The organism is Paenibacillus sp. Cedars (assembly GCF_003184205.1).
GTDB classification, from domain to species: Bacteria; Bacillota; Bacilli; order Paenibacillales; family Paenibacillaceae; genus Paenibacillus_AQ; species Paenibacillus_AQ glucanolyticus.
In genome coordinates, this window is record NZ_CP020866.1 from 5,902,501 (window position 1) to 6,017,843 (window position 115,343).

A 115,343-nucleotide genomic window follows, 5' to 3' on the forward strand; every position below is an offset into this window, starting at 1 on the left:
ACTTCCGCAGCCTGTACAATACCAATTCCCTGAATTTGTAATCCAAAAGCACAAAAAAAGAGCATAGATGCAAATCTGCATCTATACCCTCTTACTTCGTTATTCTTCAGTTGCCTCTGTCGGCGTTGTGTCGCCGTCCTGGCCTTCTTCATCTTCATCATCCGGTTCCGGATCATCGCTCTTATCCGCACGGCACACCGTACCAACAGAATCGTCCTCACGGATGTTGATCAATTTCACACCCTGAGCATAACGGCCCATGGTGGAGATGCCTTCCATGCTAGTACGGATAATGGTACCGCTAGACGTAATGATCATGAGATCTTCTTCCGATTTCACGACCTTCAATGCTACAACCGGTCCATTCTTCTCCGTAATATTAATCGTCTTGATCCCTTTACCGCCACGGGTCTGGCTGCGGTAATCACTCGCTGGCGTCCGCTTGCCGTAACCTTTGGTCGTTACAATGAGGATATCAAGCTCCCGATCCACAACGTCCATGCCGATGACTTCGTCATCGTCATCCAGCGTAATCCCTTTTACGCCTGTCGCACTTCTTCCCATCGAGCGCACATCGCTCTCCTTGAAGCGGATGGACATTCCCTGCGCCGTTCCTATAATGATCTCCTGCTGACCGTCTGTCAGCTTGACCTCAATCAAGGAATCATCCTCGCGCAGGTTAATTGCAATCAGACCGCCCTTACGGATATTCACATAATCCTCAAGCGGGGTTTTCTTGACAACACCTTGGCGTGTGGCAAAGAACAGGAAATTATCGCTATCAAAGTTCTCCACCGGGATCACGGCATTAATCGATTCACCCTGCTCAATCTGAATCAGGTTGATGATCGGTGTTCCGCGTGCCGTACGACTAAGCTCCGGAATCTCATAGGCTTTCAGTCGATACGCCTTCCCTTTGTCCGTGAAGAACATGAGGTAATGGTGAGAATTCGTCACGAAGAGATGCTCAACAAAGTCCTCGCTCTTCGTGTCCATCCCCACGACGCCACGTCCACCCCGCTTCTGGCTGCGATACGTGTTCGCAGGCAGACGCTTGATATAACCGGTATGCGTAATGGTGATGATCACTTCTTCCCGTGGAATCAGATCCTCATCCAGGATGCTGTCTTCCCCAACCGTAATCTCTGTACGGCGCTCGTCGGAGAAGCGCTCTTTAATCTCTTGAAGCTCATCATTGATGATCTGAAGCACAAGATGCTCGTTCGCCAAAATTTCGCGCAGTTCCGCGATTTTGGCAAGAAGCTCCTGGTATTCATTCTCAATTTTCTCGCGTTCGAGACCAGTCAGACGCTGCAAACGCATATCCAGAATGGCCTGCGCCTGCTCTTGACTAAGACCAAAACGTTCAATCAAGCCCTCGCGAGCGGCCTCTGTCGTCTGGGACGCACGAATGAGCGCAATGACCTCATCAAGGTGATCCAGCGCAATCCGCAAACCTTCGAGGATGTGGGCACGCGCTTCCGCCTTTCTGAGTTCGAACTCAGTACGGCGGCGAATAACGATGACTTGGTGCTCCAGATAGTAGAACAACACGTCCCGTAGGTTCAAAATTTTCGGCTCATTGTTAACAATGGCAAGCATGTTAATACCGAAATTCGACTGCATGGCCGTATGTTTATAGAGGTTATTCAACACGACATTCGGGTTGACATCCCGGCGCAGCTCAATCACGATCCGCATACCGTTACGATCCGATTCATCCCGGAGATCCGTAATTCCGTCAATCCGCTTGTCACGAACCAACTCGGCAATCTTCTCGACCAGACGAGCCTTGTTCACCTGATATGGAATCTCATGAACGACAATGCGCGCCTTGTTGTTATTCTCTTCAATCGTTGCCTTCGCCCGCATCGTAACGGAACCGCGACCGGTGCGATAGGCTTGACGAATACCTTCACGTCCAAGGATAAAACCCGCTGTAGGGAAATCCGGACCTTGGATATATTCCATCAGCTCCATCGGTGTGATGTCAGGATTACGAATCATCGCCTGAACCCCATCGATAACTTCACCAAGATTATGAGGTGGAATATTGGTGGCCATACCTACTGCGATTCCTGATACGCCGTTTACCAGCAAGTTAGGATAACGCGCAGGAAGAACAACCGGTTCATGTTCCTCACCATCATAGTTTGGAGCAAAGTCTATAGTCTCTTTATTAATATCACGCAGCATTTCCATGGCAATTTTCGATAAACGCGCCTCTGTATACCGCATAGCCGCTGCCATATCACCGTCAATGGAACCGAAGTTTCCGTGACCGTCAACAAGCATGTAACGCATGGAGAAGTCCTGCGCCATCCGAACCATGGATTCATAAACTGCGGAGTCACCGTGAGGGTGGTACTTACCGATAACCTCGCCAACGATTCTTGCCGATTTCTTATGCGGTTTATCCGGGGCCATTCCGAGTTCAGACATCGCATATAAAATACGACGGTGTACTGGCTTCATTCCGTCCCGTACATCCGGCAAAGCCCGGCTGACAATGATGCTCATCGCGTAATCCATAAAGGACTCGCGCATCTCGGTACCAATGTCCCGATCTTTGATTTGGGAGAAATTTTCTTCCGCCATGCTGGACCTCCTTCATTTTCCTATCAACCATGCCTTGATCTATGTGAAAAAAGCAGAATAGTGATCAGAAACCTAGAAACGCACTAACCTTTATTATATTACTTTCACAAACCGCGCACAATTAAACCCGGGATGGATAGTGAAAGAATGATTTTTGCCCGGATACCGGGATATACGCCCTGTCCTCCGTGCCGCTTTTCACATACAATGCATTGCAAAGAACTTTTTCGAATCATCACATCTTTATATTATACCACTGTTTGTCATACTTGTCCTATGTTTTCCGGGTGCAGCCTCTCTTGCTGGAGTCGGTCCAAATCTTTCATATGAGCTCGGATAAACATGACTTTTTGTTACGAGACAGGCAAAATCCTGTCACACATCACACGGCCGGAAAGGATGAAGATGGTTGGCTATACAACGCGTTGCAAGTAAATGGGCGAAAACGAAAATACTCTTGAACAATAAAGGTCTCGCCTCTTATATTCCCTCTACCCGCCAATATTCTATGGAGGCGCTTGAAGATATGCTTAATACGCACACGCTTGTGTATATTAAGCCGGATCGGGGGACCTACGGCATCGGCGTCATGTCAGTCGAACAGCTCCATTCCCTAAACGCTGAAGCTACCGGGACCTCAACTGCTTCCTACAGGCTTCGTTATGACCAAAAGAACGATGTGTTTACCTCCCTCGAGAGTCTCCATAAAACACTGAACGCTCTGTTTCAAGGCCAAGAGTATCTGATTCAGCAAGGGATTCATCTGCTTCGTCATAAAGGGCGCCCCTTCGATCTTCGAGTACTTACACAGAAGAGTCCATCGGGTCAATGGGTGAGCACGGGCATTATTGGCCGGGTGGCAGCCAAGAACAAAATCATTACCAACCACCACAGCGGCGGCGTTGCCCAACACTATAAACCGCTGATGATTGAGCATATGACAGCACAAGAAGCAGAGAACATCCGAAGAGAGCTGAATGTGCTCGGGGTTAACGTCGCGGCTCAGCTGCAGAAATCCTATCCCAATCTGAAAGAGATCGGTCTTGACGTTGCCATCGATGAACGGTGGAACATCTGGATTTTGGAGGTTAATACTAAACCTGCACTATTCCCGTTCAAGAAATTTTTCAAAGATCCAAGCGTCTATAAACAGGTTAAAAAATATGCTGACGCCTACGGTCGCAAGTTATCCAGCAAGAAAAAAGCGAACTAACCCCTACTGTCGTACGATTCGGTCCTGATAAAGCTTGAACGGTTTGTATAACAAGTACGTGAGAATCATATTCCCTGATGATAAGACAATGTTGGCAAAAAAATAAAGGGGCCCCCAGGCCATCAAAGACCTTGGGATGCCCCTTTTGGCTTACATCCGTTTATACATCCAAATTCCGGACCGTTTTTGCATGCTCTTGAATGAAATCTCGACGCGGCTCAACGTTGTCGCCCATCAGGGTATCAAACAATGTATCTGCCAGGATTGCATCCTCGATTGTCACCTGAAGCATGGTACGGCTCTCAGGATCCATTGTTGTCTCCCACAGCTGGCCGGCGTTCATCTCACCGAGACCTTTGTAACGCTGTACGTTGATTTTGACGTTCTCGCCGAATTCCTTAATGATCTCGTCACGCTCTTTCTCACTGCCGGCATAACGGATCACCTTGTTGCGCTCGACTTTAAAGAGCGGCGGTTGAGCGATATATATATATCCCGCTTCTACCAGCTTACGCATGTAACGGTAGAAGAACGTCAGCAGCAGGGTACGAATATGCGCACCGTCGACATCGGCATCGGTCATAATGATGATTTTGTGATAACGGGCTTTGGACAGATCGAAATCCTCTGCAATCCCCGTACCCAGAGCCGTAATAATCGCCCGGATTTCGGCGTTGGACAAAATGCGGTCAAGCCGCGCTTTCTCCACGTTGAGGATTTTACCACGCAGTGGCAAAATGGCCTGGAAATGTCGGTCGCGCCCCTGCTTGGCGGATCCGCCGGCAGAGTCACCTTCGACGATGTACAGCTCACTGATGGAAGCATCCTTGGAGGAGCAGTCAGCCAGTTTACCTGGCAGAGCACTCACTTCAAGCGCACTCTTCCGGCGTGTCATCTCCCGGGCTTTACGCGCAGCTTCACGCGCACGCGATGCCTGGAGCGCCTTCTCCAAAATTCGACGGGACACCGACGGATTCTCCTGCAGGAACTCCTGCAGCTTCTCAGCGAACAAGGACTCTACAATACCACGCACTTCGCTGTTGCCTAGCTTGGTCTTGGTTTGTCCTTCGAACTGTGGCTCCGGCACCTTGACCGAGATAATGGCCGTCAATCCTTCACGTACATCATCACCTGACAGGTTGTTGTTATTATCCTTGATCATCCCGGTTTTGCGGGCATAGTCATTGATAATCCGAGTGAGCGCACTCTTAAAGCCGGATTCATGCGTCCCACCTTCGTGCGTATTGATGTTATTCGCAAAAGAGTAAATATTCTCGGTGTAACTGTCGTTATACTGAAGCGACACTTCAACCTGAATATTGTCCCTTGAACCCTCAACATAAATAGGATCTTCGTGCAGAGCTTCCTTCTTCTCATTCAGGAACTTGACGTATTCAATGATTCCGCCCTCGTATTTGAAAAAGTCGGACGCACCCGTACGTTCATCCGTCAGTGTAAGTGCAATGCCCTTGTTCAGGAATGCCAGCTCACGGATCCGTGTTAGCAGGGTGGTGTACTCATATACCGTCGTTTCCGTGAAAATCTCCGGATCCGGCAGGAAGGTTACGGTTGTGCCGTGCTCATCGGAATCACCGATGACTTTGATGTCATATTGAGGTACGCCGCGATGATATTCCTGCTGGTAGATGTGTCCGTCACGTTTAACCTGAACCACGACTTTAGAAGACAGTGCATTCACAACCGAAACGCCGACGCCATGCAGACCGCCGGATACTTTATATCCGCCGCCGCCAAATTTACCGCCGGCATGAAGGACGGTCATAACGACTTCCAACGTCGACTTCTTCAGCTTGGCGTTCTCACCGACCGGAATTCCGCGCCCGTTATCGATAACCGTTACACTGTTATCCTCATGGACAATAATCTCGATATGGTCGCATATTCCCGCCATCGCTTCGTCAATACTATTGTCCACAACTTCCCATACCAAATGATGCAAACCCTTGGCACTGGTAGATCCGATATACATCCCCGGACGTTTACGAACGGCTTCCAATCCTTCCAGTACCTGAATCTGATTCTCATCATATGTCGGTTGATTCATAGACATGCGTTCACCTACTTCTACAGATTCTGTTATGCCTGAGCTACAAAATGATTCGCTCGTTTCTTAAGCGTTGCAGAGGAGATCGGGGAGTAATAGACGATCGTTTTCGTCACCACTATGGATTTCGGATCTTCTTCGCCAATCATCTCCACGACTTTATGCTGCTGGGCATGCGTGACGAACTGCTTGGAGATCTTCGAAGATTTCTCTATCGAGATATCAAATATCCCAACCAGCTCTGACGAACGGATGATCTTCTCTCCGCCCAAATGAATATACATATGGAATCACTCCTTAAGAGCCCACCTGTCCATCATGGACATGAAAAATGCTGGCACCCTTCAATTTGTCGGTATTCAAACTCTCAATTCCCGTCGCCGTGATGAATGTCTGCACTTTGCTCTGGAATGTCTCGATCAATTGTGTCTGCCGGTACGGATCCAATTCAGACAGCACATCATCCAGAAGCAGCACCGGATATTCACCGATCTCTTCCTGTATCAGCTCAATTTCAGCCAGCTTCAAAGATAGCGCCGTCGTCCGCTGCTGGCCTTGGGATCCATACGTTTGGACTTCTTTGCCATTAATATAAAAAGCCAGATCATCTCGATGAGGACCTGCCAATGTCATACCACGCCGTATTTCTTGCTCTTTCATTTGTGATAATTTTATCATAAATGTCTCAAATAAGACAGCTTCATCTTCTTCCTCCGCGTCAGCAAAGGACGGAAGGTAGTGCAGCGAGAGATCTTCGAGGCCGTTTGTGATGCCCTGATGGATGCTTTCGGCCCACTTTTGCAGCTTTTTTATAAATTGTTTCCTCTTCTTGACGATTTTAACACCATGTTCTGCCAATTGGCTGTTCCAAATGTCCAGCATCGCTTGCTCGGCGCTGCCTTTTCCCCATAATTGCTTCAGCAGATTGTTGCGCTGCACAAGCACCTTCTGGTATTGCTGCAGATGAAACAGGTAGCTTGGGGCCACCTGCCCGATCTCCATGTCAAGAAACCGGCGGCGAACCCCCGGCGTGCCTTTGACAATCTCCAGATCCTCGGGCGCAAACATCACGACATTGAGCGAGCCGATGAAATCGCTGAGCTTCCGCTGCTCCAGCCCGTTAATCTTTGCCTTCTTCCCCTGCTGAGACAGACTCAGCTCAAGCTTTAAGGCGCCATACTTGCGATCGATCTCTGCCGAGACATGGGCATGCGATTGCTCGAATCCAATCAATTCGCGATCCTTGGAGGTGCGGTGGCTCTTCGTTAAAGCCAATACGAAGAGCGCCTCCATCAAATTCGTTTTTCCTTGCGCATTGCGTCCGATAATCAGATTGACATCACCAAACGCCTCAAGCTGCAGCTTCTCATAGTTGCGATAGTGCTGCAGGCTGACATTTTTGACAAACAAGCTTATCCTCTCCCTCGTCTTCCGCGCTTAGCGCCAAAGCGGCTGCGGGAGGCTGTCTATTGTGCTGCCACCTGAAACGTTCCGCAGTCCTCCACCTTGATGATGTCGCCGGGAACCAGTTTGCGTCCGCGCCGCTCTTCCTTTTCGTCGTTGACCAGGACTGCTCCTTCCTGCAGCAGAGCCTTTGCCATTCCACCTGTGGATACGCAATCTGAAAGCTTCAGGAACTGATCCAGCTTGATATATTCACTGTGGATAAATATTTGCTTCATGACTTTGTCCTTTCATCCCTATCAACATGGGGATAACTTTAATTGGCCGTACGGTACGGCAGAATAATATATTGGCTCTTGCTGTCGTCCAGCGGCTTCAGAACGATCGGGCTCATCACGCCCATAAAAGCGATCATCAGCTGTTCACTCTCAACCACCTTCAACACATCGAGCATGTACTTTGAGTTAAACGAGATGCGCAGCGGCTCCCCTTTGAAATCAATCAAATCTAATTCTTCACGCACTTTACCGAGCTCCGATGAGCTGGAGGAAATTTCAATGCCTCCGTGTTCCATCGTTTGCAGGAGGACAATGTTCGTTTTTTCCTCTTTGGAGAGCAGATAGGCACGATCGATCGACTCGCTCAATTTTTTTGTGTCCAAAACAAGTTCTGTTTTATGCGATGTTGGAATAATTCTAGAAGTATCGGGATAAATTCCATCGAGTATACGGGAATAGAACAGAACACGGTCAATTTTAAATAATACCTGATTATCTGCCACAACGATATCTACAAGTGTATTTTGGTCCGGAATGATCTTGCTCAGCTCATTGAGTGTTTTGCCTGCAATAACGACATTGTTGAACGAAATGTCCTGAGTCCCCTCAAGCTGTGCTGAACGCGTAGCCAAGCGGTGACGGTCCGTAGCGGTAAATTTCAGCTCGTTATCGTTAAGATTCCACAATACCCCTGTCAAAATAGGCGTTGTTTCATGGGTGGAGATCGAAAATACCGTTTGCTTGATCATATTTTTCAGCAGATCCCCGGGTATAGATACGGTTTGGCTGTCTTCAATGTTGGGCAATACCGGGAATTCTTCGGGATCCAAGCCGACCATCTGAATTTCCGTTGCTCCTGAAGAAATAAAGGTTTGGAAGTTGTCTTTAACCTCCATCTGAATTTCTTGGGAAGGCAGTTTCTTGATGATTTCAACGAAAAACTTAGCCGGCAGCACAACACTACCAGGCTGCTCTACTTGCACGATCGTATGTTTCTCATCTTCCGAAGGAATAAACGATTGAATGGAAATATCAGTATCGCTAGCGGTTAGTGTAACACCTGAATAAGTGACGTCCAGTTTAATGCCGCTGAGGATCGGAATTGTGGTTCGGCTGGAAATCGCCTTCGATACGTGTTGAATGGATTCGTTTAATACATTTTTTAATATGCTGATTTTCATCAATTTCACTCCTTACGGAAAAATGAGAGGGGTTTTTATCACGTGGCGAATGCCATGATGATCCCCCTCTTTATGGTTAATTTATTTATTAATTATTATTAGTAATAGTAATAGGGGCACTGAATATGTGGATAAGCCCCAGAAAAGGCATAAAATTAAGCCTATCCACATGTGTATAGATTGTGCATAGGCTTTGAACTTGTTCAGGATGGATTTTTGATTTTCTCTGTAAGATTATTGACCACTTTGAAAAGCTCCTGGTCATTTTTCAGAGATTGGGTAATCTTCTCATGGGCATGTATGACAGTGGTATGATCCCGGCCTCCGAATGCCTCTCCGATCTTGGGAAGAGAGTAATCGGTCAATTCGCGGGACAAGTACATGGCAATTTGCCGCGGAAACGCGACGGCTTTGGTCCGTTTACGGGCTTTGAAGTCTTCGAGCCTCAGGTTGTAATACTCGCCAACCTTCTGCTGGATGTCCTGAATCGTAATCATTCTCGGCCGGCTGGACGGGATGATATCCTTCAGTGCCTCAGCTGCCAGATGTGTTGTAACGTCCTGATTGGTCAGGGAGGAATAAGCAACTACACGGATAAGGGCACCTTCCAGCTCTCGAATGTTCGTATCGATCTGATTCGCGATATACATCATGGCTTCGTTCGGGATATCCAAATTCTCGGCTTTCGCCTTCTTGCGAAGGATGGCGATCCGTGTCTCCAGATCCGGCGGCTGAATATCGGTGATTAGTCCCCATTCGAACCGGGAACGGAGCCGTTCTTCCAGCGTCGGAATCTCCTTAGGCGGACGGTCACTGGATATGATAATCTGCTTCCGCTCTTCGTGCAGGGCATTGAACGTATGGAAAAATTCCTCCTGCGTCGACTCTTTGCCTGCCAGGAACTGAATGTCGTCAATAAGCAGAATATCGACGCTGCGGTACTTGTTGCGGAAGCTTTCAGCGCGGTTGTCCCGAATGGAGTTGATGAATTCGTTGGTGAATTTCTCGGAGGAAATGTACACGACTTTGCTGCTGGGATTGTGCTCCAAAATATAGTGGCCGATGGCATGCATCAAGTGTGTTTTTCCAAGCCCTACCCCACCATATAGGAATAATGGGTTGTACGCCTTAGCCGGAGCTTCGGCAACAGCGAGTGAGGCAGCATGTGCAAATCGGTTGCCCGAACCGATAACAAACGTGTCAAACGTATACTTCGGATTCAGCATATGGGACTGAATTTCTTCCCCGGATATCTCAAGCGGCGGCGATGGCTGCTGCAGCACAGGTTCGTGTCCTTTTGCCTCTTCAATAACAAAGCGAACATCAACCTGCTTGCCCACCACCTCCAATACAGTTGCACTAACCAGCTTGGTGTATCGGCTCTCCAGCCATTCCACCGCAAATGTTGTCGGTGCAGAAATGACGACGGAGTGATCGTTAATGGTCAATGCCTTCGTAGCTTTAAACCAAGTGTCAAAACTCGGTTTGCTCAGCTTGGTTTGTATAATCGATAATATTTCTTGCCATAATTCGGAAGTATGGCTTTCCAAAACTGTCACTCCTTTAAATCTTCCAAATGTGGCTAGAGCCATGTGTGGAAATGTCGAAAGAAAATGAATGATGTCTAATTATCCCCAGAACTAAACCCTGTGGAAACAAAAAAATATGGATAAATTGAAATTGTTCACAACTTTATCCACAGCCTGTTGATAATATTATAGCTTCATTCACATATTCACAACCAAAAGTAATATCATCATAGCAAAAGAAGGCCTTATTTTCAATGTATGTCGCTAATTTATCCACAAATTCAATACGTTGTGCATAATTATTATTCACACCACTATATATTGTTTATAATCTGTTTAGCTTTCGACATCATCGGCTTCAAAGCGCGAAAAATTATTCACAGGTTGTCCGATTCGCAAGCAGAATTTTCTTCTCTCACCATCTGTTCATAACTTTTGGTTGAATGTTCTAGCAGCAAATAAATCGACCAAAGGTGAAAAATGGCTGTGGATAGTCCTCGATGAAATCGAAAGATTTCAATTTGAGGGCTTTTTTTGATAGGGATATTGTGGTTTTGCATTTATGATGAGCTGTATAAACTATCAAATCGATGCATCTCATGAGTAGAACTCACATTGGCAGGTTTATATTACGCTGGATGTTGCTAGGGGCTGGAACGCTGGAAGTTTCATTGCAACCTTCTTTATCCTGAACCCGTACTATTAAAAAATGGGATTGGGGGAAACCCAGCATGTGGACAGAGGAGGAAAGCAGCTTGAAGTGGAGAAAAATAGGGCTTGTACTCTTCTTAGCCATCGCATTGGTTCTGATCGGAGTGTGGGCGAAGGGCTATTATTCGAAGAAAGTGTTTTATGTGGAAGAAGTAAAGTACTCGAAAGTTGTCGAATCAGGGAGCGGGGTCATCGAATACAGGGCTTCATTCGGCCGTGGGGAGCCGTTATACGTCCATTCCTATGATGAGGAAAAACGGGTTGAGATGGGCGGCGAGCAGTATGAAATCCGGCCGAATGATCCGAAAACAGGCCATTCTACGTCATATGATGTGCTTTATCCTGACGGAAAGAAATATCGTGTGGAATTGTTCGGAGAACGGGAATTTATTTCATACGATGAACAGGGGGAAATGGTGATCCCCGGCATGAGGTTCACGGATAGCGCTGGCCAAATTCATCGATCCGATCCGCAAGAGCCTCGCTACTATCCTTCAGAGCTTGCTAAAGCTTCTAATGAGCAGTTTCATGACCCCAACGGCAGCGTAGGATTCTTTTTGCTAGCCCTCGGGTTAGGGATCATGAATTGGTGTTTTTTCAGATATGAGCCTTTTCAACGCTTTATGTTTCATATGTCACCCTCGAATCTGATGATAGATAATCCGGAGCCTAGCGATTTCTACTTCTTTATGTGCAAGGCGGGGGGCATATTCGGTATGGGATTTTCTCTGTGGATATTTTTTAGTCATGCGTTGTAATAAAAAATAAGAAAAGCCCGTTTTTCGACATGGATTTTCTCCATCGAAAACGGGCTTTTACTTATATAGTAAGTTTACGATTGTTCGAATCTGCGCTGGAATTCGGTAATCGCTTCGTAATCTTCCTCCAGCTTCCGCGATATGCGGATAAAGATGGGCAGCAGCGCCTTATAAACATCGGAGCTTTCTTTTACAGGATGGTGTTCGTGGGTACCGCCGACCATCGTTCCAACGATGTCGAGTGATTCCGCTCTTCCTGTGGCGTACAGACCGAGCACCACGGCACCAAGACAGGAGCTTTCATAACTTTCCGGTACGATAACCTGCTGATCAAAGATATCCGCCATCATTTGCCGCCAGATGGGAGAACGGGCAAAGCCGCCGGTGGCGTGAATTTTGGCCGGTCGGCCGATTTGCTCCTCCATCGCCAGGAGCACAGTATACATATTAAAGATCACACCCTCCAAAACGGAGCGGATCATATGCTCTTTTTTATGATTCAGGGTCAAGCCAAAGAACGATCCCCGGGCATTAGGATCCCATAATGGTGCACGTTCTCCGGTCAGATACGGGTGAAAGAGAAGCCCGTTCGACCCTGGCGGAATACGGTCCGCGATTTTGGTTAACACATCATACGGATTGATGCCAAGCCGCTTGGCCGTTTCAATCTCCGAGGCTGCGAATTCATCCCGCACCCAGCGGAATATCATGCCGCCGTTATTAACCGCGCCTCCGATGACCCAGTGCTTCTCGGTAAGGGCATAACAGAAGATACGACCCTTGGGATCGGTCATCGGCTTGTCCACTACGGTGCGGATCGCACCGCTCGTTCCGATCGTGGCCGCAACGACGCCCGGCTGGATGGCGTTCACGCCCAAGTTGGACAGAACGCCGTCGGCAGCTCCCATCACAAATGGCGTGGACGGGGAGAGGCCCATGGCTGCAGCAAATTCATTTTTCAAGCCCTTCATGATATGGGTGGTGGGTACAATCGTGGACAAGTGGTCTTCGGTGATGCCGGCAAGTTCGAGGGCCTGCTGATCCCATGCCAGCTGCTCGAGGTTCATCATCCCGGTGCTGGATGCAATGGAATGGTCGACAACATACTGCCCGAATAATTTGAAATAGACGTATTCTTTAATCGAAATGAATTTGGCAGCTTGATTATATACGGATGGCAGCTCGTATCTCATCCACATGAGTTTGGTGACAGGGGACATGGGATGAATCGGTGTTCCGGTACGTTGGTACAGCTCCATGCCGCCCAGTTCTTTTTTTAGCTTCGCAGACCAGGCTGCGCTGCGGTTATCCGCCCAGGTGATGCAGCGGGTCAGCGGGGTGCCATTCCCATCAACGGCAATCACGCTGTGCATGGCCGCGCTGAATGAGACAAACAGGACTTGAGCAGGGGTTATTCCGCTCTGTGTCATGACCCCTTGGACAGAAGCAATGACGGTTTGAAAAATTTGCTCCGGATCTTGCTCTGCCGTAGAGGGGGTAGGGGTGAGCAGGGGATATTCACCGCCGGCTTTGGCTACAACCTCGCCATTCTCTTTGAACAGCACCGCTTTGGTGCTTGTTGTTCCGATATCAACACCGATCATATAGTTCTGCGTACTCAAGAGACATACCTTCTTTCTACGTAAGGGCACCCAGGCAGCTGCTTGAATATCAGCCTTCCGGGAGCCCTCATGTGTCTTATAGCTTTATTATACAATTACATTCAGAACAAGAGCCAACACAAGTCCAGTTACGGACAGGATGGTCTCCAGCACGGTCCAGGATTTGAGGGTCTGTGATACCGTCATATTGAAGAATTCCTTTACCATCCAAAAACCTGCATCATTTACATGAGACAATACGATGGAACCTGCGCCGGTAGCGAGCACCACAAGCTCCACATTGACGCCTGGCGTCATGGCAAGCACGGGAGCGACAATACCGGCTGCTGTTGTCATCGCAACCGTTGCAGAGCCGGTTGCGACCCGTATAAGCGCAGCGACAAGCCATGCAAACAGTATGATGTTGATGTTTGCACCCGTCGCGATTTCGGCGATGGCGTTACCAACGCCGCTATTGATCAGCACCTGCTTGAACGCACCGCCCGCCCCGATGATCAGAATGATCGTTGCAACAGGGGCGAGACATTCACTGGTGAAGCGGGAGAGATCATGTTTGTTGAAGCCGCGGGCGAATCCAAGCGAGAAGAAGGAAAAGACCGCAGCAATCAGCAGTGCAATGATCTCATGACCGACGAATTTGCAGAACACGGATATAAAGCTGTTGGACTCCGGATCGATAATATCAGCCGCAGAACCAATGAGCATCAGAATAACCGGCAGCAGGATCGTAAACAGGGTGATGCCGAAGCCTGGCAACCCGCGGTCCGCTTTGCTTGAGAATTGCTCGGCCAGCTCTTCAGGCGGATCCGTCATGATACGTTTACCGATATATTTACCGAACACCGGTCCAGCAAGAATTGCAGCAGGTATTCCAACCAGGAATGAGTACAGAATGGTCATGCCAAGGTCCGCATTATAAGCTTCAATCGCGATCATTGGAGCGGGATGGGGCGGCACCAGACCGTGTACGGTGGACAATCCGGCCAGAATGGGAATACCGATGTGCAGCAGGGACATTTTTGTTTTGCGGGCAACCGTGAAGACGATAGGGATCAACAGGATGACACCAACCTCGAAAAATACCGGTATACCTACAATAAAGCCGACAACCATCATGGCCCAGTGGACGCGCTTCTCACCGAACCGATCCACGAGGGTGGTTGCGATTTGCTCAGCGCCGCCGGATTCCGCCATCATTTTCCCGAGCATCGTACCCAGGGCGATAACGATTGCAATCGTTCCAAGCGTACCTCCTAAGCCGCCTGTAATCGAAGTAATAACGTCTGCAGGCTGCATGCCCGTCAATAGACCAAGCATCAGTGCGGAAATCAATAGCGTAACGAAAGGATTCCATTTATATTTGGATATCAGCACGATCAGGAAGACGATCGTCAGCAGTGTCCAGATCATCAAAGTAGCATTATGACTGAGACCGAATAGTGAATTCATACCTTGCTTCCTCCTATAGTTGACCCATATTGAATCGGGAAATAGATAATAGTTGAGATGTTCCGGGATAGTATACCCAAAACAAAGCGAATCTCATTGTATACTTGTCGACAACTTAAAGCGTGCCAATCGTATAAAGGAAAGGAGGATTAACCTAACCCTCCGGAAAACTAAGATGAAGCGTTTGACGGGAATCATCAAAATAACGCTGAACCGCCGTCTGAATCCTTGCCGAATCCAGGGATTCCATCTCTGCGATGAGCTGCAGATGTTTATCCATGACATAACGGACTTTGAATTCCCCACCACTGAACACCTGACGTGTCGTAATTAACATGACAGTGATCACGATCGGACGAATGCTCTTCCATAGATGAAGAATTCGTTTATGACGGGCTTCCGTAATGATTCGTTCGTGGAATGCCAGATCCTGATAGGAGAACTCAACCGGGTCCTGGTGCTTGGCGGCAAGCTCCATTCGGTCCACGATTTGTTTTAATTGTTGGACTAATTCAGGCTGCGGATGTACAAATACATGTCCCTGAACGAAGCTCTCAATAAGATAGCGGACATCGTACAATTCCTCAACTTCCTTAAGCGATAAGCCCATAACCACTGCGCCCATGCGTTCCAATTGGATTAACCCTTCGCTGGACAGCGTTTTCATTGCTTCCCGGACAGGGGATCTGCTGGTGCCGAATTCTCCCGCGATTCGGTTCTCGGACAGGATTTCCCCCCGTTTTATGGTGCCGCTAATAATTTGCAGTCTCAGTTCACTTGCGATGGCCTCTCCGAGAGAGGCTCCTTGAAGCCAGGTTGAGGGATATTTCATAGCATGATTCTCCAATCCGATGCTGATTCTTGTGTTTCTAGTGGTAATAATACCACATGCGAAGAGAAGGGGACCATGAATGCGTTCTGCGCAGGATGCCCTTATGTATCAGTATGGATTAAACGGAGAAAAGAGCTATTCCGATTTCTCAACTGCATGGCCGCCGAATTCATTGCGCAGCGCGGCCACGACCTTGCCGTGGAACGCATCCTGGTCAAGGGAGCGGTAGCGCATAAACAGGGACATGGCGATAACCGGTGCGCTTGCTTGAACTTCGAGTGCGGTTTCAACGGTCCATTTTCCTTCGCCGGACGATTGCATAACACCTTTAATGCCTTCGAGCTTGGGATCTTTGGAAAAAGCATTCTGCGTCAGCTCCATAAGCCAGCTGCGAATGACGGATCCATTCGACCATACCCGAGCAACGTCCTCGTATTGGAAGTCAAATGCGCTTTTCTCCAATACTTCAAAGCCTTCCGCAATGGATTGCATCATGCCGTATTCAATTCCGTTATGAACCATCTTCAGAAAATGGCCGCTGCCGCTGTTCCCTGCATACAAGTAACCGTTCTCAACTGCCATATCTTTAAACAGGGGTTCGATGGTAGCAAATACGTCGCGGTTGCCCCCGATCATAAAGCAGCCTCCGTTATGGGCACCTTCCATGCCGCCTGAAGTACCGGCATCAAAGTAGTGGATCCCTTGGTCCGTCAGTTTGGCTGCGCGGGCAATGGAATCTTTGTAATGGGAATTCCCGCCGTCAATCAGAATATCGCCTGGTTCCAGTAGAGGTGAGAGAGAATCGATGACGGAATCTACGATATTTCCTGCAGGCACCATCATCCATAGGATGCGTGGTTTATCAAGCTTGGCCACAAGAACTTCGGTTGACGATGCGGGTTCGGCTCCATATCCAGCAGCTTGACTGACCAACTCCGTATTTAAGTCGTAAGCGACGACCTGATGCTGCTGATGAATCAGATTTTGAACCAGATTGAGGCCCATTTTGCCCAGACCGATCATGCCTATTTTCATAAAACAATGCAGCTCCTTCTTAGGTGTATACTTGTATACAACTTTAATTCAGTTATTTATACTACTCTTTTATAGCTCCTGTGTAAATAAGGAAGCTTTGGAGAAATGGAAAGGACATGATGATGTCCGAAATGACATTCTCAAGTTGTTTAAATAGGTTATCCCCATGTGGATAATTCAAAACTAGCAAAAATAACTACTTGTGGAAAACTTATGTGTGGGAGCAGGACAAGTTGGGTTTGACTTTTGGGCACGAACGTGATTAAATATATAAAGGCATTTTCTGTGAAGATGAGAACATTATCCGCTTGCTTTTAGCGGTCTGTTTACAAGATATACGTCCATAGACGTCGGTTCAACAAATCGCGGTCTATTCTTCCGTGAAAGTGCGTCAATTGACGTTTTGATCTTAAAATATGGGTAAGAGAGATTCCTGTAAGGGGGTGCATTAATTCATGAGACCGACTTTCAAACCGAATGTGAGCAAACGTAAAAAGGTACACGGCTTCCGTAAAAGAATGAGCACGAAGAACGGACGCAAAGTATTGGCTAACCGCCGTCAAAAAGGAAGAAAAGTACTGAGCGCTTAATATTGTGCCGCGAAGACCACCGAGGTGGTCTTTTTTTCGTGATATCTCCTGGAGTGTGAGGAGAGTCCTATATTATGAACACCATGCGCGTTAAATTGGTCGTAAAGTATTCAAATATAGGTGTTTATCGCTGTTTTGGCATGACTATACTATTATAATAGTAGAGATGCCGGGAAGCTTACGATGTGTTGAACTTGATTAACGGCAGGCGGGAGAAACTTGTGCATAGAAAACTTCGTTTACGAAACCGCGCTGATTTCAGCCGGGTATATCGACACGGAAAATCCTTCGCCAATCATCAGTTTGTTGTATATTGGTCACGCAAAAAAGAGGTAGAGCAGTTCCGCGTGGGCGTTTCATGCAGCAAAAAGATCGGTAATGCGGTGGTCCGCAACCGGATGAGACGGCTGGTTAAGGAGATTGTCAGGCACCACCAGCATCAGATTATCGAGCATATCGACTTGATCTTTATCGTTCGAAAAGGCGCCCTCGATAAGTCCTATCAGGAGCTGGAGAAAAGCGTGCTTCATGTATTGAGAAAATCGTCCCTTTTGAAAGCGAAGAGGGGCTGAACCATGTGTTTATTTGTCCATATAAATATGTTATGATTTACCGTGGAATGGAATGGCGAAGAGAGGGGTTTTGAAGTGTCGTTCATGAAGACAAGACGAGGAAAATGGTTCCTCCTCACCGCTGTAATTCTTGCAGTGGCCGTTATCTCAGGTTGTGCACCTGGAGCAGACCAAACGCGTACCATTGAAGATTTGAAAAATGGGGGCTTTTGGCAGAGCAACGTTGTTTACTACTTTACATTGGCACTGGATACGTTTGCTACATGGTTTAACGGTGAATACGGATTGTCCGTACTCGTGATGGTGCTTATCGTTCGTACCTTGATTTTACCGCTGACTCTGAAACAGGTCAGAAGCTCGAAGGCAATGCAGGCCATCCAGCCTGAAATTCAGAAAATTCGCGAGAAATATAAAGATCAGCCGGAAAAAGTTCAAATGGAGACGATGAAGCTCTTCCAGGAGAACAAGGTTAATCCGATGGCGGGATGTTTGCCGCTGATCGTTCAAATGCCAATATTTATCGCACTCTATCATTCGATTTACTATAACAATCTCCTTCGTGACCATGAATTCCTGTGGCTTCAGTTGGGTCAACCGGACAAGCTGTTCATTTTGCCGGTGCTCGCAGCGATAACCACTTACCTGCAAACTAAAATGATGATGAAGATGAACCCGTCTCCGCAAATGGGGATGATGCAGTTCATGTTGTTCGTTTATCCGATTTTGATCTTTGTGATGTCCTTCCAGTTCCCGTCCGCACTTCCGTTGTACTGGTTCTACAGTAACCTTTACACGATCGTGCAGAACTACTTCTTGTACCGCAACAATGACAAGGCTGCTGTCGTGGCGAGCGTGGCCAGCGCAACCGAAGGTCAGAAGAGCAATAAAAGCGGCAATAAGAACGGGAAAAAGAGTGGCAGCAAAGGCGGGAAAAAAGGTTCGAAGGGAGCCAAGAAGTCGAGATGAGTAAAATCGTCGCAACAGGAAAAACCATTGAAGATGCTGTCGCACAAGGGCTGGCCCGATGGGGTGTAAGTCAAGACCGTGTATCGGTTCAAGTATTGAGTCAGCCATCAAGAGGATTCCTGGGCCTGTTCGGGGTCAAGGAAGCGAAAGTAGAATTAACGCTCCTGCCTGACCATGCCGGCGGCGATTCACCTGTGAAGGAAGCTCCTTCAAATACGCAAGCTGCATCGGCCAAAGAGGTTCAGATCTCTCATACCTCTGTTATGACGCCTGAGACGGCTGTCACTACGAAGGCAGAGGGCCCTGGTGCAGCTTATATTGAAGGGAAGGACCCCTACCAGGAAGCCATCGCCTTTCTCCTTGATACGGGACAAGCCATGGGGCTTGATATTACGGTGGAGTTGGAGAAAGGGAAAGACTATGCAACGCTTCAAATTTCCGGTGCCGGACTCGGGCTGATGATCGGCCGCAGAGGTCAGACACTGGATGCCCTGCAGTACCTGGCGAATATTGTTGCGAATCGGTATTCCGACAGTTATCTTCGTATTGTACTGGATGCCGAGAACTTCCGTGATCGCCGTAGAAAGACGCTGGAAGATCTGGCAGATCGATTGGCGGGACGGGTTCTGAAGACTCGCAAAGAGATTGTGCTCGAGCCCATGCCGGCTGCCGAGCGGAAGGTAATTCACGCCAAGCTCCAGTCACATGGAGCCGTGAAGACTTACAGCAAGGGAGAAGAGCCAAACCGGCGGGTTGTCATTACACCCAAGTCTTCCTAAATAAGTTGAAGAGCATATATGATCAATGACTCCTTAAGTTCCAAGAGGGAGTCATTGTTTTTTAAAGAGACCTATACAAAGAGACTCCGGCAGGGGTATTTCTTTTAAAGATCATCAATATGGCGGCCAAGCGAGTTCGTAGTGGTTGTGATATTGAGGTTTTTTTAATGAAAGAGGTGAAGGAAACTATGTTCAGTGATACTATTGCAGCTATTTCTACAGCAGTCGGCGAAGGTGGAATAGCCATCATTCGTGTTAGCGGACCGGATGCTGTTCAAGAAGTGGAACGTATATTCAAAAGCAAAAACAAATTAACGCAGGTGGACTCCCATACCGTACATTATGGTCATATTGCTGATCCGAAGACAGGAGAGAACCTGGAAGAGGTGCTCGTGACCGTTATGCGTGCTCCCCGGTCCTTCACGACGGAGGATGTAGTGGAGATTAGTGCTCATGGCGGGGTGATCTCCGTAAAGCGTGTGATGGATCTGTTGCTTCTATTAAACATCCGCTTGGCGGAGCCGGGCGAATTTACGAAGCGGGCCTTCTTAAATGGCCGGATTGACCTATCCCAGGCCGAGGCCGTTATGGACCTGATTCGTTCGAAATCGGATCGTGCCTTCTCGGTTGCTCTAAAGCAGGTTGAAGGAACGCTATCCCGCAAGATCAACGAGCTTCGTCACACTCTTGTAGAGACACTGGCCCATATCGAAGTGAATATCGATTATCCTGAGCATGATGTGGAATCACTCACCTCGGAGTTCATTAAGGAGAAAAGCCAGCAGGTGATGCATGAGATTGATAAGCTGCTGAAGACTGCACAAGAAGGGAAAATCCTGCGTGAAGGAATTACGACGGCTATCATCGGCCGTCCCAACGTAGGCAAATCCTCGCTCTTGAATACACTTGCCCAGGATAATCGGGCGATTGTCACGGATATTCCGGGAACTACGCGAGATGTTATCGAGGAATTTGTCACGATTAACAACATTCCATTAAAGCTGCTGGATACCGCAGGGATTCGGGAGACGATGGATGTGGTAGAGCAGATTGGCGTTGAGAGATCCAAGCATGCGGTAAACGAAGCGGACCTAATTCTACTCGTACTGAATGCCAGCGAACCACTACATCAGGATGAACTGGAATTGATGGAACAAATACGCGGTAGACAATGCATTGTCATTATGAATAAAATGGACTTACCGTCCCAACTCGATCTGGACATTCTGCATCGGTACTACCCTGAGGAATTGATTGTTCCGATGTCTGTGAAGGCAGAAGAAGGTATCGACCGGCTGGAAGAAGCCATATCGAATTTGTTCTTCAGCGGCCAGATTGAAGGTGGGGATCTGACCTATGTAAGCAATGTGCGCCATATTGCCTTGTTGAAGAAATCCAAGCAGTCACTTCAGGATGCTTACGATGCGGCGGAACAGCTTATTCCGATTGATATGATACAGATCGATGTCAGAATGGCCTGGGAGCAGTTAAGCGAGATACTGGGCGAAGCGGTTGGTGATTCGCTCATCGATCAGATTTTTTCACAATTTTGCTTGGGTAAATAAGCAAGCAGGTTTACTATATAGAGGTGAGATTCGTTTTGAATTTTCAGGGATATCCGCAAGGGTGCCCTAGATTACGTATATAACACATTTTAGAACAGGAGGGTGAGCTATGAGTTATATGGGTGGCACTTATGACGTAATTGTCGTGGGTGCGGGTCATGCCGGCTGTGAGGCTGCACTGGCATCTGCACGTATGGGTGCCGAAACGTTAATGGTTACGATCAATTTGGATATGGTTGCTTTTATGCCTTGTAACCCGTCCATCGGGGGTCCTGCAAAAGGACATGTCGTGCGCGAAATTGACGCATTGGGTGGAGAGATGGGACGCAACATCGATAAAACCTTCATCCAGATGCGGATGCTGAATACGGGAAAAGGTCCGGCCGTTCACGCGCTGCGTGCTCAAGCTGATAAATTTTCTTATCAGCATACAATGAAAGAAACGATGGAGAAGGAAGAGAAGCTTACGCTTCGTCAGGGCATGGTAGACCAACTCATCGTTGAGGATGGAGTGTGTGTGGGCATCCTGACCCAGACAGGTACAGAATATCGTGCGAAGGCTGTTGTGCTGACTACCGGTACGTACCTGCGCGGTAAAGTCATTATGGGTGAACTCATGTATGAGAGCGGCCCGAACAATCAACAGCCATCGGTTAAACTTGCGCATAACCTGCGTGAGCTTGGATTCGATCTCGTTCGGTTCAAGACGGGAACGCCACCGCGTGTTCACAAGGATACCATCGACTTCTCCAAGACCGAAATTCAGCCTGGGGATGACAAACCAAAGTTTTTCTCTTATGAAACAAAATCCTCCGATAATGAGCAGCTTCCATGCTGGCTGACGTATACATCGGTGGACACGCATCAGATCATTAATGATAATCTTCACCGTGCTCCTATGTTCTCGGGCATTATTGAAGGAACGGGACCACGTTATTGCCCGTCCATTGAGGACAAAATCGTTCGTTTTGCCGACAAACCGAAACATCAGATTTTTCTTGAGCCTGAAGGCAAAAACACAAAGGAATACTATGTGCAAGGGCTCTCCACCAGCTTGCCTGAGGATGTGCAGCTTGCGGTCCTTCGTTCCATTCCGGGCATGGAAAAGGTTGAAATGATGCGCAATGGCTATGCCATCGAGTACGATGCGATGGTGCCAACGCAGCTGTGGCCATCCCTGGAAACGAAAAAGCTGCCGGGCCTGTTTACAGCCGGTCAGATCAATGGAACCTCGGGTTATGAGGAAGCTGCAGGTCAGGGTATTATGGCTGGTATCAATGCAGCACGTAAAGTGCAAGACAAAGAGCCTGTCGTTCTGGATCGTTCACAAGGCTACATCGGGGTATTGATCGATGATTTGGTAACCAAAGGAACGAATGAGCCTTACCGTTTGCTTACTTCCCGTGCCGAATATCGTTTGCTGCTTCGTCATGATAATGCGGATCTGCGTCTCACCGAAATCGGTCATGACATCGGACTGATCTCGGAAGAACGTTATGCTAAATTCCTTCAGAAGAAGCAGTTGGTAGAGCAGGAGATCGAGCGTCTTCGTCAAGCGAAGGTGAAGCCGGTTGAGGTGAATGCTACGCTTGAAGCAGCCGGTTCTGCACCGATTGTGGATGGAAGCAATCTGCTGACAATCCTTCGTCGTCCGGAAGTATCGTTTGCGATGATCGAGTCGCTTTCACCATCTCCATATGATCTGGATGAGGATATGAAGGAGCAGGTAGAAATTCAAATTAAATATGCGGGTTATATTGAGAAACAGCTGGGTCATGTAGAGAAGCTGCAAAAGATGGAGAAGAAGCGCATTCCGGAAGATATCGTATATGACGACATTAACGGATTGGCTATGGAGGCTCGGCAGAAGCTGAACAAGATCCGTCCAATCTCCATCGGTCAAGCATCGCGGATCGCGGGTGTAACACCAGCGGATATTTCGATACTTCTCGTTTACCTGGAGCACTACAACCGGGTGACCGCAGCGAAAGGATAAGGAATGGACAACATTCAGAAAGCTTTTGTTGACCGTCTCGGAGAGCACGGGATCACGATAGATGAGAAACAGCTTCAGCAGTTCGAGATGTATTATGAAGTACTGGTAGAGTGGAATGAAAAAATGAATTTGACGGGGATTACGGAGCGGGAGCAGGTTTATACGAAGCATTTTTACGATTCGGTAACGCTTGCCTTTTATGTGGATATGAGCAAGATTGGCAGTATGGCGGATATCGGATCAGGAGCTGGCTTCCCGGGTATCCCTCTGAAAATATGCTTTCCGCATATTAAGCTGACGATAGTAGATTCACTGAACAAACGAATTACGTTCCTTAAGTTTGTTGTGGACACCCTTGGTCTATCCAGCGTTGAACTGATCCATGGTCGTGCGGAGGAAGTTGCCCGCAAGCAGGGGTACCGTGATGGCTTCGACCTGGTAACGGCAAGAGCGGTAGCCAGAATGGCTGTGCTGAATGAGTTCTGCTTGCCTTTCACCAAGGTAGGAGGACGTTTTGCGGCGATGAAGGGCAGTGACCCTGCTGAAGAGGTGAAGGAGTCTGCTAGAAGCCTGAAAGAGCTCAGAGGGGCGCTGAACAAGGTGCATTCGTTCTCCTTGCCTGTAGAGGAGTCTGATCGGCACATTGTGGTCATCGATAAAAAGGGTGCCACACCTTCCAAATATCCTCGCAAGGCAGGAACGGCAGCGAAAACACCAATTATATAATCTACTTCTCTTCTTTAGAAGGGAAGTCATAGTAGAGAAGGACTCGATGGAGTCCTTCTTTTTTTTATGAGTAGGGTAGGGTTGCCTCCATAAGGGTGAGAAACTCGAGCGATAGCTTTCTATCAGAGCTTCTTAAAAGCATGAGATTACGAATTTGCTAGTAGGCTTTTGTGTGAGGTATTGGATTTGTGTAAAAGGCAGCTTCATTTTTTTGAAATGGGAGTAATGAATGTTGTTTGCACTTACGATAGGCTGAGTATCATGATGACATTCGTATTTCTATTCCGGTTGAATCTTGGATAGGATGGAATTGTGCCTATGGATATATACGTTAAAATAAGAGAATGTTTCACGTGAAACATCCCAGAAGATTTATAAATTAAAACAGTCTCTTTTTTAAACAGTTGCTGATACTTGAATGAAGGCCTCTTTACTACCATTGCAAGAACAAAATCAGGTTAGAGGATTGCGGGACTCGCAAACATTACCTGATAGTGTTTTCTCCGAAATTTTGAACCTTGGTGGGTCCATTCCGGGGTACAGATACAGATTAAGACGTAATTCTATTGGTATATCCCACAATCATTCTGACAACTCATATCCCATGAAGCATCATAGGAGTGGAGATTTAACTACCTTTCTTATTTTGGAAGTCAAAAGTTTGGAATTGTGCACAAATCATGTATAAACCAAGCGAGAAATGCAGGAAAAAAGGTGATATTGGAGAATAGAGTTATAGGACAAAAAGTGGTAGAATAGAATCGTAGTATCCATTTGAGCAGGTGGGCGATTCTGCCCGTTCTTTGATGGGATGAAAGAGTATAAATCCTGGTTTGGTCACTTTTCCATCCTTGCTTCGTGCAGTCTTGATTAGAGAAATTGCGACTGCTGTTATTTGGAAGTTCCATGTCACCCAAGGGGACAGTGGTCTCTTACGAAGTAGAACTAATATATACAACTTGTGAGATATCGAAAGTTAGACAACATCATGCTATGGCCTCCTGATATATCTCTCAAGAAGCAACCGCTTCATGCAGCGGGGTTTGATCAGAGAAATGCGGTCTCGCCATTAGGGCTTATTCTCTAATCAGCATGAAATCTGTTTTTGCAGGGAAATGCCTGGCTCCACAGTGGAATCTAGCACCATGACAGCTTGGATATTGCTATATCTAAAATTGGCGCTGGATTCATAAGGAGTTACCTCACATTGTGGTTGTCCAATCGCTTATATCGATTCCGGGATTTTCCGGAGGCTCATCCGTGCTATCATGAAATTAGGTGGTAATATACGGAATGAAAGAACAATTTTCGAGATTGTTTGGCTTAGCGGCAGAGCGGAACCAAGGGGATGAAGTGAAACAAGTCCCGGTAAACGAGATTGTCAGCAGCCCATACCAGCCACGGACGATTTTTGATGATGATAAGATTGATGAGCTGCTCCAGACGATTAAAACCCATGGAGTCATCCAGCCTATCGTCGTTCGTGTCCGTAATGGCGTGTATGAGATCATTGCAGGGGAACGCCGCTGGCGTGCGGTTAAGAAGCTGGGTCTGGACACGATTCCGGCCATTGTTCGGGAGTTCAACGATTCACAAGCGGCATCGATTGCGTTAATCGAGAATTTGCAGCGTGAAGGACTGACTTCGATTGAAGAAGCTGTTGCTTATCAAAAGCTGATAGATCTTCACCAATTAACACAGGAAAGCCTGGCACAGCGATTAGGCAAGAGCCAATCGACCATTGCCAACAAGATCCGTCTGCTGCAGCTACCGGAAGCAGTCAAGCTTGCACTGATGGAACGTAAAGTGACGGAACGCCATGCTCGTGCATTGCTTTCATTGGATAATGAAGAAACCCAGCTCAAGGTGCTGGATGAGATCATAACCAAAGAGCTGAATGTGAAACAGACGGAGGCTCGTATCGCCTTCTATAAAGAAGTAACTACGATGAAGAAATCCAAGCGCATATCCTACAGTAAGGATGTTCGTTTGGCCCTGAACACGATTCGTCAATCGATTGACATGGTCTCAGGTTCCGGAATGGCTATCAAAACAACAGAGAATGATCATGAAGATCATTATGAAATCGTTATAAAAATACCTAAACGTTAAGATATGGTGTGAAGCGGTATACATCGTACCGCTTTTTCTGTTGACCGAGGAGGGGAGATACCTCATTCAATTGAAATTCTCTTAACTCTCTTCGGCAGGCGGAGTCATATAGGTTTATTCTTACTTACAGATGAGAAACACGTGATTAATATTGTTGCTCATTTTCATCGGCGCTATATCCTGGAGCATTCCGGTACATGGGGATTGTTCACATATTTTATGTACAGCTAATTTGCTGTATACATCTATTGCGACTACTTAGAAGAGTCTTCCTACATTGAGGTGAAATGAGTGTCAAAGATAATTGCCATAGCAAATCAAAAGGGCGGTGTCGGCAAAACGACGACTTCCGTCAATCTGGGAGCTGGATTGGCTTCGCTAGGCAAACGGGTGCTTTTGGTGGATATAGACCCCCAAGGAAACACAACGAGTGGGGTTGGCATTAATAAAGCCGATGTTGCAAACTGCATTTATGATATTATCATCAACGAAGTACACCCGAAAGACGCCATCTGTGGGACAAACATAGAAGGTCTGGACATCATTCCGGCTACCATTCAACTGGCTGGTGCTGAGATTGAGCTTGTTCCTACGATCTCCCGTGAAGTGCGTTTGAAAAAATCACTTCAATTAATCAAGCCCCAGTATGATTATATTTTGATAGATTGTCCTCCGTCGCTAGGCATTCTAACAATCAATTCTTTGACTGCGGCCGATTCCGTTATCATTCCGATTCAATGCGAGTATTACGCTCTGGAAGGTTTGAGTCAGCTGCTGAATACGGTACGTCTAGTTCAGAAACATCTGAATACATCCCTCAAGATTGAGGGTGTATTGTTAACCATGCTGGACGCGCGCACCAACCTGGGCATTCAGGTGATTGAAGAAGTGAAGAAGTATTTTCAGGAAAAAGTGTACAGAACGATTATTCCGAGAAATGTTCGTTTGAGTGAGGCGCCGTCTCATGGACAGTCGATCATCACCTATGATCCCCGTTCAAAGGGAGCGGAAGTATACTTGGAGCTGGCAAAGGAAGTGATCTCGTATGAGTAAACGTTTGGGAAAAGGGCTGGATGCGCTTATTCCTTCTTTGTCTATTCATGATGATGACAAGGTAGTGGAAATTCCGCTCAGTCAATTGCGAGCGAACCCGTATCAGCCGCGCAAGACATTTAACGATGAAGCGATCCAGGAGCTGGCAGAGTCGATTCGTCAGCATGGCGTAATTCAGCCGATTATCGTTCGGAGTGTGCTGAAAGGGTATGAGATTATTGCCGGGGAGCGCAGATTCCGGGCGTCTCAGTATTGCGGAAAAGCTACAGTTCCAGCGGTGGTTCGTTCTTTTAGCGATCAACAGGTGATGGAAATTGCCCTTATTGAGAACTTGCAGCGTGAGAATCTGAATGCCATGGAAATTGCGGTGGCCTACCAGGGACTAATGGAACAATTTTCCTTAACGCAGGAAGAGCTGTCTCTGAAGGTGGGTAAGTCTCGCTCTCACATCGCTAACTTTTTACGGTTGCTATCTCTACCGGAAGAAGTGAAGGAAAATGTTTCACGTGGAACATTATCCATGGGTCATGCTCGAGCGATCGTTGGAATTAAGGATCCGATCCTTGTTAAACAATTAGCGAAGCAATGTGTGGAACAAGAGTGGAGCGTTCGTGAACTAGAGGAAGCGGTTAAGAATTTGGATCGCAAGCCTGCCGACAAAGCGAAGGCGAAAGTGAAAAAGCGAGATCCTTATATTGACCATCTGGAAGAGGATTTGAGAGAGCGATTTAAAACAACGGTGAAAATTAAGCACAATAAAGACAAAGGGAAGATTGAGCTTAACTACTATAGTAAACAGGATCTGGAACGACTGCTGGAGCTCCTTCAATAATAGATGAAGGTTGTTAGTGAAGAGGGCTCTAGCACGAGTGGGATAGGTTATAGTGTGACGGATTGAAAAGTAAACCAGAGTGATTAAAAACCAAAGACATGTCGACGTTCCTGTATGGGAATGAGATATGTCTTTATTTAACTGAATGTGCATGGTGACAGGGATGTGAGTGTACTACAATGTGTCGATGTTTGACCATGTATTATAAGGCATCCATTATAGAAGAGATGAAGGGGAAACATCATGGACCCGATCGTTTATCTGGATCATGCGGCTACTTCATGGCCCAAACCTCCTGAGGTGTTTGAGGCCATGAGGAAGGCGATGGAAGACGCTGCAGCTAATCCGGGACGGGGCAGTCACCGGATGGCCGTGAAAGCTTCCCGTGTGCTATACGGGACTCGGAAGACACTTGCGAATATCTTCGGGGTGAAGAACCCTAATGATATCGCACTAACCTCGAATACAACCGAAGCGCTGAATTTAGCAATCAAAGGATATTTGCATGAAGGAGATCATGTGATTGCTACGATGATTGAACACAATTCGGTGCGAAGACCTTTGGAATATTTAAAACGCACACGAGGAATACAAGTGGATTATGTCCCCGTGGATGAGGAAGGTCACCTGGATTTGCAACTAATTGAGGGTGCGTTTCGTTCAAATACCAGGTTGGTTGTATGCAGTCACAGTTCCAATTTGCTCGGCTCTATTGTTCCTCTCTATGAACTGGGAGACATAGTGAAGAGGAAAGGTGCTGTACTGCTCGTAGATGCCGCTCAGAGTGCGGGTATGCTGGATATCAACGTGGAGGACATGCATATTGGTATGCTGGCTTTTCCGGGGCATAAAGGGCTTCTTGGGCCACAAGGAACGGGCGGGTTGTATATCTCACCAAATATTGATCTGGAACCCTTAATGCATGGAGGTACAGGAAGCCAATCGGAAGCGATTGAGCAGCCGACGGTGCGTCCGGATCGATATGAGGCAGGAACACCTAATACGGTGGGATATGCAGGGTTGCAAGCAGGAGTGGAGAAGGTGCTGGAATGGACGCCGCAGCATATCTACCGGCATGAATGGGAGTTAACGCAATATATGATGGAGGGTCTGCAAGAGGTAAGAGATCTTCGCTTACTCGGACCAGCTTTAGGAAAAGCGCGAACGGGCATTATAGCGTTTGTGTCAGAAAGGTACAGTGCATCGGAGCTTGCGTTTCGACTGGACCGGGAGTATGGGATTGCCGTGCGTGCCGGTTATCATTGCACACCGCTTGCACATATGGCATCGGGAACGGAAAAGACCGGTGCAGTCAGAGCCAGTGTAGGTATTTCCACACGCCGTGATGAGATTGATCTGATGAGAAGAGCTATTGCAGAAATTCACAGTTAAACGATTAGATCAAGATGGAGAAGAGGAAGGAAGAAAGCATGTCTGAATTAAATGAATTGATCATGGAGCAGCTTCATTGGTTTGTCGTCGGAATGATCATGATCATCTTGATCTTATGGATAACGATAATGGTTCAAGGGGCAAAACTGCGAAAAATGAGGCGTCGATACGATGCGATGATGGCAGGCAGCGGGGTAGAGGATATTGAAAGCCTGTTGGTCCAGTTGAAAATTCAAATGGATGAAATTGAAGAGGGACATGCCAGTCACCAAAAAATGCTGGATACGATCAGCAGCAGCATAAAAGGGATGAAGTCCAAGGTGGGCATCGTCCGATACAATGCATTTGGTGAACGAGGGAACGAAATGAGCTTCTCCCTGGCTATTCTCAGTGAACAAGAGGAAGGGATTGTTCTGACCGGCCTGCATAACCGGGAGAGCTCCTATGTGTACGCTAAACCATTGAAGGATGGACAGTCTAAATACCCATTGTCTCCGGAGGAAAAAGAGGCCGTTACTCTTGCGCTGCAAGAAGGGTAGAGCGGTTCCACTCTTTGATACCGGCAAAAAGACAGGTTGCAATGATATCAGATAACCGCATGACCAAGCTCAAGCGTGTGTTCTGCAATACAAAGTACTCCATAAAGCCGCCGACATTGACGATACCCGTTACATGGATATCGCCGACCGGCGGTAATTCTTTATGTACACCGGCTCCAGGCTTGAGAGGTCCGTCGGATACCTGAATAGAGCCTACACTTGATGATTGACCCAGACAGGCATCAATTCCGATCACAAAGGGGTTATCATATTTTTCATGAATAGCAGTCAGGGTATCCTTAAGATTCATAGCGTGGACAGGCTCGTCCAGTGTTCCATAGAGATGGAACAGGGGGCTGTTATAACGGGCAAGAGACGTGCCAACCAGAGGGCCCAGGCAATCACCCGTAGAGCGATCGGTACCGATGCAGACAATGACAAGCGGACGATGCTGAATACGAGCGTCAGAAAGATGGAAGAGCAGGCGATGTATAATAGCAGAATGGATGTTAGGGTCCGTATGTGGTATTTTTAAGCTTGAAGCCTCCGGGCGAGACGTGATTTTAGATAGACGGTTCATAGAATCTTCCTTTCGTCTGCATTTGGTAGTATCAGTATATGGATGAAAGACCGTTTTTATACTTTGGGATTTGCTTAAAATGTGATTTGGTGTTCATTTCAGACAGCTTCCTAGCTTAAAGAAAGAGGATGAGCCAGTCTTTACGGCTTTATACGGGTTTATATGAATAAGCTGAACTTTTTAACAGTTTATATAAAACTCTTATTATTAGGTCATGATGTTAAATAAGCATATTAATAGAAACGATAGGCATGATGGAGGAGGATGGAACAGTGGAGGGCGCGATGCTAATCGCATTTGATTCCACCCAGCAGGCGCTGCGTGCGGAGATGCTGCTGGAGTATGCGGATATCGAAATCGATCTCTTTCCTACACCGAAAGAGATTACGGCAGGCTGTGCATTATCGATTCAATTCCCGCCAGGTGCGTTAAAAGATGTTCAAGAGATCATCCGACAGGAGCATGTGGAGATCCGGGGCATATTTGCACTTGATAACAACATGAGGTATATAGGCATCGAAGAATAAGGGGTAGGACATCAGGCTTGAGGAGCTTGGGTTATCTGACCGGGAGACAGGTAGTTTACAAAACGTTGGTGAGGGAGCAGTGGACTTGAAAAATCAAATCGTTGGATTTTTTACCGATGAAGCGATGTGGATGAATATACTGACATCGGGCATTCGGGTCACTATCATTTTTATTCTGACACGTCTTGTTATTCGGGTTGTGTATAAAATGATTGATCAATTCCTGTTGAAGCAGGAGAAGAGTCGGATTCAAGTTAATTCACGACGATTTGTTACAGTGGGAGAGCTGTTAAAAAATGTAACTTCCGTCGTATGTAATTTCGTTATGATTCTAATCATTCTCTCGGAGTTCAACTTTAAGTTAGGGCCATTGTTAGCCGGTGCCGGGGTCCTTGGCCTGGCCATAGGTTTTGGGGCACAAAGTTTGGTTAAGGACGTGATTACCGGGTTCTTCATTATATTTGAGGATCAGTTTGCTGTAGGCGATGTGATTAAGAGTGGTGAATACCGGGGAACAGTAGAGATGATTGGACTCCGCACATCGCGTGTAAGAGGATTGAACGGAGAAACATATATTATTCCGAACGGGATGATTACGAGTGTCACGAACTACTCGCTGTCCAATTCGCTTGCAATTGTGGATTTGCCGGTTAAGAATGATCAGCAGCTTAAAGATACGGTTACACTTATTCAAACGGCGCTTGAGGGTATCACGGAACGTCGCCCTGAGGTGCAGCAGACACCGGATGTGCTTGGAATTCAAACCTTGAACACATCGGAATATGTCGTTCGAATTGTAGCGGAATGTAATCCCAATGCAAGGGAAGCTGTGGAGCGTCAGATTTTCACCGATATCAAACAGGCGATCGAAGCACGGGAGATGGGACAAGAACGTGCTCAGGGTTGATCAATTTCGTTATCTAATGATATATAATAGATAAGATGAAAGAGATGAAACCAAGGGAGCGGAAACCATGGAACGCAAGGTATTTCAGTTAGGGGATATCGTTCAGATGAAGAAACCTCATCCTTGTGGGAATAATGAGATGGAGATTATTCGCATGGGGATGGACATTCGGATCAAGTGTACCAAGTGCCAGCATAGTGTGCTGATACCCAGAGGAAAGTTCGAGAAGAACCTGAAGAAGGTTTTACGTTCGGCACAGGATTCCGAAGGGGCAGGGGATACTCCGTAATATCTCCTCCCGAGGAGGTATCCCAAGCAGCTGTATGCGAAGCAAGGGATCTAGGGAATGGATATTTGGATTTGAACTTCAGCTTCGGTCACTGTGTCTAAGGTAGGTCAGAGAACAGACAAGCTGTTGACGAGACAACGTTTCCATGCTATAATCAATCTTGCTGTGGAAAGGTACCCAAGAGGCCCAAGGGGGCTGACTCGAAATCAGTTAGGCGTCGCAAGGCGTGCGTGGGTTCGAATCCCACCCTTTCCGCCACCATCGTTTATAAGTTCCGCTGTTATGGATGTAAACGATACGGTTACATAAGTTAGGTGTAAGCTGTATATGCACCTTTGAATAAGACACTCTCTTGCAAGGTTATCCTGCAGAGAGTGTTTTTCGATTTGCTAAGGAATTTATCCAATCCACTTGCTGAAGTGAAAAAAAGAAGGACCCGATTGGGCCCTTCCTTCTGGGTAGGCGGTGCTTGTGAATTGGAATCATTTTATCAGCACTTATGCGAACCTTGTCAATAGCTTCACTTGTCCAAGAGGTCAAGCATTCGGCTCATTTCCTTAGCTTGCAATCCGTGTGAATATCAGAAACCTCATGCGTCGTTCAGCTGCAACGTTCAACGGAACCACACCTCTCTCATGCACCGCCTGATTATAATGTGCGCCTGAAGCATGATTTGTATGCATGGTTACGTTGATGGAAATATATGCCTCGCTGTTCAATGAGGGATTCACGTGGATGGATATGTGGATCCATAAAGCCCAATTGATGGCGGAACCTGTATCACGCGAATGCCATCTGCAGATACAATGAATCAACAGTGACGCGGCTTATTTGATAAAAGTGAGCACAGCTTTCTTTTGTTACTTAGGCTGTACTCTGCGTTTATTCAACCATACACGGTCATCATTCTGGGTTTCTGGAAAGGTGTCACCCCGGCTCATTTTGATCTGGCGCGGATTCTCGATCCCCATGATATGGTCTCTGACGCCTACTTCCATATAAACCCCGTTGTTAGGGGCCTTGTCGCCTGCACGAAATTCGGTCTGTTCTCCCATTGCGGGTCTACCTCCTCATTATGATGGATGGACTGCATGTATTATCATGCGCCAATGGACGGCAAATCATCGCAGGGAATGTGAGAAAAGCGCGGTAATAAAGGGAAGAGTGCCTGTACGACAGGGAAAAGAAACTTGCATCCGATCATCCGTTCTGATATAGTATTATGGTGCGAGTTAGACTCGCTCCTTGCTCTCAACAGGGATTGAGGGCCGAAGTCCATAAGGAGGTGAAACATATGCGCAAATATGAAGTGATGTACATTATTCGTCCTGACATTGAACAAGAAGCTGTTCAAGCTGCAGTCGATAAATTCCAAGGCATCATCTCCAACGGCGGAGAAATTACAAAGCATGACGTAATGGGTAAACGCCGTCTTGCGTATGAGATCAAGAAATTCCGTGATGGCGTATTCGTTCTGGTAAACTTCAACGCAACACCTGAAGTTGTAGCTGAACTTGAGCGTCTCATGAAGATTTCTGACGAAGTTATTCGTTATCTCATCACGAACGACGTTGCTTAAGATGTAGAAGACTTTGTAATTGATTTCGTTCTAGGAGGGGATTGGATTGTTGAACCGTGTCATTTTGATTGGCCGACTGACTAAGGATCCCGAGCTGCGATATACTCCTTCAGGTGTTGCTGTAACGCAATTTACACTTGCTGTTGATCGTCCATTTACTGGACAAGGCGGGGAGCGCGAAGCGGATTTTATTCCGGTCGTGACCTGGAGACAGCTTGCGGAGACTTGTGCCAACTATCTGCGTAAAGGCCGTCTGACGGCTGTAGAGGGGCGCATTCAAGTGCGGAATTACGAGAATAACGAAGGTAAGCGTGTATACGTCACCGAAGTCATTGCCGATAATGTTCGCTTCTTGGAGTCAAACCGTGAAACAAGCGGTGGCGGAGGAACTCGTGAGGAATCGTCGTTCAGCGGAGGAAGCAGCAGCAGCAGCAATAGCAGCGGCGGAAACCGTGGGAACAATAACTACTCGCGAAACAACAATCAGGATCCTTTTTCCGATGAAGGAAAACCGATCGATATATCGGATGATGATTTGCCATTTTAATACGGAAAGGACTGACAACGCATGGCTTTTAAACAAAGAGAAGGCGGAGACAACGACAAAAGACCGGCACGCCGTGGCGGCCGCAACAAGCGTCGTAAAGTATGTTTCTTCACTGTGAACAAAATTACTCACATTGATTATAAAGATACAGATCTGCTCAAAAAATTCATCAGCGAGCGCGGAAAAATCTTGCCTCGTCGTGTAACAGGCACTAGTGCAAAATACCAGCGTGCTCTGACGATTGCGATCAAACGCTCCCGTCAAATCGCATTGCTTCCATACACAACTGAGTAATCATTGTGTTCCAGCGATCCAGCCTAACCATAGGCTGGATCGCTTTTTTATTGTGTAAGTCAACAGCTTGTCTGCGAGCAGAGGTAGCTTAGCAGGCATGATCCTTCTTGCTAGAGGTATAAATTGCCCCTCTGATAAAAGCTGAACGATCAGCAAAGAGAAAATGCCTGGGCTCATATCATCACAGCAGTGAAAGTAATCATCAAATTTATGGTGATATCGGTTTAACCAAATGTTGGGATACAATGTCTTCGTAGAAGAACACTGTCTCCTCTGAGTGTACATTTTGATTGCATGGCTGTGCATAAGAAATACAAGTGCGGTGTAAAGCATTCCAGTTTTAAAGTCCTGAAACCCTGTCTGTTTCAAATGGACATTGTCTATTGCAAGCAATACATTGTCAAGAATGATTAGACCTTCATTCAGAAAGAAAAATTAAAAATAAACGGCTGAAAACCACCCTTCGAAAAAAAATTCCTTCTATTATATATAGCTATACATAGGCCACCTTAAATAAGCATGAAATCCCATTAAATAAACAGTCCAAGAAATCTACAAGAGATGTATCGAAAAATGAGATCATTACAGCATCATTTATGCCTCTATATAGAAGAGAATGTTCTGCTTATTTAATCAGAGAGAACGCACATTGCTGTAATAGTGCACTAAAGAAAATTTAATATTGTGATTACATAAAATTTGCAGAAATCTTTCAGTTCCCTGATGTCCACTCCAGGGATACAAGCGTACATGAAGTGGAAGCTCAATGATGTTAGTCTTATTATGCATATTCCTCCTCCATTATCCAAACGATAAGGAAAAAGGAGGTAGTTGTATGTGCAGAAGATTCTCACTATCCGCAGGGATCGATGAGGTGAATGAACGTTTTGGTATCCATCGGGTAATGTATTATTATAAGAGCCGGTATAATATTAGTCCAACCCAAACCATGCCTGTCATCGTACAGGAGCAGGGGGAGCGCGTGCTTGATGAGTATCGCTGGGGGCTGGTTCCTTATTGGGGAAAGGACGCGGTCAATGCCGATTTTACGACAGTGGATCAGAACCCAACATACCGGAGAGCAATCGAGACGAGACGATGCGTTATTCCATGCAACGGTTTATATTACTGGAGAACGATTGGTAAACGGGGTTATGCTGTCAGAACGGTTATCGGGGAGAATGAAATTTTCGGCATGGCAGGGCTATATGAGACATGGCGGGATGCCAGAGGCAACGAAATGAGAACATGCACGGTCTTAATGACAGAAGCGAATGAAGCCATTCGGGAATTCGAAACGCGCATGCCAGCTATTTTGTCAGAAGAGAATATGCGCAAGTGGTTAGATCCTGAGGTCCAGGGAACGAATGCGGTCTATCCGCTGCTTAACACGTATCGGGGACAGATGCGGATGTATCCAGTAACACCACTTATAGCTGACGATTCGCATGATCATCAGCAGTGTATTGAAGAAATGGATTTAAAATTAGCTTGGGTGAAGAACCTATAGTTCGTAAGTATGAAAGACAAAGGTCGATTTATCTGACATGGAATTCAAAGCAAAAAGCAATCTGGAGCTGCGCTCGGGTTGCTTTTTTAGCGTTAATGGAGCAGTGGACTAAACTATGAAAATATGGAAAGCGGATGAATTACGTCATCTAATAACGAGTAGAAGCTTATGGTCAGAATGATATATAACATGGAATTAAGTTCTTGCTTTATCGAGGAGATCTGGAATAAAATTGCGTCATATAATCTAACTCTGAATTGACTCAACCATTGATTTTCAGAAGACGTTATATGATTTATTGAATATAATGTTATGATTTATAACATATAAACTGCAAGAGCCTATAGGATTATAGTTATTTATTGTAAATAAATCTTGATATTACATACATTTTCAGTAAACTAAGGATATACAACGGAAATAAACTTAATTATTACCCCCAAAAACGACGTTAAAAACATGATTTTTGAGAAAAATGAAAAAAAGTAATTGACGTTACCTAAATTTACACGTATCATAACATTAATTTTATAGGCAAGAAGATATTGCTAGAGACTTTGGCACTAATTGACCAATGGTATATTTTCTGTAAATCTTTCAATTTATTTCACATCATGCAATGACATCCCAGGAACTTTTAAGTATAAGTACCGAAATTATTTAAGGATGATTTCAATATTCGTCCTGATAATTTATAGCAACAACATTTTTTAAGAGGAGGATTCGCATGAAGAAAAGAATGTCACTCTTGTTCGTGATCATGCTCATGGCCGTTACGGTTCTGGCAGCGTGCTCGGGCGGAGGAACAGCAGAACAGCCACCAAGTCAAGGGGAGCAAACAGAGCAACCACCAGCTGAAGGCAATGGCACAGAAACTACAGAACCGCCAGCCGAAGGTGGAGATGAGAGCCAAGGTTACTTCGAAGCTGCAGATCCATCATTGAATCCGGCAGCTGCATTGAATCGTAAAGACACACTCATTGTTGGTATGACTGCACCAAAAGGGGTATTTAGCCCATTCTACTGGCAAACTGCATATGACAAATTTGTTGTAGAAGCTATGTTCGACTCTTTCTTCTCTATTCAAGGTGACGGTACTTACGCGAACCGTTTGGCTGAAAGTGTTGAGGTTTCCGAGGATAAGTTGAAGTATACATTCAAATTGAAACCAGGCGTTACCTATTCAAACGGTGACCCGGTTACAGTAAAAGATTATGCGTTTGCAATGAAGGTTTATCATGATTCCAGCTATGACGGTCAAACCGATATGCTGTCTGTCAACATCAAAGGCGGTAAAGAATATAACGAAGGCAAAGCTACCGACATTTCCGGTATTAAAGTTATCGATGATAACACGATTGAAATTGAAGTTACAGAAGCAAATGCGATGACAAAAGACAATCTCGGAACCGTTTCGTTTGTTCCAGAATCTTACTATGGCAAAGGTTACAAGCAAGGAAATCTCGAGTACATGAAAGAACTGCACGCTAAACCTATTGGCAGCGGTCAATATGTACTGAAGAGCTTCTCCCCAGGTCAAGAGGTAGTATTGGAAGCAAATCCTAACTATTTCCTGGGCGCACCAAAAATCAAAAACGTAATTTACAAAACAACAACTGAAGAAACCAGATTGGCTATGTTCCAATCCGGTGAGATCGATATGGATATGGTTACAGTAAACGAGGATAATGTAGAGGCTTTGAAAGAAATGGGCTTCCTGGACATTAACATTTTCCCAACCAATGGTTATGGCTATGTTGCAATGAACCATAAAGATCCAAAATTCCAAGATCCTAAAGTCCGTCAGGCTTTGATCTATGGTTTGAACCGTGCAGAAGTTGTAGAAATCATCTATGGTCAATATGCTAACGTGATCAACATTCCACAGTCCAGCCAATCATGGGCTTACACAGAAGAAGGCATTGAGCCTCACGAGTTTGATATGGAGAAAGCGAAGCAGCTTCTTGATGAAGCAGGCTGGGCACCAGGTGCTGACGGCATCCGCGAAAAAGACGGCAAGAAATTTGAAATTCATTTCTCTGCTACAGCAGACAACCCAGTAATTGATGCGCTGATTCCAGTAATGACTCAAAATTACCAAGAGTTGGGTATCAAATTAACCGCAGAAACTTTGGATTTTAACGCCATCATGGACAAGAAGGATAAAGGCGAGTTCGAAATGTTCTTTGCTGCATGGGGCTTGACTCCAGATCCAGACTCCACTGTATATATTACGGATGGAAATCAGAACGATATCGGATACTCCAATCCTGCTTATGACGCAGCTATGAAAAAAGGTTTGAACGCCTTTGATCTGGAAGAACGTAAAGCAGCTTATGCAGAAGCATATCGAATTCTGAACGCAGATGTTCCGGACCTCCCGATTTATCAAAGACGTGATGCATGGACAATCAACTCCAGATTGAACGGCATCGATATTACGCCTTACAAAACTTTCGCTATTGATCTTTACAAAGCGGAAATTGAACAATAGCATCAAGAAACATATGCTCAGCTCGCAAGAGCTGGGCATATCCACTTATAAGCCGGGAGGAATATTATGAAGCAGTACATTATCCGGAGGCTGCTGCAGATTATCCCGACAATGATCGGGATTTCAATTATCATATTTGCTATATCATCTTTGGTACCAGGTGATTATATCACTGCAGTGAACAACCCGACGATGACTGCTGAGAAGGCAGCACAGCTTCGGGCAATTTACGGTTTGGATAAGCCGCCAGTCGAGCGTTACCTGACGTGGGTCGGCAATATGTTAAAGGGTAATCTCGGAGATTCCCTTGTGCACAAACAACCTGTTACAACCGTAATGGGGAACTATGTATGGAATTCCTTTTTTATTGCCTTTTTCAGTTTGATATTGAGTTGGATTATTGCAATATTTGCTGGCGTATTCTCAGCCAAGTTCCAATACTCTTTATTTGATAAGATTGTCACATTAGTTATCTTTTTGTGTATGTCACTGCCTTCTTTCTTTATTGGACTCCTTCTTATCAAGTTTTTAGCTTTGGATTTAGGGTGGTTCCCGGTTGGCGGCATGAAGACTTCAGGGTTTAATGGAAACACATGGGATCAACTTGTTGATATTGCATGGCATATGTTCATGCCGGTTACCGTACTTACCATGCTAAGCACAGGTGGTTTGACGCGGTATTTCCGTACAAGCATGCTGGAAGTTATCCGTCAGGATTACATTCGGACTGCTCGGGCTAAAGGCTTGAAAGAACGTACGGTTATCTTCAAGCATGCGCTGCGCAATGCAATGCTCCCTGCGATCACTTTGATGGGCTTCGAACTACCAAGCTTATTTGGTGGGGCCATCATTTTGGAGAAGATTTTCATCTGGCCCGGGGTAGGTCAAGTATATCTGGAATCCATCAGCATGCGGGATTATCCGTTTATGCTAGGTTTCACGGTATTCATATCTATACTGACACTTCTCGGCAACCTGTTGTCTGACGTTCTGTATGGAGCTGCAGATCCAAGAATTCGCTTAAAGTAGGAGGAGATTCATTTGTCCGCAGAGGCTGCACCATTAAAAACGAATCTACCAGTTCAGAAGAAGCAGCCGGATTCTCCATGGCGAATAGCTATTCGCCGTTTTTCCAGAAACCGTCTCGCTGTCATTGGACTTTTCATAATCGTATTTATGTTTTTGTTATGTTTTGTTGGCCCAGTATTCTCACCTTATTCCTTATATGATTACAGTGTAGCTGACAAGAATTTGCCCCCAAGCTCGAAGTTCTGGCTAGGAACCGATAAACTGGGGCGTGACATTCTCCTGCGTATGATGCTCGCGGGCAGAATATCCCTTACGGTTGGACTTGTAGCCACAGGGATTTCCATAATTATCGGTGCCACCCTTGGCGCTTTGGCAGGATTTTATCGCAGATGGGTAGATACGCTGATTATGCGTATGGCTGACATCTTCATGGCCTTGCCTACACTGCCGATCCTCATCATTTTGGGTGCTATCTTGTCCGACTTGAAGGTCGAACCTGCAGATCGTATCTATTTCCTAATGCTGATTATCGGTGTACTCGGCTGGAGCGGTATTTCCCGTCTCGTGCGGGGGCAAATATTGACTCTTCGTGAACAGGAGTTTATGCAGGCAACGGAAGCTTTGGGGCTTAAAGATCGTCGGAAAATCTTCCGCCATTTGCTGCCCAATACGATTCCTATCATTATTGTATCGGCAACATTAGGCGTAGCAGGTGCGATTATTTATGAATCTGCATTAAGCTTTCTCGGGGTTGGTGTTGTTCCACCAACGCCATCATGGGGGAATATGATCTCAGCCGCAAACAATTTGATTGACTTCCGTAAGAGACCGTGGCTCTGGATACCGCCAGGCATGTGTATTCTTGTAACGGTTGTAGCAATCAACTTGATTGGTGACGGGCTTCGCGACGCACTTGACCCGAAAATGAAGAAGTAGGAGATGCGAATATGGCAAAAGAATTAGTTGAATTCCGTAATTTAAAAACGCATTTTCAAACCTCCGCAGGTACTGTAAAAGCCGTCGACGATGTCAGCTTCAAAATCCGTGAAGGCGAAACACTGTGCGTGGTAGGTGAATCGGGCTGTGGTAAAAGCGTGACAGCCATGTCACTCATGCGTTTAATTGATACACCTCCAGTAGGGGGCGAGATTTTTTATGATGGCAAGGACCTTCTGAAGATGAGCAAGCGCGAAATGAGCTTGATTCGTGGTAATGATATCGCCATGATCTTCCAGGAACCGATGACCTCACTTAACCCGGTATTGACGATCGGGGAACAAATTGTTGAACCGATTCTGCTTCATCAGTTGGTTAACCGTAAAGAAGCAAAAAAACGTGCAATTGACCTCATTAATCTCGTTGGGATTCCGCGTGCGGAGAAGATTTTCGACTCCTATCCGCATGAACTTAGTGGCGGTATGCGCCAGCGGATCATGATTGCCATTGCACTCAGCTGTAATCCGAAGCTCTTGATCGCTGATGAGCCAACAACAGCACTCGACGTTACGATTCAGGCCCAGATTCTGGATCTGATGCGCGATATTAAAGGGAAGCTGAACACATCCATTATGTTAATTACGCATGACCTGGGTGTGGTCGCCGAGATGGCGGATTATGTTGTAGTTATGTATGCAGGCAAAGTCATTGAAGAAGCGCCTGTAATCGAGCTCTTCAAGCATCCGAAGCATCCTTATACCAAAGGACTTCTGAAAGCTAAACCGATTATTAACCAGACGCAGGAACGTCTGTACTCAATTCCGGGACAGGTTCCAAACCCGGTGGATCTTGGAGACAACTGTCATTTCCATGATCGCTGTGAATCGTGCATGCAGATATGTACAGAGAAAACACCTCCGCTCGGTACCGATCCGAATGGCCACAAGGTCGCTTGCTGGTTGTATGAAGAGGAGGGGAAAGCACAATGAGTCAGGCACTGGTCGAAATTGATGGTTTGAAGAAATACTTTCCCATTACCGGCGGCATATTGCAGCGGACGGTGGGCAATGTAAAAGCGGTCGATGGCGTCAGCTTTTCCATTAACAAAGGCGAATCCTTTGGGCTTGTAGGCGAATCAGGCTGCGGTAAGAGCACCATTGGCCGGACCATTCTTCGCTTGCTGGAAAAAACAGAAGGTAAAGTAATCTTCAATGGTCAGGATATCCATTCATTATCTAAAGAGAAATTGCGTGCACTTCGTCCGAAAATGCAAATCGTGTTTCAGGATCCATTTAGCTCGCTGAACCCAAGAATTAAAGTAGGGGAAGCGATTGGCGAGGCTCTGATTGACCACGGCTTAGTTAATCGCAGAGAACTTAAAGACCGGGTTATTGAAACGCTTGAGATCTGCGGCCTTGCCGCATATCACTATGATCGTTATCCGCATGAATTCTCTGGCGGACAACGACAACGGATCGGGATTGCCCGTGCGTTGATTCTAAATCCCGACTTTATCGTAGCGGATGAGCCCGTATCGGCATTGGATGTTTCAATCCAAGCGCAAATCATCAACTTGCTTAGTGACTTGCAGCGTGAGAAGCAGTTGACCTATCTGTTCATTTCTCATGATCTCAGCGTTGTAGAGCATTTGTGCAATCGAATTGGGGTAATGTATCTGGGATCGATGGTAGAAATGGCCAGCAAGGAAGAGCTGTTCCGCAATCCGCTGCATCCTTATACCAAAGCGTTGCTGTCAGCCGTACCCGTACCGGATCCAACGCTGAAGCGCGATCGGATCGTACTGAAAGGCGACATTCCAAGCCCGGCGAATCCGCCATCCGGCTGTAAGTTCCACACTCGCTGTCCGCTGGCTTCGGATCTGTGCAAACAGGAGATTCCAGAATACCGCAATATGGGCGATAATCATTTTGTAGCTTGTCACTACGCTTAATATGACTCTTCTTATCTAAGTTTTCTGACAATTAACTTCATATGGATAAGAAGTTTAACAGAGTTACTGAAGGATTTCCTCCGTCTATGGGCGGATGGGGGTCCTTTTTTCCGTTAAACCAGTGAATGAAATTACAAATATTCCTAAATATTTTTTTTGAAAAAAAGCAGACCAAATGCCCGTTTCATCCGTCTAATAGTATGGAGGGCTAAATTCTATGAAAAAACGGTGGCTTTGGCTGGTGATGGTATTGTTAATAACCGTACCCATTGGGGCGGTGGTCATAGGAAATATAGAACGAGCGGGGTTTAGGCCCAAGGTGGACGCGCGAGCGGTTGTCTTGATGGATCTGAACACCGGGCGTATTTTGCTCAGCGAGAACGGCGATATCCCCTTACCGCCTGCAAGCATGTCCAAGCTGATGACAGAATTGGTGATACTGGATGATATCAAAACAGGAAAAAAATCCTGGGATGATGAAGTTCAGATCAGCGATACGGCAAGCGGCGTAAGTGGAATTAAGATTGCCTTAAAGTCCGGTGAATTCCTTACGGTGCGCGAGTTGTTCCAGAGCATAACGGTTTATTCGGCCAATGATGCCGCCGTCGCTCTTGCGGAGCATTTTGCAGGTTCCGAGGAGGCGTTTGTCCAGAAGATGAATGCCAAAGCTAAAGAGATCGGGCTGTCCAGTTCTACGCATTTCGTGAATGCTTCGGGCATAGAGAGCCATACGGACAACGACCAGGAATGGTCTTCGGAGAGAGAAACCCTTATGACAGCCGAAGACACTGCCAAGCTTGCCGCGCATTTGATTAAAAGCCACCCCGATATTCTCAGCACCTCCAGCAAGACTCAAACGAAAATAAGTGGACGAAATTTATATTTAAGCAACACCAACTGGATGCTGCCGTCACTGGGAGGCCCCTACTCTTATGAAGGTACAGACGGCTTAAAGACAGGATACACGGTCAACGCAGGGTACTGTTTCACGGGTACGGCCGAGAAGCAAGGCAGCCGGCTTATCGCGGTTGTCATGGGAACTGAATCCAAAGAAGCAAGATTTGAGGAGACCCGAAAGCTATTTGACTACGGATTTGCCAAAACGTTAACATGGAAAGAGCGGCTGGATGACTGGTTTCAATATTCGGGAATCACAGCTGCTCTTTCGCATGATAAGCTTGCTCTTTCACATGACAAGCTTGCTGTTTAGCTGATAGATGAAGATTTGGTAGATTTATAGAACTGCCCGTGAAGGGTTCACAATTGATAATCATCTGGTTTACAATAGATGATGTGCTGAAGCTGGTCTTCTAAATAAAAGTGAGTCAACGGGAGGATATCCCGTTTAATAAGGAAAGGAGGGTGAGCCAAGTAGCTTTGGGTGCAATTAAGGGCCTTTAACGATCTGACTTATCCATTAATTTATTTTATAATAAAGAAGGAATCGAACTCATGAAGAGGAAATCAATATATATTACTCTCGCTGTTGTCATACTGCTTGGATCATCCGCATTTTTGTTCAGAACACAGCTTGCGGTTGTAGCCTTTGATTTGTTTATGGCAAAGGATGTAGAGGAATCATTGCAGAAATCGTATAAACCGCTGCAGAGCGACAAGACACCCGAGCCTGTAGTACTTCAAAGCGAACCGTTCTCTGTCATGCTGCTGGGCAGTGACCAGCGGGAGGATGAGCCTGCGCGTTCGGACACGTTGATCTATGCAGTTGTGCGTCCACTGGATTCCAAGGTGCTGCTCATTTCAGTTCCAAGGGACACGTATGTCGATATTATCGGTAAGGACAAGAAGGATAAGATTAACCACGCATTTGCCTTTGGTGGTCATCAGATGGCCAAAGATACGATGGAAGCATTTTTTGAGGAGGACCTCAACTATTATGCCTCCATTAATTTTCAGGGATTGAAGGACGTGGTTGACGCCATTGGCGGGGTTGAACTGCCGATTGGCAAGGATATCGTCAATAAAGGCAAAGACCACGAGAAATTTACGATCGAGGCAAACAAGCCGATTTACAACGGTGAGGAAGCCTTGAATTATGTGCGTTACCGTGAAGATAGCGACTTTAATCGGGCGAAGAGACAACAGGTGTTTCTGGATGTCGCTGCCAAGCGGGTCATGAAGCTTGATCAGATCGGCAAGGTGCCGGAGCTGATTGAGATCATGGGTGATAATTTCCAAACCGACATGCAGCCAAAGTTCATTATTGATCTGGCCAAGCAGATGCTGACCGGAGGCAAGGTGGATATGACCAGCTATACGATTATGGGCGAAGGCATGAAAATAGGCGGTGTTTATTATAATGAACCCGATATGGAAGATGTGCAGGAAGCCCGCGATCTGATTGACAGCTGGATGGATCCGAACACACCGGCCAACCAACTGCTGCAGCCAAAAGATGCAGAGAAGCAAAAACTGAAATAAATAAACACCGGTACTTCCGGATGATGGTCATAGTGCGTTGCTTCACCTCAATCAGCAGTCCGGGTTGTCTGGCTGCTGATTTTGTGCCCTATACAAGGGAATCAGAACGATGAAGCTAACGTATGTATGAGTATGGATAGGGGAAGGAGTAACCTGCATACCTAGGCTTCATAAGAGAAGGTTACTTAACATGGCTTCATGATGTTGAAGTCATAAGGAGGATAATGTTTTATGAATATCGCTTTTTTTCTATTGCCGAAGCAGGAAGTAATCTGTTTAACGCTGGATTCCACACTCAGGCAGACGCTGGAACGCATGGAGTTTCATCGATATACGGCTGTGCCCGTACTCGGTAAGAACGGCGAGTATGCTGGAACGGTGACCGAAGGGGATCTGTTGTGGCATATGAAGAACTCGGATGGCAAAATCACATTTGAGAACGCTTCGAAATTTTTGCTTAAGGATGTTCCTTTCCGCATGGACATGAAGCCGGTGTCCATCGATGCTCGGATGGAGGATCTGATTAATCTGGCAAAAGTGCAGAACTTCGTGCCAGTTGTGGATGATATGAATCGCTTTATCGGGATTGTGCGCAGAAGCCTCATTATTGAGTACTGTGAACGGTTTGTTTCCAAGGAGACGATGGAGTCCCAAGGGGCGCCTCAATCCATCTAGGATTGTAAATAACAAGGGTGTGGGACCGCGATGATGACGTGGGTAACACGCCCTGTTTTTTCATAGTTATCCAAAAGATCAGAAGTCGGGGGAATAAGCTGGGCCTAATTGGAGTACAAAGAGAAGGTAGGTTATCTCTTTCCCATGGGACTAAAGGATGGACAGGGTGCCCTGGGCCTTTGTGTGGGTGGCTTTTTTTTATGCTATAATGGAGAATAAAGCTGTTTTCAGGGAGAGATGGATATGCCAAATATGCCGAAGGACTTGGATGTAGCTAAACGCGCTAAAGTGATTGAATGGCTCAAAACCGAAGTAATCGATAATGTATCCCGGTTATTCAAAGCTCTATGGGAAGGCAGCACTACAAAGGTTGGAGATAGTTTGGCAAGCCTGATGATGAGCTCGTACATACTGGGCCGAAGGCTCGGCTTGACCTATCGGGATATGGATGATCTCTTGTTAGAAAAATTGAAAAAGCATAAGCAGGAAGGACATCAGCTGGAAGATTGGTACCAGGATATTTCCGCACTCGAAGAACATTTGCGTAAGAGGTGAACATATTGAAACTGCGCTGGACTACGGCGGTATGGAGTGTTATTTATTTGCTTCTGCTGCTATCATTACTCACACCCTTTTCGATCGTAACGGCTTTCTTGTTAGTTCTGCCGGTTGCGATTCTATTTACGGCTTTGAATACAAAATCTTTTTTTATGCATGTGGTGCCGGTGTGGCTTATTGCGCTTCTGATTGATCCCATCTATCTGTTATTCGCGATTTATTTTGCGGTTCCGGGAATTATTATGGGGTATTTGTACAGGAAGCGGAAGTCGGCAATGCAAGTATTGAAGTATGGCATGGCTGTCATGCTGGTGGAGATGCTTCTGCTGCTGATGATCAGCACAGCTTTCTTCCAGTTAAACCTGTCGGATTATGTGGATGAGATCGTGAAAATGACGACCGCTCCGCTTTCGGAGATGGGCGTTGAAGGCGGGATCGGTGGTCAGTTCCTGGGAACGGAGCTTGATACGCAGCTGATTAAGGATCAGACGATGCGCTTGGTTCCATTTGCGATGATCATCAGCTCGTTTCTCATGACCGTGGTAACCCACGCGCTGGCTCGCCCTACACTCCATAGCATGGGATTGTCTGTGCCTCGGCTGAAGCCGGCTAGAGAATGGATGCTGCCGCGCTCCCTGATCTGGTACTACCTGCTTATTTTCTTCATAAATATTGCAACCATCGATTCGGACAATACCTTCATGAAGATGATTGTGGCCAATGCTACGCCATTGCTGCAGATCTGTTTCATGATTCAAGCGCTGGGGTTCTTCTATTACCTCGCTCACGAGCGGAAATGGCATCCGATTGTGCCGCTCTTGACGGCTATCCCGATTGTTCTGTTCCCGCCGGCTATGATTATCGGAATCCTGGATCTGGCGTTTCCACTTCGTCAGGCCTTTAGTAAAAACAAAAGATAGGGTGATGAGTCATGCCTAAATTTCTGCAGAAACGCTGGCACGGCTATCATACCGTCTGGGCGTTTGCGCTAGTGCTTCTGCTTGTTATTTTCCTGTCGTTCTACAACACGATCCTGGGCCTGGTCGGGCTGCTGCTTGCGGTAACAGGCGGATACGCCATGCTGAAGACGGAGATGAAGTTCCGCCGCGAGCTGGTAGATTACATCGGTGACCTCTCATTCCGGATTCAGCGGGTAGAGGGTGAAGCCGTCAGTGTGCTGCCATTTGGCATTGTGCTGTACAGCGAGGACAGGACCTTGGAATGGCATAATCAATTCGTGGTCAACATGTTTCCGAATCAGACTCTGGTTGGGGTATCCTTGCAGGAGCTGTTTCCCCAGCTGGTGGTAGCGTTGCAGGAGTCCCAAGAGAAGAAGGAACACAAGGAGAAAATGCCGAAGGAAATCAGGCTGGAGATCTCTCACGAGGATAAGTTCTACGGAGCCACGGTCATTCCGGATGAACGACTGATTTATCTGGATGAGATCACCGAGCTGGCGGTGCTAAGGCAGCGTTATGAGGATGAGCGTCTGGCCCTGGGCATCATCATGTTGGATAACATCGATGAGGCTTCGCAGGGCATGGATGATCAGCAGCGGACCGCGCTGATTGCAAAGGTAACCAGCGAGATCACGGATTGGGCACGTGAATTTAACGTTTATCTGCGGAGACTTTCGTCGGATCGTTATCTAATGATGCTGAACCACAGATCTCTGGAAGCACTGGAGAACAGCCGGTTTCTGATCCTGGATGAAGTCCGGGAGATGACGGCTGATTTGAAGGTGCCATTAACCTTAAGTGTCGGCCTTGCCTTCGGCTCTGATGACATCACGGAGCTCGGTCAGCTGGCGCAATCCAGTCTGGATATGGCTCTTGGCCGTGGCGGAGACCAGGCCGCAGTCAAAGCGGGCCAGCGCCTTTCCTTCTACGGCGGTAAATCCAATGCGGTGGAGAAGCGGACGCGGGTAAGAGCGCGCGTCATCTCCCATGCGCTGCGTGATTTGATGCAGGAGAGCGACAAAGTCATCATTATGGGGCATAAGCTGCCGGATATGGATGTGATCGGAGCAGCCATCGGCGTGCTGAAAGCTGCCCAGATGTACAAGGTTGAGGCTTACATTGTCCTAGAGGGATTGAACCCATCCATTTCACGGATTATGGAAGAGGTCCGGAAGGATGAGGCGTTGATGAGCCGATTCGTTTCGACAGAACAAGCGATGCAGATGATGACGGAGCATACGCTGCTGGTTGTCGTTGATACACATAAAGCCTCCATGACGATGGAACCGCGTCTGGTGCATCGTGCCAGCCGGGTCGTTGTCATGGATCACCATCGGCGCGGTGAAGAGTTCATCAACGACGCTGTGTTAATCTATCTTGAGCCGTATGCTTCATCGACCTGCGAGCTGGTCACGGAGGTGCTTCAGTATATTCACGAGCGGGTATCCCTTACCCCGGTTGAAGCCACCGCGTTATTAGCCGGGATTACGGTGGACACGAAGCATTTTGCGCTGCACACGGGATCGAGAACATTCGAGGCCGCCGGATTCCTGCGGCGTCACGGTGCCGATACGATGATGATTCAGCGGGTGCTCAAGGAAGATCTGACAGAATTTATAGCGAAGGCAGAAATCGTAAAACATGCTAGAATGGTATATGACCATATCGCTATTGCGGTATCGAAGAACGGGGAGCCCATGCCGCAGCTGCTGATCGCTCAAGTAGCGGATATGCTGCTTAATATGACGGATGTGCAGGCATCGTTTGTTATTAGCGAACGCACCGACGGCAAGATTGGTATTAGCGCCCGTTCGATGGGCAAGATGAATGTTCAGATGATTATGGAACGTCTCGGGGGAGGCGGACACTTAACGAACGCCGCAGTACAGCTGGATACGACGCCTGAGAAGGCAGAGGAGAAGTTGATGGAGGTACTGGCGGACATCGAAGCGAAAGAGGGGTTATTTGAATGAAAGTCATTTTCATAAAAGATATGAAGGGCCAAGGCAAGAAAGGTGAAGTGAAGGAAGTATCCGAGGGATACGCTACCAACTTTCTGATTCCGCGCGGCGTTGCTCGCCCGGCAACCGATGGCAACATGAAGAACCTGGAGCAGCAACAAGCTTCCGAGGAGAAGCGTAAAGCCCAGGAGAAGGAAGATGCACAGGCACTTGGCAAGAAGCTGGAAGAGATGACGGTTGTCCTGAAAGCCAAAGCAGGCGAAGGCGGCCGGCTGTTCGGAGCAATCACAAGCAAACAAATCGCTGAGGCGCTGGCAGGACAGAAGATCAAAATCGACAAACGCAAAATTGAACTTAGCGATCCGATCCGCAGTCTGGGTGTAACCCAGGTTCCGGTGAAGCTGCATCCTGACGTCAAGGCGACGGTCAAGGTTCAAATCACGGAGGAGTAATATGGGAGGAGAACTCTATTTCGATCGGGTCCCTCCGCAGAACCTTGAGGCAGAGCAGGCGGTGCTGGGTGCCATTCTGCTGCAGAGTGAAGCGCTGATCACAGCGATGGAGCGGGTGCAGTCCGAGGACTTCTACGATAAAACGCACCAGATGATTTACGAAGTTATGGTGCAGCTTGGAGAAGGCAATCAACCGATCGATCTGGTGACCCTTACATCTCTTCTTCAGGATAAAGGTCAACTGGAGGAAATCGGAGGAGTCAGTTATTTAGCGAAGCTGGCCCATGCGGTTCCGACGGCGGCCAACGTGGATTATTACGCTCAGATTATCGAAGAGAAATCGATGCTGCGGCGGTTGATTCGAACAGCAACACAGATTGTCAGCGAGGGATACACCGGAGGCGAAGATGTATCCGGCATGCTGAGTGAAGCAGAGCGCCGCATTCTGGAGATTTCCAACCGACGCACAGGCAGCGGGTTCATTGCGATTCGCGATGTGCTGATGGAAGTATTTGAGAAGGTGGAGGTCCTCCACCAGAACCGCGGGAATACAACGGGGATTCCGTCCGGCTTCGTTGATCTGGATAAAATGACGAGTGGATTCCAGCGAAATGACTTGATTATTGTGGCGGCCCGTCCGTCCGTAGGTAAGACGGCCTTCGCACTGAATATTGCCCAGAACGTGGCTATCCGGGCTAAGGAAACCGTCGCCATCTTCAGTCTGGAGATGTCTGCGCCGCAATTGGTTCAGCGTATGATTTGCGCCGAGGCCAATCTGGATGCAAATGTCATGCGGAACGGGGATTTTAAGGGTGACGACGATTGGTCCAAGCTGACCATGGGCATTGCGGCACTGTCGGAAGCGGAAATTTACATTGATGATACACCCGGCGTAACGGTTGCCGATATCCGTGCAAAATGCCGCCGTTTGAAGAAAGAGAAGGGGCTCGGCATGATACTGATCGATTATCTGCAGCTCATTCATGGACGCGGCAAGGCGGGCGAGAACCGGCAGCAGGAGGTATCTGAGATCTCACGTACGCTCAAGCAGATTGCCCGGGAGCTTGAGGTGCCGGTTATTGCGCTGTCACAGCTCAGCCGGGGCGTGGAGCAGCGTCAGGACAAGCGTCCGATGATGAGTGACCTTCGGGAATCCGGTTCAATTGAGCAGGATGCCGATATCGTGGCCTTCTTATACCGGGATGATTATTACAATCAGGAAACGGAGAAGAAGAACATCATCGAGATCATCATTGCCAAACAGCGTAATGGTCCCGTAGGCACAGTAGAGCTGGTGTTCCTCAAGAACTTTAACAAGTTCGTTAATTACGAGCGAACGCATGCGGATGCCTTTGCAGCCGGGTGACGACAGAGGCAGCTTGTTAGCAAGGATTCTATTGGTTTCTTAATGGCGCATGTGGCCTTTGTCGTAAAGTTCGGGAAAATCTCTAATACCTGCCGCAACCTGTAAGTTCAGGGCGTTTCTTATTGCACATTCCCGAATAAAGCAGAAATCATTCCATAATCTCGTCCTAATTCCGAACAATCGTACACACTGATGTGCGATTGTTCGTTTTTGTATTTGACTTTAAAAAATGGGGCTGTTACACTGTTATTGCTGCTTTAATGCAGTGAGGTTGTTTTTTAATCATAATGAAATGCTTATTACATCAGTGTTTTGTGAAATAATAAGGGTGTAACAGCCCGGGCGGAGGAATGATTATGTCAACGGTAGTCGTTGTGGGAACACAATGGGGAGATGAAGGGAAAGGGAAGATCACGGATTATTTAGCGGAAAGCGCTGACGTGGTAGCCCGTTACCAAGGCGGCAATAATGCTGGCCACACCATTCTGATTGACGGTAAAAAATTCAAGCTTAGCTTGATTCCATCCGGAGTATTCTATAAAGATAAAACCTGTGTGATCGGAAACGGTATGGTGGTTAACCCGGCTGCACTTATTGAAGAGATTAATTATATTCATGATAATGGATTCAGCACGGATAATCTGGTAATCAGCGATCGTGCTCATGTTATCATGCCTTATCATATGGTATTGGACGCTCTGGAAGAGGATCGCAAAGGTCCCAACAAAATTGGCACGACTCGCAAGGGAATCGGCCCTTGTTACATGGATAAAGCCGCACGTAACGGCATCCGGATCGCGGATCTGATGGATGCGGAAGAGTTTGAATTGAAGCTTCGCCATATGGTGAAGGAGAAGAACCAAGTGATTACCCAAGTGTATGGTGGGGAAGGACTTGAGGTTGAAGAAATCCTGATTCAATACCTGCAATACGCTGAAATCATTCGTAAATATGTGCGTGACACTTCCGTTGTCCTGAACGATGCCATTGACGGTAATCAAAAAGTATTGTTCGAAGGCGCACAGGGGGTCATGCTGGACATCGACCAAGGCACGTATCCGTTCGTAACCTCTTCGAACCCTTCTGCTGGCGGTGTATGTATCGGTTCCGGCGTAGGACCATCGAAGATTCAACAAGTGATTGGGGTCGCTAAATCGTATACGACGCGTGTAGGGGACGGACCCTTCCCGACGGAGCTCGACAATGAGATCGGCCATTATATCCGTGAAAAAGGACATGAATACGGCACCGTCACCGGACGCGCCCGCCGCGTAGGCTGGTTTGACAGCGTGGTTGTGCGCCACGCCCGTCGCGTAAGCGGCATTACCGGCTTGTCCCTGAACTCCCTGGACGTGCTTAGCGGACTTGAGACCGTTAAGATCTGTACCGCTTATAAATTCCGCGGTGAGGAAATCACACATTACCCAGCAAGTTTGAAGATGCTGGCTGAATGTGAAGCGATTTATGAAGAACTGCCAGGCTGGAGCGAGGACATTACCGGAGCGAAGACGCTGGAGGATCTGCCAGAGAATACTCGCCGCTATGTAGAACGTGTATCGGAGTTGACTGGTATTCCGATTTCCATCTTCTCCGTAGGGCGCAACCGGGAACAGACAAATCAAGTGCTTCCGATTTATGAGAAATAATATCGAGTTGGAACAAGAGTAGAATCCATTCCAATTTGGAAAAGAAGATATATTGCGAAACCTGCTAATGGCGATGCCATGCGGGTTTTTCTTTTTATTTGGAATGAAATCTATGATTGTACCTCGGAAATAACATACAAGACCCAAAAGTGGAAGGATTTGTCCCTTTGTCTGAGGATATTATCCCCTAGCAGCATGTCCATCAACCCTATAATGGAGAGAGACATAGAGGACAGCACGCTGATTATTTGGAATTGGGGCTAAAGGCAGCGGATATATGCAGTCATTTCGATTTAGGGGGGACAGAAGCCATACGGCCAATTGGGCATGTGGCCTTCTTCGAGAGCTGGAATGTGTTTGCACATTCAGCATAATAAAGACCGGATTCATCCTCAGGTTTGTCGGGATGGATCCGGTCTTTTCATTCTACAGCAGAATCGGCTGCGGCTGCTCGGACAGCTTGCCGTCCTCGATATATACAATCCGGTCACACAGATCCAGCATACGCTTGTCATGGGTGACCATCACGGCGGCCTTCTGGCGCAGCTTCACCTCATCGGCCAGCATCTGCACGACGGTCCGGCCGCGTTCAGAATCCAGACTGGCGGTGGGCTCATCTGCCAGAATGAGCTCCGGGTCGTTCATCCAGGCCCGGGCAATGGCAACGCGCTGGCGTTCACCGCCTGACAGGCTCTCGGGATAATGATTCTTGCGATGGGACAAGCCCAGGCGCTCAAGCAGATGGTCTGCCCGCTGCTTTGGTTTCTGGCCCTGCTGGCCGGCCAACTTGGCAATTAACAGTAGTTGATCACGAACGGTCAAATACGGAATGAGATTCGAGGATTGAAAGACAAATCCGATATGGCTCAGCCGCAGCTGATTCATTTTTTTGGCCGACAGCTTGGTGACTTCATGATCACCCATCCAGATTCGCCCCTGCGTAGGGGATAGCAGTGCCCCTGCTATGGACAGGAAGGTACTCTTGCCGGACCCGGAAGGACCGACCACCGCTACGAACTCACCGCTCTTGATATCCAGTGAAATGCGGTCCAGCACTTTAACGGACGTATCCCCGTCGCCGAATTCCTTACTCACCTGATCCAGCATCAGTTTGGATTGTTTCATTATGCAGCCCTCCCGATAGCTTCGATTGCATCAATCTTGATAACACGATAGAGCGACAGCAGAGACCCCATCAGGGAAACCGCCAGGAACAGCAAGGAACAGAGCAGAACAACGGAAGGAGTTAAGGAAAAAGGAACGGCGCCGGCTATCAGGAGGGATACCCCGTAAGTTAGACCGATACTGATGGCAAGACTGACCACGGTCAGTGTCAGCACTTGAAAGATCAGATTCCTTACGAGATAGCCGGTTCCAGCTCCAATGGCCTTCAGGACGCCAAACTGGTTCATTTTTTGAATCGTGATAACGTAGAAGAACACAGCCAGTACGAAAGCCGCGATGACAAACAAGAACACAATCATCATTACGAGTGAGCCCTGCTCCTCCTGAAAGCCGGGAATCCCCTGCAGTGTCTCGCTTTTCGTTATGATCTCGATGCCGGATATGTCCTGAGCCAAAGCGTCCATCTGCTCCGGACTACCATTCAGAGCGACCGCATTATAGATGGTCCCTTGCTGTGAACCGCTGGGCTGTAGCGCCTTCCATCCCTCAAAATTCAAGTGAATGACCGGGGCATGGCTGAAGGACTGTCCTTCTGTAAAGGCTGCGATCGTAAATGCAGCACCTGTTGCCTGATCAACGATCCGGTCACCAAGCCGGTATCCGTCATCCTTCAGGGAGCGGTCAGCCATCACATGTTCCGCATCCGTATTGTTTATCATGGTTCCTTCCACAACCTTGGGAGCCATCATACTCGCCATATCGATGGCAAAGAAAGCCGCGTCGAATTTGGCTGTGGAGCCTTCCTTGGTCAAGGTGTTCATGTGGACCCCCAGCGGGGCGGCATGGTCTCCAGCCGGATGCCGCTGGATCTCTCTCCAGATCTCATCGGTCAGAATGGAACGGTTGATCCGATGGTCGGACTCTTCCTGAAGTATCAGAAAGTCGGCATTCATGTTTTGTATGGATGAGGCATTATCGGAAGAGAGCCCCTGAGCCAATCCGGTGACGAACAGGACAAGCCAGGATATCAGTACCATAATGAAGCCGATCAGCAAATAACGCAGCTTCGCGTGTTGAAGTTCGCGCAGTGCAAGAAACATGTTTCTCATCTCCATTCCTGTAATGGGGTAGCATCTTCTCCCTGTATGATCACTACGGGATATGCCACAAGTATAGGAATGGAATATGAACAGCGCATGAACTGGAATCAGGCTTAAGTTACAGGGTGGGCAGGGTCACGGTAAAGGTGGTTCCTTCTCCAGGCTGACTCGTTACTTCAATGCGTCCGCCGTGCATCTGCACAATCTTCTGGGTTATGGCCAGACCTAGTCCGCTGCTGCCCTCGGAGCGGTCGCGTGCCTCATCCACACGATAGAACCGGTCAAAGATGTGAGGGAGATGTTCTGGCGGAATGCCAATGCCCGTATCGGAAATCTCGATGCTGCATGATGGGTTGTCCTGTCCTGTGATACGCAGCGAGATGATGCCTTCCGGAGCGGTGAATTTAATGCTGTTGGTCATGAGATTGGTCCATACCTGATGCAGCAGCTGTTGATCGCCGTGGATATAGGTAGATGGCAGTGACATATCCATGGTCAAATCCTTGCTGCGCCAGCTCCATTCGGTGTGGAACAACACCTGCTTGATTTGCTCGGCAACGTCGAAGGTGGATTTCTCCAGGATATTCTCTTCTTTATCCAGGGAAGCCAGCATGAGGAGCTGTTTGCTAAGCTGGGACATCCGGCGGCTCTCCGCCTCGATAATCGACAAGTAGTGCTGCTGCTGTTCCTCGGACAAGCGCTTGGTTTGCAGCGTCTGCGAAAAACCTTGAATAGAGGCAAGCGGTGACTGAATTTCATGGGATACATTGGACACAAACTCCTGGCGCATCTGCTCCAGCTGCGCTATACCTTTGGCCATCTGGGAAAAATGATCCGCGAGCTGCCCCAGCTCATCTCTTCTCGCGACATTCAGCTGTACGTTATAATTGCCCTTTGCCACATTCTGTGTAGCCTCGGTTAATTTCACGATGGGTTTCACGATATATCGCGTAATGACGCCAACCAACAGAATGCTCAGCAGGATGGCGATAGCCATAATGATCGAGAAGAAGATGCGCATTTCGCCGAACTGGACGGTAATATCGGGTCTGATGAAGAGTGCATGAGGGCTGCCGTCTACCTGCAGCGGAATGCCGATAGAGTTGCTTAATACATTGTCGAAGAAGCCGGTAATGAACAGCTCTGATGGAAACTCTGCGATGCCATGGTACACCGTACCGTTCAGCACTTGCTGCACGGTTTCAGGCGAGAGATCCCGTTCACGGAAGATACCGCCATAAAGCCACTCCTTGCCTTGATCGTTGACCAGATAGAATTGATAGCCGAGCTGCCCGATGTGCTGCAGATAATCATGAATATTGAGTTCCGGGTGCCTGTCATAGAAATCCCCGATGTCCTTGGCCATGGTGGTGACCTTCTGATCGTTATAAGGCTTAAGATTGTACTGGTAGTAGAGATTGGACAGCACAAAAGCAATCAAGCTGCTGGTCACCATAATAGCGATGGTGGTAAGTACGATACGCGAATAGAGGGTCTTCATTGCGGCGAGGCCTCCAATTTGTATCCTACCCCCCGGATCGTTCGTATTTGGAAATCGCCGCTTCGGTCCGCAAAGCGCTCCCGCAGTCTTTTAATATGAACATCAACGGTGCGGTCATCCCCCTCAAAATCCGTCCCCCAGATGAGCTGAATCAGTTCCTCGCGTGAGAACGTCCGGTCCGGATAGCTTGCAAGCTGAGAGAGCAGCTCAAATTCCTTCATCGGCAGCATCAGCACTTTTCCGTGTCCCTGAACCTCATAACTTTTGCGGTCGATCGTGGTTTCGTTCAGATGAATTTTATCTGCGTTCACCATCTGATACCTCCGCAGCAGCGCCTTGATGCGAAACAATAATTCCTTTGGCTCAAAAGGTTTGGTTAGATAATCATCCGTACCCACAGCAAAACCCTTCTCCTTGTCCACGAGCTGATCCTTTGCCGTCAGCAGAATGACGGGAAAATCATAATACCGCCGAATCTCCTCGCAGAGCTGATAGCCGTCCATATTCGGCATCATGACATCCACAACAGCCAGATGAATCTGTTCTTCCGCCAAGCGAGCAGAGGCTTCCTTCCCATCAGCAGCTGTAAAGACCGTATACCCTTCCGATTGAAGATGATATTGCAGCAGCTCCCGAATATGCGCGTCGTCATCCGCGATTAAGATATGAATCATTACTAGAATAAACCCTCCTTCATATGCAGTTTCCAATTGACTATATATGTATCACAAATACCCCGGTCTGGTCGATTCCTGCCTTCACAACACGGGACTAGTGTGGCCTGAATTTACGTGAATCATGAAATATATCAAATAAGAAGTAGAAAAAATGGATAGAAAACGGTTGAAGCGATTCCGAGCCGTCAATACTGGAAAAAGAAAGCAATCATTGTCATGTCATTTCTGAGCATGCATGAGGAAGGAGGAGATACGGATGAATTGGATGAAATGGCTGCTAAAGGTCAGCCTTACCGCCATACTGGTGAGTACACTGACGATTGTGACAACGGGCATTGTGGTCAATGCTTATCTTCAATCGGTTCTTGCCAGTTTCAATATTCAACTGGAGACGGAGTCGGTGGGGGTTGGAGGCATTATGAAGACGATGCTGGGCATGGGTTCAGGCTCTATGCCAGATGGCAGCAGCGGGGACATTCCGAAGGCACAGGATCCCGCCGGTCAGGGTGCAGCATCTGATGATCTGACAGCAGGGGCAGATCAGAGCGGAGGGACAGAAGAGGACACCAAGGCGACTACAGGCTCATCGGGGGATTCGGACGAGCCGCCGGTTGATGATCAGGCACCGGAAGATTCTCTGCCCGTGATGGGGACCACTACGACGGAGTCCGATGATTCCTCCCTGGAGGATCAAGAGATCGTGATGTCTCCGACGGATATCGTGGATCGGAAAGAAAGTCTGTCGACAGCGGATAAGGAAGAGATTTTTACCATGCTGATGAATAAGCTGCCCCAATCCGAAATGCAGAAGATATCCGAGGCCATGGAGGATGGCCTGACGGCAGCGGAGCTTGCGGAGATCGAAGAGGGCATATCCAAATATTTGAACCCGGAAGAATTCGATAAATTGATCTCGATGCTCAAAGAATAACGGTATGGCGGGTTTCAGACCCGGTTTGTCACTGTTTTGTCACTGACTGGCGAAAGTTGTATATTGGAAAAAATCAGGAAGCCCGTGCTGCGCGCGGGTTTTTCGCTGTTTTCACAAACTTGAAATGATTGTAATGGCTATGTTAAAGTATACGAAGATCGAAAAGGTTAAAATTTTGATACCTTTTGACAGGTAGTGTCATATTCAATGCTAAGTCGGCAGGTTCAGATGAACAGAGTCTTACATATGAACAAGGCTTAAAGGAGAGAGACATGAAAGGTTCTAAGGGGAAACGGTGGATGAACAGCGTCTTGCGCAACCAGGCAGGCGAACATTCCGCCCACAACAACAACTCGAATAGCGGGTCCTCTGAGCCGTCGAGCCCACACAACCGGGGATGGAAATCACCGCGCAGATGGGTTTGGATATCGGCAGGGGCATTGCTCATAGCAGGATCGATATATACTGGCGGAAAAGCGTATGTGAACGCGAACACGATTCCGTTCTACCATGTGCTTGTAGATGGGAAGGCAGTCGGTACCATTCAAGATGATGCTCAGCTTGACCAGCTTCTGAAAGAGAAGCAGAAGGAATATCAGGAGGAGTATCCCGATGTCCTCATGGTACTTCATACTGAAGGTATCACAACCAAGGCGGACCGTTCCTATAAGCCAATCGTGAACAGCGAGGAAACCCTTGATAAGCTGGACGGCATGCTGAAGGCCTATGCCCGCGGCGTGGAGCTGAAGGTGAACGGAGAGACCGTGGCAATCGTGAAGGATCAGCAGACGGCACAAGCGGCCGTTGAGGCAGCGAAGCTGAAATTCGCTCCGGCTGCTGCCAAGAAGGAGCAGACGCAGAAGGTTGCCTTCACGAAGACCTCCGCATCGGCATCAAGCAAGAAGAACGATAACGGCAGCGGGCTCCAGTCGGTTGATATTAAAGAAAACATCTCGCTGGCCAACACGAAGGCCGATCCGAACAAGGTGCTGGACGTGGAAGAGGCGATGAAGGTGCTTACGGGCACCAAGGACAAGCCGGTGGTTTACAAGGTAAAAGAGGGAGATACCATATCCTCGATTGCGCGGCAGTTCGGCATGAAGTCAGCTGACGTGATGGCATTGAATCCCCAACTGGAGGAGAAATATGTGCAGATCGGCGCCGAGCTGCAAGTGACGAAGCCGGAAGCGCCGCTTACTGTAAGAACGGTTGAGACGGTATCGGTGAAGCAGCCAAGCAAACCGGAAACGATTGTTCGCAAGAGCAGCGAACTTCCGCTTGGCAAGCGAAAAGTCGTCCGCCCTGGACGCGATGGTGTGAAAACGGTCGATTATATCGTAACCAAAGAGAACGGCAAGGTCATATCCAAGCAATGGACGGGTCAACAGGTGGTGCAGGAATCCCTGCCGGAAGTTGTGTACAAAGGCACCAAGGTGGCTCCTAAGAAAAAGACATCCACCGCAGCCATGAGCCAGAAATCCAGCGGCAGCATGTTTGCTTGGCCAGTGAGCGGAGCACGAATTACGAGTCCCTTCGGACATCGCTGGGGAAGAAGCCATGAGGGTGTGGATATGGTGGGAGGCAGTACCATTATGGCATCCGCCTCCGGAAGAGTTGTGTTTGCCGGTCAGCAGAGCGGCTATGGCAACGTCGTTATTGTCGATCATGGCAACGGATATCGTACCCTTTACGGTCATATGAGCAAGATTTCCGTTAGTAACGGACAATCGGTCGGACAAGGCTCCAAGCTGGGGGTTATGGGCAATACGGGCCGTTCTACGGGAACCCATCTGCATTTTGAAGTGCAAAAAAATGGAGTTGCCCAAAATCCGATGAATTATCTGTAGTTCTGTGTTATACTAGGGAAACCAATGCGACATAAGCCATTATTGGTTCATATATCATAATAGTGAAGATGGCCGCTCCTTAACGGGGGCGGTCATTTTTGCGTCTTGGCAGGTGGTGTGGGTGGAGGGGATGTGGGACAGAACGGGAAATATTTGCAGTGGTGTCGCAAGTGGTGTCCTTCTCCGTCGCTGTTGAATTCGGAAAATAGAAATGTGGCTTACGATGAAATTTTCCGAATTCAAAGGCGATCGCTCACGCTCTCCGAATGACCCCACTTGCTGCAGTCGAAGGTTTCCCTTATCTGTCGATCCATCCCCGCACCTTCCAGCCATGCTGCCGGAGCAAAGATGGCCGTCGCCTGAATCGGAGCGACCACTTAGGGGGGAGGGGATGTGAGACCGAACGGGAAATATCTTTCCAGCCGCTGTTGTCCGCCCTTTGTCTGAATTGTATGTTGTAAGGGGACAAAGGGCTCCCAAAGGCGTCTTCCAAGATATTTTCCCTTATCTGTCGATATCCATCCCCGCACCTTCCAGCCATGCTGCCGGAGCAAAGTGGCCGTCCCCTGAATCGGAGCGACCACTTAGAGAGGAGGGGATGTGGGACAGAACGGGAAATATTTGCAGTGGTGTCGCAAGTGGTGTCCTTCTCCGTCGCTGTTGAATTCGGAAAATAGAAATGTGGCTTACGATGAAATTTTCCGGATTCAAAGGCGATCGCTCACGCTCTCCGAATGACCCCACTTGCTGCAGTCGAAGGTTTCCCTTATCTGTCGATCCATCCCCGCACCTTCCAGCCATGCTGCCGGAGCAAAGATGGCCGTCGCCTGAATCGGAGCGACCACTTAGGGGGGAGGGGGATGTGGGACAGAACGGGAAATATCTTTCCAGCCGCTGTTGTCCGCCCTTTGTCTGAATTGTATGTTGTAAGGGGACAAAGGGCTCCCAAAGGCGTCTTCCAAGATATTTTCCCTTATCTGTCGATCCATCCCCGCACCTTCCGGCCATGCTGCCGGAGCAAAGATGGCCGTCGCCTGAATCGGGGCGGCCACTTAGCGCTGTGTGGGGGGGGAGAGGATGTGGGACAAAGCGGGAATTTGCTGCCGTTTACATTGAGATGGCTGCTCAGGAGCGGTGGGTGTGTAGCGGCGGCAGGTGTGGTAAAATGAAAAGAAGACCGTTTAAGTGAAGGTATGAGGTGAACAGGAAGATGCAGGGAACCATTCTGGTGGTGGATGATGAACAGCCCATCGCCGATATTTTAAAGTTTAACTTGGAAAAAGAGGGCTATGATGTCATCTGTGCTTTTGATGGCATTAGCGCCGTGGAGATTGCGCTCACGAAGCGGCCGGATTTAATGCTGCTTGATTTGATGCTGCCCGGTAAAGATGGAATGGATGTGTGCCGCGAGGTACGTGCCGCTAACCTGCAGATCCCGATCATCATGCTCACGGCAAAGGACGGAGAGATCGATAAGGTGCTTGGACTTGAGCTTGGCGCAGATGATTATGTGACGAAGCCGTTCAGCACGAGAGAAATACTGGCACGCGTGAAGGCGCAAATGCGCCGCCAGCAAAAGCCCGACAACTCAGCGGATAACACAGGCGGCACAAGTGCGGGTGGACAAGGCCTGCGGCTGTTCGAGCTGTTTATAGATACGGATATGTATATGGTATACAAGAGCGGGGAAGCGCTCGATCTGACGCACCGTGAATATGAATTGGTGTATTATTTGGCCCGGAATGCAGGCAAAGTGATGACGCGCGAACATTTGCTGCAGGCAGTATGGGGCTTTGAATACTTTGGCGATGTGCGGACCGTGGACGTTACCATCCGTCGACTGCGCGAGAAAATCGAAGAGAATCCTAGCAAGCCGGAATACATACTGACTCGGCGCGGACTAGGCTACCTGATGCGCAGCGCTAAAAACGGAGGCCTGTAATGAAGTGGCTGTCCTTCTTCCGCACCATTCAGGCGAAGGTCATCATCATTTATGTCCTTCTCATTCTGATCGCGATGCAGCTGATCGGGGTGTATTTTGTGAGTGCGATGAAGAACTCGCTGACCAGCAACTTCACGAAGGATTTGCAGGAGCGCGCCGAGCTGATGTCAGTGCTGGCAGCTAAGACCCTTGGCGGCGAGAATGATTCGGAAGAGGATTCGATCGACAGCCTGCGGATTATGGTGAACAATCTGTTCAATTTGAACGGAGCCGAGATTCAGGTGCTGGATTCCACGGGACGGGTTCTCACCACCTCGCTGCCTTCGCATGCAGACTACGTGAACACCAAGAATACACAAACGGTTGTCAGCCGGGCATTGCAGGGAATACAGGATAATGAGGAATACATTATCGATGATGATAATATCCGCAAGAAAGTGGTGGCCAAGCCGGTCATGTATAACGAGAAAATCGTCGGTGCCATCTACATTGTGGCCAGCATGAGCGAGCTGTACAGCACGATGCAGCGGATCAACAATATTTTTATATCGGGGATTCTGTTGGCGCTTGGCTTAACCGCGGTGCTTGGCGTCATTCTGTCACATACGATTACCCATCCGATCAAGGAGCTGACCAAGCATGCCCGGGCCGTCGCGGACGGCCGGTTTACCGAGAAAACGCCGGTGTTCGGCAGCGATGAGATCGGCCAGCTCAGCCAGGCGTTCAACTATATGACCAGCCGTCTGCGCGAAGCCCTCTCGCAGAACGAAGAAGAAAAGGAGAAGCTTGCTTCGATTCTGACCAATATGAGTGACGGCGTTATCGCAACCGATGAAGCGGGACGTGTCATCCTGATGAACCGGCGCGCCGGGGAAATGTTGGGCGTGGAGGGGGAGGAGCTGGCAGGACATGATATCGTATCCCTGCTGGGCCTAGAGGAATCCGAATCGGAGGCGCTGGCGCGCAGCGAAGGGCATGATTCCAAGCTGCTGGAGATTGTGCCGCGCGAGGGCAGCGAGCCGTTCATGATGCGTGTGACCTTTACGCCGATTCACCGGCGGGAGATTGGCATCACCGGTACGATTGCGGTGCTGCAAGACGTTACAGAGCAGGAGAAGCTGGAAGCGTCGCGGCGGGAGTTCGTGGCGAATGTATCCCATGAGCTGCGTACGCCGCTGACCACCATCAAGAGTTATACCGAGGCGCTGGAGGATGGGGCGCTGGAGGATAAACAGATGGGGCCGCGTTTTGTCGGCGTCATCCAGAACGAGACCGGCCGGATGATCCGGCTGGTAACGGACCTGCTGCACCTGTCACGGCTTGATTCCAAGGAGGCAGCGCTGCACAAGGAGCCGACGGACATTGTGGAGATGTTGGAGGATGTAGAGGATCGATTCTCTTTCCAAATGAAGCAAAAGCATATCCGCACCATAATTGAGGTTAAACCAGGGGTATCCACAGCTATGCTGGACCGGGACGGCATCGATCAGGTTCTCGACAACCTGATCTCCAATGCCTTGAAATATACGCCAGACGGAGGCACTATCACCATGGATGCAAGCATTACGGAGGAAGGCATGCTGTCTTTATCCGTTAAGGATACCGGGATCGGTATTCCGAAGAAGGATCTGGACCGGATCTTTGAACGCTTCTACCGCGTAGATAAGGCCAGAACACGCAATTTAGGCGGTACGGGACTCGGTTTATCCATTGCCCGGGAAATTGTCAGAGCCCATGGAGGCTTTATTACCCTGCAATCAGAGCTTGAGAAGGGCACAACCGTGACCTTCACCCTGCCCTTGAACAACGAGGGGAGGGCGGTTATGTGAAGGAACGTATGAAGACCGTACTGCTGGTTGTGTTGGTCCTTGGTAGTCTGCTGCAAAGTTATGTTCTGATATTCCGTTTCCCGGGCAGCGATTCCGTTGTTCAATCCAAGGATTCCTATATCCGAACCGAGGAGATGGGACCGGAGGAGAAGCCGGAGAATCTGCTCTTTCCTGATAAAATGGTCATTCATCTGGGAGAAGACAAACATACGGTATTCTATTCGAACGATACGTTTTACAATCTCGTGTATAACCGGCTTAAGGGCCGGACCTTTGATAACTTTCAGCGCCGGATGGTCAGCAATATCGACTGGGCCAAGGTTCGTTCGGAGAACCGGGGCATTGAGCTGAGCTTTGATTCGGGCATTCCGGTTACTCTGCTGCAGCGAGTAATGCAGATCGTGCCGGACACGCTGTTTGAAGGGGAAAGCATCAATAAAATATGGCTGTACAGTGTGGAAGGCGAAGCTAAGGTTCACGTCATGTTCTTCAGCACGGAGGGCGATGTCGTCTATGAAGCCGCGCAGGCTGATTTGACGGTACAGGACGTGGATCAACTGGTGGATTTCGGGCTGAGCTGGCCATCGTATAAGATGGTGGATGGGCGCTACTATATACCGGAGAAGGAACTGAATATGGTCAGTGTCGAACTGCCGATTGGCGAATATACGGTGGAGCAAATGCAGCGCAGTCTGTTCTTCGATCCTAGCATCACCCGCAACATTAGGGAAAAAGACGGCTCCGAGATTTATACGGACAGCAAGCGGAGCTTACAGGTTGACCAGGGGCAAAAATGGATCAGTTATACCGATCCGGCTGCGCCGCCATCCGGCGAGAGCAGTCCCGGGAAGGATGTACTGTCCGCCATTGATTTCGTAAATCAGCACGGCGGCTGGAACGGAACGTATCGACTGGGTAAAGCAGGCGAATCCGAGGACCGGACGCTGGTGAAATTCCAGCAGTACTATGGCGGATTTCCCATCCTGAATACACCGGGCTTCCAGTATGGGGTGATGGAACTGGATTTACAGCAGGGTACGGTCACATCCTATGAGCGTTCGCTGTTATATCTGGAGTCTGCCCCGTTGAAGAAGCAAATGGTAAAGCTGACAGGTGGCGAGGCACTGGAGGCGAAGCTGAAGCCTTATGCTGAGGATAACTCCATCGCGAGTCTGGACCCTGCATATCTGCCAGTGCGAACGGAGGAAGACCTGCTGCTTAAGCCGGTATGGGCGGTCGAGCTTCAGAACGGGACAGTCATCACGCTTGAATAAGCGATAGTGTTCAACAATGAAGGAATAAGGAGGGAACATCATGGATTGGGGCCGTGCCAAAAATGTATTGATCTACGCGTTTTTGCTGCTGAATCTGGTGCTGGGCTATCAGCTCTGGATGGATTACCGTGAGCAGGTCGGCTCCAATCTCGATTTCACCTCGCTATCCGAGAGCACCCAGCAGGTGATGGAGGAGAATGGGATTCAATTACTGAGCCCGATTCCGACGGAGACGCCGCAGCTTCCTAAAATTAATTATATATACAGTGCAGAAGCGCAGGGCGAGCCGGTAGGGCTTGAGGAGCCGGTTGACACCAAGCTGGTGTATGCCGATGAGAAGGAATTGCGAAATGCCTTTGAAGGGAAGGTTGCCGATCTCGGAAACTATCGTCATGATCCGCAGTCAGACAAGGAGAACATATTCATATTCCGTCCGTTGGTGCAAAAGGAATGGCCGCTCTTTAATGTGGAACTGGAGTTCATTTATGAATCCCAGAAGATTCACGCCTACCGCGAACCGGTCTTTGAGATTATGCCAACCGATGATATGGAGGAGCAGAAGGTACTGTCCGCATCGAAGGCGCTTGAGACCCTCATTGAACGTAACTTTATACCGCCGGACACAGCGGTCAGAGAGATTCAGCTCGGTTATTATGGGCAGCTGTTTAATACGGAGGATCAATTGGCAGCGCCAACCTGGCGGTTTACGCTGGACCATGGCGAGATGATTTATGTACAGGGCATCAGCGGGGATGTCCTTACGCCAAAAAGCGATACGACAAAGGAGTAACAAGACTATGGGGATATCATTTTCCGTGCTGTCGAGCGGCTCAACGGGCAATGCGACCATTGTCCGCAATGAGGATACGACACTGCTGATTGATGCGGGATTGAGTGCACGGCGCATTGATGAGCTGCTGAAGGAACGCGAGATGATCGCGGAAGAAATCGACGGCATCCTGGTAACGCATGAGCATTCCGATCACATTCGGGGGCTTGGTGCGGTTGCACGTAAATACAATCTGCCCATCTATGCGAATGAGAAGACGTGGGAAGCGATGACCAAGTCGCTGGGCAAGATTGCCGAAGAGAACCGGATTGTGCTGGAGAGTCATGAGGTCAAGGATTTTGGCACGCTGCGGGTGGAGCCTTTTGAAATATCCCATGACGCTGCGGCACCGGTCGGTTATTGCTTCTATGATGGCGATGAGAAGCTCGGCGTGGCTACAGATCTCGGTTATGTCAGCGATAAAGTGAAGAAAGCGCTGGATGGATCGGACGTGCTGGTGCTGGAGGCGAACCATGATATCGAGATGCTAAGGATGGGACGGTATCCATGGAATACCAAACGCCGGATTCTCGGCGACATGGGCCATTTGTCGAATATTTCGGCAGGTGATGCCCTGAGCGAGCTGCTGACGGGAGATACCAAACGGACATATCTTGCCCATCTTAGCCTTGATCATAACATGATGGAGCTGGCAAGAATGACCGTCCGTGATACGATGGAGGATCGCGGGTGCTTCTTCAAGGACAGTGAGTTTAAATTGTGTGACACGTATTATGACCGTCCAACCCCTTGGGATAAGGTAAGCGAGTAGACGTAAAGCCATTATAGATTCATTATATAATCATTAGAAAAACAGCCCCACCGTCATATTTATTTATGACATGGAGCTGTTTTTGTTGTTATGGCCTATCCTGAGAACTTCGCCCGCGTTAACGCTTGCTGAGACTCTCCTGCGCCATGCGAACCATTTCCCGAACCATGGAACCGCCAATCGCACCGCCGACTTTTCCGGCCTGCTCCGTGGTCAGATCTCCGTTACTGCCGGGTTTAAGCGGTACCCCCAAAGACTTGGCGACCTCATATTTGACGTCTTCCTGACTCTGCGGGTCTACCTTGTAACCTTCATTCTGCATCACCTTGGTCATGAATTGCTGCATTTCGGGGCTCCGGTGCCGCCTTGATCTTCTTGCCATCCCATAACCCTCCTCACTGCTGTATGGTTTCCCCCTCATAACATTCCCCGTTGAGAACTTACAAATGAATGGATAACCTAACCATTTCAAATACTAGGGGGAGTTTGAGAGCTCTTCTGGTTGTTAATAGGATCATTTCATAGACAAGACTCGGATAGGAGGCTAGCTGCTGGGAAATCGGAAGTATTTTTGCAATGGGAAGCTTATGAAGAATAAGTTGCCGGGAATCCAAATAGGAATGATGTGTAGGTCAACCGGAGCCTACTTCCTGGCCTGTCTGATTTGTATGGATTTGGCAGCTCTTGGCGATCTCCTTTGCCATATTCTTAACACATTTGTTCTGTATAGTTCTTGAAGGGGGAATGCACGATTGAGGGCTGAGACGTTCAGTGTCTGAGGGATGTCGAAAGAATGGAACATGGAATAATATCCTTGAAAATGGAACCTCTTGGTTGTCTCTCACGTATAGAAGGGTATCGTGTTCACCCGTGATTGTTGTTGTTCTGTAATGAAGAATTACGCTGTGTACAGACTTTAGGAATTGCCATCAATTTGGCATTTGTTTTTACAAAAGAAAGCTGACGTGAACCTCTGTTCGTGTGGTACAATAGGAGCACTAGAAGGCTGGATGCTTCTGTCAGAACCCGCATCGAACAAGACATCAGGGCCTCTGTATGGTATAGATCGAGCTGGTCCAGGTATTCCCAGTTTTTTTACGAAAAACAGATGTTTCGCGCTTAAGCCGCCCTGTTTGTGGTAATAGAAAGATACAGGGTTTTTTTTGAACTGTCGGGTGGCAATACATACCTTTTATGGAACTAGATTTCAGCCGAAAGAGCCGGAATATTCGCTAAAGAGCCATATTTCGATAAAAGTTCAAAGAGAGGGTTCAAAAATGCAACTTTTTGAGCCGCTAAAGAGTTAATACAATAGAGAGATATTTAACAGGTGGCACGCTGCCGATTCATAGAAAGCTAGATACACTCGGTGCAGGGCGGTTGTTATGACGACAAGATGATTAAGTCGGTAATGGCGGAAGGTCTGAAGCTGGTAAAGTATCTTGACGTGTAGCAGCCAAGGGGAGAGAGGGATCGCAATGGGATTGTTTGACGATGATTTCTATTCAACTAAAATTTCCAGACAGAGCAAAAATACCAGCGAGGACCCATCTGAGCGAAAAACGAAGTGGCGGACTTCCCGCCGTAAAAAGAGTTTATCCACATTTCAGATATCCGCGATCAGCTCCGTATGCAGCGCATTGATTGCAGTCATGCTGTTCAGCTTCCTTACAGGACATCCTGCGACTTCGTCGCCCATGACCTTAATTAACGGCAGTCACCAGCTGTCCACGTCCGATGGCGATCCATACGAACGAATTATCAGCGCTGCTCAGAAGGTTCGGCCTGCCGTAGTCAGCGTACTGACACATAAAGAGACCATCCTTCCCGAAGAGGAAGGCCTTGAGGGAGAGGGTCTGGAAGAGGAGTCCGCTGTTCCACCGGAACAAGAAGGAGACTTTGAGCTTCCGGAAGGGTTCGATTTCGGGGAAGATTTTGACTTTGGCAATGATTTCGGGGGCTCGCAAGAGGATGCCTTGGGCTCCGGCGTTATCTTTAAGAAACTGGAAGGCAAAGCCTTCGTTATTACCAACAACCATGTGGTTGAAGGAGCCGATTCCCTGGAGGTTGTATTGGTAGGCGGGGAGAAGAGGAAGGCAACCTTAGTCGGCACAGACAACGTCAGCGATATCGCAGTTCTGTCCATTGATAGTAAAGGTATCGGCGAGGTCGCAGAATTTGGCGATTCCTCCAAGCTTCGTCTAGGCGAAACGGTCATTGCCATCGGGAACCCGCTTGGTCTTGGCGATACACTCACTTCCGGCATCGTCAGTTACACGAACCGTATTATTCCGGTGTCACTGAATCAGGATGGCATCTACGATTGGGAACAGGAGGTCATCCAGACTGATGCCGCTATTAACGAAGGCAACAGCGGCGGTGCGCTGGTGGATCTGAACGGCAAAGTCATTGGCATCAACACGATGAAGATTGCTGACACCGGCGTAGAAGGACTCGGGTTTGCAATTCCGGTCAATGAGATTACGGAGGTTGTGACCGAGTTGATGCTGAAGGGCCACATTGCGCGTCCATATCTGGGCGTCTACACGGTGGATCTAAGTAATCCGTATGCTCCGCTCAGCAAGAAGGAGAAGGAGAATCTCAAGCTGCCGAAGACGGTAACCGAAGGCGTGGTTGTACTGGATGCGCTTGGTCCTGCGCTGGATGCCGGTATGCAGTTGAATGACGTCATCATCAAGCTTGACGGCAAACCGATCACGACGACGCTGGAGCTTCGCAAGCACCTCTATCGTAACACGAAGGTAGGCAGTGACCTGAATGTGACCTTCTATCGCGACGGCAAGCTACAGTCGCTGAAGGTGAAGCTGGAAGAGAAGCCTGGAGAATAATACGGGCAGTTCTGAAGAATATGGAATCAGGCCCTTGAAGATTTTTTTATGCCACGTGATCGTTCGTTGTTTAATGCAGCAAGTAACGGGTATATATTATCGTTAGCGTTGAATAGAATCCAATATAGAGAGATTTTGAAAAAGGTTAGATTAGAGCCGATGAACGGCCGCGAAAAAAGAGCGTGATCCACGCTCTTTTTTTCATTTACCTGAAAGAGATGTAGAGAGCGAAGGACAAGTCCTGTGAAATCCATGGATGTGGAGGAAGCTTTTGCGGATTGAAATAAAGAGGGAATAGCCATTTGCGGCAAAAAGATTTCTTTTTGTCGTAGAGTGTGGTAGAACAGAAGAGTGGCTACACTTGATTGATGATAAAACACAACATGAGGCGAATGATAGAAAGGATGCATAGAATGTACGTCGTATGCAAGGAACATGTGGAACTAGCGATCGAAAATTTCGTGGATGAATATGAGGATGCCCCGGATATTGTTGATCTGAAGGAGACCGAGTTTTCGGACTGGGACCCACCGGTGAAGTGCGCGGAGTGCGAGAAGCATGCTGAGTTTTTAGTTGTGTAACTTTTGAACATTTGACTTGAATAGATGATACCGATGAGAAAGCGTGATGAATTCACGCTTTTTTTGTTAGAATCGATGGGATTATGTTTTCGCTAAAAGCTTAGGAATGGAGGGGACGTCGATGATACGGAGGAGCATCCGAGGCATCCGAGTGACGGATTATACCGATATCTATCTCCTAAACGTGGAGTTTAATCCGAATCTGCATGCGTTCTCGGAAGATAAAGTCAAAGAGAAAATCGAGACCCTCATCCACCATACGAACGATGTGGTTCTGCTATGTGAATCTGATGATGAGGTTATAGGCTACATTCATGGAAGTCCTTATGAGCTGTTGTTCTCAGAATCTTTAATCAATGTGTTAGGTTTTGTCGTAAAGGAGAGGTACCGGAATCAAGGGGCGGGAAGTCTGTTGATCGAGAGTCTGGAGCAGTGGTCCCAGAGCCGCGGTTATTCCGGCATCAAGCTGCTGTCATATCCGAGCCGTGTGCAGGCTCACAGATTTTATGAAAGACGGGGCTACAAGTTTACCAAGGATCAGAAAAACTTTATAAAAAAGTTTGAATAGACTCATGCTATCGTACAGGGACAGCCTTTTCAGCGAGGGGTTGAAGAGGTAATAAAGAGTATGCCTGCATTCCGAACGTACTTGTCAGATGGAGTCATAGGCTTCGATGTACAGACTGTCAATAGTGTATGATGGGTCTATAGATGGAATGTGGCGCGGTAAATACCTATCGTGAATGGAGACGATCACTGTGGATGACTACGGGAAATCATGGGAGAATGAAATCAGGCGGGCCGCAGATGAGGCCTACGATAAGGAAATGGATGCAATCAATCAACAGCTGAAGCAAGAGATCCTCATTGCGCTCATTGGCGATGTGAATACCGGGAAGTCTTCCACCATGAACCGTATCGTCGGTGAAGAGGTGGCAGGCGTAGGGGCTGAGCCGGGAGAGACAACCGAGATTAAACCGCACAAGTACAAAGAGCACATTTATTTTATTGACACACCCGGATTGAATGATGTTAATACGGCCAATTCGGATGTGACCTTGAATTATTATAAACAGGCGGATATTGTACTGTTCTTCCTGAACGCAGCGGGTACCGTCTTCTCCGAGGTGGAGAAAAAGTCCTTTGAGAAGATTCAGAGCATCAACTCAAATATTTTGATTGTGCTGAACAAAATCGATGCCGCGGATGATATTGACCGGCTGGTGGCGCGCATCAAGAAGGAGACCGGGGAGCGCTACGAGGTTGCACCGGTATCCTCACGGACGGGTGAGAACATCGACCAGCTGCGGAGCAGCATTCTGGAGCTGCTTAAAAAAAAGTCTAAAGACATTCTCTTTGCCAAAAGTATCAAAGAGAAGTCTGCGACAGCCAATGCCTGGATCATTGGAGCCTCCGTCTCCGCAGGGGCGGTAGGGGCATCGCCTATTCCGGGCTCGGATATCATTCCGATTACCGGCATTCAGGTGAGCCTGCTGACGCGGCTGGCGGTGCTGTACAATAAGCCGATCAGCAAGGAGACAGCGAAGGAGCTGGTCATTGCCACGATATTCGGGAATATCGGCAAGAGTATTTTTCGGCAGATCGTGAAGGTGTTTCCGGGAGCGGGATCTGTCGCCGGAGCGACGGTTGCGGGCGCAACTACGCTGGCACTGGGGTATGCGGTGAAATATGCCTATGAGCACAATATCGAGATCAATACGGCGAATATTACGAAGCTTTACAAGAAGTTCAGGGATAAAGCGGAGTCTGAAGCCAAGAGCGAGTCCAAGTAATCTGATGGAATAGAAAAAGGGGCCATCGGCCCCTTGATCGCAGCTGCTTCACGGCAGCCGATACTTCCTTATTTACTTTACCGCAGCATGATCGGATTTTGCCTGCTGCAGCATCGATTTCCAATCCGGGAAATCCGTTTCTCTTGAAACATGCCGGTCAAACAGTTCATCTGGAATGTTATCGATATCTTCGTGAGTTTCCACCTGGAAGTTACCCTTTATCAGAAATTCCCCAAAGCTGCCGTGCGATGAATGTTTACGCATAAACGCTTCATTGAACAGCTTTTCCAGAGAAATGTTATCCGGATCCTCCTGTACCGACTTTTGTCCTTGCAGCTCCTTCAACAGATCGTCAAACGACATAGGCTTTTGCTTTCTCAGAGTACCACTCCTAAAACTTTTATTTGTTTTCAGTATAACATATCAGAAATATCTCATACGCATAACCGATTGGGCAGGGGCTTTTCAGTCAAGTTATCTTTTCAATAATGAAGACCATGTCTGCTCAAGCCAGGCATCAAAGTCAGCGCCCTTGTCACCTTCGTACGTATCGTAGAGGTCGATTCTCATCTTTTTCAACTTCTCTTTGAACTCTTCATACGTATGGTCGCGGGGCAGGCTTTTCTTGATGCGCAGCAGCACCTTCGTAGCGTCCTTTATCAGTTCGCCCTTCTGTCGTACCGGCATTTGCACATCTTCGCCAAAAGCCAGCAGTTTATGATAAGCAGCCTCCCGCACTTGATAAACCGCATCCGTATTCAGTCTATGCTTGAGGATGTCGATGGATTTCTGATTTTTCCAATTTCCTAATTCTTCTACCGCATCCAAACGTTCTCTCCAATTGGCGTTCCGGTTGGCAGAGCTCTTCAGCTCCTCGTAATTCTCGGGCATATCCGTTATTACTTCTTGATTGTCCAATCATTTCATCTCCTCAACATGTTGTATCAGGTGGATCTGTACCATATGTTTAATTATGGGGTATCTTTATGGTTTCCGGCGTCGGCTGTACCGTTCGCCTGCTTGGCCCCTTTACTGGTATAAGGTTTGGGTTTACTCTTGGCTCTTCGAGCGCTTGCATCCCACCGGCTCCAGCCCTTCTTGCCCGTGCCTCTGCCTGTTCCGCCCTTGCCTTTGGATTTACTCAACAAATCACTCCGTTATGGTTTAGTCTTGTCCATATATGCTGATTGTTTACCAGCACTGTTGAAATATACACTGTATTTGCCCATATGTATAGGATACCACGGAATTTAGCATAAGAATCGGATTTTATTGGTGGTTTTCATCAGAAGTCATGTTAGAAGTTGACTAATTTCTTTCGGCATGCTATTTTATTTTTGAACTGACCAGTCAGAATAAGAATGATGAATCGAAAATTAGCCGTGAAAGGGCAGATCCGATTGTGAGTAAAGATAAAATTATCCAAGCAGCCATTGAAGTATTCTCCGAGAACGGATACCACCGTGCAAGCATGGATGAAATTGCCGCCCGGGCACAGGTTGCCAAGGGGACCCTCTATTACAACTTCCCGGGCAAATCGCAGCTGTTCAAGACGGTTGTGAAGCAGGGCATCGAAGATATTATGCAGCGGACCGAGGCTGAACTGAACTCGCCTCTGCCTATGAAAGAGAAGATCGAGCGTGTGATCCGCGATCATCTGGACTTGTTTCTGGAATCCCGCCATTTTTCCCACATCGTGTTTAACGAGATTTCTAACGGAATCGAGCAGGATGTTCTGGATGAGCTGAAGGAGCTGAAGCGGAAATATTTAAGCTTCTTGGCAAGCATCATTGAGGAGGGTCAGTGTGAAGAGAACCTGTGCCGAGCCGTCGATGCCAATCTAGCGGCTGCCAGCATTGTTGGTACGCTGGAAAGCACCTGTAATTATTACCTGAACCATCAGGATGCGTATTCCCGCGATGATCTGGAGCAGTTTGCGTTCACGATGATTACCCATGGCCTGTTTATATCGCTTGAATAAGCGAGGCCTTCTTTTTTTGAGTATGTACAACTGACCAGTCAGTACAAAATTTACGAAAGAAAGCGACGGTGTTGATCATGGATTGGAATACAAACGGTTTACTGGCATTGGACTGGTTCAAACAAATGCGAATGGACTCCCCGATAGCGGCAGTTGAGGGGGATAGAGCCTGGAATGTTTTCAAATACGAGGATGTCAAAGCCGTGTTTACAAATTATGAAGTATTCTCATCCCAAGGCTCGTCTTCTACCGATGATCCCATTGAATCCAGTGTTCTGCGGCAGGACCCACCGAAGCACCGTCAGCTGCGCAAGCTGGTGTCTCATGCGTTCACGCCGCGCATGATTGAATCGCTTGCTCCCAAGATTCAGGAGATTACGACTTCCCTGCTGGATGAAGCCGAGAAGAAGGGAACGGTGGATATTGTTGAAGATCTCGCAAGCCCGCTTCCGATTACGGTAATCGCGGAGATGCTTGGGGTATCGATGGAGTATCGGGAACGCTTTAAGGCATGGTCGGACGCTCTGGTGGGCAACAATTCGGATGCCTATTATCAGTGTCAGCAAGAGATGAGTGAGTATTTCTCCGAGATTGCCGAGGACCGCCGCCGGCATCCGCAGGATGACCTGATCACGAAGCTGGTGGAGGCGCGCATTGATAATGAGCATCTGACCGATCTGGAGATTATCGGGTTCTGTATTCTCCTACTCGTAGCCGGTAATGAAACGACAACCAATCTGATCTCATCGGCGGTACTTGCCTTCGACAGCCTGCCGGAGGTTCGTGCGGAGGTGCTTGCAGACCCATCGCTGCTTCCGGGGGCATTGGAGGAAGTGTTCCGCTACTTCTCGCCTGTTCAGTTAATGTTCCGCAGCGTGAAGCAGGATACGGTGCTTCGGGGGCAGGAGCTGAAGCAGGGCCAATTCGTCTACATCTGGATGGCCTCTGCCAATCATGATGAGGATGTGTTCGAGAAGCCGGACGTCTTCAACATTCACCGAAATCCGAATCCACATCTTGGGCTGGGAAGCGGCATTCATTACTGCATGGGCTCCCAGTTAGCCCGTATGGAGTCCCGAATTGCCCTTCAGACTCTGCTGGACCGTTATCCCGCATTCCGCCGGGACCGCTCCGTTGAGCTGGCACGGATGGACAGCACGATGATGTTCGCGCTGAAAGAGCTGCCGATCATTTTGAAATAGATAGCAAGCGAAGAGTCGATCTCGGAGGAGAGCGGCTCTTTTTTAAATGGTGATGTCATTGCTCAAATAACGGTTGAATATGCATAGAAGCAATTGAAATGTCGATGCCCATAAGTTAAATGTTATGCCCCTCTCCTGTCGATTAGAAACTGAGGGAGGGGTTGTAGGAATGCGGAAGGTATGACCTTTAACTGGGGGCGCTACCATGTTAGAATGAACGTCATAACAGCAGAGATTAAGGAGCGAAAGCGCCATGAATATACAGATGATATGCGTAGGCAAGTTGAAGGAGAAGTACCTGGTGCAGGGCATTGCGGAGTACAGCAAGCGCCTTGCGCCTTACGTGCGCCTCTTTGTGCATGAGGTGCCCGATGAGAAGGCGCCGGAGAACATGAGCGAAGCGGAGATGCGGCAAGTGCAGGAGAAGGAGGGCGTGGGCATCCTCGGCCACATCAAGCCGGACACCCACGTCATCGCCCTTGCGATCGGCGGCCAGCTGTGGTCCAGCGAGGAGCTGGCAGCCCATATCGACAAGCTGGGCACGTATGGCACCAGCAGCGTAGCTTTTGTCATCGGGGGCTCTAACGGCCTCTCCGAGGACGTATTAAAGCGCGCGCAGACGAAGCTCAGCTTCGGGCGCATGACCCTGCCGCACCAGCTGATGCGGCTGGTGCTGGTGGAGCAGGTGTACCGTGCGGTGAAGATTAATCGGGGGGAACCGTATCATAAGTGACGGCGAAAAATGGGAGTGACAAGAAGGATGTAGAGGCTTGTAGGAGTAATGGAGGAAGGTGCTATGGAGATACGTTTGTCCCTCTAGAGGTGGGCTCTGGGGGGATTTTTGTGCTTACAGAACGACAATGTTTTCCAATTGCATGCTATAATTATGGTGCGTATCAATTCGAAAAGACTGGCATAGAGGTGATTCGGAAGGCCTTCCAGCAACGGGGAAGCGAACTCTGATGGATAGTATCCCTCTATCTAACATGTCGAACTCATCCTTGTTAGGGTTAAGGATTCGGTTTCGTGAATACAACAACGAGCGATATAAGACACAAAAAAGGGGAAAGAAGGATATGGCAAAAAGGGACTATAAATGCATTAACAAATGTATATTTATGGAAGATAAAGATATGAAAGAAAAGATGGGAATAGAGTTTTCGGATATAGCATACAGATATAATTTTAAAGTTTGCGCAAAATGCGGCGCTTTATATCCTGGAAGTGTCAAGAAAATAAAGGCATATTATGAAATGTTACAAATACCAAAAGAGTTTGATGAAGCACTAGAACTCTTGTATTTATCAAAATATGAGTCTGCTGTTCGAGAGGCAATAGTAGTGCTGGAAAATAAAATTCAAAAGATTTCAGGGCTTAATAATTTGAATGGAATTAAATTAATAACTGAAGCGTTCAAATATAGTTACGATCAAAGTTCTGATACGGTAACATTTCCTCCTAAAATCCAAGTAAATCCACTAAGTAATATTACTGAGAGAAATGAGCATGAAGGCTTACAATTGATGATTATGGGTTTTTTTAAAGGGATTAGAAATATATATATGCATAAGAATGTAAGAACAACAATAATGATAAGTTTGAATTTGTTACCACAAATATCTCTCTACTACTATCTAATCCAATCAGATGATCCTAAGTATACATAATGTTCTTTACATAAAATCGTAATATTGAGGAGCCTAGGGGAACGGAGTGAATCCAAGCGGACTTGCAACCACTAAATTGCATGTTAGTGGCCCACCTAGGCTTGTTAACTCTCCCATACCTAAAGCGGTCGCATGTATCCGCCATGGTTGACACGGCTCATTCTGCTGAAAGTAGCTATTGGGGATTAAAGATGGCTGGCAAAACAGTGCCATAAGTGACGGCGAAAAATTAGGGTGCCCGCATTATGTCATGGACACTGTAAATGGTATAGACATGTATTGAGGTTAAGATTAATCTAAGCTTGCGCCTTTGTTTGCTGATTCTGAAAATCAGTGGACAGGGCGTTTTTTGTTGGCTTGACTATATATAATAAGCAAGATTAGATTTATGGATTATCTTTATTATTATGTTGCTTATTTGAGTTATGTTGTGTATGTTGATATCAAGAAAAGAAACCCATCTTTACAACTTGAAGGGAGATAGGGCAATGCAAATAATGAAGTTGGCGAGTGTATACAAGGACTGGAATACTAAAAATGATAGTGCTTCACAGATGGACAAATTGGTAGCTCGAACACTTTTAGCTACAGACGATGTATCATCCACGCTTTTTATCACAGAGGCATCTTTTGAAGATGTTAGTCGCGTTTACAATACATTAGAAGATATCCGATTATCGAAGAACACCGAAGATGAAGACAGAGAAGAATTTAACTATAAAAATGAGGAGGATCAGTTTATGTCTAAAGAAATGGATGATTCCAATACGAAGAAGCGTATGAACAGAAAGAAAGCAGTAGGTTACGTAATGGGCAATATTGTGAAGAATAATAAAGGATCAAAAGTTGTTAAAGTACGTTACAGCACTATGGAAGTAGAACTGGCAGATAAACGAATTGTAAAAGTAAAGGTAGGTTTATCTAGAGACTATCATGATGCAAGCTACAATCCGCAAAAACAATGCTGCTCGTGGCATAAGGAAGATGACCAGCATATTACTCAATTTGATTATCATATCTACTTAGTTGAAAACGGAGAATCCTATAAAGGACTGATTTTTAATACTAATGAGATACAGCAACACTTGAGTAAAAAATCATATAATGGTCATTTTGCAAACTACTATTTCCACTGGAATCCAGATGGAAGCGTGACGGACGAACGTGACATAACGACACCTATAGATGTTACTAACTATGATGCCGAAAAAATTCATTGGCAACTTAAATAAAGGTTTTATAGTTCGAATTCAAAGCGATGTTTTATAGAAGAGGCTTTTTCGGACAAGGAGAAGCCCCTTCTGCTATTGATTCAGCAGAAGGGGCTTACGGTAAAAAATGCTTCTCTGTCTCCTCATTGAAGGCAAGCTCAACGCTGTCGACGCGCTTCCTGTTGTCCAGTGTAATTCTCACCAAAATCAATTTAGAAATCGCTCGCTGTTCTATCCCGCGCCCAGCAGAAGTTGAGCTTCGGACGCATGAAGCTCCCGCAACAAATGATGTGTCTGGTACTGGTGGAGCAGATTTACCAGGAGGTGAAGATCAGTCGGGGGAACTGTGCAATAAGTGACGGCGAAAATTTCTTAGCCTTGCTTACTAGGCAAGGGGAGCCTTGTGAAGGAGGTTGATTTGTACTTAATCAGGTATATACTTGTAATAATCTAAGCCAAGGAGTGAGTGTAATGCCCTCTACAAAACCAAGTGGATTCGTGAAAATTCGTAAGAGAGCTAAACAATTAGAAAGTGAGTATGAAGAAATTTTAGTTAGGTTAGAAAATCCTCATGAACAAGAAAATTATGATGAAGTCTGTTTGATGGGAGATTGTAGTGATTTTAAGCTTGTTTTGAAAGGAATGCGCGAGGTTGTAGAATTAATTAGCGGCATGCAAAACATCATTTCATTGCAGGAAAAGAATAGAGAGGAAGAATACCAGTCAATTAAAGAAAATTTCAGAAGGAATCTTAGTTATGGAGCTGAAATTTTAAATGAACATGTTGATCAGTTAAATAAGTTTTCTAATGGAAGGTTCAATGAATATTACTTTAGATTATAATGGTACGTCTGTGAATCAGCAATTGATCTCCCCCGGACCGAAAGCCCCTTCCCATTGATTTAGTGGAAGAGGCTACGCTTAAAAAGCGTTTCTCAGTCTCCTCGTTAGAGTCAAACTCAATGCTACCGAAGCGTTTCCAGTCGTTCAAACGTTTTTCTCATGAGTTCATAGGGAAAATTGCTCGCCATCTTATCTCGCCCCGACAAGAAGCTCTCCATCGTCCACATGACCTATCCGCACAGATGATGGTTTTATTGGAGCAGATGTATCGGGCGAATAGATTAATCGGGGGAACAGTGCAATGCAATCAACGAAAAATTGGGGGGCTCTTGCTACATTTGACCTTGACTTTCTTTGACCTAAGAAGGTACAATTTAGGAATATATGGATGGCTAGGTGGTTGGCCTCCATTACTTTAAAAGGGAGTGTTGAGGTTGATTCCTACATACAAGAATGGCGATATGATAGATGAAAGATACTTAGTGGTTGATGATAAAAAGGGTGGAGGGGGATTTGGTAGAGTCCTCAGTGTTCATGATCTACAAGGGGGGGACACAATAGCCTTAAAATATTGCACAGAAACAGATGAGGAACAATTAAAGCGTTTCAAACGCGAAGTACGTATCATGGAAAACATTGATCATGAAAACGTTGTAAAGGTTTTACACTCAAATGTAGGCCATGTCCCCCCGTATTTTACCATGCCTCTTGCTCAATACTCTGTGGCTCACATTATCCCAGAGCTACAAAATAATCGGGATAAAGCTATAGAGGTTTTTGAAGCAATTTGTAAAGGAATCAATGCAATACATATCAGCGGACATACACATAGGGATATAAAGCCTGAAAACGCCCTAGTTTACGATGGGGGAAAAATCGTTGTTTCGGATTTGGGCCTTGCAAAGATGAATGAAAGGGATACAACTGTACTAACACGCGCGAGTGTTTATATTGGAACCTATGATTACATGCCTCCAGAGCAAATGATTTACGGAGGGACTAGGGATCTAGACCATAGAGGGGATGTGTTTCAACTTGGAAAAACTCTCTATCATTTGGTCTCAGGTCAACGGCCGACCGTTATGAATCCAAATGCAGTCCCGACCGGCGTGTGGTATGTAATCCAAAAAGCAACCAGACAAAATCCTGAAGAACGATTTCAGTCGGTCAATCAGATGCTGGATGCTTTGCAAGGTGTAAAAATAGCAACTGACCCAGCGGTGAATCCAACAGCAGTGTTCGCTGAACTTGTTTCGAGGGCTGAAAGTGATCTGGTTGATAATAAATATGATCCCCAAACAGTATCGCAAATGATTCAATTGATTTATAGCACTGATGATGAGGACGAATTCATTGGGCTCTTTCATAAGCTGCCCGATGCTCTTCTACCAGTTTACGCAAATCATATGGCTACAGAATTTGAACCGGTGTTGATTAAGTACAGCGAGGCCATTAATAAAAACATTGGGGAGTATGCCTTTTCTTTTGCAGATGGTGTAGCTCGAAAGATGCAAATTGTATTTTCAAATGCAACCACTCCAGATGTTAAACGTTACGCTCTGGTTACGGTGCTTGAGGCAGCCGTTCAGCTAAATCGGTTTGCAGCGATGGGGGTCTTCGATCAGATTTTACAATCGGTGTCAAAGGACGAGGATGCTTATGCAATCATAGATGGATTGCGTGATCACATTCATGCTTATAGTCATCTTTATGATCGGATTCCAAGAAAGGAGCTTCATCCAGCGATACAATTGGTTTGGGATGAATGTTCCCAATAATTTGTTAGACAAAATAGTACGGAAGCAATTATAATTATGATTATTGAAAACCATGTCATTCCAGTACTATTTATACATCATGTTCGACATCAGAACAGTAGAGTTATTATGCTCTACTGTTTTTTACAATACAAAGTAGGTGAGGGTGCAAAAGGAGGGTTTTTACTGCCAATGATTGAAGCTATTGGTTATTTCGGTGATATGGATGATGGCATATCAAAGCCCAAAAAAATGCTATGTAGTGATAATATTATGAGGGTTATCAAATTTAATTATCCAGATGGATACACAAGGGCCTTATTGCATGAGTATCTTGGGTTTAGGATTGCCAAACTTCTTGAACTACCTGTTCTTGAACAATGCTTTGTAAACGTACCTCCCGAATTAGTTAAAGTTTATACCCATGTGGAAGGGCTATCTTCAGGGATTAAGGTAGGTTCTCCTTTGGTCTCTATTGATAAAAATATTGCTGACAATGGTTTGTTTCGTGAGCCATTACCTAATTTATATAAATCATGTACTAATGTTGGGATGATTCAAGATGTTTTAGCGTATGATATATGGATACATAACGATGACAGAGGTTCTAATAATGGAAACATTCTGGTTATTCCCAATAAAGACGGCTCTAAAGAATTTTTTATTCATGATCACGGATATGCCTTCTTTAAACCGGTTGCCTCAATGGACAGATATAAAAACCTTCAGGAATTCAGAGGAGCTCACTTAAATTGGCAGAATCACAAGTATCCGTTTGGACCTGTGTACGAAGCTATTAAAATGAACATAGATTTGACGGAAACTAAAGTTAATCCTTTCGCAAGAATCATACAAAAAATTGAATCAGTATCAAAATATGATTTAGAGCAAATAATGAATGGTATTCCAAACGAGTGGCAAATCCCTGATTATGAAAAAAGAGCATTAGTTTCTTTTCTTCTTGAAAGAAAATTTAAGGTACGACAGGTTATTGATTATCTCGTCGATATTTGGTGGTTTCCCATTTGGAATGGAGGTGCATTATTATGGCCAGATTTGCAAGCAAGTTCGGAGTAATAAAATATATTCCGAGTAGTATCAAACAAGAAGTTATAAATGTCGGTATAATTATCCATTCCCCAAAAGAGTCTAAGGTTGCATTTAAATTTTTAGATTATGACACGCGTATTAAAAACTTTGTAACTGAAATTCAATATGCTGAATATCGAGCCTTCCGTAAATTAATTGGAAAACACTTGAAGTCACTTAATACAAAGCCATATGATTCGCTGATAAACGTGCCCTTGAGTGACGAGAATTACCTTGAGAAGTTACAATCCAGTGTAAAGCCGCCGTTTATTATTGCTAAACCCGAGTATATTTTTACAGACAATATTATGGATCAAATTGAAGGTCTCTACGACAACATGATTATTACACCAGATGAAATTAGGACTAAACAAAAGCCCCTTATCAAACAAGTCGAAGAGAGATTAATTTCCGAGGGGATTGATCGATTTATTGAAAGAGATATACAAGTAAAAAACCTACCTTTCACTTTAAATATTGATTTTGGATACAGAATAGATGGGGTAATTGATTTAATCCAGCCTTTATCTATCCAAGAATCACCGAGGGAGAATTATAAGGAAGGGGTATTTTGGAAGGACGCAATAGAAAAACTCCACAATGATAAAGAATTAAATAGCGGGTATTTTATTGCAATAATAAAACCAACAAAGAATGCGGAAAAAGTAGGATTTTCTGAATTGATAAAACAATTTGATAGCATCGAAAAGGCTTCAGTAGTTAATTATGGAACAAGGGAGTTTGATCGATTAATATATACGTTGAAGAATCACGGTAAACTTGAAAGAGCTTTATAGACTTGTTTTAAACTCTTTGAGAATGGAGTATAAGCTCTTGACGACTATATTCTTCCTTCATCACCAAGCCAACACAAAGGAGAACGTCCACAATAGGCGTTCTCCTTTTCGTCACGCATGATCTTTCATTGCCTCCCTTGCTATCTGCTGTGCATAGGCTTCACCTAAGCCGATCGATTCGTAATACTCTCGCGTCACCCTTTCCATAAGCTCGATCACAGCATCATATTGCTCCACCGGGACAAATTCCAGAATCACCGCTGTGATTGCCTGTTCACGCGCTGCTTCTCGGATCTTTAATCTCTTCAAGCCCATAGTGCGTATAGCCGCCATTGCTTCCATTGGTGAGCTTGTGCTTCATCTCGATAGCCTTGATGGCGGTGACCGGACTGACTACTTCCATCTTGCTCAACGTGTCGAAGCCCTTCTGAATGACTTCATCCAGTAGCTCCAGATCGTGTCGGATGCGCTTCGCACTGTCTTGATCGACCAGTTCTTTCTCCAGCGTGGCTCTGGCCTTGGCACGTTCTTCGGCGCGGTTCTCCTTATACTGTGTATTGCCCTTTTCTCTTGTCTTACCCCGCGCTGAATCTTCCAACTCCTTTTTGAGCGGGTCTACCTTCGCGTGTAGAAGTTCGATCGTGAGTCCATTTACAATCGCTTCCCGGCGCTGCTTGATGTAAGAGTACATGGTAGGAATGCTGATCGGAAGCCGTTATCATTACACCACGCCACCAATTCCTTCACAGGTGTACTGCCATCAATCATCTTGTCCAGAAGCGGCTTGTTATTCCATTTGGCCAGTGCCGCTACCTTGCCGGGCATGAATTTGTTCGTTCCGTTTTTGAGTCGATCTTGCTTTTTGCTCATCATGCTCCCCCCGTATCGTTAAGCTATATAAACGTAATATAACGATTTGGCTACGAATTAAAGGTGACTGAACTTTAACTCGGCATGCGTCATACAGGCTGTGGAAGGACGGTCTTGCTTCCATAAAACAACTGCTCACCCCATAATCGTTAAGGTGAGCAGTTGAAAGTGTTTTCATAAATTCAGATGGCGATTCTGTTTACTTCCCATCTCCGTGATTGTTTCAGGAAGACGCAAGGGGGCACGTGAGCATTTTGATTTTACGTGAAGGGCGCATCTTCCCTTCCGTAACTCCAAGAGTTCAACTTGTAACCGTAGGTTAATGGTGTGAACAGCCACAAGAAATTCCTTCACAGTTACGGAGTCAGGCTCCTGTTCGCTCTTGTACACCATGTCGAATAGGGCGTGTTCCGCAAGCTCACAAGCCTCCAGATTAAAGCGGTCTTCCTCGTCAAAAAGCTGAGTAAATCTTTCATACACATCGCTTAAAGCCATGTTTGTCCTCCTCTCCGGCTCTGGATAGAATAATTGAAAGCACTTCTATTTATTTAGATGGCGATGTCGATTTTCTCCCGCCTCCGCGAGTGCTTTCGCTGGAGAGAATCCCCCGCCGCTGCTGCGACAGGAGAATCGGAGAAGTAGGAATCCACATTTTCATCGAAGCTCAGTTCAATTGTCTCAATCTTCTTGTTTGCGTTCATCGTGATTTTCTTGATGAACAGGTGAAGTAACGTTTTTCGCTGTTCAAATGGCGCGGCGGTGAGCGCTTGATGAAATCCATGAATCAACTCACGCACCTGCTCAAAAACGACAGGAGACGTATTGCCTTCGGTTAGTTCAAGCTCCAACCTAGACTTCTTTGCTTGGAGCTCATTTAATTTGGCATGTATCTCCTGCATTCGCTCAGCGACGATTGATTTATCAAGATTATTTTGCTCGATTAAATCGAGGTATTTCCGCTTACTGGACTCAGCATGTTCTAATTGGCTTCTAATGAGTTCTAACTCCCCTTGAAGGGGTACTGTCCGGGTCGTGAGTCTGTGGTTATTTTTGTCCACGATTGTCTTTAGAATGCGGTCTTTAGACAGTACTTGCGCTAACCGATTCATCACTTCATCTTCAGCTTCCTGCTTCCGAATGCTATTGTCTGAGCATACACTACTTCCTTTACTCCGATAGGCTCTAGTGTTTTAGCCAAATATACCATATTACACCGGTAAAAATGATTAACCTAGTTGTTGCACACCTTTGTACCATACGGCTTGGATAGACAAGGTATCCGAGATATTGGTTGTCGGATCACCAGCTACCAATACAAGGTCAGCGAGCGCCCCTACGGCAATTTGGCCCCGATCGTTAAGACCAAAGCGACGGGCCGGTTTTGAGGTAGCGGACCGAAGTGCTTCTATCGGAGTAAACCCGGCCATAACCAGCAATTGCATTTCATGATGAACGCTGGCACCATGCGCGAGGCCTCCGAGATTCTTAACGGGAACGGGGGAGACATCCGTACCGACCAGAATATCCACTCCGGCACGGTGAAGATCCATCACGTTTCTAAAGCTATTCTCCATATGGCCTTGCGGGAAAGTATTGAAGCTAGAGTTCAAAATATCGATCCATTCCGGACTTAATTTGGAATAAACACGCGGATCATTCGCCAATTCCGATGCCGGATTCCCAAGAATGGACGAGTTCAATACCAAACATGGTGTCACGAACGCGCCTGAATCGGCTATGGATTTCACCAATTTGGCCGTGTGTTCGGGCCTGTCGATAAACAAGTGACCCAATCCTTCCACCCCAATATCAATGGCGCTCTGTGAGGAATCAGCAGTCAAGACGTGAGCTATGACGATTTTATCGAACTTATGGGCTTCTTCCACGGCTGCTTTTAGAATCTCATCGCTCAAAACAGGCAGGCCAGGAGCAGCCATGACCGTCCCTTCTTCGATCATGATTTTAATATAATCGGCTCCATTCTCCACTTGGGTATGCACATGTTTGATCGCTTCCTCCACAGTCGTTACTTGGGGCACTTCTTCGTGATCGTGAGCGTAAGCGGCTAGCATAGCTTCCCGGTCTTCTTTCGATAACTTCTCCAATTCCTTTAATATGAAATCAGGGATTTCATCCCCATCCGGAAGCAGTTCATCCGGATGACCGCCTGGAGCGGTGATCGCTGTACCGGCAGAACGGACATCGGCGACGTCATTCACATTTTTCAACTGGATCGCCCGCCCTCTTTTCGTAAAATCGCCGTTCATTTCGAGTTCTGTCGTAACGCCGAATTTTAAGGCATCCCTTAGTCCACCAATGGAAGTGTGAACATGCGCATCAATCAAGCCTGGCAATAATGTCGCGTTTTTCGCATCAATGATGGTTGCGTTTGCCGGAAGATCTCCACTTACCGCAATAATGGTTTCCCCTTTGATGACAACATTTCTTGAATCGATAACCTTTTCCCCGTCGAAAATACGTGCATTTGTAATCGCCGTAACTCTTTCTAAAGGAGAGCTTTGGGCAGCATTCTTCATTTTGTTATTCCTCCTTGGAGTTGTACGTGAATCACTTCGGAGTATAACTGTTAGATAACTAACTGTCAACAAACTAATATTTATTTGACATGCAAGCTGGATCTCTGTATAGTTTATTTACTTACAGTTAGCTTTCTAACAATTTGAGGAGGTACGATCATGAAGCCTCGCAAGGATACGCCTTATCTGGATTTGTTTCAGATTATTGGCCTTAAGTTAAAGAAAAAAGCAGACGAGAGCATAAAAGAGTTGGGGTTAAACGCTCAACAAGGAAAAATAATTGGTTATATCTACGAGAACCAAGAAACTGAATTAATTCAGAGGGATCTTGCCGATCGGTTTCATCTGCGCGGGGCTAGCATTACAAGTATGCTTCAAGGTCTTGAGCAAAGAGGATTCATCGAGCGAAAAATCCCAGCCAATAATGAACGGCAAAAAAATATTTATGTTTTACCAAAGGCCGTTGAATTGATTGAAGACTTTAATGACTCCTTCCAAAAGGTGGAGGACGAAATCGTTCAAGTCCTTTCCGAAGAGGAGAAGCAAACCTTAAAGGAATTGTTGATCAAAATAAATGAACGCTTATAATGACTGCGAGGGTGATCTAAGCCTGATGTAAATTAGGCAGCCGATTACTTCGGCGGCTTTGTGTGCATCATTCTGAAGGCTTGATCATGGCCCAGAGATTGAGCAAAAAAGTTGGGAGTTAAGCGCCGAAGTGGAATTTTCGCCGATAGACCCGTTAAGGCTGAACCGTATCATAAGTGACGGCGAAAAATATACTGTACTGTTCTGCTGATCTTCTATCTTTTTGTAATTTATGTTATGTTAGAATCTGGATTTAAAGCCAAGTAGCAGAGGTGATTACTCTGAGTGAAGAGTCTATGTTAATTTTAAAACTTCCATTTTATTGGAGAATGATCGATTCAGTAGTGAGTACTTTACATCAATACCCTAATGTTTAATTAGGAGGGGTAGACATGAGAAGAAAAAAGTTAGTAATCTCGCTGACAATCATATTTGTTATTGCATATGTTTTATTTGGAGTATGGATTGCTAATGACACAAAAGTTGTTTTAGAAAAGGCTATGAGTGGAGCAGCCGATTATCCCGAATATATGAACCAAACGACATATCAAAAAATTAATCCAATCGAACGTGGAGTTGGAAAAGAAAATTTCACGTATGACAAAGAGTTACATCGTATAGGATTTGTTTTTCCCTTGCATTTCTTTTTTGTATCGAAGGTCTATGTAACACAACAGTATGAAAATGATAGTCTCGGATTAAAGGAACCTGTCAATTTAAAACTAAAACTGAAATCTGGTAGATGGTATGCTACCAACGCACATATTAAACCTTAAAGAACAAAGAACAAGGTCCCATTTAAAGTCGCTAAATTAGCGGCTTTTTTTGTTTTATCGGTACAAGTTCTTGTCCCGAGCCAAGGACAACAACTTGTACTGATTGCCATAAAGGACAAGAACTTGAGGGCTGTCTAAGGTGTACAAGTCCATGCGCTAAACAAAAACTTGCCGTTACAGACAGCGCGGTGAACCTTATCACAAGTGACGGCTAAATATTTCGGGGGGAAATTCGGGCCTTCGACGCACGACGTGTGTAGGATGCGTTTGAGGGCGCCTCTGGAAATGCTCGCGCCAAAAGCGGCGGATGATGGGTAAATCCAAATCATAGCTGATCCATGGCTGGGAGCATAACCACGCTTCAAAAGACTCCTTGTCGTCAAATGTTGGTTCAACGTAATCAGGAGGTGCCACCAACGCAAACTCCTCCTGCATGTACGGTATATATTCGATTCCAGGGGCAGTAAGCTTTTGCGACATGATGATGATCTCTACCTTTTCCTCAAGCAGCCAGTCAAGTAGCTTGGAAGCGACACCGAGATAGGCAACGACGCGTATCTGGTAGGTGCCAATATAAGGAGCGATATATTCCCGAAAAAACTCATGTGCAGACCCGATTCGAAGTACGGGCAAAGAAGTGATCGCACTTGTCTTGAGGGTTTGTGTGGTTACTTCCAAAGCCTCGATTAGCGGAACCAACTGTGTATATAGTGCTTTGCCTCTCTCAGTCGGAATCATTTTCCGGGGAGCTCGTGTAAATAAAGGTTCACCCACCTCTGCTTCCAGATAAGCCAAATGCTGGCTCATGGCTGGCTGGGTCATCATCCTTGTTCTGGCAGCTTCCGATACGGAACTATGCTTGTAGATACTAATAAAGCTTCGGTACCATTCAAAGTCCGCCATGTTCGCTTTCCTCTCTTACTTGAGACATTTCTGGTGCTGTGCTCCTCATATCGTAAACAAAATTCCGATGACTGTCACGAGCGAAGCAACCCACGGTACAGCAGGGAGCCCTCCTGCAAAGCCCTAATCAATGACGATACCCCGATATAGGCACCAAGTGCATTGCCCAGATTAAAGGCCGCGATGTTCAATGTCGAGGCAAGTCCTCACGTGTATTATTCGCCTAATTTGCTTAATACTGCATCTGTGACAGCGAGCGTAGACTGAGGATTTTGTCCGGTAATCAGATTGCCGTCGACCTCTACATGTGTACTCCAGTTTGGTGCCGCTACAAAAATGGCACCCAGATCACGGATTTTGCTCTCCAAGAGGAACGGCAGGTAAGAGCCCAAGCCTGTCGCTTCTTCTTCTCTGTCGGTGAAAGCATTCACCCGCTTGCCTGCGACCAGCGGCTGTCCATTGGACAAGGTTGCGCCAACGAGACCGGCAGGACCATGGCAAACAGCGGCGACGATTTTTCCTGCTTCGTAAAATTCACGAAGCAATTGCTGGAGCTTTTGGTTGTCCGGCAGATCGAACATCGTGCCATGACCGCCAGGCAGGAATATCCCCTCGAATCCTTCTGCCATCACATCATCCAGCTTTTTGGTATTTTCCAGATGCTTGGAAGCGTCCAGGATTTCTTGTGGTGTTTGGTCGCCCACGCTGCCCGGGTCAATCGGGCTAGTTCCTCCCTTTGGGCTTGCTACGGTGATTTCATAGCCGTTTTCTTGGAAGGCCATATAAGCCTCCGCGAATTCCGATAGCCAGATTCCTGTCTTTTTGCCTTCCTGCATATCTGTATGATTGGTGACAACCATTAAGATTTTTTTCCCCATTTATATTGCCTCCTATACTTTTGAACTCTGCTTACAGGTGTTATTTTACGGCCGCGTTATCAATAAAACAAATTATGTTTTATGTGCATATATATAAATATATTTATACTTTGTACGTGGTAAGAGCAGTGCCGCCGCGCGGCACACTTAAGCGCATTTTTCGCTGATAGACCCGTTAAGCTGAACCGTACCACAAGTAGGGCGGAAATTTCGCAAGAGGGGACCTTTATCCTTCTCAAGGGTCTACCCAAGCATTACTTTTTGGTTTGGATAACTGGGTTTTCCATCGAAAATCGAAAATACGAGATGGTGTAAATGAAATGACTTCGCCAGTCTCCAACGGGATTTCAGAGATGACTGGAAAAGTGTCCAAACTGTCCAGCAAACGATGCAAAGAGCGAACGAATTAAAAAAACTGATTAATGGTCCTTTTATGATCATACCTTTGAAAACTGGGAATAAAATTAAGAAATAGATGGAAAAAATGTGGACTTCGTTTTGTCATGACTGATTTCGTCGATTTTAGACCTTTCTTATGAACTGATTATTATTAATTCACAACGATCGTGCGAAAGGATGTGAAGCATGATTAATATTTGGTTTGGTGAAATTCAAATCGGCAAAGTATCAAGCTCATCGGGCGTTTTTTCAGGAAGTAATGAACAGTGGAAGTTTAGGAATACATCCAAGCAAAACCAAGCGTTTGGATCTATTAACGGAGAAGGGTGCTCGATTACCGATATCCTTGTCGTCCTGAATGATGATGATAAGGTGGATTCATCTTCGAGTTCAAAGCCTACTCAAAAGTGATAAACCCCTTTCGTAAAAAACAGTACCCGCGTACAGATGAGCTGATTCATGATATCCGTGGGCGATTGGAAGAGATGGAGTCTCTGTTAAAACGCATGGAGCAACAACTTAGCCAACCGGAATGCCCTCATCCAGGCATTCAGATCGAGACGGTCCACATTCACCAACCTGTTTTGGAGAATCTGGAATTTAGGCTAGATGCTTTGGATATCGACCAGCTCAGCGGATCACTCAACTTGGGCAACAACTTCGGAACTAAGTGGATCCGAAGTCGTAGCACCTCCAAAGCCAAGAGCGGTTCCTCAAGCACTGCTGCCAACTCTGAGCCATCCAAGGAGAAAATTCATCCAACGTCGTCAGGCTATCGTTGGAATAATCGGGGGTGATGACTGTGGCTTCTTTTATGTCACCGCAATTCGTGATCGGGTCGATTCGTATTGGATCCGTGGAAAATGCTTCATGCATCAATATGGGGAATAACCGGCCGGCCGGCTTCGAGAACCATCAGAAATTGACCCAAGGTTTCGGAGCGGTCAGCGGAGATCGGAACCTGGTAGCCGGCATCCGCTCTTTGCTCAACGATTCCGATTTCCTGGATATGCTTCATGTCACGGACGGAGACATTCCCGAATGGCTCAACGGTATCATTTCCAAAAACGAGCACATAAAATAGGGAAGAACTTCATTTGGAGAAGGGTAGTGACTGAAGCGATGGATAAAAAAAAAGCCCCTAATAGCATTTGGCAAGGTTTCCTAGATAATTGGTCTGAGCAGATGCTTTTTGCAAACAAGGAATTGAACGCAAAAGGCATCGAAAATTTCGTTCAAGAAACGATGAAAAATTACATGCCCAAAACTATGCTTCAACAGGCAGGCCTTCATCATTTTGCCGACTCACTCGATTACGAGCTGTTCGAAACGCATCAATCCATCTTCATAAGATGGAGTATACCAGCCGATGTTTCGCTGAAGAACATAAGATTTTACGTCAATAGTCGAATTTTAAAAATCGTACATGGCGATTCTTCCGAGGAGATCGCGCTCCCTCACGATGTGGATCCGGACCAGACATCCTCAAAATATGATCAAGGCGTCTTGGAAATCAGTCTTTCCAAGACAGGCGATCCAGAGCCGTTTCGGGAGATTTTTATTCGCGACGGAGGCAAATGACTAAACGTTAATCCGAAAATGATAGGGCATTTGAAGCAAATTGGCCATTCCTTCAAGCAGAGGCTGTCTGCCCGAAGGAATATCCGTCTTTGCGATGGGAAGCTCGGCGAGTTGAGTCATGCAGCTTGTCGAATGCGGTAGGATATCCACGATCCGGACATTATAGCGGACGGAAGAATAAGGGGATATATCTACGGTCATACAAAATAACCGAATCATTCATGACACCAAGGAGCCTTAGACGGAATATAAATGTAGAGATAGTCTCCTATTGGGGGTGAGCGGGTTGGCTGTAATCATTACGTTGGCAGCGGGAGCTATCAATGTGAATCAAATGAATAGGGGAAGCGGAATTTCGATAGGGGAGAACTCGCTACCCGGCTGGAGCCAGAATGGGAAAGACAATTACGGCAACGGCCAAAATATTGGGGCTAACGTACAAGTGGGATTCGTGGCTACCGTTGTCGATCCAGATGCAATTGATAACCCTATAGGTGAAATTCAACCTTCCGCTTCGTTACAAAATCAAACGATTTAAGAAAAAGGGAGGCGTGACCCATGGGAGATAAGCCGGTTTTAAAACCTTGCATTCGTTGTGGGCGAATACCGGGCGAGGAAGATGAGTATTGCAGCGACTGCGGAGTTCCGATTCTAAACCGTTGTTCGGACGAACCCGGAATATTTGGCAAAGGATGTACTTTTGTGAATCCTCCAACGGCGGTTTATTGCACAAAATGTGGGGAGCCTACCGTTTATCAATTAAATGGTTTGATCCAGCCGAAGTATCCCAATGGAAACAGACCCAAGTCTTCGGATATCAATTAGTTTCTCATATGGGGCCGCCGATGATATAGCTTATGTTTGCCTTCCTTAATCAAGATTCTCGCTTGGAGGGATTAGTATGGAGGAGCGGATAAAGACGAATACACCGAAAGATTTCTACAGCCAGGTGACTGAGGTACTCGGCGATGACTTTTGGAGTGAAATGAGTGAGCTTCTACCTAATTCGGGTCCTCGGATCGACGTCTTTCATACTTCAACAACGGTGGTTGTTTTAGTAGAGCTTCCCGGTTTGGAATCGGTGGAGCAAATAAGACTTCAATTAATCGGGCAGACGCTGGAATTGGAAGGCGACTTGCCTTGTCATTATCCCGTTACCGGTCCTCGGATCACAATAAGTGAGAGGTTCTTTGGCCCGTTCTGTCGGTCGCTGGCTTTGCCGAAGCCTGTGTCCGCTGAAGCAATTTCCGCGAAGTACACCAAAGGTTTGCTGGTCGTGGTGCTGCAAATTATCCAAGATGAAAATCAAACCCCGATCCAAGTCGATTTTGAACGATCCTGATCCAGCTAATGATGTTAATAATGAAGAACCCTGTTTACGAAGTAATTAGACTGGGATAGTTCACGACATTGTTTAAGAGAGAAACGGAAAAGTTTAGAGCATCAGTGTATTCATTACTTCTGATAAAGGAGGTCTAGTCGTTGAACGTATCGGGACAGAAGGCAAGCGTCATATTTCAAAAAATGATCGTTAACCATCTCGAGGATACTTCGGGGATTTTTATTGGGACCAACCAAGCGATTGGGTGGAGTACGATTAAAAAAACAAACCAAGGATTCGGCGAGTTGAGTCATACGGTTTTGTCGAATGCGGTAGGTGTTCTCCATGATGAGGATATTGTAGACTTCACCATTCAGGATTATCATAATATCATCTTAACGGAAGTTCCCAATAACCAGCAGCAATGCGCCATTCATTTCGGCTCCCTCCAGACGAATTCGTTAATCAACTCTTGTGCGATTGACTTGGGCGACAATAAGCAATTGGGATGGAGAACTGCCCGTAAAGATAACTTTGGAGTTGGCAAACCCATTGGAATCAATTCGCTAAAACGGACCATTGGGGTACTTAACGATAACGATGCCGTGGATGCGACGATAATTACAAACCAGCATGACGAAGATATATCTACGGTCATAAAAAATATTCGAATCACTCAGGACACCGAGGAGACTTAGATGGAATGTAATTATAGGGATAGGCTCTTATCGGAGGTGAGTTGGTTGGCTATCAACATATCGTTGGGGGCGGGAGCTATTAGTGTGAATCAATTGAATAAGGGGTGCACGATTGCAGTAGGAGATAATTCTCAGCCCGGTTGGAGCCAGAAAGGGAAACACAATTACGCTAACTGTCAAAATATAGGGATCAACGTACAAACGGAATTCTTCGCTATCGTTTTCGATAAAGATGTGATCGATAACCGGATAAGTGGCATCAAATCTTTCGCTTCGTTGTAAAATCAAATGGCTTAAGAAACATCTTTCTATGACACCTTGGGATCGATTTGATGAGGCTGTAGAATGGTATCAACTGAGAAATGGGATGGAGGCGAAAAGGAACGGTCCTGACGCCAGCAAAAAAGCTTTTCTTTTCATACTGATATGGGACAGGCTAACCTAAAATCGTAATTACGGCTTTTTTGGACATGGATACTTTTGGCTTGATGTGGCGATGGCGACTATGGCGATACCGGCTGAGAGTAGAGAGCGGTTGTTGGATGTATATTTGGAAACGGCAAATGGACAGTGAGCGAATTGAGTATTCTTGAGGGTTTTGCTGGAGTCATGTTTGGTTACTTCGCTTTCTAGATTAACGGAAACGACAACGAGAGTGGAATCACTGACAATCAGGCCGCCGATGACTTCGGTGGCCTTCTGTCATGTTAAGAAGGCTTGAATCATAGCCCTTGGAGCGAGTAAGATTGGCAGCTATGTGTCGCGGGGATTTTTCTCCGATAGACCCGTTAAGCTGAACCGTATCATAAGTGACGGCGAAAAATGTTGTGACAAGAGGGATGTAGATGCAGCCTTATCTCTTCTTTGCAATGATGGGGGAGGCTTAGAAAGGAAAATGCCCCCGTACCTTTGGCAAGGATTGACGGGAGCATTCCAATCAATTGTTGAAGTAGTGTGACTGTTGGAGGTCGGGGAGCAGTGCTGGCTGGACGGGCCTCCATCCCAGAAGTTCCTACGTTGCAGTGCTTGATCTTGGGATATCGAGCCCTGCAAGTGAGTAATACACCAATTGACCTAAAAGGAGCTTGTTAAAATGACAAACACACCTCAATTACGCGGTATGGCAAACATTAGTTTCTGGGCAGAGGATCTCAAAGCGGCAAAAGAATGGTATACGAAGCTTCTGGGAGTGGAGCCGTACTTTCAAGATTGGATTACCGCATCGGTAGTTGATCCCTTTGGAAACATTATCGGTTTCATTCATGGTCCGCATTATAAAGAAATTTGGGATTCTTTTCACCAAACATAACCTGAACTTCTAGCTGGTGTTTGTTACGCAAACTTACATCAGCTTTTCTGTGAATCTTGCTGCGCTTCGCACCGCACCGTCTTGGTCTGCCAGTTGCTTCTCCAGCATGGCTGGTCTTAACCTTGGGACGATTTTCACGGCGGTTCCCGAAGCGATGTGCTAACCCCATACTCGATTGACCTCCTCTATAATCGCTCTGCATCAGGAGCGCGGAATTAACCGTCCGATGGGGTGTACTTCCCAACGTCCAGCTCGAAAGTTGCTTCACTGGACGGGTCCAGCTCTACTTGGATGGTTCCTCGATTGTCGGTCAGCACAAGCATGCGTGAGCCGACGAGAGGAACGCGGTCAGCGCTGGTGCGCATGTGTGCTAATACGACATGAGGGGAACCTTCTGCAATATAAGTTACTTCAACTGTGAACATCGGATAATTGAAGAGCCAGTGGTTATCGAATTTTATGGCGGTCAACGTCCCGGCGAATGACGAGCCCTCCACGCGGAGGCGCTCGATGTCCGCTTGCCGCCGCTGGGCGTGGACGATGGAGCCAGGCAACCGCAGGAGTACGATGACGGCCCAGAGGGCGAAGCCAGCTCCAACGATTGCTCCGAGTTCTGGTGGGATTGTTGGCGACGTAACTATGGCCTCAAGGTCGAAGGGACGCGATGGATTGTTTATAAGCGTCCAGAGCAGAAGGACTCCCGCAACAGCAGAGATTCCACCTGCGATCGATAGCATTGAGTACAGGCCGGCGACCCTGATTTGTCCGAATTGATCGTCCGCTCGCGAGTACAGTCCACCGGTCGCACCGATCGCGGCGAGCAGCAGTACCACGGCGGCACCCACCGTTACAGGATGAACGAGGAACTTGCTGATCTCCGGTGTCGGCGCAAGGCCGAGCAGGGCGCCGAACGGTACGGAGCTTGCCAGCGCCCATAGTACAGCAGCAGCGAGCAACCATGACAGCAGCGGAGCTACACGTCCGACAGGGCGTCCCGGTTGGAGCGCAGTCATCCGTCCGTTCTTGTCCGTGGTGGAAAACAGCGGCAGGATCTCAATATGATCTTGCTGCCCGTGCTTTTGCTGACCTTCCACAGTATTCCTCATTGGTATGTCCCTCCCGAGAAAGGTTCTCGTACCTCGAGCTGCGAAGGTAGAATCCCCACGGCGCAGCCGGGCTGATCAACAATAAAATTCAATTTAATATAGTTGAGAAGCTAAAGGTGAATTTTTGTAGGCATCCATAATTTTTCTATATATTACCACATGAATGTTGTCCACTGTAATACCTTCCACATACATTTTTTTACGAGTTAGAAGGTAATCATAGATTTGCAATATGGTGTGAGCAACTAACAGTCTTCGTAGATGTGAGGTTTGCAAGACTTTGATCGCGAAGGTGTACATATCCCGGTGGAAAGTTTAAGCCGGATCATGCCGTGACACGCGCGGAATTTGTAGTCATGCTAATGAATGCGCTGAAGATGCAAGAAGCAGGATCGGAGCTGATATTCACAGATAAGGCTGAGATCGGAGCATGGGCACAGAAAGCAGTCTCACAAGCACTACAACTGGGCATTATTAAGGGCTATGAAGACGGTACCTTCGGTTCGAATCGAAATATAACGCGCGCTGAGATGGCGATGATGATTGCGAAGACACTCAAGTTACCGAACGAAGAGAACGCGATAACTTCTTTCACAGATGACAAGGAAATTCCTGTCTGGGCTAAAGGTGCAGTGGCAGCCCTAAAGGATAATGGCATCATACAAGGAACGGGTACTAACCAATTCAACCTTCGTGCCGAAACTACGAGAGCAGAGGCAGCAACCATATTATTAAACATGTTAGATGACTTAAAATAAGAATGAAAGGCATCCAAGAGGGTGCCTTTAAATTTAGCTCTATGGATGCTGTGAACCGTATGTGATCCAGTATGACGATGTCAGAGGTGTGTTCCGCATCCATCCTTGGTTATTTTGGTAAAAAAAGCGTACCCTCAACTCTTCAACGATACATTGTATAATGTCTGTAAAGGGATCGAAGGAGAGAAGAAGCATTGGGTTTTATCGAAGACTTTAAGCAACATATCCTCCGCAACGTCATGAAGGATATCGAAAAAGAATTTCAAAAAACATGGAACATCGATTATAAAGGGCATGTGATCGAAATTCATCACGCGCTGAAAGAAGAGCAGCTCATACTGGACGGGCAAATCGTGGACCGCAAGCAGAAGAATCTGATGTTCTATTTGAAGTTGAAGCCGTATTCAACCTTATCCGGCACACTTGATGTAGGCGATGGCGTGAAGCAGAAGGTGAAGGTCAGGTTTGGAGGTCTTATCCGATTCAAATGCGTTGTCAAAGTGGGTCGGGCCGTCGTATGGAAGGAGTCAATCAAATTAGACTTTCTTCCGTGGAATCATAAGGAAATGCTGGTTCCTTTCATTGAGCAGCAAGTTCAGATCCACCACCGCGTGATGGATGATGCTTTGCCTGATGACGAATACGTGTATAGCGACCATCATCCGCGGGTGGCTGCCGGTTATGCCGATCGGCACTTAGATGATGTGCCTACGCCGTTCTTTTCAAGAAAATTGCTCAATAGATTCGCGAAGCAGCTTCACCATCCTACGATCAAGACGCGAAAGGCCACGTACGAGGACATTATATTTGACCGGTTCGCCAGTTACGGAGGAGAGTTCATCGAACGCTTGGAGAAGGCGAATCTGGATGAAGCGCTTATGCAGCAAGAGGCCGTATGGCTGCTCGAGCATGCCGCCCATCGAGAGGTCGTCAAATTCGCCGTCACGGTTCTAGGTCATACGAATTGTGAACCGTTCAAGGAACGTTTGTACGCGATTGGCATGCATGAGGAATTCACCGAGTACGTTATTTCTGCCTTGCTTCGTGGTACTCGAGAACCCAACCCGCTGATCTGGAAACTTGCTCAGTCCGTTCAGGGATGGGGCAAAATCGAGGCGGTGGTGCAGCTTGAAGCAACCACGCCTGAAATAAAGCGCTGGTTGCTGACCAAGGGCTGCGAAAGCACCGTTCAACATGGTTATTTGGCCTATACTTGCGCGGTGAAAGGAGAACTTGCCTCCGCCTTGATGCAAGAGACGATCTCCAAAGAGCTGTACGACGGGACTGGTCGGATCATCGAGAAGTATTGCAGGAGGGTGATCCGGACCTGGTCGATTATTTGCTTGAACATGCGATCCTTTATCGATTTGTCAGCCATGCTGCCGTTCATTGCAACAACGAAGAAGACTATCATGCTCTGATGCAATTAGCCCGATATTTAGCTGACGAAGAGGCATGGGAAGAATCTTTGGAAGATGTATGGAAACAGGAAGAGCGCAGATTGATCCAGCAGAAGCTGCAGCCCTTGATTGATGAATCAAGATGGCAATTGAGTCCAACTTGAAAAACAAATTACTCAAGGTCTTGGGGGACTGCCCCCGTAATGTAGCTACCCCGTAGAAAATGAAGGCAATTAAAATGAGGTTAGCAGGTATCCCGACGAGGGCTCGGAGCTGCGCTTCATCCAGTTCCCGCCTCCCAAAATAAAGGAGAACGCCACTACGGTGTTCTCCTTATCGCTTTAGAAGTATAAAACTTTCCCTATCCATTCATAAGGGATAGTATGGATTAAAACGGGAATTTTCGTTCTTCTATTTGAATAGAAACCCATTTGGTTTCTGTGAATTCGTCGATCACTCAAGGGTTACCGAAACGGCCCATACCTGAGCCTTTTACACCACCGAATGGTGTATTTTCAATCGCATTGACGGTTTGGTCATTCACGTGGGTCATACCAAACTCCAAATCAGCTGCCAGCTGCTCACCTTTCTCCAAATCCGCTGTAAAGATGGCTGAGCTCAAACCAAATTCTGTGTTGTTGGCAATTTCGATGGCCTCTTCATCTGATGCTGCTTTAATGATGGATACAATCGGTGAGAAATATTCAGTTTGTGCTAAACGACTGTCAGGGAACACATTTCCGAATATGGCAGGTGTCAAAATATTTCCCTCACGTCTGCTATCCAGCAATACTTCTACACCTGTAGTTTTTGCTTCGGCAATAAATCCTTGTACTCTTATGATTTACTGGTATGCGATGATCTAATTCCGGATATAAATCGAGCATTGCTTCGAGAGTTACAAGATATTTTTCAAAATCGAATGTCCTTTGTAGGTGATCAGCCTTCTGAAATGGCACGACGTATTATTAATCTGCTATATTATCATTCGCCAATCATGGAGCAAATTAGTGAAAATCCCTAACCTCTTTAAAATAAAGGTGAAACGTTTCGGGCCATCGTACAAGGATGGCTCTTTTTTTGCCGTTACGATCTCGGAAGCCCTCAACTTGTACAGTTTTTGTACAGAATAGAATGATACAATTCGCGAGGGGGGCGAACCCTCGGGTGAAGATTTTTTTCTGCATAAAAGTATTGCTCCTTAGGGAATGGAGGTCGGCGGTTTGAAGTGGCGAAGTGGACGTAAGGTCTTGTGGATAGGACTTGTTTTATGGTTAGGCGCAGCCTTGGGGATCGGAGGAAGTTTGATCCAAGCCAAGGGGGAAAATGTAACGAAACGGTTTATTACGATGAATATGATCAACCCGAATGGCACGATGGCTACCTATTTACAGGGAGCGGAATCGGTCAATCCTGAATGGGCAGCGGGACGAGAGGCTCTCTCCGAATCCCTTGGATTCTGGATGCAGGCGGCGCTGGCTAGTCATGACCTTGTTGCATTTGAGAAGAGTTATGACGCATTAACCCGCTATTTTACGGCAGATCGTCAATATATTGTATGGAAACTAAATCCTGAAGGCGGGGCGGAAGTCAGCACAAACGCACTTGGTGACGATTTGCGGATTATTGGGGCTCTGGTGGAAGGTTCCCGGATATGGAAGGGCCACTCCGAATGGACGGCGACTGCCAGCGATCTTGCGGAAACCTTGTTAAGCCGGTCACAAAAGAACGGGTATCTGGTGGATTTCTACGATTTCTCCACGGAGGAACTGCCCGACACCTTGAGTCTTGCTTATGTGGATCTTTCAGCACTGCGTAGGCTCTTGGAAGAAGGCATACTGGATATGAAAACGTACAACCGATATCATTCCCTGCTGCAGGGAATGCCGGATGACGGCGTGTTTTATCCCAAAGCTTATCATGTGGTAAACGGGGAATATACATATGATGAAAATGTGAATTTAATTGATCAGCTGCTGGTCGCTATGCATGTCGGGGAAACGCAAAGGAGCCAAGAGTCGCTGCTTCAATTCCTCAAGCAGGAATTGAAGCAGACGGGAAAGATCGCGGGACAGTATAGACGCGCCGACCGAAAGGCCGTGGTGAAATACGAGTCTTCCTCGGTTTATGGTCTCGCTATCATGTTTGCTATCCAAATGGAGGACAGGCCCTTTGCCGTCAAGCTGAACAAACGTCTGCAGACCTTAAAAGGGAAAGATATCCGTTATCCTGGGGGGTATGTGTTCGAGAAGAACACGCATGTTTTTGATAACTTGCTTCCTTTATTAGGGGAATATGCTATTGATCGAGGTGGACATGGAAAATAAAAGATGGGTTCAACGCGCAGTCGGGGGATACGCCCTTCTGATCGGTTTAGCGGTGCTGCAGGAGCTGCTGGTCTATATCAATGTCTTTAGAGACCAATCCTTTACCTTACTGGAGCTGGGATTCGCCATTGGCTGCCTTGCGGCTCTGATGCTGGGCTTCCTGGCCCCTGCCGGGGTCTCGGTCGTTTGTATTTTTGTATATATCGTGGCTTATTTTGTATGGCTTACGACTTATGCGAAGGTCGATGTGCTGTCCGTCTCCTGGCTCTGGCTGCTGCCAGCCAATGTAGCCGTTGCCGCATTCATCAAAACCGGGCTGGTTCGCAATAAGCGGCTAATGGAGCGGCTGGAGGAGCTGCAACGAAAGAATCCGGAAGTGGATTTAGCCACCGCGCTAGGCAATAAGGAAGCTTTTAGGGAAACGCTGATCAAGCAGTCTAATCTCGCTAATCGTTATTCAGATACGTATAACTTCTGCCTGGTCATGTTTAAAATTGAATTTCTGCCGATGGTGCAGGAATCCCTAGGTTCACAAGGCTATGCCCAACTTCTCGCCTCCTTATCGGAAGGGATACGGAAGCATATTCGTTACGAGGATTACAAATTCGCCCTGGACCGGGGAAGATTTATTGTGCTGCTCCCTATGACAGACCAGGAGTATTTAATGACATTGACAGACCGGATTAGGCACGCGCTGGTAGACATTCCGTCTCAGGACGGGAAAGGCGGGGAGCTGAATCTGGTGATCCGTACAGGGGCCCTGGTCTTTGCTAAGGAGCAATTCAGTCAATACGAAGATGCGGATGCCGTCATTGCCGCACTTGAACGCAACACGGAGACGGATTTGATCGGAGAATATATATGAATTTTTGCGCATTATTCAATAAGCAGCAGGCAGAGAAGGAGATGTAATAGATGTCTTACACTGCGTGGTTTGTTCCGTTATGCAAGATTGTCAGCCTGATGTTTGCCTTTGCGGTTCTGGGGCTGTTCATTGCAACGCTGAGCCTTCGGGTTCGTGTGAATCGAAGATACGACCGGAGGAAGAACAGTGGCTGACGCATTATTAATGTTTTGTATTATCAGCATATGGGGTGCGGTGTTTCAATCGATCCTGATAATGGGGGGAGCGGTCCGGTTTATTTTCAGACAGAGCCGTAAGGAATGGACCATTCCCGATGTGGATCAGATGGCACATTTCCCCAAAGTCACCGTTCTGGTCCCCGCGCACAATGAAGAATTGGTGATCGCGGCAACGGCGGAGCATATACTGCGGCTGAATTATCCGAAGGATAAGGTGCAGCTCATTGTCATTGCCGATAACTGCAGCGATGGCACCGCTGGAAGACTGAAGGCTCTGAACAGCAAGGCAGCGTATCGGGACCGGGATTTCATGGTATTTGAGCGTTCAGGAACGGGCGGTAAATCGGGGGCGCTTAATGATGCGCTGGCGTTTGCCAAACATGAATGGATTTGTATTTTTGACGCTGACGCGGCGCCGGAGCGGAACGCACTGTACTTTTTGATCGAGAAAGCAATGGAAGACCCCAAAACCTATGGAGCGGTTTTCGGGCGGAACAAGGCCAGAAACCGTGGGCAGAATTTTCTCTCCAAATGCATTAATCTGGAGCTGGTTACAGCTCAGCGAATCTATCATACCGGACTGTGGGAGCTGTTCAAGCTGGGAACCATTCCGGGGACGAATTTTATTGTGAAAACAGATCTGATCCGTGAGATCGGCGGCTGGGATACGGAGGCAATTACGGAGGATACGGCCATATCCTTCGAGATTATGACCCGGGGACAGCTCATCGCGCTGGCTCCCCAGGCGGAAGCTTATCAGCAGGAGCCGGAGCAGCTCAGTGTGTACTTGAAGCAGCGGGAACGCTGGGCCAAAGGAAACTTTTCCGTTGTGATGGAGAATATCCATCATTTGTTTGATCGGTCAAGCTGGCGCATTAAGCTTCATGTACTGTACTATGCGGCGAGTTATTTCTGGTTTTTACTGTCCATTATCGTGTCGGATATCATCATCGGCGTCAATCTGGTTTATTGGATGATCGCGCTATTCAAACCGGATGTGGTGTCACCGTTCCAGTTTGCAGATGATGTATATGTTTATCTGATGGTGGCCTGGGGATTGATGTATTACCTTTTTGTACTGCAGATCAATCTGGCGCTGGCAACCGATGTCGGGCAAAGCTCGATACAGAACTTTATTCTTTCCTGCCTATCGTATTTCACGTATGCTCAGCTATTCCTGCTGATTTCCTTGCGTGCCCTCTATTCTTTTTTTGTAGACAAAGTGACGGGGAGAAAAGCCAAGTGGTACAAAACGCAGCGATTTGGATGAGGGGACCGTTGCAGGAGAAGTTCTGATATAATGGGCCGGAGGAGGGGAAGAACATGCACACAATGGAGAGCTTAATGGAGCAATTGGAGCAGCTTGGCATTGACGGCTCCGGGACGCTGCTGATCCATTCTTCAATGAAAAGCATAGGTCCGGTCGAGGGTGGCGCAGACACCGTATTGGATGCGTTTACAGCGCACATGCAAGAGGGGCTGCTGGTGCTGCCCACTCATACGTGGTCTTATATCAATGAGGAACATCCGAAATTTTACGTGGATCAATCACCTGTGTGCGTCGGGATCCTGCCCGAACTTTTTCGCAAACGTCCAGGTGTGGTGCGTTCGCTGCATCCCACGCATTCGGTGGCCGCATTAGGCAGGGATTCCATAGCGTTCACAAGAGACGATCACCATTTCGATACGCCGTGCGCCAGGGGTTCCTCCTGGGGGAAACTGCTCGACCGAAGGGCGACCATTTTGTTGGTGGGGGTCGATTTAAAGCGCAACACCTTTATTCATGGAATCGAAGAGTGGGTGGACATACCGGGCAGGTTAACGGATGGGCATGAGAAGCTGTACACGGTTTTACCCGATGGCACGGAAATTCCGGTACCTTCCCGCAGACATTGCGGGTTGTCGTGGTCGGAGCATTTCTGGAAAGTCGATGAGGTCCTTGAAAGTCAAGGCGCGATGCATAAGGGGCGGTTTGGCGATGCCGTTGTTCGGGTATGCGATGCAGCTGCGGTGACGGATCTCCTGACTGAGATGCTCCGGGACAATCCGGATTTATTCTCGGATAATCAGCCCTTGGAGGGTCAGCATGCTGAAGGAAGAGTTCGTTTATAATACATAGGATATATCCGTTTTCACATTCGAAAGAGGAGATAGTCTGAGTTGTCTGCCGCTATTAAATCGGTTTGGCATAAGGCAAGGATTTCGGGAAATGTAAAAAATCGTCCTTCGAAGATACGGCCTATTGGAATGCTATCAATTGACCCTTGAGAAGCATCCAGCGGCTGAAAATAAAGGGAATTTAAGAGCGCTCACCTGTCAGGTAGCGCTCTTATTTAAGGTGAACCCTATCCTAAGGCGTCTGCTTGCAGATCGGTCACCTTAAGTTTGGACTTGGTGCGTCTGGAGAGTTAAGTCCGTTATTCCGTCTTTATGGAGAAATTACGCCTAATGTTCGTTTAAAAGCCTCCATATTGTCTATCAGATACTTACTATTTTCGAATCCGGTCTGGGCAATGATGTTGTTGATATCCTGGACGAACTCGGGCAAGCTGGCGGTTGAGGCATGCTCGAATCTGTTCTCACCCGCGATGTCCCCGAACTGCCGTGCAGCTTCCTCCCGGTATTCCTCCACCCAATCCTTGCGAGTCGATACGTTCTTGGCAAAGTTCAGCAGGATGCTGTTCCAATCTTTTCCGTTCACTATCGCTTCTTGCAGCTTGTCCAGCGTGCTCGACTCGAATTTCTTCATCATATAGGTTAGATCTATATAATCATCCGGGGCTCCAACCGGTCTTTGCGGCGGTGTTTCGTAATGGACCTCATTTGTCTCAGGATCCACCGTTCTGGTTTGGGAGATGGCTCCGATTTGACGGATCGTATTCATGAATTCCGCTGCTTCGTCATCTTCCATGTAGTTATCCGCCATATACTTGGCTTGAGTGAGTCCTAATTCCAATAACGCCCCTCGTTCTGCCTCTCCGGTTACGTCTGTAATGAAATTGGACTGAATGATGCCGTAAACGGCTTCCTTCACCTCCGGGGGTTGATCGGTGAGAAGACGATTCAGCGAATCATTGATTTGAGTGGTTCCAAAATAGACAGCCGAATGATTCACAATATCCGATGCCGCCAACTGTCTGGCAGCCGGGCTGATCTCCACGCTGTCGGTGTTATGCGGAATTATGGGCATCATGGGCATCATGTCTGTGACCAGGGAAGGCTTCTCCGCATTCTGCTTTGAGTTTATGTATAGGTTTAAGTCTTGTTGGGTCGAGCTATGAATCTTCATCATTAACGCACCCCTATCCTATGTATTCCCATTGCTCTTCTTTCTACCTTATAGTATCGGAATAATCTTCCATATTCTTTATGTTTTAATGGATAGAAAATGGCGATAGCGCTTCATAGAATCCGGGGGAACCGAGTGTTGCATCAGACTGGGCCTATTATAGCTTCATAATATAGACACAAGGATATCTCAATCCTTCTTCCTACCGCGATGTTAGATGTGGTAGATTATGGGTGAGCGCCTATATTAGTGAATGGATTAGGAGAGGAATATTCCTTGGTAAAGGACCCGCCAAGCTACCAAATAAGAAAGAGCCATATCCTGTTATGGATAGGGTTATTCATCATCGTTCTATCGAGCATGCGCATATTGTGGATGGATTGGTTTCCTGATCAACGACAGGTTCCCATAAAGAACGGGCAATTGGATTTGCGTGATTGGAAGGCTGAAGATGGCGGCATTCTGTTGCTTGATGGGGAATGGGAGTTTTACCCTTCACAATGGCTGCAAGGGAGCAGCCGGCAGCATGCAACGGGCGAGCTGGAGCCGAGGCTGATCTCGGTTCCCGGAGGATGGAATGAGGCTTTGCCTGGTGAAGGCGAGAAGCCAACTCCATATGGATTCGCATCCTATCGCCTGCGAATTCTTGTAGATCCGGAAGAGGCTACTAATTATAGTATTCGCGTACCCAGCGTGCGTACGTCATCCGAGTTATATGTCAACGGCCGATTGCTTGCCAAATCCGGGCAGGTGGCGGACGCGAAGGAAGAATATACAGCGAAGAACCTACCTTATTCCACAAGCTTTGCGGCAGACGACAACGGCGTCATTGAACTCGTGATTCAGGCCGCAAATTATGTGGATAGTCGAAACAGCGGCATTGTCAGGTCCGTTACATTCGGTTCCGAGGAAGCTCTTGCAAGGGCAATGAAACTTTCCGTTTCGATGCAGACGCTGGGGGCCGTCATATTTCTTATGCACTCTGTCTATGCACTCATTTTGTTTTTGCTGGGAAATCGGGAAAAGAGACTGCTTTATTTTTCTTTACTGGCTCTATGTATAACCATCAGCAACGTATTCAGCAACGATGAGAAGCTGTTTCACCAATTATTTTACATTGGAAGCGATTGGGATTTCCGGCTTTCCAATATGGCATTCATCATCGGATGTTATGCGTTGTTGGAATGCACGAATCATCGGGAGCTTCCTTATTGGAGCAGGATGTATCCTGTTTACACGGCCATCAATCTGGGGACTGCGGGCATTACGATGTTTCTGGCTCCCCATCAGGTGATTATGCTCTTCCCGGTTTATTTCTTGTTGGCCGCTGTAGCTGTCGTGATTACAATCATGGCCATCTTTAAAAGAGTCATCCAGGATATCAAACACCATCTGTTATTGCTGTGTTCCATGCTCGTACTGGTTCATCATCTGTTATGGTCGTTATTCTGGCGGGAAAGCGGCTTGAGTATGATCCACTATCCGGTTGATTTGGTGATCTCGATGGGATGCCTGGCCTCGATCTGGTTCAAGGGTTATTTCAACATGCATGCAAATACCAGGGAGCTTGCCGCAACCTTGCAAAGAGTGAATGACCATAAGGATCAGTTCTTGGCAAACACCTCACATGAATTTAAGAACCCGCTCCATAGCATGTTAAACATGTCTCAATCCGTTCTGAAAAGGGAACGCCCTTCGCTGCAAAACAGGAGCATCAAAGAGCTTGAAACGATTCTGGCTGTAGGGCGTCAGCTGACCCTAATCTTAAATGATCTGATTGATGTGATGAGTTTACGGGAAGGCAATCCGCGGCTGCAGAAAAAAACCATATCGATTCAGCCTATCGTGACCGGCGTCATCGATATGCTGCAGCTTAACGCAGATGTGAAGTCGGTAGCCATCTTGAATCAGATTCCGGAAGATTTTCCTTCCGTCATGGCGGATGAGAGCCGCGTGATTCAGATCGTGTTCAACTTGCTGCACAATGCCGTGAAATATACGAATGAAGGGAACATAACGATTCAAGCATTTGCAGATTCCGGAAGAGCTTATATCGTGATTGCTGACACGGGGATCGGAATGGATGAAGACATGCTGAAGCGTCTATTCCTTCCGTATGAGCAAGCGAGTGCTAGCGAGACCATGATTGAAGGCGGCTTTGGGTTAGGTTTAAGTATAAGCAAGCAGCTCATTGAGCTTCATCAAGGTACTTTAGAAGTATCCTCTGCACCGGGAGAGGGCTCGACGTTTACCTTCTCGTTAGAGCTGGCAGGTATGAACGCAGAGGAGGAGCAGAGCGGATCAAACCCGTTCGAGCCAGTGGGATTACGATGGACGCCGATCCAGGAAACAGCCGCAGCCGGCTTGGAAGAAGTGGAACGAATGCCGCCAGCTGCAAAACAACCGGTTGTAATCGAGAATAGTCGTGATCGCCCGCGTCTGTTAATTGTGGATGACGATCCCGTCAACCTGCAAGTGCTAGAAGCCATATTGCCACCTGACGAATATGATGTAACAATGGCAACCAGCGGTAAAGAAGTGTTGGCTGTTCTGGATGCTCAGGAATGGGATCTGGTCATCTCCGATATTATGATGCCGCAGATGTCTGGTTATGAGCTGACTCGAAGGATTCGCGAGCGTTTTACACTCACGGAGCTCCCGGTGCTGCTTCTTACTGCAAGAAGCCAGCCGAAGGATATCCAAAGCGGATTTTTGGCGGGAGCGAACGATTATGTGACCAAGCCGGTGGAAGCAATAGAGATCCGGTCGCGGATCGAGGCGCTGACCACGATTAAACAAACGGTCCGGGAACAACTACGACTCGAAGCGGCATGGCTGCAAGCTCAAATCCAGCCTCATTTTTTATTCAATGCATTAAGTGCTGTAACCGCTCTAAGCGACGTGAATCTGGATAAGATGCGTACCTTGCTTGATGAGTTCAGCCATTTTTTGAGGTATAAATTCAGGTTCCAGAATACGGATGGACTTGTTCCGATTGAAGAGGAGCTGAGTCTAATTCGATCTTACGTCTACATTGAAAGTGTTCGGTTTGAAGACAGGCTGCAGGTTGTATGGGAGCTGGATGACTGCGAGGAATTAAAAGTTCCGTTCCTTTCGATCCAGCCTTTAGTGGAAAATGCGATCAGACACGGCATTATGAAGCGCACGCGCGGAGGTAAAATACATATTCGGATTGCTGTCCGAACCACGCATGCAGAGATAACGGTTCAAGACGACGGTGTCGGCATGAGTGAAGCTAAATTGCAGCAAATATTGGATAGAAAAGCAGAGAATCGGTCGGGCGTCGGCTTGATCAATACGGACCAGCGGTTAAAACGGCATTTCGGAGCAGGACTCCGTATCCAGAGTGTGTTAGGCAAAGGGACTGAGGTAACTTTTCATGTGCGTCTCGGAACGAAGTGACAACGTAAGAGCAGTTTGAAACGCAGCCCGGTGTGGTTGTGTTTTTTTATGATTACTCGCTCGAACGCGGGCGGCTCTACGGAGGTTCGCTGACTTGGTTTGGCATATTGCCGCATCCTAAATTGGATCATCTGAGGTGCGAAGCCAAATTTCGCTATCTCATCTATGGATGCTGCAGCTACTCCTTGCGTTTTTCTCCAGGCACAGCTTGGAGTGGGTCTTATTGTATTACAAGATTTTAAGCTGACAGCCGCAACTTCCTGGTATATAAACGGGATGTTGAAAGCTTGAATACTCCGGTGAGTATTAACCTCCAAGCCTTGTTACCGCACCACAACTAACAGTACAATAATTCCGAGCCAAATCAGCCAGGTTACTGGGTGACCGAAATTTAATCCCCAGCCGACTCCGAACCTTTTCTCGACGATTAGGTTTGGATCTTTGCGATTGAAATAAATCATACCTAATAGCCATTTATCATCATCATGGACAGGTCTGACATTGGAGTAATCGGCAGATCGTTCCAAGCGGCTTCCGCCCTGACCAGCCCAGAACGATAAGGCGAAGGCGTATAGGATGATAAAGGCTATTATGATTAGGATAATGGGGATAGCGAAATTGATGTTAAGCAGAGACATCATGTTTAGTTGCACGACGGAAAACAGGATAACTATTAAGAAGCTTGCTGTGATCATAAAACATGACCAAGTACGGCGGAAAGTTACGTCTTGTCTGATGGAACGGTCAGGATCAGTGGGTTGAACCTGCTGCTTCACTCTGCGAATACTCCAATTCTCAAATATGAACAAAAGTGTTATGAACACTTGCACTATCGTAGGCATAAACACAGAACTATAAGATTTAGTTGCATAGCGGTCTACGTTCCAACTGCTGTTGTAATGGATCGGAATCTGATCAGGAATCAGATCGTAGTTGCGTAGCGCAGTTACAATACTAACAATAATAATTAAAACATGAATGAGGAACCAATAACTAGACAAGCCAATGTTTCTTTTCCGAAATCCAGTGTCCACTGCCATGATCGATGGTTCCGGAGCAATAGGCAGCATAGGTAGTAACCTTTTCATTTTGAAATGATAGCTAATGTTTATGATTAGGGAGATTACGACCATGGCGAGTGAATAAGTGACAATGATCCAACTTTGTTGCTTGGAATGTTCATCACCGTATATTAGGCAGATGATACAAACAATGAATAGGATGGTATGCAAGGTAGCACTAATCCTGGCATATGACTTCCGCATCTGGCGCAAAGGCTCACTGTGGAATTGTACAGCGCTGACGGTGACCCCAAAACTAATCGTCTCTCTTGTTAAATAAGGCATGCTTACCATGAGTACAATGGTAGGTACAAATACAAAGACCATTACTATAACAGGCATTATCGTCATATCATTCGCCTCCTCTTATACATAATTGTGTATTCGAAAACTCTATAACCCTTATAACATAATTGAAGAAGGAATTATTCCAATGCAGATCTCAGATGATGGTACTACTAAGCCTCAATATGCTTGGCGGGGAATAACGCTGAATAATAATGAACATCTGAGACTTTATCCGACGGATGAGACCCGTGGACTATATGCAGTCAAAGATACAAATATGAGCATTAGATACCAACTAAACAGATCTGCTAATCATTATGCTTGGCTTAGAGCTTATTACACCCCAACTTATGAATGGAGATCTGAGGGTACAAAACAAAACAGTAACAGACACATATAAGGCTCCAGTTTCAGATTATTATATAGGATTTCTTCGTAGTCTGTCCTCTGATGCATTTACATCAATATATTTGAAATCAAGTTTTATTGCCAACCTTGGGTAAACCGATGTTCTGTTTCTTATGCGCATAGTAAGAGGACTTAAAAAACACTAATTGTCTTCTCCGTACATAACACGACGAAATGTGACATAATGGAAGCGAAAAAGGTCCGTGTTTCCCAGAGATCCCCCATTTTGTATAAAAGCATTGGCAACGTTCGTTTTGGAGGGGAACTTGGAGAAGGCCTGAAATAATTTAACGGCTTTTAAATAGCATATAACTATCATATAATAGAAATATCATATTTTTTTTGACCGGGAAGGGATGTACACTGTCTTGAATGAGAGCGCCTACATCTTTTCTTCAAATATTAACGTGTAAGGACGGTAAACATGAGCAACCGACAAACCGAAACAGACGTTATTTTAATTGGTGCCGGAATTATGAGTGCGACTCTGGGAACATTGCTGAAGGAATTGGTGCCGGACTGGAAAATCACTGTGTTTGAGAAGCTGGCAAGCGCAGGGGAAGAAAGCTCTAACGAATGGAATAATGCGGGGACGGGGCATGCTGCGCTGTGCGAGCTTAACTACACAGCTGAACGACCGGACGGTTCTGTAGATATTAGCAAAGCGATAGACGTGAATGAGCAGTTTCAAGTTTCTATGCAGTTTTGGTCTTATCTGGTGAATGCCAATCTGATTCGTAATCCGCAAGATTTTATCATGCCATTGCCTCATATGAGTTTAGTGCAAGGGGCAGAAGATGTCGCGTATTTGAGAAAACGTTATGAAACGATGTCCAATCACCCTCTGTTTCAAGGGATGGAGTACTCCGATGACCCGAAACAGCTGATGGAATGGATTCCGCTGATCATGAAAGACCGTACATCGAATGAGCCCATAGCGGCCACGAAAAGTGACTCGGGTACGGACGTTAACTTTGGCGCTTTAACGCGCATGCTGTTCGAGCACTTAAAGAATCAGAACACCGATATCAAATACAAGCATAGCGTGGATGATATCAAACGCACGAGCGATGGCTCATGGGAATTGAAAGTGCGGAATGATCACGGTCAAGTCGAGCGCCATACCGCCAAATTCGTCTTCATCGGCGGCGGCGGCGGAAGTCTGCCACTGCTTCAAAAATGCGGTATCCCTGAGGGAAAACATACCGGAGGCTTCCCGATCAGCGGACTGTTCATGGTCTGTAACAATCCTGAGGTTGTAGCGGAGCATCATGCCAAAGTATATGGCAAAGCGAAGGTGGGGGCGCCTCCGATGTCGGTTCCGCATCTGGACACCCGATTCATTGATCATCAGAAATCGCTGCTCTTCGGACCTTTTGCCGGCTTCTCGCCAAAGTTCCTGAAGACCGGTTCCATGTTTGACTTATTCGGTTCGATCAAACCGAATAATGTGCTGACGATGCTGGCAGCAGGTGCCAAGAACCTGTCATTGACCAAATACCTGGTCCAGCAAGTCATGTTGTCCAAAGAAAAGCGCATGGAAGAGCTGCGCGAGTTTATCCCGAATGCCAAGATCGAAGATTGGGATATGTTGGTGGCCGGTCAACGTGTGCAGGTGATCAAAGATACGGATATCGGCGGTAAAGGAACGCTTCGATTCGGTACGGAAGTGGTTAGCGCCGCTGACGGATCGATTGCAGCCTTGCTGGGCGCTTCTCCAGGGGCTTCCACCGCTGTTTCGGTTATGCTGGAGGTTGTCGAAAAATGCTTCCCGCAGCATGTTAAAGCGTGGGAGCCGAAAATAAGGGAAATGATTCCTTCCTATGGCTTGTCGCTGTCGGAGAATCCGGAACTTATTCAAGATATGCATGCTTCCACCGCGCAGGCGCTCGGTCTGAACAGTAATTCGAAGCTTCAAATCGCGCGTTAAGGGGCATTAGTCCAATAAGCATCACAGGAGAGCAGAACAATCAGGTTCTGCTCTTTTTTTTGCATAAAAAAACCCCGATTCGACCGGGGGGATTATTTATTTAGAAGGGCTGCCGCTTCCAACTTGCGAAGGGGCAGCCCAGGTGTAATCATTTATTTATTTCCCTTACGTACCTTGAGCAGCTTGCCTTTCACTGTGGTGTTCTGCATCATCTCGAGCACCATAGGACCTTTGCCATTGAGTATCTCCACATCGGTCACAAAATCAAAAATGGTAATGATCCCGATGTCATCCGCGGTGATCCCATCCAGCTTCGCAATCGTTCCAACGAAGTCCACGGCGCGAAGCTTTTTCTTCTTGCCGCCATTGAAATTAAGCTTCATGATCTGCTGGTTCAGCTGCTCACGCTTGTCTTTTTTCAGCTTAGGCCGAATATTCAGCTTGCGTTCGAACGCTTCCCGGCATTCATCAACCTTCTCTTCAGAGGGAGCGGTCATCTTCGGAATAGCAAAGCCAATATACGCTTCGATATCAGCTAATCTCCCGGAATCCCTTGGGGTAACGAGGGTAATAGCACTGCCGGTCTGGCCGGCTCGCCCCGTACGTCCTGTGCGGTGTACGTAGCTTTCCTTCTCCAGCGGGATATCGTAGTTGATGACATGAGTGATATTGGAGATGTCGATCCCCCTGGCAGCAACGTCGGTCGCAATGAGATAGCGGAATTGCCCTCGTCGGAATGCGTGCATCACTTCGAAACGCTCTTCCTGCTCCATGCCGCCATGAATTCGATCACACGGGTACCCGAGATCAGCCAGCGCCCGGAATAGGGTATCTACATGCTCTTGTGTCCGGCAAAACACAATGCAGCTGTCTGGATTCGTGGTGATAAGCAGATTTTGCAGAACAGCGAGTTTATCCGCCTCTTTGACCTGGACCTGAGCGTGGTCAATCGTCGCAGTTGTGAGCCCGCTTGCCTTAATCTCGATCTGCTCCGGGTGATTCATGTACTTGTGGGCGAGTTTAGCCACATCCTCGGGAAACGTAGCCGAGAACAGCATGGTCACCCTGTTGCGAGGGAGGGCTTGAATGATCGACTGTACCTGCTCAATAAAGCCCATGTTCAGCATCTCATCCGCTTCGTCGATGACGAGATGCGAGATCCGATCCAGTGACAGCGATCCGCGCTCTATATGGTCCAGCACCCGCCCCGGCGTGCCTACAACGATATGCGTTCTTTGCTTGAGCTCGGCTTTTTGCATATGGAAGGGATGTCTCCCATACAAGGGAGTCGCCTTGATTCTCTTGAAGCGTCCAATATTCGTAATGTCCTCGTTGACCTGTAGGGCAAGTTCACGGGTGGGGGTTAGGATTAAGGCCTGCGGCTTATTCTCATTCCATTCCACTTGCTCACAGAGCGGAATGCCGTAGGCGGCGGTTTTGCCGCTGCCAGTCTGGGATTTGACAACAAGATCCCGTTTCTCCAGCGCAACGGGTATGACCTCTGTTTGCACCTCGGTTGGTGTCGTGTAGCCGAGACTATCGAGCGCTCTCCTAATCTCTTCACTTAATGGATAATCTGTAAAACGCTTGTCGCTCATCATTAACCTCTTCTACGTTATATTCGAATACCTATATATACAGGCTTATACCATGCATTTATCGTATACCTATCTATTATACTCCGAATCTTTCGGTTGTATTTGTTTTATCCAGAAATCAGGGGGTTCATAGACAATGAGGGAGTAGTCCAGTTCATGGCCTTGAGCAGTTGCTAATTGAACGAGCAGTTTTTTATTTAGATCAAAAGGTCGTAAAGCGCTCGTTTTTATCGATATTACCTGGACCCCGTCCCGTGTAGGCTTCCCACTGAGAACGATTTGATTGCCATGTGTGTACACATATGTAACCGTTGTCTGAAAAACAACGATATATAGATCAAGGTCCGTTCTATTCTGGAACACGGGGAACTCAATGCCTACATTTTGCTTAAAGTCTAATTCGCTGGAGATTCCGATGTCATATGTTGTGAATAATCGGTGAAGCGCATAATGTATTCGCATAGGCATGTAGCTCCATCGGCCACCCCAATAGGTGCTATGCCAGTGTTCTTCATATACAGGTCTTCGAAAGTCCGGATCATTCTTCAGTATTATAAAGGGAACGGCCGTACCTTTCTGGAGAACCTCTGAAATCGGGATGATGTCTTTAGGATAGAATGAGTCATCAATTATATCTTCTGGCCATTCCATAATGGTCTGGGGCTTGGATGGTTCCAATCGTTCTAAACGATGTTTAACATCCTCGCCCTCTGGAGGGGGACAGGCTGGAATGGTATAATCTCAGAAAGAATGATTAGAGTGGGAGGCATGAACGATGAGTGAGGAGCTTTTGGAGCAGCTGGAAGAGTGGCATGAAGAGGATGAATATGAAGAAATTGTCGATGCCATTATGGAAATTCCCGCAGAAGAACGGGATTATGTGCTGATCAGCCATTTGGGCAGAGCGATGAGTAATCTTGAGCGTTATGAAGAGGCAGTTGAGCAGTTCTTGCTGATTGCAGAAGAGGGTAAGGATGATCCGCTGTGGCATTACCGCATAGGCCTTGCTTATTACTATCTGGAGCAATATGAGGATGCCCGGAGAGCGTTTGAAGTGGCTGATCACTTGGAGCCCGGTGATGACGATACTTTGGAATTTCTGGAATGGATTCGAAACAAAACTGCTCCGAAGCCTGTAGTGGAATCTGCGGTTATGGCCTATACGGATCCTGACGTGCTGAGCTTTTGGAATGATAGCGCCCCTGCGGCAGAGAAATATGTTTCAGCCCCGCCGACAGATGATGTAATTGAGTCGGTGGAGGAAGCACTGGTCTTCAAACTGCCCGCATCTTACGTAAATATGATGAAATTACATAATGGGGGGATTCCCCACAATCGGTATTTCCCTCTGGGAGAAGCAACAGCTGAGGGAAAAGACGCCATTGAGATTTCCGGTATTCTGGGAATTGGACGAGAGAAGAAAAAATCATTGGCCGGAAGCTTAGGCAGCCGATTTATGATTGAGACGGGCGGTTATCCGGAGGTTGGCGTGGTCATATGTGACTGTCCTTCAGAATCCGAGGTCGTCATGCTGGATTACCGTCCATCCGGCAACGACGGGGAGCCCGAGGTTATCCATGTGGATAAAGGACAGGATTACAAGATCACCCGGCTTGCCGTAAACTTCGAGGCCTTCATTAACGGATTGGTGAGTAAGGGGTAGCAAATATCCAGAAACATGCGATTTACAACGCAAGAAAATGCCTCTACAAGAAGGCCCAACTTCTCTGTAACTGTATAGAGGAAGTTGGGCCTTTTGCGTTATGAACCATAAATTGATGTAAACTGAGCCTGTGGAGGAAGCCGTTCATGCATTCATGGAGTTTGATAGCAACATGAAGGAAGATCGGTGTTTTGTACACAGACGACTGATGGTCTGGGTTGCAGACGAGGAGCAACATGATTTTCAAATCCACGGATTTTACCAGCACCATGGGTAGTGCTGCAGATCCACCCATGCGTAATGCAATTTTTTTCATGTCCCAAAATATTCCAACCTATGCTAAAATGTAAACAAAACAGAAACGTTAGGGAGGCATTTATTTTGATAGGGCGCAGTGGGAATCCAATACTCAAGGAAGAAACGTTTGAGAAGAGTGGGTATTACAATGACCAGGAAACGATGACGATTGGCGGAACGGTGAACAAATCGTTCATGCTGCTCGCGCTGCTGATCGGGGCAGCGGTCATTTCGTGGGTGATGTTTTTCAACGGGTATGAGGTATTCCCGTTCATGATCGGCGGAGCGATAGGCGGTTTTGTCCTGGCGCTGGTCATCAGCTTTGTGCCGAAGGCAGCACCGTATTTGGCACCAATCTATGCGGTTCTGGAAGGCTTCTTCCTTGGGGCATTGTCCGCACATTACGAATATCTGTACTATGGAATCACGCTGCAGGCGGCCTTACTGACGATGTGCATATTCCTGGGCATGCTGCTCGCTTATAAGACAGGTCTGATCCGGGCGACCCCAGGCTTCAAAAAGGGAATTATTGCAGCCACGATCGGCATTGCGCTTGTATATCTGCTTAGTATGGTTCTGGGCCTGTTTGGTGTAGCCGTGCCTTACCTTCATGACAGCACCCCGATCGGCATCGGGATTTCGATTGTCATCATCATCATAGCTGCACTGAATTTCGTGCTCGACTTTAACTTCATCGAAGAGGGAGCACAGCAAGGCGCACCCAAATATATGGAGTGGTACGGCTCCTTCGGTCTCTTG

At 47.1% G+C, this 115,343-nt stretch carries 111 protein-coding genes, 1 tRNA gene and 3 pseudogenes (1 of these 115 running past the window's edge); 80 read left to right on the forward strand and 35 right to left on the reverse strand.

Annotated features, from left to right (window positions below; translation table 11 throughout):
• Positions 1-99: 99 nt before the first annotated feature.
• Positions 100-2,598, reverse strand: a complete 2,499-nt coding sequence (gene gyrA, locus B9D94_RS28465; protein WP_036640567.1) for a DNA gyrase subunit A — start codon at positions 2,596-2,598, stop codon at positions 100-102.
• A gap of 409 nt (positions 2,599-3,007) precedes the next feature.
• On the opposite strand from gyrA, the gene B9D94_RS28470 reads away from it, so the two are divergent.
• Entirely contained in the window at positions 3,008-3,811 is an 804-nt protein-coding gene (locus tag B9D94_RS28470) for a YheC/YheD family protein (protein WP_063478213.1), read from the forward strand.
• Positions 3,812-3,971: 160 nt separating this feature from the next.
• Here the strand turns inward: B9D94_RS28470 and gyrB are convergent, their stop codons facing one another.
• The 6 genes from gyrB to dnaA form a co-directional block, all read right to left on the reverse strand.
• On the reverse strand, positions 3,972-5,882 hold the full coding sequence (gene gyrB / locus B9D94_RS28475) for a DNA topoisomerase (ATP-hydrolyzing) subunit B (protein ID WP_036640565.1): 1,911 nt from the start codon (positions 5,880-5,882) through the stop codon (positions 3,972-3,974).
• Positions 5,883-5,908: 26 nt separating this feature from the next.
• On the reverse strand, positions 5,909-6,160 hold the full coding sequence (gene remB, locus B9D94_RS28480) for an extracellular matrix regulator RemB (protein ID WP_006207389.1): 252 nt from the start codon (positions 6,158-6,160) through the stop codon (positions 5,909-5,911).
• Between the two features lie 13 nt (positions 6,161-6,173).
• Entirely contained in the window at positions 6,174-7,286 is a 1,113-nt protein-coding gene (recF, locus tag B9D94_RS28485) for a DNA replication/repair protein RecF (RefSeq protein WP_006207388.1), read from the reverse strand.
• Between the two features lie 56 nt (positions 7,287-7,342).
• On the reverse strand, positions 7,343-7,558 hold the full coding sequence (gene yaaA, locus B9D94_RS28490; protein WP_006207387.1) for a S4 domain-containing protein YaaA: 216 nt from the start codon (positions 7,556-7,558) through the stop codon (positions 7,343-7,345).
• A gap of 38 nt (positions 7,559-7,596) precedes the next feature.
• Positions 7,597-8,739 carry a DNA polymerase III subunit beta gene (gene dnaN, locus B9D94_RS28495; protein ID WP_006207386.1) on the reverse strand — a complete coding sequence of 381 codons (1,143 nt, stop codon included), beginning with the start codon at positions 8,737-8,739 and terminating at the stop codon, positions 7,597-7,599.
• A 203-nt stretch (positions 8,740-8,942) separates the two neighbouring features.
• A complete protein-coding gene (gene dnaA, locus B9D94_RS28500) occupies positions 8,943-10,289 on the reverse strand; it encodes a chromosomal replication initiator protein DnaA (RefSeq protein WP_006207385.1) in 1,347 nt (448 codons plus the stop codon).
• Between the two features lie 734 nt (positions 10,290-11,023).
• Here dnaA and B9D94_RS28505 point away from each other — a divergent pair.
• A complete protein-coding gene (locus B9D94_RS28505; RefSeq protein WP_253806065.1) occupies positions 11,024-11,737 on the forward strand; it encodes a DUF6199 family natural product biosynthesis protein in 714 nt (237 codons plus the stop codon).
• A 74-nt stretch (positions 11,738-11,811) separates the two neighbouring features.
• On the opposite strand, the gene gntK is transcribed toward B9D94_RS28505, so the two are convergent.
• From gntK to gnd, 4 genes are all read right to left on the reverse strand, one after another.
• A complete protein-coding gene (gntK, locus tag B9D94_RS28510) occupies positions 11,812-13,359 on the reverse strand; it encodes a gluconokinase (RefSeq protein WP_172964008.1) in 1,548 nt (515 codons plus the stop codon).
• Between the two features lie 87 nt (positions 13,360-13,446).
• Positions 13,447-14,808 carry a GntP family permease gene (locus B9D94_RS28515; RefSeq protein WP_148248520.1) on the reverse strand — a complete coding sequence of 454 codons (1,362 nt, stop codon included), beginning with the start codon at positions 14,806-14,808 and terminating at the stop codon, positions 13,447-13,449.
• 154 nt (positions 14,809-14,962) lie between these two features.
• Positions 14,963-15,640, reverse strand: coding sequence for a GntR family transcriptional regulator (locus tag B9D94_RS28520; RefSeq protein WP_006207381.1), 678 nt, complete (start codon positions 15,638-15,640; stop codon positions 14,963-14,965).
• Positions 15,641-15,775: 135 nt separating this feature from the next.
• Positions 15,776-16,675 carry a phosphogluconate dehydrogenase (NAD(+)-dependent, decarboxylating) gene (gnd, locus tag B9D94_RS28525; protein ID WP_006207380.1) on the reverse strand — a complete coding sequence of 300 codons (900 nt, stop codon included), beginning with the start codon at positions 16,673-16,675 and terminating at the stop codon, positions 15,776-15,778.
• A 455-nt stretch (positions 16,676-17,130) separates the two neighbouring features.
• On the opposite strand from gnd, the gene rpmH reads away from it, so the two are divergent.
• The 12 genes from rpmH to B9D94_RS28585 all read left to right on the forward strand — a co-directional run bounded on the left by rpmH (position 17,131) and on the right by B9D94_RS28585 (position 29,797).
• Complete coding sequence (gene rpmH / locus B9D94_RS28530; protein WP_006207379.1) at positions 17,131-17,265, forward strand: 50S ribosomal protein L34; 135 nt, start codon at positions 17,131-17,133, stop codon at positions 17,263-17,265.
• 221 nt (positions 17,266-17,486) lie between these two features.
• A complete protein-coding gene (gene rnpA / locus B9D94_RS28535; RefSeq protein ID WP_009591465.1) occupies positions 17,487-17,837 on the forward strand; it encodes a ribonuclease P protein component in 351 nt (116 codons plus the stop codon).
• Between the two features lie 75 nt (positions 17,838-17,912).
• The gene (locus B9D94_RS28540) at positions 17,913-18,803 is read left to right on the forward strand and encodes a YidC/Oxa1 family membrane protein insertase (RefSeq protein ID WP_036640559.1); all 891 of its coding nucleotides are present in this window, start codon (positions 17,913-17,915) and stop codon (positions 18,801-18,803) included.
• Positions 18,800-19,582, forward strand: a complete 783-nt coding sequence (gene jag / locus B9D94_RS28545; protein WP_006207376.1) for an RNA-binding cell elongation regulator Jag/EloR — start codon at positions 18,800-18,802, stop codon at positions 19,580-19,582. Before B9D94_RS28540 ends, jag begins: the two co-directional genes overlap by 4 nt.
• A gap of 188 nt (positions 19,583-19,770) precedes the next feature.
• Positions 19,771-21,147, forward strand: coding sequence for a tRNA uridine-5-carboxymethylaminomethyl(34) synthesis GTPase MnmE (gene mnmE / locus B9D94_RS28550; RefSeq protein WP_036640637.1), 1,377 nt, complete (start codon positions 19,771-19,773; stop codon positions 21,145-21,147).
• A gap of 109 nt (positions 21,148-21,256) precedes the next feature.
• On the forward strand, positions 21,257-23,143 hold the full coding sequence (gene mnmG / locus B9D94_RS28555) for a tRNA uridine-5-carboxymethylaminomethyl(34) synthesis enzyme MnmG (RefSeq protein WP_006207374.1): 1,887 nt from the start codon (positions 21,257-21,259) through the stop codon (positions 23,141-23,143).
• A 3-nt stretch (positions 23,144-23,146) separates the two neighbouring features.
• Positions 23,147-23,869 carry a 16S rRNA (guanine(527)-N(7))-methyltransferase RsmG gene (rsmG, locus tag B9D94_RS28560; protein WP_006207373.1) on the forward strand — a complete coding sequence of 241 codons (723 nt, stop codon included), beginning with the start codon at positions 23,147-23,149 and terminating at the stop codon, positions 23,867-23,869.
• Between the two features lie 1,293 nt (positions 23,870-25,162).
• The gene (gene noc / locus B9D94_RS28565; protein ID WP_148248521.1) at positions 25,163-25,981 is read left to right on the forward strand and encodes a nucleoid occlusion protein; all 819 of its coding nucleotides are present in this window, start codon (positions 25,163-25,165) and stop codon (positions 25,979-25,981) included.
• A gap of 291 nt (positions 25,982-26,272) precedes the next feature.
• On the forward strand, positions 26,273-27,034 hold the full coding sequence (locus tag B9D94_RS28570; RefSeq protein WP_006207371.1) for a ParA family protein: 762 nt from the start codon (positions 26,273-26,275) through the stop codon (positions 27,032-27,034).
• The gene (locus tag B9D94_RS28575; RefSeq protein ID WP_076151354.1) at positions 27,027-27,866 is read left to right on the forward strand and encodes a ParB/RepB/Spo0J family partition protein; all 840 of its coding nucleotides are present in this window, start codon (positions 27,027-27,029) and stop codon (positions 27,864-27,866) included. The genes B9D94_RS28570 and B9D94_RS28575 overlap by 8 nt, the downstream gene beginning before the upstream one ends.
• A gap of 243 nt (positions 27,867-28,109) precedes the next feature.
• Complete coding sequence (locus B9D94_RS28580; RefSeq protein WP_148248522.1) at positions 28,110-29,258, forward strand: aminotransferase class V-fold PLP-dependent enzyme; 1,149 nt, start codon at positions 28,110-28,112, stop codon at positions 29,256-29,258.
• A 38-nt stretch (positions 29,259-29,296) separates the two neighbouring features.
• A complete protein-coding gene (locus B9D94_RS28585; protein WP_006207368.1) occupies positions 29,297-29,797 on the forward strand; it encodes a DUF4446 family protein in 501 nt (166 codons plus the stop codon).
• Here the strand turns inward: B9D94_RS28585 and yyaC are convergent.
• Positions 29,772-30,377, reverse strand: coding sequence for a spore protease YyaC (gene yyaC / locus B9D94_RS28590; RefSeq protein ID WP_036640550.1), 606 nt, complete (start codon positions 30,375-30,377; stop codon positions 29,772-29,774). The two genes, B9D94_RS28585 and yyaC, sit on opposite strands and share 26 nt — an antisense overlap.
• Positions 30,378-30,649: 272 nt before the next feature.
• On the opposite strand from yyaC, the gene B9D94_RS28595 reads away from it, so the two are divergent.
• The 4 genes from B9D94_RS28595 to B9D94_RS28610 all read left to right on the forward strand — a co-directional run bounded on the left by B9D94_RS28595 (position 30,650) and on the right by B9D94_RS28610 (position 32,358).
• Complete coding sequence (locus B9D94_RS28595; RefSeq protein ID WP_063478210.1) at positions 30,650-30,904, forward strand: putative Se/S carrier protein; 255 nt, start codon at positions 30,650-30,652, stop codon at positions 30,902-30,904.
• Positions 30,905-30,983: 79 nt separating this feature from the next.
• On the forward strand, positions 30,984-31,811 hold the full coding sequence (locus tag B9D94_RS28600) for a mechanosensitive ion channel family protein (RefSeq protein ID WP_367613808.1): 828 nt from the start codon (positions 30,984-30,986) through the stop codon (positions 31,809-31,811).
• A 67-nt stretch (positions 31,812-31,878) separates the two neighbouring features.
• Positions 31,879-32,100, forward strand: coding sequence for a DUF951 domain-containing protein (locus B9D94_RS28605; RefSeq protein ID WP_006207362.1), 222 nt, complete (start codon positions 31,879-31,881; stop codon positions 32,098-32,100).
• Between the two features lie 167 nt (positions 32,101-32,267).
• Positions 32,268-32,358, forward strand: a tRNA-Ser gene (locus tag B9D94_RS28610).
• Positions 32,359-32,960: 602 nt separating this feature from the next.
• Here B9D94_RS28610 and B9D94_RS28615 read toward each other — a convergent pair.
• A complete protein-coding gene (locus tag B9D94_RS28615) occupies positions 32,961-33,155 on the reverse strand; it encodes a YjzC family protein (RefSeq protein WP_006207336.1) in 195 nt (64 codons plus the stop codon).
• Between the two features lie 239 nt (positions 33,156-33,394).
• On the opposite strand from B9D94_RS28615, the gene rpsF reads away from it, so the two are divergent.
• From rpsF to B9D94_RS28705, 18 genes are all read left to right on the forward strand, one after another.
• Entirely contained in the window at positions 33,395-33,679 is a 285-nt protein-coding gene (gene rpsF, locus B9D94_RS28620; RefSeq protein ID WP_036640509.1) for a 30S ribosomal protein S6, read from the forward strand.
• A gap of 46 nt (positions 33,680-33,725) precedes the next feature.
• Complete coding sequence (gene ssb, locus B9D94_RS28625; RefSeq protein WP_148248524.1) at positions 33,726-34,226, forward strand: single-stranded DNA-binding protein; 501 nt, start codon at positions 33,726-33,728, stop codon at positions 34,224-34,226.
• Between the two features lie 21 nt (positions 34,227-34,247).
• Positions 34,248-34,520 (forward strand): 30S ribosomal protein S18, encoded by a 273-nt coding sequence (rpsR, locus tag B9D94_RS28630; protein ID WP_006207333.1) that lies wholly within the window; start codon positions 34,248-34,250, stop codon positions 34,518-34,520.
• 835 nt (positions 34,521-35,355) lie between these two features.
• Entirely contained in the window at positions 35,356-36,030 is a 675-nt protein-coding gene (locus B9D94_RS28635; RefSeq protein WP_148248525.1) for an SOS response-associated peptidase, read from the forward strand.
• A 727-nt stretch (positions 36,031-36,757) separates the two neighbouring features.
• Positions 36,758-38,524, forward strand: coding sequence for an ABC transporter substrate-binding protein (locus tag B9D94_RS28640; RefSeq protein ID WP_076151351.1), 1,767 nt, complete (start codon positions 36,758-36,760; stop codon positions 38,522-38,524).
• Between the two features lie 66 nt (positions 38,525-38,590).
• Positions 38,591-39,553: an ABC transporter permease gene (locus B9D94_RS28645; protein WP_006207328.1), complete on the forward strand. Its 963-nt coding sequence runs from the start codon at positions 38,591-38,593 to the stop codon at positions 39,551-39,553.
• A gap of 12 nt (positions 39,554-39,565) precedes the next feature.
• Positions 39,566-40,489, forward strand: coding sequence for an oligopeptide ABC transporter permease (opp4C, locus tag B9D94_RS28650; protein ID WP_006207327.1), 924 nt, complete (start codon positions 39,566-39,568; stop codon positions 40,487-40,489).
• 11 nt (positions 40,490-40,500) lie between these two features.
• Complete coding sequence (locus B9D94_RS28655) at positions 40,501-41,478, forward strand: ABC transporter ATP-binding protein (protein WP_006207326.1); 978 nt, start codon at positions 40,501-40,503, stop codon at positions 41,476-41,478.
• A complete protein-coding gene (locus tag B9D94_RS28660; protein WP_006207325.1) occupies positions 41,475-42,440 on the forward strand; it encodes an ABC transporter ATP-binding protein in 966 nt (321 codons plus the stop codon). Before B9D94_RS28655 ends, B9D94_RS28660 begins: the two co-directional genes overlap by 4 nt.
• 217 nt (positions 42,441-42,657) lie before the next feature.
• Positions 42,658-43,650 (forward strand): D-alanyl-D-alanine carboxypeptidase family protein, encoded by a 993-nt coding sequence (locus B9D94_RS28665; RefSeq protein ID WP_148248526.1) that lies wholly within the window; start codon positions 42,658-42,660, stop codon positions 43,648-43,650.
• Between the two features lie 242 nt (positions 43,651-43,892).
• Positions 43,893-44,879: an LCP family protein gene (locus B9D94_RS28670; RefSeq protein WP_063478199.1), complete on the forward strand. Its 987-nt coding sequence runs from the start codon at positions 43,893-43,895 to the stop codon at positions 44,877-44,879.
• Between the two features lie 231 nt (positions 44,880-45,110).
• Positions 45,111-45,554, forward strand: a complete 444-nt coding sequence (locus B9D94_RS28675; protein WP_006207322.1) for a CBS domain-containing protein — start codon at positions 45,111-45,113, stop codon at positions 45,552-45,554.
• Positions 45,555-45,806: 252 nt separating this feature from the next.
• Complete coding sequence (locus B9D94_RS28680) at positions 45,807-46,109, forward strand: MazG-like family protein (protein ID WP_172964086.1); 303 nt, start codon at positions 45,807-45,809, stop codon at positions 46,107-46,109.
• Positions 46,106-47,032 carry a DUF2232 domain-containing protein gene (locus tag B9D94_RS28685; protein ID WP_253806067.1) on the forward strand — a complete coding sequence of 309 codons (927 nt, stop codon included), beginning with the start codon at positions 46,106-46,108 and terminating at the stop codon, positions 47,030-47,032. The genes B9D94_RS28680 and B9D94_RS28685 overlap by 4 nt, the downstream gene beginning before the upstream one ends.
• An 11-nt stretch (positions 47,033-47,043) precedes the next feature.
• Positions 47,044-49,044, forward strand: coding sequence for a DHH family phosphoesterase (locus B9D94_RS28690; RefSeq protein WP_036640493.1), 2,001 nt, complete (start codon positions 47,044-47,046; stop codon positions 49,042-49,044).
• Positions 49,041-49,484, forward strand: coding sequence for a 50S ribosomal protein L9 (rplI, locus tag B9D94_RS28695; RefSeq protein ID WP_006207318.1), 444 nt, complete (start codon positions 49,041-49,043; stop codon positions 49,482-49,484). Before B9D94_RS28690 ends, rplI begins: the two co-directional genes overlap by 4 nt.
• Position 49,485: 1 nt before the next feature.
• Positions 49,486-50,850 carry a replicative DNA helicase gene (gene dnaB, locus B9D94_RS28700; RefSeq protein ID WP_036640492.1) on the forward strand — a complete coding sequence of 455 codons (1,365 nt, stop codon included), beginning with the start codon at positions 49,486-49,488 and terminating at the stop codon, positions 50,848-50,850.
• Positions 50,851-51,206: 356 nt separating this feature from the next.
• Positions 51,207-52,496 carry an adenylosuccinate synthase gene (locus B9D94_RS28705; protein WP_006207316.1) on the forward strand — a complete coding sequence of 430 codons (1,290 nt, stop codon included), beginning with the start codon at positions 51,207-51,209 and terminating at the stop codon, positions 52,494-52,496.
• A 426-nt stretch (positions 52,497-52,922) separates the two neighbouring features.
• Here B9D94_RS28705 and B9D94_RS28710 read toward each other — a convergent pair whose 3' ends face one another.
• The 4 genes from B9D94_RS28710 to B9D94_RS28725 form a co-directional block, all read right to left on the reverse strand.
• The gene (locus B9D94_RS28710) at positions 52,923-53,621 is read right to left on the reverse strand and encodes an ABC transporter ATP-binding protein (RefSeq protein ID WP_148248527.1); all 699 of its coding nucleotides are present in this window, start codon (positions 53,619-53,621) and stop codon (positions 52,923-52,925) included.
• Positions 53,621-54,721, reverse strand: a complete 1,101-nt coding sequence (locus B9D94_RS28715) for an ABC transporter permease (protein ID WP_148248878.1) — start codon at positions 54,719-54,721, stop codon at positions 53,621-53,623. Before B9D94_RS28715 ends, B9D94_RS28710 begins: the two co-directional genes overlap by 1 nt.
• Before the next feature lie 118 nt (positions 54,722-54,839).
• Positions 54,840-56,222, reverse strand: a complete 1,383-nt coding sequence (locus tag B9D94_RS28720; protein ID WP_148248528.1) for a sensor histidine kinase — start codon at positions 56,220-56,222, stop codon at positions 54,840-54,842.
• Positions 56,219-56,896 (reverse strand): response regulator transcription factor, encoded by a 678-nt coding sequence (locus B9D94_RS28725; RefSeq protein ID WP_063478195.1) that lies wholly within the window; start codon positions 56,894-56,896, stop codon positions 56,219-56,221. The genes B9D94_RS28720 and B9D94_RS28725 overlap by 4 nt, the downstream gene beginning before the upstream one ends.
• A 259-nt stretch (positions 56,897-57,155) precedes the next feature.
• Here B9D94_RS28725 and B9D94_RS28730 point away from each other — a divergent pair, with 259 nt between their 5' ends.
• From B9D94_RS28730 to B9D94_RS28765, 8 genes are all read left to right on the forward strand, one after another.
• On the forward strand, positions 57,156-57,830 hold the full coding sequence (locus tag B9D94_RS28730; RefSeq protein ID WP_148248529.1) for a hypothetical protein: 675 nt from the start codon (positions 57,156-57,158) through the stop codon (positions 57,828-57,830).
• A 299-nt stretch (positions 57,831-58,129) separates the two neighbouring features.
• On the forward strand, positions 58,130-59,677 hold the full coding sequence (locus B9D94_RS28735) for a peptidoglycan DD-metalloendopeptidase family protein (protein WP_253806069.1): 1,548 nt from the start codon (positions 58,130-58,132) through the stop codon (positions 59,675-59,677).
• 860 nt (positions 59,678-60,537) lie between these two features.
• Positions 60,538-60,846: a hypothetical protein gene (locus B9D94_RS28740; protein ID WP_148248531.1), complete on the forward strand. Its 309-nt coding sequence runs from the start codon at positions 60,538-60,540 to the stop codon at positions 60,844-60,846.
• Between the two features lie 41 nt (positions 60,847-60,887).
• Positions 60,888-61,619 (forward strand): response regulator YycF, encoded by a 732-nt coding sequence (yycF, locus tag B9D94_RS28745; protein ID WP_006207308.1) that lies wholly within the window; start codon positions 60,888-60,890, stop codon positions 61,617-61,619.
• On the forward strand, positions 61,619-63,448 hold the full coding sequence (gene walK, locus B9D94_RS28750) for a cell wall metabolism sensor histidine kinase WalK (RefSeq protein ID WP_006207307.1): 1,830 nt from the start codon (positions 61,619-61,621) through the stop codon (positions 63,446-63,448). Before yycF ends, walK begins: the two co-directional genes overlap by 1 nt.
• Positions 63,445-64,722 (forward strand): YycH family regulatory protein, encoded by a 1,278-nt coding sequence (locus B9D94_RS28755; RefSeq protein WP_148248532.1) that lies wholly within the window; start codon positions 63,445-63,447, stop codon positions 64,720-64,722. Before walK ends, B9D94_RS28755 begins: the two co-directional genes overlap by 4 nt.
• Positions 64,723-64,762: 40 nt before the next feature.
• Positions 64,763-65,512, forward strand: coding sequence for a two-component system regulatory protein YycI (gene yycI, locus B9D94_RS28760; RefSeq protein ID WP_006207305.1), 750 nt, complete (start codon positions 64,763-64,765; stop codon positions 65,510-65,512).
• 7 nt (positions 65,513-65,519) lie between these two features.
• Complete coding sequence (locus B9D94_RS28765; RefSeq protein WP_148248533.1) at positions 65,520-66,323, forward strand: MBL fold metallo-hydrolase; 804 nt, start codon at positions 65,520-65,522, stop codon at positions 66,321-66,323.
• Positions 66,324-66,441: 118 nt separating this feature from the next.
• On the opposite strand, the gene B9D94_RS28770 is transcribed toward B9D94_RS28765, so the two are convergent.
• Positions 66,442-66,705, reverse strand: a complete 264-nt coding sequence (locus B9D94_RS28770) for an alpha/beta-type small acid-soluble spore protein (protein WP_006207303.1) — start codon at positions 66,703-66,705, stop codon at positions 66,442-66,444.
• Between the two features lie 1,096 nt (positions 66,706-67,801).
• On the opposite strand from B9D94_RS28770, the gene B9D94_RS28775 reads away from it, so the two are divergent.
• The 4 genes from B9D94_RS28775 to B9D94_RS28790 all read left to right on the forward strand — a co-directional run bounded on the left by B9D94_RS28775 (position 67,802) and on the right by B9D94_RS28790 (position 71,546).
• Complete coding sequence (locus B9D94_RS28775) at positions 67,802-69,172, forward strand: S1C family serine protease (protein ID WP_148248534.1); 1,371 nt, start codon at positions 67,802-67,804, stop codon at positions 69,170-69,172.
• A gap of 413 nt (positions 69,173-69,585) precedes the next feature.
• Positions 69,586-69,753, forward strand: a complete 168-nt coding sequence (locus B9D94_RS28780) for a CxxH/CxxC protein (protein ID WP_006207301.1) — start codon at positions 69,586-69,588, stop codon at positions 69,751-69,753.
• Between the two features lie 121 nt (positions 69,754-69,874).
• Complete coding sequence (locus B9D94_RS28785; RefSeq protein ID WP_148248535.1) at positions 69,875-70,321, forward strand: GNAT family N-acetyltransferase; 447 nt, start codon at positions 69,875-69,877, stop codon at positions 70,319-70,321.
• Positions 70,322-70,511: 190 nt separating this feature from the next.
• Positions 70,512-71,546: a GTPase gene (locus B9D94_RS28790; RefSeq protein ID WP_148248879.1), complete on the forward strand. Its 1,035-nt coding sequence runs from the start codon at positions 70,512-70,514 to the stop codon at positions 71,544-71,546.
• Between the two features lie 72 nt (positions 71,547-71,618).
• On the opposite strand, the gene B9D94_RS28795 is transcribed toward B9D94_RS28790, so the two are convergent.
• The 3 genes from B9D94_RS28795 to B9D94_RS28805 form a co-directional block, all read right to left on the reverse strand.
• Entirely contained in the window at positions 71,619-71,909 is a 291-nt protein-coding gene (locus B9D94_RS28795) for a hypothetical protein (RefSeq protein WP_006207299.1), read from the reverse strand.
• A gap of 111 nt (positions 71,910-72,020) precedes the next feature.
• The gene (locus tag B9D94_RS28800) at positions 72,021-72,464 is read right to left on the reverse strand and encodes a HEAT repeat domain-containing protein (RefSeq protein ID WP_063478187.1); all 444 of its coding nucleotides are present in this window, start codon (positions 72,462-72,464) and stop codon (positions 72,021-72,023) included.
• Between the two features lie 53 nt (positions 72,465-72,517).
• On the reverse strand, positions 72,518-72,691 hold the full coding sequence (locus B9D94_RS28805; protein WP_006207297.1) for a DUF3934 family protein: 174 nt from the start codon (positions 72,689-72,691) through the stop codon (positions 72,518-72,520).
• A 257-nt stretch (positions 72,692-72,948) separates the two neighbouring features.
• Between B9D94_RS28805 and B9D94_RS28810 the strand changes: the two genes are divergently transcribed.
• From B9D94_RS28810 to B9D94_RS28855, 10 genes and pseudogenes are all read left to right on the forward strand, one after another.
• A complete protein-coding gene (locus B9D94_RS28810; RefSeq protein WP_148248536.1) occupies positions 72,949-73,527 on the forward strand; it encodes a TetR/AcrR family transcriptional regulator in 579 nt (192 codons plus the stop codon).
• A 77-nt stretch (positions 73,528-73,604) separates the two neighbouring features.
• The gene (locus B9D94_RS28815; RefSeq protein ID WP_253806077.1) at positions 73,605-74,729 is read left to right on the forward strand and encodes a cytochrome P450; all 1,125 of its coding nucleotides are present in this window, start codon (positions 73,605-73,607) and stop codon (positions 74,727-74,729) included.
• Positions 74,730-74,982: 253 nt separating this feature from the next.
• Entirely contained in the window at positions 74,983-75,462 is a 480-nt protein-coding gene (rlmH, locus tag B9D94_RS28820) for a 23S rRNA (pseudouridine(1915)-N(3))-methyltransferase RlmH (protein WP_063478184.1), read from the forward strand.
• A gap of 343 nt (positions 75,463-75,805) precedes the next feature.
• On the forward strand, positions 75,806-76,396 hold the full coding sequence (locus B9D94_RS28825; protein WP_172964009.1) for a TIGR02391 family protein: 591 nt from the start codon (positions 75,806-75,808) through the stop codon (positions 76,394-76,396).
• A gap of 488 nt (positions 76,397-76,884) precedes the next feature.
• Positions 76,885-77,628 (forward strand): hypothetical protein, encoded by a 744-nt coding sequence (locus B9D94_RS28830; RefSeq protein WP_148248539.1) that lies wholly within the window; start codon positions 76,885-76,887, stop codon positions 77,626-77,628.
• Positions 77,629-77,835: 207 nt separating this feature from the next.
• Positions 77,836-77,949, forward strand: a pseudogene (locus tag B9D94_RS31705) (23S rRNA (pseudouridine(1915)-N(3))-methyltransferase RlmH); the annotation flags it as partial.
• A 129-nt stretch (positions 77,950-78,078) separates the two neighbouring features.
• Complete coding sequence (locus tag B9D94_RS28840) at positions 78,079-78,450, forward strand: hypothetical protein (protein ID WP_148248541.1); 372 nt, start codon at positions 78,079-78,081, stop codon at positions 78,448-78,450.
• 434 nt (positions 78,451-78,884) lie between these two features.
• The gene (locus B9D94_RS28845) at positions 78,885-80,228 is read left to right on the forward strand and encodes a serine/threonine-protein kinase (RefSeq protein ID WP_148248542.1); all 1,344 of its coding nucleotides are present in this window, start codon (positions 78,885-78,887) and stop codon (positions 80,226-80,228) included.
• Positions 80,229-80,399: 171 nt separating this feature from the next.
• On the forward strand, positions 80,400-81,284 hold the full coding sequence (locus B9D94_RS28850) for a HipA family kinase (RefSeq protein ID WP_148248880.1): 885 nt from the start codon (positions 80,400-80,402) through the stop codon (positions 81,282-81,284).
• On the forward strand, positions 81,254-82,093 hold the full coding sequence (locus B9D94_RS28855; protein ID WP_148248543.1) for a DUF3037 domain-containing protein: 840 nt from the start codon (positions 81,254-81,256) through the stop codon (positions 82,091-82,093). The genes B9D94_RS28850 and B9D94_RS28855 overlap by 31 nt, the downstream gene beginning before the upstream one ends.
• 111 nt (positions 82,094-82,204) lie before the next feature.
• On the opposite strand, the gene B9D94_RS28860 is transcribed toward B9D94_RS28855, so the two are convergent.
• From B9D94_RS28860 to B9D94_RS28885, 6 genes are all read right to left on the reverse strand, one after another.
• Positions 82,205-82,408 carry a hypothetical protein gene (locus B9D94_RS28860; protein WP_172964010.1) on the reverse strand — a complete coding sequence of 68 codons (204 nt, stop codon included), beginning with the start codon at positions 82,406-82,408 and terminating at the stop codon, positions 82,205-82,207.
• A complete protein-coding gene (locus B9D94_RS28865) occupies positions 82,368-82,784 on the reverse strand; it encodes a hypothetical protein (RefSeq protein ID WP_148248545.1) in 417 nt (138 codons plus the stop codon). Before B9D94_RS28865 ends, B9D94_RS28860 begins: the two co-directional genes overlap by 41 nt.
• Complete coding sequence (locus B9D94_RS28870; protein WP_172964011.1) at positions 82,745-82,963, reverse strand: hypothetical protein; 219 nt, start codon at positions 82,961-82,963, stop codon at positions 82,745-82,747. The genes B9D94_RS28865 and B9D94_RS28870 overlap by 40 nt, the downstream gene beginning before the upstream one ends.
• Positions 82,964-83,137: 174 nt before the next feature.
• Positions 83,138-83,458: a hypothetical protein gene (locus tag B9D94_RS28875; protein WP_148248547.1), complete on the reverse strand. Its 321-nt coding sequence runs from the start codon at positions 83,456-83,458 to the stop codon at positions 83,138-83,140.
• 53 nt (positions 83,459-83,511) lie between these two features.
• Positions 83,512-84,072 carry a hypothetical protein gene (locus B9D94_RS28880; RefSeq protein WP_216642859.1) on the reverse strand — a complete coding sequence of 187 codons (561 nt, stop codon included), beginning with the start codon at positions 84,070-84,072 and terminating at the stop codon, positions 83,512-83,514.
• 117 nt (positions 84,073-84,189) lie between these two features.
• A complete protein-coding gene (locus B9D94_RS28885; protein WP_148248549.1) occupies positions 84,190-85,500 on the reverse strand; it encodes an amidohydrolase family protein in 1,311 nt (436 codons plus the stop codon).
• Positions 85,501-85,659: 159 nt separating this feature from the next.
• Here B9D94_RS28885 and B9D94_RS28890 point away from each other — a divergent pair, with 159 nt between their 5' ends.
• Together B9D94_RS28890 and B9D94_RS28895 are read left to right on the forward strand one after the other, a co-directional pair.
• Positions 85,660-86,088, forward strand: coding sequence for a MarR family winged helix-turn-helix transcriptional regulator (locus B9D94_RS28890; protein WP_006207256.1), 429 nt, complete (start codon positions 85,660-85,662; stop codon positions 86,086-86,088).
• 392 nt (positions 86,089-86,480) lie between these two features.
• Positions 86,481-86,864: a hypothetical protein gene (locus tag B9D94_RS28895; RefSeq protein WP_036640448.1), complete on the forward strand. Its 384-nt coding sequence runs from the start codon at positions 86,481-86,483 to the stop codon at positions 86,862-86,864.
• Positions 86,865-87,062: 198 nt separating this feature from the next.
• On the opposite strand, the gene B9D94_RS28900 is transcribed toward B9D94_RS28895, so the two are convergent.
• From B9D94_RS28900 to B9D94_RS28910, 3 genes and pseudogenes are all read right to left on the reverse strand, one after another.
• Entirely contained in the window at positions 87,063-87,767 is a 705-nt protein-coding gene (locus B9D94_RS28900; protein WP_148248550.1) for a LysR family transcriptional regulator, read from the reverse strand.
• A gap of 45 nt (positions 87,768-87,812) precedes the next feature.
• Positions 87,813-87,970, reverse strand: a pseudogene (locus tag B9D94_RS32005) (MFS transporter); the annotation flags it as partial.
• Between the two features lie 12 nt (positions 87,971-87,982).
• A complete protein-coding gene (locus B9D94_RS28910; protein ID WP_036640425.1) occupies positions 87,983-88,645 on the reverse strand; it encodes a type 1 glutamine amidotransferase domain-containing protein in 663 nt (220 codons plus the stop codon).
• A gap of 585 nt (positions 88,646-89,230) precedes the next feature.
• Between B9D94_RS28910 and B9D94_RS28915 the strand changes: the two genes are divergently transcribed.
• The 8 genes from B9D94_RS28915 to B9D94_RS28955 all read left to right on the forward strand — a co-directional run bounded on the left by B9D94_RS28915 (position 89,231) and on the right by B9D94_RS28955 (position 93,953).
• A complete protein-coding gene (locus B9D94_RS28915) occupies positions 89,231-89,455 on the forward strand; it encodes a hypothetical protein (protein WP_006207251.1) in 225 nt (74 codons plus the stop codon).
• 95 nt (positions 89,456-89,550) lie between these two features.
• Positions 89,551-89,841 (forward strand): hypothetical protein, encoded by a 291-nt coding sequence (locus B9D94_RS28920; protein ID WP_006207250.1) that lies wholly within the window; start codon positions 89,551-89,553, stop codon positions 89,839-89,841.
• On the forward strand, positions 89,841-90,128 hold the full coding sequence (locus tag B9D94_RS28925) for a hypothetical protein (protein ID WP_006207249.1): 288 nt from the start codon (positions 89,841-89,843) through the stop codon (positions 90,126-90,128). Before B9D94_RS28920 ends, B9D94_RS28925 begins: the two co-directional genes overlap by 1 nt.
• Before the next feature lie 26 nt (positions 90,129-90,154).
• Entirely contained in the window at positions 90,155-90,625 is a 471-nt protein-coding gene (locus B9D94_RS28930) for an Hsp20/alpha crystallin family protein (protein WP_148248552.1), read from the forward strand.
• A 277-nt stretch (positions 90,626-90,902) separates the two neighbouring features.
• Positions 90,903-91,163: a hypothetical protein gene (locus B9D94_RS28935; protein WP_231887964.1), complete on the forward strand. Its 261-nt coding sequence runs from the start codon at positions 90,903-90,905 to the stop codon at positions 91,161-91,163.
• Between the two features lie 363 nt (positions 91,164-91,526).
• A complete protein-coding gene (locus B9D94_RS28940) occupies positions 91,527-91,967 on the forward strand; it encodes an Hsp20/alpha crystallin family protein (protein ID WP_006207245.1) in 441 nt (146 codons plus the stop codon).
• A 140-nt stretch (positions 91,968-92,107) separates the two neighbouring features.
• Positions 92,108-92,644 (forward strand): hypothetical protein, encoded by a 537-nt coding sequence (locus B9D94_RS28945; RefSeq protein ID WP_006207244.1) that lies wholly within the window; start codon positions 92,108-92,110, stop codon positions 92,642-92,644.
• Between the two features lie 1,093 nt (positions 92,645-93,737).
• Complete coding sequence (locus B9D94_RS28955; protein WP_036640418.1) at positions 93,738-93,953, forward strand: glyoxalase/bleomycin resistance/dioxygenase family protein; 216 nt, start codon at positions 93,738-93,740, stop codon at positions 93,951-93,953.
• Between the two features lie 215 nt (positions 93,954-94,168).
• On the opposite strand, the gene B9D94_RS28960 is transcribed toward B9D94_RS28955, so the two are convergent.
• On the reverse strand, positions 94,169-95,059 hold the full coding sequence (locus tag B9D94_RS28960) for a hypothetical protein (RefSeq protein WP_148248554.1): 891 nt from the start codon (positions 95,057-95,059) through the stop codon (positions 94,169-94,171).
• A gap of 332 nt (positions 95,060-95,391) precedes the next feature.
• Here B9D94_RS28960 and B9D94_RS28965 point away from each other — a divergent pair, with 332 nt between their 5' ends.
• From B9D94_RS28965 to B9D94_RS31210, 3 genes are all read left to right on the forward strand, one after another.
• Positions 95,392-95,817 (forward strand): S-layer homology domain-containing protein, encoded by a 426-nt coding sequence (locus B9D94_RS28965; RefSeq protein ID WP_148248555.1) that lies wholly within the window; start codon positions 95,392-95,394, stop codon positions 95,815-95,817.
• Between the two features lie 194 nt (positions 95,818-96,011).
• Positions 96,012-97,238, forward strand: coding sequence for a hypothetical protein (locus B9D94_RS28970; protein WP_148248556.1), 1,227 nt, complete (start codon positions 96,012-96,014; stop codon positions 97,236-97,238).
• On the forward strand, positions 97,238-97,381 hold the full coding sequence (locus B9D94_RS31210) for a hypothetical protein (RefSeq protein ID WP_172964012.1): 144 nt from the start codon (positions 97,238-97,240) through the stop codon (positions 97,379-97,381). The genes B9D94_RS28970 and B9D94_RS31210 overlap by 1 nt, the downstream gene beginning before the upstream one ends.
• A gap of 224 nt (positions 97,382-97,605) precedes the next feature.
• Here the strand turns inward: B9D94_RS31210 and B9D94_RS28975 are convergent.
• Positions 97,606-98,040, reverse strand: a pseudogene (locus B9D94_RS28975) (aldehyde dehydrogenase family protein); the annotation flags it as partial.
• Positions 98,041-98,440: 400 nt separating this feature from the next.
• Here B9D94_RS28975 and B9D94_RS28980 point away from each other — a divergent pair.
• Genes B9D94_RS28980 through B9D94_RS28995 form a run of 5 tightly spaced genes read left to right on the forward strand, consistent with a single transcriptional unit; the run spans position 98,441 to position 102,739 of the window.
• A complete protein-coding gene (locus B9D94_RS28980) occupies positions 98,441-99,544 on the forward strand; it encodes a glycosyl hydrolase (RefSeq protein WP_148248557.1) in 1,104 nt (367 codons plus the stop codon).
• Complete coding sequence (locus B9D94_RS28985) at positions 99,534-100,409, forward strand: GGDEF domain-containing protein (protein WP_040680072.1); 876 nt, start codon at positions 99,534-99,536, stop codon at positions 100,407-100,409. Before B9D94_RS28980 ends, B9D94_RS28985 begins: the two co-directional genes overlap by 11 nt.
• Before the next feature lie 50 nt (positions 100,410-100,459).
• The gene (locus B9D94_RS31215; protein WP_006207234.1) at positions 100,460-100,603 is read left to right on the forward strand and encodes a hypothetical protein; all 144 of its coding nucleotides are present in this window, start codon (positions 100,460-100,462) and stop codon (positions 100,601-100,603) included.
• A complete protein-coding gene (locus B9D94_RS28990; RefSeq protein ID WP_148248558.1) occupies positions 100,596-101,897 on the forward strand; it encodes a glycosyltransferase family 2 protein in 1,302 nt (433 codons plus the stop codon). The genes B9D94_RS31215 and B9D94_RS28990 overlap by 8 nt, the downstream gene beginning before the upstream one ends.
• 53 nt (positions 101,898-101,950) lie before the next feature.
• Positions 101,951-102,739 (forward strand): AAC(3) family N-acetyltransferase, encoded by a 789-nt coding sequence (locus B9D94_RS28995; protein WP_148248559.1) that lies wholly within the window; start codon positions 101,951-101,953, stop codon positions 102,737-102,739.
• A gap of 316 nt (positions 102,740-103,055) precedes the next feature.
• Here the strand turns inward: B9D94_RS28995 and B9D94_RS29000 are convergent, their stop codons facing one another.
• Positions 103,056-103,919 carry a hypothetical protein gene (locus B9D94_RS29000; protein ID WP_253806079.1) on the reverse strand — a complete coding sequence of 288 codons (864 nt, stop codon included), beginning with the start codon at positions 103,917-103,919 and terminating at the stop codon, positions 103,056-103,058.
• A gap of 273 nt (positions 103,920-104,192) precedes the next feature.
• Here B9D94_RS29000 and B9D94_RS29005 point away from each other — a divergent pair, with 273 nt between their 5' ends.
• The gene (locus B9D94_RS29005) at positions 104,193-107,339 is read left to right on the forward strand and encodes a hybrid sensor histidine kinase/response regulator (protein ID WP_148248560.1); all 3,147 of its coding nucleotides are present in this window, start codon (positions 104,193-104,195) and stop codon (positions 107,337-107,339) included.
• A gap of 323 nt (positions 107,340-107,662) precedes the next feature.
• Here the strand turns inward: B9D94_RS29005 and B9D94_RS29010 are convergent, their stop codons facing one another.
• Positions 107,663-108,751, reverse strand: a complete 1,089-nt coding sequence (locus B9D94_RS29010; RefSeq protein ID WP_148248561.1) for a DUF1648 domain-containing protein — start codon at positions 108,749-108,751, stop codon at positions 107,663-107,665.
• A 769-nt stretch (positions 108,752-109,520) separates the two neighbouring features.
• Here B9D94_RS29010 and mqo point away from each other — a divergent pair.
• Positions 109,521-111,026 (forward strand): malate dehydrogenase (quinone), encoded by a 1,506-nt coding sequence (mqo, locus tag B9D94_RS29015; RefSeq protein WP_006207227.1) that lies wholly within the window; start codon positions 109,521-109,523, stop codon positions 111,024-111,026.
• Between the two features lie 152 nt (positions 111,027-111,178).
• Here mqo and B9D94_RS29020 read toward each other — a convergent pair whose 3' ends face one another.
• Entirely contained in the window at positions 111,179-112,624 is a 1,446-nt protein-coding gene (locus B9D94_RS29020) for a DEAD/DEAH box helicase (protein ID WP_006207226.1), read from the reverse strand.
• A gap of 775 nt (positions 112,625-113,399) precedes the next feature.
• Here B9D94_RS29020 and B9D94_RS29030 point away from each other — a divergent pair.
• Both B9D94_RS29030 and B9D94_RS29035 read left to right on the forward strand, forming a co-directional pair.
• Entirely contained in the window at positions 113,400-114,287 is an 888-nt protein-coding gene (locus B9D94_RS29030; protein WP_148248563.1) for an SMI1/KNR4 family protein, read from the forward strand.
• A 381-nt stretch (positions 114,288-114,668) separates the two neighbouring features.
• Positions 114,669-115,343, forward strand: partial view of a Bax inhibitor-1/YccA family protein gene (locus tag B9D94_RS29035; RefSeq protein ID WP_006207222.1) — the 5' portion only. It continues 66 nt past the right edge of the window; the window shows 675 of its 741 coding nt (coding positions 1-675); its start codon is at positions 114,669-114,671; its stop codon lies beyond the right edge, outside the window.

What these genes read in the sequence shown, in the direction of transcription:
- gyrA (WP_036640567.1), bottom strand. Translation starts at nt 2,598, where the DNA reads ATGGCGGAAGAAAATTTCTCCCAAATCAAAGATCGGGACATTGGTACC.
- gyrB (WP_036640565.1), bottom strand. Translation starts at nt 5,882, where the DNA reads ATGTCTATGAATCAACCGACATATGATGAGAATCAGATTCAGGTACTG.
- remB (WP_006207389.1), bottom strand. Translation starts at nt 6,160, where the DNA reads ATGTATATTCATTTGGGCGGAGAGAAGATCATCCGTTCGTCAGAGCTG.
- yaaA (WP_006207387.1), bottom strand. Translation starts at nt 7,558, where the DNA reads ATGAAGCAAATATTTATCCACAGTGAATATATCAAGCTGGATCAGTTC.
- dnaN (WP_006207386.1), bottom strand. Translation starts at nt 8,739, where the DNA reads ATGAAAATCAGCATATTAAAAAATGTATTAAACGAATCCATTCAACAC.
- B9D94_RS28515 (WP_148248520.1), bottom strand. Translation starts at nt 14,808, where the DNA reads ATGAATTCACTATTCGGTCTCAGTCATAATGCTACTTTGATGATCTGG.
- B9D94_RS28520 (WP_006207381.1), bottom strand. Translation starts at nt 15,640, where the DNA reads ATGAAATATCCCTCAACCTGGCTTCAAGGAGCCTCTCTCGGAGAGGCC.
- gnd (WP_006207380.1), bottom strand. Translation starts at nt 16,675, where the DNA reads ATGAAAATAGGCATGATCGGTCTGGGCAAAATGGGCCTCAATCTGGTT.
- rpmH (WP_006207379.1), top strand. Translation starts at nt 17,131, where the DNA reads ATGAGACCGACTTTCAAACCGAATGTGAGCAAACGTAAAAAGGTACAC.
- jag (WP_006207376.1), top strand. Translation starts at nt 18,800, where the DNA reads ATGAGTAAAATCGTCGCAACAGGAAAAACCATTGAAGATGCTGTCGCA.
- mnmE (WP_036640637.1), top strand. Translation starts at nt 19,771, where the DNA reads ATGTTCAGTGATACTATTGCAGCTATTTCTACAGCAGTCGGCGAAGGT.
- mnmG (WP_006207374.1), top strand. Translation starts at nt 21,257, where the DNA reads ATGAGTTATATGGGTGGCACTTATGACGTAATTGTCGTGGGTGCGGGT.
- rsmG (WP_006207373.1), top strand. Translation starts at nt 23,147, where the DNA reads ATGGACAACATTCAGAAAGCTTTTGTTGACCGTCTCGGAGAGCACGGG.
- noc (WP_148248521.1), top strand. Translation starts at nt 25,163, where the DNA reads ATGAAAGAACAATTTTCGAGATTGTTTGGCTTAGCGGCAGAGCGGAAC.
- B9D94_RS28575 (WP_076151354.1), top strand. Translation starts at nt 27,027, where the DNA reads ATGAGTAAACGTTTGGGAAAAGGGCTGGATGCGCTTATTCCTTCTTTG.
- B9D94_RS28580 (WP_148248522.1), top strand. Translation starts at nt 28,110, where the DNA reads ATGGACCCGATCGTTTATCTGGATCATGCGGCTACTTCATGGCCCAAA.
- B9D94_RS28585 (WP_006207368.1), top strand. Translation starts at nt 29,297, where the DNA reads ATGTCTGAATTAAATGAATTGATCATGGAGCAGCTTCATTGGTTTGTC.
- yyaC (WP_036640550.1), bottom strand. Translation starts at nt 30,377, where the DNA reads ATGAACCGTCTATCTAAAATCACGTCTCGCCCGGAGGCTTCAAGCTTA.
- B9D94_RS28605 (WP_006207362.1), top strand. Translation starts at nt 31,879, where the DNA reads ATGGAACGCAAGGTATTTCAGTTAGGGGATATCGTTCAGATGAAGAAA.
- B9D94_RS28615 (WP_006207336.1), bottom strand. Translation starts at nt 33,155, where the DNA reads ATGGGAGAACAGACCGAATTTCGTGCAGGCGACAAGGCCCCTAACAAC.
- rpsF (WP_036640509.1), top strand. Translation starts at nt 33,395, where the DNA reads ATGCGCAAATATGAAGTGATGTACATTATTCGTCCTGACATTGAACAA.
- rpsR (WP_006207333.1), top strand. Translation starts at nt 34,248, where the DNA reads ATGGCTTTTAAACAAAGAGAAGGCGGAGACAACGACAAAAGACCGGCA.
- B9D94_RS28635 (WP_148248525.1), top strand. Translation starts at nt 35,356, where the DNA reads ATGTGCAGAAGATTCTCACTATCCGCAGGGATCGATGAGGTGAATGAA.
- B9D94_RS28640 (WP_076151351.1), top strand. Translation starts at nt 36,758, where the DNA reads ATGAAGAAAAGAATGTCACTCTTGTTCGTGATCATGCTCATGGCCGTT.
- B9D94_RS28645 (WP_006207328.1), top strand. Translation starts at nt 38,591, where the DNA reads ATGAAGCAGTACATTATCCGGAGGCTGCTGCAGATTATCCCGACAATG.
- B9D94_RS28655 (WP_006207326.1), top strand. Translation starts at nt 40,501, where the DNA reads ATGGCAAAAGAATTAGTTGAATTCCGTAATTTAAAAACGCATTTTCAA.
- B9D94_RS28660 (WP_006207325.1), top strand. Translation starts at nt 41,475, where the DNA reads ATGAGTCAGGCACTGGTCGAAATTGATGGTTTGAAGAAATACTTTCCC.
- B9D94_RS28665 (WP_148248526.1), top strand. Translation starts at nt 42,658, where the DNA reads ATGAAAAAACGGTGGCTTTGGCTGGTGATGGTATTGTTAATAACCGTA.
- B9D94_RS28670 (WP_063478199.1), top strand. Translation starts at nt 43,893, where the DNA reads ATGAAGAGGAAATCAATATATATTACTCTCGCTGTTGTCATACTGCTT.
- B9D94_RS28675 (WP_006207322.1), top strand. Translation starts at nt 45,111, where the DNA reads ATGAATATCGCTTTTTTTCTATTGCCGAAGCAGGAAGTAATCTGTTTA.
- B9D94_RS28680 (WP_172964086.1), top strand. Translation starts at nt 45,807, where the DNA reads ATGCCGAAGGACTTGGATGTAGCTAAACGCGCTAAAGTGATTGAATGG.
- B9D94_RS28690 (WP_036640493.1), top strand. Translation starts at nt 47,044, where the DNA reads ATGCCTAAATTTCTGCAGAAACGCTGGCACGGCTATCATACCGTCTGG.
- rplI (WP_006207318.1), top strand. Translation starts at nt 49,041, where the DNA reads ATGAAAGTCATTTTCATAAAAGATATGAAGGGCCAAGGCAAGAAAGGT.
- dnaB (WP_036640492.1), top strand. Translation starts at nt 49,486, where the DNA reads ATGGGAGGAGAACTCTATTTCGATCGGGTCCCTCCGCAGAACCTTGAG.
- B9D94_RS28705 (WP_006207316.1), top strand. Translation starts at nt 51,207, where the DNA reads ATGTCAACGGTAGTCGTTGTGGGAACACAATGGGGAGATGAAGGGAAA.
- B9D94_RS28710 (WP_148248527.1), bottom strand. Translation starts at nt 53,621, where the DNA reads ATGAAACAATCCAAACTGATGCTGGATCAGGTGAGTAAGGAATTCGGC.
- B9D94_RS28715 (WP_148248878.1), bottom strand. Translation starts at nt 54,721, where the DNA reads ATGTTTCTTGCACTGCGCGAACTTCAACACGCGAAGCTGCGTTATTTG.
- B9D94_RS28720 (WP_148248528.1), bottom strand. Translation starts at nt 56,222, where the DNA reads ATGAAGACCCTCTATTCGCGTATCGTACTTACCACCATCGCTATTATG.
- B9D94_RS28725 (WP_063478195.1), bottom strand. Translation starts at nt 56,896, where the DNA reads ATGATTCATATCTTAATCGCGGATGACGACGCGCATATTCGGGAGCTG.
- B9D94_RS28730 (WP_148248529.1), top strand. Translation starts at nt 57,156, where the DNA reads ATGAATTGGATGAAATGGCTGCTAAAGGTCAGCCTTACCGCCATACTG.
- B9D94_RS28735 (WP_253806069.1), top strand. Translation starts at nt 58,130, where the DNA reads ATGAACAGCGTCTTGCGCAACCAGGCAGGCGAACATTCCGCCCACAAC.
- B9D94_RS28740 (WP_148248531.1), top strand. Translation starts at nt 60,538, where the DNA reads ATGTGGGACAGAACGGGAAATATCTTTCCAGCCGCTGTTGTCCGCCCT.
- yycF (WP_006207308.1), top strand. Translation starts at nt 60,888, where the DNA reads ATGCAGGGAACCATTCTGGTGGTGGATGATGAACAGCCCATCGCCGAT.
- walK (WP_006207307.1), top strand. Translation starts at nt 61,619, where the DNA reads ATGAAGTGGCTGTCCTTCTTCCGCACCATTCAGGCGAAGGTCATCATC.
- yycI (WP_006207305.1), top strand. Translation starts at nt 64,763, where the DNA reads ATGGATTGGGGCCGTGCCAAAAATGTATTGATCTACGCGTTTTTGCTG.
- B9D94_RS28765 (WP_148248533.1), top strand. Translation starts at nt 65,520, where the DNA reads ATGGGGATATCATTTTCCGTGCTGTCGAGCGGCTCAACGGGCAATGCG.
- B9D94_RS28770 (WP_006207303.1), bottom strand. Translation starts at nt 66,705, where the DNA reads ATGGCAAGAAGATCAAGGCGGCACCGGAGCCCCGAAATGCAGCAATTC.
- B9D94_RS28775 (WP_148248534.1), top strand. Translation starts at nt 67,802, where the DNA reads ATGGGATTGTTTGACGATGATTTCTATTCAACTAAAATTTCCAGACAG.
- B9D94_RS28780 (WP_006207301.1), top strand. Translation starts at nt 69,586, where the DNA reads ATGTACGTCGTATGCAAGGAACATGTGGAACTAGCGATCGAAAATTTC.
- B9D94_RS28785 (WP_148248535.1), top strand. Translation starts at nt 69,875, where the DNA reads ATGATACGGAGGAGCATCCGAGGCATCCGAGTGACGGATTATACCGAT.
- B9D94_RS28795 (WP_006207299.1), bottom strand. Translation starts at nt 71,909, where the DNA reads ATGTCGTTTGACGATCTGTTGAAGGAGCTGCAAGGACAAAAGTCGGTA.
- B9D94_RS28815 (WP_253806077.1), top strand. Translation starts at nt 73,605, where the DNA reads ATGGATTGGAATACAAACGGTTTACTGGCATTGGACTGGTTCAAACAA.
- rlmH (WP_063478184.1), top strand. Translation starts at nt 74,983, where the DNA reads ATGAATATACAGATGATATGCGTAGGCAAGTTGAAGGAGAAGTACCTG.
- B9D94_RS28825 (WP_172964009.1), top strand. Translation starts at nt 75,806, where the DNA reads ATGGCAAAAAGGGACTATAAATGCATTAACAAATGTATATTTATGGAA.
- B9D94_RS28830 (WP_148248539.1), top strand. Translation starts at nt 76,885, where the DNA reads ATGCAAATAATGAAGTTGGCGAGTGTATACAAGGACTGGAATACTAAA.
- B9D94_RS28840 (WP_148248541.1), top strand. Translation starts at nt 78,079, where the DNA reads ATGCCCTCTACAAAACCAAGTGGATTCGTGAAAATTCGTAAGAGAGCT.
- B9D94_RS28850 (WP_148248880.1), top strand. Translation starts at nt 80,400, where the DNA reads ATGATTGAAGCTATTGGTTATTTCGGTGATATGGATGATGGCATATCA.
- B9D94_RS28855 (WP_148248543.1), top strand. Translation starts at nt 81,254, where the DNA reads ATGGCCAGATTTGCAAGCAAGTTCGGAGTAATAAAATATATTCCGAGT.
- B9D94_RS28860 (WP_172964010.1), bottom strand. Translation starts at nt 82,408, where the DNA reads ATGGGCTTGAAGAGATTAAAGATCCGAGAAGCAGCGCGTGAACAGGCA.
- B9D94_RS28865 (WP_148248545.1), bottom strand. Translation starts at nt 82,784, where the DNA reads ATGTACTCTTACATCAAGCAGCGCCGGGAAGCGATTGTAAATGGACTC.
- B9D94_RS28870 (WP_172964011.1), bottom strand. Translation starts at nt 82,963, where the DNA reads ATGAGCAAAAAGCAAGATCGACTCAAAAACGGAACGAACAAATTCATG.
- B9D94_RS28875 (WP_148248547.1), bottom strand. Translation starts at nt 83,458, where the DNA reads ATGGCTTTAAGCGATGTGTATGAAAGATTTACTCAGCTTTTTGACGAG.
- B9D94_RS28880 (WP_216642859.1), bottom strand. Translation starts at nt 84,072, where the DNA reads ATGAATCGGTTAGCGCAAGTACTGTCTAAAGACCGCATTCTAAAGACA.
- B9D94_RS28885 (WP_148248549.1), bottom strand. Translation starts at nt 85,500, where the DNA reads ATGAAGAATGCTGCCCAAAGCTCTCCTTTAGAAAGAGTTACGGCGATT.
- B9D94_RS28890 (WP_006207256.1), top strand. Translation starts at nt 85,660, where the DNA reads ATGAAGCCTCGCAAGGATACGCCTTATCTGGATTTGTTTCAGATTATT.
- B9D94_RS28895 (WP_036640448.1), top strand. Translation starts at nt 86,481, where the DNA reads ATGAGAAGAAAAAAGTTAGTAATCTCGCTGACAATCATATTTGTTATT.
- B9D94_RS28900 (WP_148248550.1), bottom strand. Translation starts at nt 87,767, where the DNA reads ATGGCGGACTTTGAATGGTACCGAAGCTTTATTAGTATCTACAAGCAT.
- B9D94_RS28910 (WP_036640425.1), bottom strand. Translation starts at nt 88,645, where the DNA reads ATGGGGAAAAAAATCTTAATGGTTGTCACCAATCATACAGATATGCAG.
- B9D94_RS28915 (WP_006207251.1), top strand. Translation starts at nt 89,231, where the DNA reads ATGATTAATATTTGGTTTGGTGAAATTCAAATCGGCAAAGTATCAAGC.
- B9D94_RS28920 (WP_006207250.1), top strand. Translation starts at nt 89,551, where the DNA reads ATGGAGCAACAACTTAGCCAACCGGAATGCCCTCATCCAGGCATTCAG.
- B9D94_RS28925 (WP_006207249.1), top strand. Translation starts at nt 89,841, where the DNA reads ATGACTGTGGCTTCTTTTATGTCACCGCAATTCGTGATCGGGTCGATT.
- B9D94_RS28940 (WP_006207245.1), top strand. Translation starts at nt 91,527, where the DNA reads ATGGAGGAGCGGATAAAGACGAATACACCGAAAGATTTCTACAGCCAG.
- B9D94_RS28955 (WP_036640418.1), top strand. Translation starts at nt 93,738, where the DNA reads ATGACAAACACACCTCAATTACGCGGTATGGCAAACATTAGTTTCTGG.
- B9D94_RS28960 (WP_148248554.1), bottom strand. Translation starts at nt 95,059, where the DNA reads ATGAGGAATACTGTGGAAGGTCAGCAAAAGCACGGGCAGCAAGATCAT.
- B9D94_RS31210 (WP_172964012.1), top strand. Translation starts at nt 97,238, where the DNA reads ATGCAATTAGCCCGATATTTAGCTGACGAAGAGGCATGGGAAGAATCT.
- B9D94_RS28985 (WP_040680072.1), top strand. Translation starts at nt 99,534, where the DNA reads ATGGAAAATAAAAGATGGGTTCAACGCGCAGTCGGGGGATACGCCCTT.
- B9D94_RS31215 (WP_006207234.1), top strand. Translation starts at nt 100,460, where the DNA reads ATGTCTTACACTGCGTGGTTTGTTCCGTTATGCAAGATTGTCAGCCTG.
- B9D94_RS28995 (WP_148248559.1), top strand. Translation starts at nt 101,951, where the DNA reads ATGCACACAATGGAGAGCTTAATGGAGCAATTGGAGCAGCTTGGCATT.
- B9D94_RS29000 (WP_253806079.1), bottom strand. Translation starts at nt 103,919, where the DNA reads ATGATGAAGATTCATAGCTCGACCCAACAAGACTTAAACCTATACATA.
- B9D94_RS29010 (WP_148248561.1), bottom strand. Translation starts at nt 108,751, where the DNA reads ATGACGATAATGCCTGTTATAGTAATGGTCTTTGTATTTGTACCTACC.
- mqo (WP_006207227.1), top strand. Translation starts at nt 109,521, where the DNA reads ATGAGCAACCGACAAACCGAAACAGACGTTATTTTAATTGGTGCCGGA.
- B9D94_RS29020 (WP_006207226.1), bottom strand. Translation starts at nt 112,624, where the DNA reads ATGAGCGACAAGCGTTTTACAGATTATCCATTAAGTGAAGAGATTAGG.
- B9D94_RS29030 (WP_148248563.1), top strand. Translation starts at nt 113,400, where the DNA reads ATGAGTGAGGAGCTTTTGGAGCAGCTGGAAGAGTGGCATGAAGAGGAT.